The sequence below is a fragment of the Nonomuraea purpurea genome, from assembly GCF_042650645.1.
Classification (GTDB): domain Bacteria; phylum Actinomycetota; class Actinomycetes; order Streptosporangiales; family Streptosporangiaceae; genus Nonomuraea; species Nonomuraea purpurea.
Map to the genome: position 1 here is coordinate 1 of NZ_JBHSBI010000030.1, position 111,754 is coordinate 111,754.

Here is a 111,754-nt window from a genome sequence, read left to right on the forward strand (position 1 = left end):
GCGTTCTCGAGCGTGTTCGTGGTCAGCAACAGCCTGCGCCTGCGCACCTTCAAGTAGACGCGGGAAAGTGGCCGGAGGCGATCAACCGCCTTCGGCCACTTCGCCGTTGAGGTAGCGACCGGGCGAGGTGCCGACCGTGCGGCGGAAGGCGGCCAGGAACGCGCTCGGCGTGGCGTACCCGACGGCATGGGCCACCCGCGACACCGGCTGCCCCTCGGCGAGCAGCGGGAGGGCGGCCTGAAGGCGCACGTGGGTGCGCCAGCGGTCGAAACTCATGCCCGTGTCCCGCACGAACAGCCGCGTCAGCGTGCGCCTGCTGACCCCGATGGAGCGGGCGTGGGCGTCGAGGCCGCGCGGGTCGGCGGGGTCGGCGAGCAGGGCGTCGGCGACGGTGCGCACGCGCTCGTCCACCGCGTGCGGCACGTCGATGGGGCTGGCGGGCAGGGGACGCAGCAGGTCCAGGACGACGGCTTCCGCGCGGAGCCGGGCGTCGTCGGCCAACTCGTCGTCGGAGAGGTAGGCGATCAGATGGGCGAGCAGGCCGTCCACGGCCACCGGCGTGGGCTCGGTCCAGTCGAGCGCGCATCGGTCCGCTGTGATGTAGAGGCTGCACAGCACGGCGTCGCGGGTCGCGCCGGTCTTGTGGACGACGCCCGCCGGCAGCCACAAGGCCCGGGTCGGCGGGATCACCCAGTACGCGTCCCCGACCGCGACGCCGAGGACACCGCGGCGCGTCCAGGCGAGCTGGTGGTGTTGTGGATGGGAGTGCGGGGCGATCCACTGGCCCGACGACAGCGGGAAGCGCCCGACGACGATGGCGCCCGGCCCGGCGGGGGCGGAGCATTCGGCAGCACAATCGACGGCCTCGATCATGCCTCCAAGCGTATGTCCTCAATACGACATAACGTGGCCTCATCGCGAATTGTGGCCAGCCTGGGCTGACGCTTAGCGTCGTCGGGTGCAGATTGATCACTTTTCGCCGGGATGCCCGGCATGACCTCGACTCTCGGCCCCGCAGCCACCCGCCGCCGATCGGCGCTGGTCGTGCTCTGCTTCGTGCAGTTCATGCTGGTGCTGGACGACACAGTGGTGAACGTGGCCCTGCCCAGCATCAGGAACGAGCTCGGCTTCAGCGCCTCCGGCCTGGCCTGGGTGGTGAACGCCTACTTCCTCGCCTTCGGCGGGCTGCTCTTGCTGTTCGGCCGGATGGCGGACCTGCTGGGCCGGCGCCGCGTCTTCCTCGCAGGTGTCGCGCTGTTCGGGCTGGCCAGCCTGGTCAGCGGCATCGCCCAGGAGCCCTGGCAGCTCGTGGCCGGGCGGTTCGCGCAGGGCGCGGGCGCGGCCATGGCCAGTCCGGCCTCACTCTCCCTCATCACCCTGCTGTTCCCCGGGCCGCAGGAGCGGGCCAGGGCGCTCGGCATCTGGGGCGGCATGGCCGGGCTGGGCGGCACGATGGGGCTGGTGATCTCCGGCGTGCTGACCGACCTCACGTCCTGGCGCTGGATCTTCCTCATCAACCTGCCCGTGGTCGCCGCGGCCATCATGCTGCTGCCCGGCCTGGTGCCCGAGAGCCGGGCCGCCCGCCGGACGCGGCCGGACGTGGGAGGCGCCGTGCTCGGCACCGCCGCCGTGGTGAGCCTGGTCTACGGGCTGCTCCAGGTGGGGGAGTCGGGCTGGGGCGACATGTCCGTCATCGTCGCCCTGGTGCTGGCCGCCGTGCTCATCGCCGTGTTCCTCGTGGTGGAGTCGCGGGTGGCCGAGCCGCTGGTGCCGATAGCATTCCTGACCTTCAGGACGCGCGCCGTCGCCAACGTCGCGAGCCTGCTCTTCTCCGCGGCCGCCTACGCGATGTCCTTCCTGCTGATGATCCACCTGCAGACCGTGCTCGGCTACGATCCGCTGATCGCCGGTCTCGCCTACCTGCCGTACGGGGCCGGGATCCTGACCGGCATGTGGCTGTCCACCCGTGTGCTGGCCAGGATCGGGATGCGCTGGGCGCTGGTGTTGTCGTTCCTGGTCTGTGTGGCGGGGTTCGTCCTGCTGTCCGGCATCGCGCCCGGCGGGCACTACGCGGCGGCGGTGCTGCCGGGGCTGCTGGTCACGAGCCTGGGCTCCGGCATGTGCCTGCCGGTGCTGGCCACAGCGGCGGTCGCGGGCACCACGGGGGAGGACGCGGGGCTCGGCTCGGCGCTGTTCACCTCGATGCAGCAGGTCGGCGGGTCGGTGGGGGTGGCGCTGCTGGTCACGCTGGCCGCCTGGCGCGGAGGCGGCGCCGCGGGCTACTCCTTCGCGCTCACCGTGGCCGCCGCCCTGATCGCGCTCGGCGCCGTTCTCATCGCCGCCCTCCTCAGGAACGACCGCTCAGCCGCATAGCGTCGTCCGGGCATGCAACAGTTTCCGCGCCTGGCTCCTCAGGGAGGTGAAGGAACGACGAAGGGCAAGAGTTGTTGGAAGCAGATCCCCGTTTCACGGAGTTCGTCGCCGAACGCGGCGACGCTCTGCTGCGCTACGGCTACGTGCTGGCCGGCAACGCGCATGACGCGGCCGACCTGGCCCAGGAGGCGCTGCTGAAGCTGCGCGGTGCCTGGCCCCGGCTGCGCCTCAAGGAGAACCCGGAGAGCTACGTCCGGACCACGATGGCCCGGCTGCACATCGCCACCTGGCGGTTACGCAGACGCGAACTGCTCGCCTGGGACCTACCGGAGCGCGAGCACCACGACCTGCTGCCCAGCGGCGACGAGCGCAGGATGTGGCAGGCGCTGGCGGGGTTGCCCCGCAAACAGCGCGCGGTGCTGGTGCTGCGTTACTACGAGCAACTCGACGACGCCGAGATCGCCGCCGTGCTCGGCATCTCGCGCGGGACCGTGCGCAGTCAGGCCGCCCGCGCGCTGGACAAGCTCCGCGGCACCGTCACGAGCGCCGACCAGCCAACGATGACCAGGGGGAACGTAGGATGAACGAGGTTGAGCAGACCCTGAGCAGGACGCTCGGCCAGGCTGCCGAGCACGCGCCCAGGATGCCCGGCCTGCTGCCCTCACGGCTGGAAGGCATCCACCTGCGCAGACGGCGGCGGGGCAGGATGGCGCTGGCCGCCGCGGCGGTCGTCCTGGTCGCGGGCGGGGGCGTGGCGGTGGTGCGGGGCGGTGACACCATCACGGTCGTGCCCGCGACGGCCCAGGTCGCCGAGACGCCGGCCGCGCGCGTGACGGAGGTCTGGCCGCAGGCGGTGCGCAAGCTCCCGGCGAAGGCGCCGGGCGGCGCGCCCTGGCATGTGACCGCATTGATCGACGATCGCACGTTGCTGATGGAGACTTCGACGAAAGCCGGCACAGCGGGCATCCTGTATGCCTACGATCTCGACGCCGGCACGCAACGCGAGATCGCCACCGTGTCGCAGTCGGCGGACACGTATGGCTTCGCCAACGGCTTCGCCGTGGGGAACGGTCGCGTGGCCTGGTGGAGCAGCAAGGACTCCGTCGCACATCTGTGGACGGTGCCGCTGACGGGCGGGACGCCCAAGCGCGTCGCCGACCACCGCCTGGCGCCGAGCGACGACGGCAGCGCCATCGACCAGCTCGAAGTGGTCGACGACAAGATCGTGTTCTCCGTATATACGGGCGGGGTCTTCGAGGTCCCCATGGCGGACGGCACCGTGGAGCCGGTCAGCGGGGGCACCGGGATGCACGTGCTGGAATGGCCGTGGATCGGCGCGCCCGGAATGGGCGGCGAGCGCAAGGGCCTGCTGTTCGAGAACATCAGGAACGTGGAGACGGGGGAGACGAGAACGGCGGTCGTCCACCCTGGCGAGAAGTTCCGCATTTGCGGCGTGACCATCTGCCTGGGCCAGACCTCGGAGGGTGAGACCCTGTTCCGGCACCGGGACGGCTCGTCCCAGAAGAGCGTGCCCGGCGACACGCCTGGTCTGAGGCCGCCGACGCAGGACCGCTTCTACGTCTCGACGTATGGCGACATCGCTTCCATGGGCGTGGGACTTTACGACCTGGAAACCGGTAAATCGGGTGACCTGGGCCTCCGCGGAGAAGGCCGCGAACAAGGCGTGTCCTTCTTCAGCCTGCCGTCCACGGAGCCGACCGGCAGGATCCTCAGCTACCCGCTCGGGGACGACCTGTACGTGATCGACCTGGCCAAGATGCGCTGACCCCGCCGTGACGACCGCTCCCGTGGCGGAGATCGCGGCGCGGGAGCGGTCGTCGAGTCAGCCGGCCGGGTTCCAGCCGTCGCCGCCCGCCAGGTATTTCTGCGGCGTGTAGGTCGCCGCCTGCGCGGTGCTGAGCTGCGGCCGGTTGCCGTTGACGGCCGCGCCGGCGCCGTTGTTCCGGAATTCGGAGAAGCGGGCGTTCTTCCAGGAGTTCGATGACATGTCCGTCCACGGTTGCGCGCCGGCGACCGTCGCGTTCAGCGTCGACTCCCGGTACAGCACCTGCGCGTCGGGGCGCCATGGCCGGCCCAGCGTGGTCACGTTGTTCGTGGCGCCGGAGATGCGCGACTTGTAGAACAGGAAGCCGTACGTCTTGGCCGCCGCGGTGCTGGCCGCGGTGATGGGGCCGCCGGTGCTGCGCTTTTCGTAGATGTCGCAACTGTGGAAGACGATCGTGCCGCCGCCGAAGATGAAGTCGACGGTGCCCTCGACGTAGGAGTTCTTGACGTAGGCGCGGGCCGAGTCGCTGACGAGGAAGGTGTCCTGGTCGCCGAGCACGCGGACGTTCGTCAGCGTGGTGCGGTCGCCGTCCAGTCGCAGGGCGACCGCCTGGTGGCCGCTTGGGATGGTGCTCTCGTCGAGGTCGTTGGAGACCGTCAGGTTGGTGGCGACGGCGTCGCGGGCCGAGATCATGGCGGTGTAGCTGCCGGACGTGCCGTGGGTGTAGGCCGAGCGGTTGTTCACGATGACGGTCTCCGACGGGGAGGCGCCCAGGCCCTGCAGTGTCACGTACGGCTTGTTGAGGTTCACGATCTCGCGGTAGTTGCCCTGCTTGATAGTGATCACCACGCGGCCGGTGTTGGTGGACGGCACGGCGTCGATGGCGGCCTGAACCGTCCGGTAGAGCCCGGTCCCGTCGGAGGCGACGGTGGGGATGGCGGCGGTCGAGGGGGCGATGGGTGTGGCGGCCGTCATCACGAGCGCGGCGGCGGCCGCTAAGAGCGGGTTCATGTGGTTCGCATCCTTTCGTGCCTGGCCGTTGGCAGGGTGAGGTTACGACCGCGTTTCTGATTGCGTCAATCCATGAAACAAACGTGTGCGGCGGCCGGTCGCCTCACTCCCTGCCGACACGGTGTCCTGGCTCGAAAATTTCGAGATTCGGCGGGTCATCGGTCTGAAAGTTTCTCCGGTGGCGGCTGGTCGAGCCGCCGGTCTCGTGAGCGGGTGCGGCAGGCTCGGGGCGGCGCACTTGTTGCCGGTTGATTTCGGTGTTATCTCCCTAAGGAGGTTCCGAAGTGATCGGAGGACCGAGTGATACACCCCCCACGTCCACTCTTCGCCGTCGCCATGGTGGCCGTGTTGTCACTGGCGATCTGGCCGATGGCGGCGCCCGCTCCGGCGCAGGCGGAGCCCGAACCGGGAGTAAGTGCGGTGCAGACACCCGATGACCTGACACTTTGGTGCGACAAGCCCGCCACCGACTGGGAGACCCAGGCCCTGCCCATCGGCAACGGCCCACTGGGCGCGATGGTCTTCGGCGGCGTGGCGTCCGAGCAGATCCAGTTCAACGAGAAGACCCTGTGGACCGGCGGTCCTGGCTCGCCCGGCTACGACCACGGCAACTGGAACACCCCGCGGCCGGACGCCGTCGCCGAGGTCCAGCGGCAGATCGACCGCGACGGCAAGATGGCCCCCAACGACGTGGCGGCCAAGCTGGGCCAGCCCAAGACGGGCTTCGGCGCCTACCAGACCATGGGCGAGCTGTTCCTGGACATGGCGCCGGCGAATCCCGTCGACTACCGGCGCGAGCTGAGCCTGCGCGAGGCCGTGGCCCGCGTCGGCTACACCGCCGACGGCGTGCGTCACACACGCGAGTACTTCGCGAGCAACCCCGGCAACGTGATCGTCGGCCGGCTCTCGGCCGACCAGGCCGGCAAGGTGTCGTTCACGCTGCGCCACACCTCGCCGCGCGACGACAAGACGGTCACGGCCGCCGGCGGCCGGCTCACCATCCGGGGCCGGCTGAACGACAACAAGATGACGTTCGAGGCCCAGGTCCAGGTGATCACCCAGGGCGGCACGCGTACCGACGCCGGAGACAGGATCGTCGTCACCGGCGCCGACAGCGCCGTGCTGGTGTTGTCGGCCGGGACCGACTACGCCGACGCCTACCCGTCCTATCGCGGCCAGGACCCGCACGCCAAGGTCACCGCGGCCGTGGACGCCGCCGCCGCGCAGAGCTACGACCGGCTCAAGGCCGCGCACGTCGCCGACCACCGCAAGCTGTTCGACCGGGTCCGGCTCGACCTCGGCCAGACGGCCCCGCGCATCCCCACCGACCAGTTGCGCAAGAACTACACCGGCGGCGCCTCCCCCGACGACCGGGCGCTGGAGGCGCTGTTCTTCGCCTACGGCCGCTACCTGCTGATCTCCTCCTCGCGGGAGAACGACCTGCTGCCCGCCAACCTGCAGGGCGTGTGGAACAACTCGACCAGTCCGCCCTGGTCGGCCGACTACCACGTCAACATCAACCTGCAGATGAACTACTGGCTCGCCGAGCAGACCAACCTGCACGAGACCACGAAGCCCTACGACCGCTACATCTCGGCGCTGGTCGCGCCGGGCCGCAAGACCGCACAGGACATGTACGGCGCCCGAGGCTGGGTCGTCAACAACGAGACCAACCCCTTCGGCTTCACCGGCGTGCACAACTACGCCAGCTCCTTCTGGTTCCCCGAAGCCGCCGCCTGGACCACCCAGCACCTCTACGACAGCTACCGCTTCTCCGGCGACGTCGGCTACCTGCGCGACACCGCCTACCCGGTGATCAAGGGCGCGGCGGAGTTCTGGCTGGACTTCCTGCACACCGACCCGCGTGACGGCAAGCTCGTCGTGTCCCCGAGCTACTCGCCCGAGCACGGCGACTTCTCGGCGGGCGCGTCGATGTCGCAGCAGATCGTCCGCGAGGTGTTCACCAACGCGCTGGCGGCGGCCGAACGGCTGAACGTGGACGAGGCGTTCCGAGCCGAGGTCCGCGCGGCCCTGGCCAAGCTGGACCCTGGCCTGCGGATCGGCTCGTGGGGCCAGCTCCAGGAGTGGAAGAGCGACTGGGACTCCACGACCGACACCCACCGGCACGTCTCCCACCTGTACGCCCTGCACCCGGGCAACCAGATCGCCCCCGGCGCACCCGAGGCGGAGGCGGCCAAGGTCTCGCTGACCGCGCGCGGCGACGGCGGCACCGGCTGGTCCAAAGCCTGGAAAATCAACTTCTGGGCGCGGCTGCTGGACGGCGACCACGCCCACAAGATGCTCGCCGAGCAGCTCAAGAGCTCCACGCTGGACAACCTGTGGGACACCCACCCGCCGTTCCAGATCGACGGCAACTTCGGCGCCACCTCCGGCATCGCCGAGATGCTGGTGCAGAGCCAGCACGACGTGGTCCGCGTGCTGCCCGCGCTGCCGTCCGCCTGGCGGGACGGCTCGGTGTCGGGCCTGCGCGCCCGCGGCGACGTCACCGTGGACGCCACCTGGAAGGACGGCGCCCCCGACACCGTCACCGTGCGGCCGGGCAGGACCGGGCCCATCAAGGTCGGATCGCCGTTCGTCGCCGGCCGCTACCGGGTCTTCGACGAGCAGGGGCATGAGGTCGCCCCGCGCCGCGACGGCGACACGCTGAGCTGGAGCGCCCGCGCGGGCAAGGCGTACACGATCCAGAACGAGGCGGCCGTCGCCATGCGGACGCCCGCCTCGGTCAGGCCGGGAACACCCTTCGAGGCACAGGTCACGGTCACCGCCACCCGCCGCCGCTCGGTGCCCGCCTCCGACGTGAGGCCCACCGTGCCGAAGGGCTGGACCGTCCAGCCGGCCACCCGTCACCTGGCGGGCGTGGCGCCCGGCGGGTCGCGTACCGCCGCCTTCACCGTCACGCCGGGACCGGCCGACGGCTCGCGCCGCGCGGTGCTGGCCGCCGCGGTCGCCGGGGACTCCTGGAAGGGCGCGTCCACGTCCGTGCTCGCCCTGGAGCCCTGCGCCCCGCCCGCGCCCGGCTCGGTGCTGGTCGCCTGGGACCCGAAGGAGGGCGGCACCGTCGCCGACTCCTCGGGAAACGGGCGCGCGGCCACCGTCACCGGCGGCAACGCCGCCTACGACGCCACCGCCCCGTCGGGGAGCGGCCTGACACTCGACGGCGACACCTACCTGACCACCGCGGACACCGCGCTCGGCCTCGTGCGCGAGGCCACGTTCGCGGCCGAGGTCAAGATCGCGGGCAGCGGCTACCGCCGGCTCTTCGACGCGCAGCCGTCCGGCGACCCCGGCACCGACGGCGTCCTCATCGACGTCACCCCGGGCAACACCCTGCGCTTCATCGGCGCAGGCGCGAACGTCGGACTCAACACCACCCTGCCTGCGGGCCGCTGGATCGACCTCGTGGTCACCCTGGACCGCGCCGGCGCCATCGCCGTCTACGTGGACGGCGAACGCAAGGCGAGCGGCCAGGCCACCTCCGACGGCATCACCGGCTGCACCGCCCGCCCGCTCCGGTTCGGCGCCGACCAGGGCGGCGGCCAGCGACTGACCGGAGGCGTGGACCGCGCCGCCGTCATCGCCAGGTCGCTGACCGCCGAGGAGGTGAAGAACTGGCGGGAGCTGGCCTTCTGACCTCCGTGAAGAGGGTCAGCCGCGGGTCTTGCGGTAGGCGTCCTTGAGGCAGATCTTCCCGTCGCGGAAGCGCCACAGGTCGATGCCGTGCTCGCGGTAGGGCGAGCCGTCGTCGGCGACGAGATGGTAGGTCCACGTGCGGACGGAACCGGCCGAGCGCCCGCTTGAGCAGGTAGTACATGCGGGAGTGAACGCCTTGCGGTGTTCACCTGCGGGCCGCCCGCGCGTCGTGCCGGACCGGGCAGGATCTGGGCGGTGGCCGATGGGCATGGGAGGGCGTCAGTGGTAGTCGATCAGGGGCGGTTCCTCAGGGAGTTCGTCAGGTCGCCCCTGCGTACGGCGTCGGTGGCGCCGAGTTCCGCGTGGCTGGCGGCGCAGATGGTCGTGGGCGTGCCCGAGCGCGGGGAACCGGTGGTCGTGGAGCTCGGCGCGGGCACGGGCGCCTTCACCTCGGCCATCCAGCATCGGCTCGCCGGGCGGGGCAGGCACGTCGTGGTCGAGCTCAACGACAGGTTCGCCGAGGGGATCGCGCGGGCGTACCCGTCGGTCGAGGTGGTCTGCGAGGACGCCACCCGCCTGCCCGAACTGCTCGCCAAGCGCGGGATCGGGCCGGTGGACGTCGTCGTCAGCGGCCTGCCCTGGGTCGCCTACGCCGGCGAGCCGCCCCTGATCGCATCGGTGGCCGGCGCGCTCGCCCCCGGCGGGGTGTACACGCAGTTCGCCTACACCTGGACGCGCTGGGCCGTCCCGGCCAGACGGCTGCTCGACGGGCTGCGGGGCGAGTTCGAGGAGGTCGTGACGACCAGGACGGTCTGGCGCAACCTGCCGCCCGCGGTGGTCTACGTCGCCCGCCGCCCCCGGAACGCGCGGGCCGGAAGGTGACCACGGGTCCGCGGGCCGGAAGGTAACCATGAGTCCGCGGGCCGGAAGGTAACCATGAGTCCGCGGGCCGGAAGGCGGCCATGAGTCCGCGGGCCGGAAGGCGGCCATGAGTCCGCGGGCCGGAAGGCGGCCATGAGTCCGCGGGCCGGAAGGCGGCCTGCCGCGCCGCGCACGTGAGCCGGCGGGCCGGCCGCGAGGTGACGTCCGGGACGTCACTTCACGGCCGGCGCCCGGCGCGTCACCCGCCGGTCATCGCGGCGTGCAGCCGCAGGTACGGCTCGGCCTCCTTCGGCCGGTTGCGGCGCTGCAGCGTACGGCCGAGCAGCAGGCAGGCGTACTCCTCCGCCGGGTCGCGCTCCAGGATCACCCGGAGCTCGGCCTCGGCCCGGCCGAGCTGAGCCGAGTGGTAGTAGGCGCGGGCCAGCAGCAGCCGCGCCGCCAGGTTCTCCGGCGCCGAGGCCACCACGGGGGCCAGGATGCGAGCCGCCCCGATGTAGTCCTCCGAGTCGAAGAACAGGCGGCCGCGCTCGTACTCCTCGGCCAAGGTCACGATGCTCAAGGTCACTCCTCTCCGGCGTGCGGCAGACGGTCGGCGGGGGCGACGCCCAGGCGGCCCGCCTGGTAGTCCTCCATCGCCTGGACGATCTCGGCGCGGGTGTTCATCACGAAGGGGCCGTAGTGCACGACCGGCTCCCTGATCGGCTGCCCGCCGAGCAGCAGCACCTCCAGGTTCGGCTCGGCCTGCGGCTGGTCCTGACCGGCGGCGACGGTGATCGCCCCGCCCTGGCCGAAGACGGCCAGCTGCCCCTTGCGCACGGGCCTGCGCTCATCCCCTGCGAAGCCCTGCCCGGCCAGCACGTACGCCAGCGCGTTGAAGGCGGGGTTCCACGGCACCTCCAGCCGGGCGCCGGGGCTCACCGTCGCGTGCACCATCGTGATCGGGGTGAACGTGACGCCGGGACCCGCGTGCCCGTCCAGTTCGCCGGCGATCACCCGCAGCAGCGACCCGCCGTCGGCCGAGGCGAGCAGCGCCGCCTGGCGACCGCGGATGTCCTGGTAGCGGGGCAGGTGGAACTTGTGCGCGCGGGGCAGGTTGACCCACAACTGGATGCCGTGGAACAGCCCGCCCGAGACCACCAGGTGCTCCGGGGGCTTCTCGATGTGCAGCAGCCCCGAGCCCGCCGTCATCCACTGGGTGTCGCCGTCGGTGATCGTGCCGCCGCCGCCGTTGGAGTCCTGGTGCTCGAAGATGCCGTCGATGATGTAGGTGACGGTCTCGAAACCACGGTGCGGGTGCCAAGGGGTGCCCTTGGGCTCGCCGGGCGCGTACTCGACCTCTCCCATCTGGTCCATGTGGATGAACGGGTCCAGCGCGGACTGCGGCACGCCGGCGAACGCGCGGCGCACCGGGAACCCCTCGCCCTCGAACCCGCTGGGCGCGGTCGCCACCGACCGCACCGGACGCCGCGCGACGGAGGCGGGGTCGGGCACGGCGACGCGGGGGAGCGTCAGGGTGTCGGCGGTGATGGCGGGCATGGCCCCTCCCTTTGGTTGAATCTTAAATCGTTGCCCGCCACAACACGGGGACATCGTCCGGCATTCCCGGCTCGTCAGGAGGTGCCGAGCGCGCGGACGCGGACGTTCAAGGTCGCCTCGCGCACGAAGTCCTGATCGCCCGAGGCGGCCAGGTAGAACCCGCCGCGGCAGGCGCTTCCCGTGATGGTGTGGCGCGGGTCGAGGACGACGGGCGCCCGTCGTTCGCAGTCGGGGACCGGGGCCAGCACCAGCATGCGGCGGCTCAGGCCGCCGAGCCACAGTTGCGGCCCCACGAGCACGCCGTCGCGGACCTCACCGGGCCGCGAGAGCCGCACCGGGCCGTCGGCCGACAGCGTGAGGAAACCGTCGGGGGTGAGGGTGCCGCGCACGTGCTCCGCCCAGGCCAGCCGCTCGTCGAAGGTCATCTCGGAACGTTCGTCGCGCAGGGCGATCCGCCAGCCGCCGAAGTCGAACAGCAGGACCGAACCGCCGGTGCTCGCGCCGAGAGGCCCCGGCCACAACGTCACGTCACCGGTGAGCCGGCGGATCATCGGCCGGCCGGCGGCGATCTCCGCCTCGCCGTAGAGCGGCGCGCTGAGAGAACGAAACGCCCCAACCTCCCCGGCGCGAGACTCCTCGCTCTTCCCAGCGCTGGGGACCGCGGCTCTTCCGGTACCGGACTCGGCGGCCTGTCCAGGGCGGGGATCCGGAGTCTCCCCGGCGCGAGGCTCATCGCCGGGGTCCCTTCCTGCGGTGGTGAGCGTGCCGCCGGTGTACGGGCGGGCCCCCATCGAGGCCAGGTTCAGGTCGGCCGGGTAGGCGATCTCCGCCCGCGTCCCGTCCGGGAACGTGACCCGCATCGTCATGGTGGCGCCGGTCCCGTCCGCCGCCGGATAGACGGCGTTGGGCGTCACACTGATCGCATCGCGGACGGGCGTCGGGGTGACGGTCGGGCGCGGGCGGGGGCGGGGCGTGTCACGGCTGGTGAGGACCACGATGAGAGGCACGGCCACGAGGGCGGCCAGCACCACCAGTCCCACCCAGCCGCGCCGGCGCGGCCCCTGCTCGACGATATCGACACGGCCGGCGGCCATCGGCCTTCCTTCGTCGTACGGCTGTCGCCCCAAGTTCAGACCACCGGCCGCCGTCGGCGCAAGCCCGCGAGACTCGCCGAGAGCGCCACCGGAATGTGATTTATCGCACTGTTGACGTTAACTTTTCTGACAGGCGGACGTCCACGTGGCCGACTTACTGTCGGCCAGGCCGCACCCCCTCAAGGAGGTTTCGTCGATGGAACGTCGCAATTTCCTACGCGCTTCGGTACTGGGCGCGAGCACGGTCGCCTTCTCCGGCAGTCTCTGGCAGGGGGCGGCGCTGGCCGCACCGGCCCAGAACGCCCCAGGACCCTACGGCGCGCTGCAGCCCGCCGACGCCAACGGCATCCTGCTGCCCGCCGGCTTCACCAGCCAGGTGATCGCCCGCTCCGGCCAGGCCGTCCCCGGAACGTCCTACACCTGGCACAACGCCCCTGACGGCGGCGCCTGCTTCGCCGACGGCAGCGGCTGGATCTACGTCTCCAACTCTGAGATCAATCCCGGCGGCGGCGCCTCGGCCGTCCGCTTCAACGCCAGCGGCGCGGTCACCTCGGCGTACCGGATCCTGTCGGGCACCCGCACGAACTGCGCCGGCGGCAAGACGCCCTGGAACACGTGGTTGTCGTGTGAGGAGGTCAGCCTGGGCTTCGTCTATGAGACCTACCCGTTCGGCGGCACCGCCGTGCAGCGGCCCGCGATGGGCCGCTTCAAGCACGAGGCGGCCGCCGCCGACCCGGTCCGGCGGGTCGTCTACCTGACCGAGGACGAGACGAACGGGCGCTTCTACCGGTTCGTCCCCACGACGTGGGGCGACCTGTCGTCCGGCACCCTGCAGGTGCTGGTGGCAGGCTCGGCCACGTCCGGCTCGTTCACCTGGGCGAACGTCCCCGACCCCGACGGCTCGCCGACGGCCACGCGCAGCCAGGTGTCCGGCTCCAAGTCGTTCAACGGCGGCGAGGGCTGCCACTACGCCGACGACACGGTCTGGTTCACCACGAAGGGCGACAACCGGGTGTGGCAGCTCAACCTGTCGGACGACACCTATGAACTCGCCTACGACGACAACCTGGTCAGCCCCGGCACCGCGCCGCTCACCGGGGTCGACAACGTCACCGGCTCCACGTCCGGCGACCTGTACGTCGCCGAGGACGGCGGCAACATGGAGATCTGCCTGATCACCCCGGACGACAAGATCTCCCCGTTCCTGCGGATCAACGGCCAGAGCGCCTCCGAGATCACCGGCCCGGCCTTCAACCCGGCCGGCAACCGGTTGTACTTCTCCTCGCAGCGCGGCACCTCGGGATCGTCGTCGGGCGGCATCACGTACTGCGTGACGGGTCCGTTCCGCACCTGACGCGGCGGGCGGATCGGCGGGAAAAGGTGATCTCGCCGGGTGGCCATCCGGAGATCTACGGGTTACGATCCGGAAACACATCCGATGTATGTGAGCCCAGGAGCTCCCGTGCCGATCGCCACGCCGATCCGTCTGTGCGCCGTCCTCCTTCTGTCACTCTCCCTCCTGCCCGCCCTTCCCGCCCACGCGGACAGGGCGGGAAGCTGGAAGGTCTCCGGGTTCCCCGGCGGCCCCGAGGCGGAGGTCGCGCTCGACCCCGCGACGGGCGCCCTCACCTTCGGCGTCACCCGCCGGGGCGCCCGCGTCCTCGAACCCAGCCCCGTCGGAATCATCACGGAACGGGCGGACCTGTCCCAGGGGCTGCGGCTGCTGCACCGCAAGGACCGCCCGGTGGCCGAGCACTACACCACGGCGGCCGGCAAGCGGCTCAAGCGCTCGGCGCTCATGCGCGAGGCCGTCTTCGCCCTGGCGGGCGCCGACGGCGCCCGGCTCGACCTGGTCGTCAGGGTCGCGCGGGACGGCGTCGCCTACCGCTACAGGCTGCCCGGCGACCAGGGCGCGGTGCTGCGCGAGACATCCGCTTTCACGCTCGAAGGGGACGCGCCCGCCTGGCTGGCGCTGCACCGCCGCGACTATGAGAACCCGTTCATCCAGTACACGGCCAAAAGCGCGCCCTCGGCGGAGTTCATGGTGCCCGCCCTGTTCGAGACCGGCGGCGGCTACGCCCTGATCACCGAGTCCGGCCTGGACGGACGCTATTCAGGGCCGCGCCTGGCGCACGAGGAGGGCACGGGCACCTACCGCGTCCGGCTGTGGGACGAGCGCGTCCAGGCCGAGGGACCGCTGGAGACGCCGTGGCGGGTGCTGATCGCGGGAGACCTGGCCGAGGTCACCGAGTCCACGCTGGCAGACGACCTCGCGCCCGCCTCCCGGGTCCGCGACACCTCGTGGATCGAGCCGGGCCAGGTGCTGTGGACCTGGCTTGCGGGCGGCAGGGAGGCCGGGCAGAGCCTGGAGAAGCAGCAGGAGTTCGTGGACTACGCCGCCGCGCGCGGGTGGCCGTACGTGGCCGTGGACGCCGGGTGGTACTTCTTGAAGGACCAGTGGGACGTCACCGACCCCGACTGGCCGGCCACGAGCTGGATCCCGAAGCTGGTCGAGTACGGGCGGGCCAAGAACGTCGAGATCCTGGTGTGGGTGCACTTCCGCGACCTGGACACGCCGGAGGAGCGCGCCCTGTGGCTGCCCACGCTGAGCCGCTGGGGCGTGCGCGGCGTGAAGATCGACTTCATGGACGCCGAGTCGCAGGAGCGGCTGGCCTGGTACGACGAGATCCTGCCCGCCACCGCCGCGAACCGGCTCATGGTCAACTTCCACGGCTCGACCATCCCCAAGGGCGTCCAGCGCACCTGGCCGCACGTGATGACCATGGAGGGCGTGCACGGCGCCGAGAAGCGCACGCTGACCACCGCGCACCTCACGGCCCTGCCCTTCACCAGGAACGTGGTCGGCTCGATGGACTACACGCCGATGGCCTTCCACCGGCCGGGCCGGCCCACCTCCGACGCGCACGAGCTGGGGCTGGCCGTGACGTTCGAGTCGGGCCTGCAGAACCTGGCGGGCACGGTCGAGTCCTACCGGGCCAGGCCGGAGGCCGAGCGCTTCCTCGAACAGGTCCCCGCCGCCTGGGACGAGACGCGGCTGCTGTCCGGCCGCCCGGCCGACCACGTGGTGCTGGCCAGGCGCTCCGGCGACCGCTGGTTCATCGGCGCCGGGGTCTCAGGTGCTTCCAGGTCGATCGAGGTGCCGCTGAGCGTGCTGCGCGGCCGCTGGCTGGTCGAGGTCGTGCGCGACGGCGAGAGCGGCCTGGTGCGGGAGAGCCACGTGATCGACGGCCCCCGAGGGCGGCTGTCGGTGGCGGTCCCCGCCGAGGGCGGGTACGCGGCCATCGCCTGTCGCTGGCGCCCCGGAATCACGACCTGCGACCGATAGACCTCCGATGTATAGGGGCACACGTATGAAGAGAAGGTTTTGGGCAGGGCCGGTCGTCCTGTTGCTGGGCGCGGCGCTGACCGTGGCCCCCGATGCACGGGCGGAGGTGGAGCCCATGGCGGCCGAGCCGCACACGCTGTGGTACGACGAGCCGGCCCCCGACACGGACGAGGGCTGGGAGGCGCGGTCGCTGCCGATCGGCAACGGGGCGATGGGCGCCACCGTGTTCGGCGGCGTGCGGGCCGAGCGGCTGCAGTTCAACGACAAGACCCTGTGGACCGGCGGCCCCGGCGTCGCCGACTACAACTTCGGCAACTGGGACGCGCCCCGGCCCGGCGCGCTGGCGGCCATCAGGCAGCGGATCTGGACGGAGGGCGGCATCTCACCCAACGACGTCCTGGCTGCCCTCGGGCACCAGTCGGACACGCCGCGCCAGCGCAGGTTCGGCGCCTACCAGAGCTTCGGCGACCTGCGGCTCGACTTCCCCGGCCTGCCGGAGGAGGCCGGCGACTACCGCAGACAACTCGACATCGCGCGCGGGGTGGCGGGCGTGTCGTTCACGGCCGGGGGAGCGCGTCACACCCGCGAGTACTTCGCCTCGGCGCCCGCGGGCGTCGTCGCCGCCAGGATCGCCGCGGACCGGCCGCGCGGGGTGACCTTCACCGCCCGCGTCGCCGTCCCGGCCGACCGCTCGGTCACGGCCCGCGCCAAGGGCGGGCGGCTGACCGTCAAGGGGGCGCTGAGCAGCAACGGGATGGCGTACGAGGCCCAGCTCCAGGTGCTCAACCAGGGCGGGACCAGGACCGACAACCCGGACGGCACGATCACCGTGACCGGCGCCGACTCGGTGGTCCTCATCCTCGGCACGGGCACCGACTACGCCCCCGACTACCCCACGTACAAGGGCGAGGATCCGCACGCCAAGCTGACGGCGCGGGTCGACGCCGCCGCGGCCAAGGGCTACGCCAGACTGTCGGCCGCGCACCGCGCCGACCACGCCGCCCTGTTCGACAGGGTGAAGCTGGACCTGGGCGGCAGCCTGCCCGCGACCCCCACCGACGAACTGCTGTCCGGATACGGCACGACGCCGGCCGCCGACAGGGCGCTGGAACAGCTCTTCTACCAGTACGGACGCTACCTGCTCATCGCCTCGTCGCGCCCCGGCACGCTGCCCGCCAACCTCCAGGGCCTGTGGAACGTCCACGAGGCGCCGCCGTGGCAGGCGGACTACCACCTCAACATCAACGTGCAGATGAACTACTGGCCCGCCGAGATGACGAACCTGGCCGAACTGGCCGAGCCCCTGCACACCTACGTGGACGGGCTGCGCGAGCCGGGCCGAGTCACCGCCAGGCAGATGTACGGGGCCGACGGCTGGGTCGCCCACCACGCCTCGAACATCTTCGGCCACACCGGCGCCTGGGACCACCCGGCCTACTTCTTCCCCGAGTCGGGCGCCTGGCTGGCCCTGCAGCTCTACGACCACTACCGGTACACGCTGGACAAGCGCTACCTGAAGCGGACCGCGTACCCGATCATGAAGGAGACCGCCGAGTTCTGGCTCGACTTCCTGCAGCGGGACCCCAGGGACGGCAAGCTCGTCGCCATCCCGAGCCGTTCCCCCGAGATCGGCCCGGCCACGGCGGGGGCGTCGATGTCGCAGCAGATCCTCTGGCAGCTGTTCACCGACCTGCGCGAGGCCGCGCAGGCCGTAGGTGACGGGCGGCAGGCGGCCACCGCCGCCGACGTCCTGGCCAAGCTGGACCCGGGTCTGCGCGTCGGCCGGTGGGGGCAGCTCCAGGAGTGGAAGGAGGACATCGACGACCCGGCGGAGACCCACCGGCACGTCTCCCACCTGTTCTCCGTGCACCCGGGGCGGCAGATCTCGCCGCGCACGACGCCGGAGCTCGCCGAGGCGGCCAAGGTCTCGCTCAACGCCCGCACCGACGCGGGCACCGGCTGGAGCAAAGCCTGGAAGATCAACTTCTGGGCGCGGCTGCTCGACGGCGACCGCGCGCACAAGCTGCTGAGCGACCAGCTCAAGACCAGCACGCTGGCCAACCTGTGGGACACGCACCCGCCGTTCCAGATCGACGGGAACTTCGGCGCCACCTCCGGCATGACCGAACTGCTGCTGCAGAGCCACCTCGGGACGATCGACCTGCTGCCGGCGTTGCCCGGCGCGTGGGCGGACGGCCGCGTCGCGGGCCTGCGGGCCCGCGGCGCGCACACCCTCGACCTGGCCTGGGCGTTAGGACGGTTGTCCGAGGCGCGGCTGACCTCCGACAAGGGCGGTTCTGTCACGCTGCGCAACGACGCCTTCCGCGCAGGGGCGAGGATCACCACCGACCACGGCCGGCCGGTCGCCTCCCGCGCCGACGGCGACACGGTGACCTTCACGACCCGGCCCGGCGGGAACTACCGGATCGTACCCAGCTGACCGCCGTCACGAGCATGACGGCCCCAAGGCGAGCGGCCGGCCGTGGCCGGCTCCGGGATGACGGTGGTCTCCCGGGGCCGGCTCGGTCTCTGGGGTCAGTGGCGGTCGAGGCCTGCCACGTAGACGTCGCCGTCGGCCACTGTGACCTCGCGCGCGCTGGACGCGCCCGTGGCCAGGATCCTGGCCGGGTCGCGGAAGGCGGTGATGAGCTCGATCCGCGCGACCGGCTTGGGGGTGGGGATCACGGTTTCCGGCTCCCAGCGGCGCCCGTGGCCGAGCCGGTGGGTCGCGATGCCGCTCTGCCCGTCGACCGTTGTGTAGACCCGCCACGTGTTCGGCCCGATCGGCTCCATCTCCCTGGCCCGCAGCCCGGTGGCGACCTCGTCGCTCCGCCAGCCACGCGGGGTCCAGACCGAGGAGTAGACGTGGAAGCCCAGGGAGGCGTCCCTGGTGAACCAGACCACGAAAGGCCGTCCGTTCTGCAGCCAGCCGACGAGCTGGATGTAGTCGGGCGAGACGACGTCGCCGGGGCGTTCGAGCGGCGTCACCGCCACCTTGCAGGGCCCCTCCATCTCGTCGTCGGTGAGCTGCGGCCCCAGGTCGGTCCCGTCGGCGGCGTGGAAAGCCAGCGTGTTCGGGTCGAACCAGGCGTAGTGGATGTCCTTGTGGTAGTAGTCGTGCCGGTGCTGGGCCGGGCCGCCGCCGGCCAGCGTCCACACCAGGTGCACACGTTCCGGGTGGCGCTGGTGCCTGAGCTGCCCGAGGTAGATCTCGTTGAGGTTGTCGGGCCGGTCGGTCGAGCCCAGCGCGTACGGCAGCCCGGTGAGCTGCTTCGAGCTCTGCCAGGTGACCCCGTGGTCGGTGGACCTCATGTACAGGATCGGCCGGGTGTCCGGCGGCGTGCCGGGCACGAGGGTCCTGGTGGTCTCGCGGAAGAAGACGAACAGGTGCCCGTTGGCCGCCTTGAACGGCATCGGGTAGCTGGCCGCCGCCCCCTCCGCGACCACCCGGACGTCCCATCCGCCGTCGATCGTGTGCGGGCGTGACGACCTGGCGACGACGGTCTCGCCGTTGTGCATCCCGACGACCACCACCAGGTGTCCGTCGTCGGCCTGCACCATGGTCGGGTAGTTGTGGGAGTCGCCGCGCCCGTCGATGATCTTCAGCGGCGCCGACCAGACGCCGTTCGTCAGGGCTTGCACATAGCTGTCCTCGTTCGTCCCGCCCCACGAGATGAACGTCGTCCCGGTACGCGGGTCGTGCACGCCGCCCGCGACCGGCCGCCGGTCGGTCCTCGCCGCAACGCCGGTCGCGGCCGTCATCACCCGGAAACCGACGGACCGGGCCTCGGCCTGTCCGGATGAGGCGCCGCCGACCAGCGCTCCGCCGACCACGACGCCGGCGCTCTTCAGCAGGTCTCGCCGATCCATAACGTGCCCCTCATCGTCGATAGGTCGGATGTGTTAGGCACCATTGACGGTATTTCCGGCATGAATCACGGTCAAGACCCGCCCAGAGGTCCGAGGGTCTCGATGCTGCAACCGTTTGTCGGAAAACGTTGACTCCCTGTTACGGTCTGATTAACGTCCCCTGTTAACTATTTAGCCCGGTTCGATGGACGGACCCCCGCATGACTGATTTCAGCAGACGAGGCTTCCTCCAGATCGGCGCCGCCGCGGCCACCCTTGCGCTGGCCGGCTGCGCCGGGGGCGGAAGCTCGGGTGCCGGCCTCCAGTTCGCCTGGTGGGGCAGCACGGCACGCCATACCGCCACCCAGAAGGCCATCGAGGCCTTCAAGAAGAAGAAACCAGGAATCCAGATCAAGACCCAGTTCTCCGGCTGGGACGGCTACTGGGAGAAACTGGCCACGCAGACCGCGGGCGGCAACGCCCCCGACGTGATCCAGATGGACTACTCCTACCTCGGAGAGTACGCCAGGCGCGGCAGCCTGCTCGACCTGAGCCCGTACGTCGGCAAGGGCCTGGACCTGTCCGGCTTCGAGCCCGACGTGGTGAACGGCGGCAAGATCGACGGTAAGACGTACGGCGTGAACTTCGGCATCAACTCCATGGCCCTGTTCGTCAACAAGACCCTGGCGGCCGAACGCGGGGTGGAGATCCCCGACACCTTCACCTGGCCCGAGTACGGCGAACTGGTCAAGAAGCTCGCCGGCAAGGGCGTCTTCGGCACCGAAGACGGCGCCCAGGACGGCGCCGCGATGGAGAACTGGCTGCTGGAGCGGGGCAAGATGTTCTTCACCGCCGACGGCAAGATCGCCTACGACGAGAACGACCTCAAAGAGTGGCTCACCTTCTGGGAGGACCTGCGCAAGGCGGGCGCCGCCACACCGCCGGACGTCCAGACCACCGCGCTGGGCGACGTGCAGAACAGCCTGGTCGCCAACCGCAAGGCGGTCATCGACTTCGGCTGGTCGAACCAGCTCACCGCCTACGTCTCGCTTTCCAAGGACGAGATCGGCATCCACGCCTTCCCGATCGGGGACAAACCCGGCCAGTACTACAAACCCTCCATGTTGCTGACCGTCAGCTCCGGCACCAAGTCCAAGGACGACGCGGTCGCCCTGGTCAACGCGCTCCTCGTGGACCCGGACGTGGCCGGCGCGCTCGGATCAGAACGCGGCGTCCCGCCCGCCGCCCCGATCCGCACCGTGCTGCAGCCCAAGGCGTCGCCGCCGGAGCAGGTCGTCTACGACTACATCGACTCGATCAAGGACAAGGTCGGCCCGCTTCCGCCACCGCAGCCGCTCGGCGCCGGTGAGCTGCACGGCAAGGTGCTCACCAACATCAACCAGCAGATCGGCTTCGGCAAGCTGACGATCGATCAGGGGGTGTCCCGATTCTTCGAAGAAGCGCGACGAGTGCTCAAGTAGAGGGGCGTTCGGCCTACCTGTTCCTGCTGCCCTGGTTCGCCGGTCTGCTCCTGCTGACGGGCGGGCCGATCCTGGCCTCGCTCGGGCTCTCGTTCACCGACTTCGACCTGCTCACCACCCCGTCCTTCGTGGGGCTGGACAACTACGCCAGGATGCTCACCGAGGATCCGCACTTCGTCAACGCGGTGCGGGTCACGCTCATCTACGTCGTCCTGTCGGTGCCGCTGTCCGGCGCGTTCGCGCTGCTGGTCGCGGTGTTGCTGAACAGGCCCGTACGCGGCGGCGGCGTCTACCGCGCCGCCTACTACCTGCCCTCGCTGCTGGGCGGCAGTGTCGCCGTGGCGATCCTGTGGCGGCAGATCTTCGGGGCGGACGGCCTGATCAACGACATCCTCCAATATTTCGGGATCGTGGGGCCGAGCTGGATCTCCACCCCGGAGTACGCGATCTACACCCTGATCGTGCTGCACGTCTGGCAGTTCGGCTCGCCCATGCTGATCTTCCTGGCCGGGCTGAAACAGATCCCGGCCGAGCTCTACGACGCCGCCGCGGTGGACGGCGCCGGGCGGGTACGCGCGTTCTTCCAGATCACGCTGCCCATGCTCAGCCCGATCATCTTCTTCAACCTGGTGCTGCAGACGGTGAACTCCTTCAAGGCGTTCACCCCCGCCTTCATCATCAGCGGCGGCACCGGGGGACCGGCGGACTCCACGCTCTTCTACACCCTGTTCATCTACCAGGAGGGCTTCGGGAACTTCCGGATGGGCTACGCCTCCGCGCTGGCCTGGGTGCTCCTGCTGGTCACCGCGGCCTTCACCGCGCTGGCCTTCCGCTCCGCGAGGTACTGGGTGCACTATGCCGACTAGCCGACGCTGGGCCGTCCACCTGCTGGTCGTGGTGGGCGCGCTCGTCATGCTCTATCCGCTGTTCTGGCTGATCAGCTCCTCCTTCAAACCCAGCGACGAGATTTTCACCGACCCCGGACTGGTGCCGCAGACCGTGGTCGGCGACAACTACGCCACCGGCTGGACCGCGCTGGGGGTGCCCTTCAGCGGGTTCTTCGCCAACTCGTTCATCATCGCCGCGGCGGCCGTCGTGGGGAACGTGATGTCGTGCTCGCTGGCGGCCTACGCCTTCGCCCGGCTGAGCTTCCGGTTCAAGAAGCTCTGGTTCGCCATCATGCTGATGTCGATCATGCTGCCGATCCACGTGCTGATCGTGCCGCAGTACACGCTGTTCAAGTACCTCGGCTGGGTCGACACGTTCCTGCCGCTGATCGTGCCGAAGTTCCTGGCCGTGGACGGGTTCTTCATCTTCCTGATGGTGCAGTTCATCCGCTCGCTGCCACGCGAGCTCGACGACGCGGCCCGCATCGACGGGTGCGGGCCCTTCCTGGTGTACTGGCGGATCATCCTGCCGCTGTCGCGGCCCGCGCTGATCACCACCGCCATCTTCACCTTCATCTGGACGTGGGACGACTTCTTCAGCCAGCTCGTCTACCTGAGCGATGTGTCCACCTACACCGTGCCGCTGGCGTTGCGGGCCTTCCTCGACTCCAGCGGCGGCTCCTCGTGGGGGCCGATGCTCGCGATGGCGGTGTTGTCGCTGATCCCGATCCTGGGCTTCTTCCTGATCTTCCAGCGTCGTATCACCGAGGGCATCTCGACCACGGGCCTCAAGGGCTGAGCCCGGCTCCGGTGCGGCGGGTACTGTGCCGCACCGGAGCCGGGCTTCAGCGGGCGCAGGTCGTCAGTCCGGGCTTCCAGGGGCAGGCGACGGCGGCGAAACCGCCCTCGGCGGCCACGTCCACCGCGAGCGTGCCACCCCGCACCACGTGCGGTTCACGCACGAGGCCGCCGGCCCCGTCCCTGGTCACCTCGACCAGCCAGCGCCCCGGCAGCATGCTCAGCGGGACGTCGAGCGTTCTCGCCGCACCGGACACCCCGGCCCCGATGAACCACCGGTCGCCGGAGCGCCTGGCCAGCACCGTGTGGTCGGCCGGGCGGCCGGACAGCAGCCGCGTCTCCTCCCACGCCGCCGGCACCTGGTCCAGGAAACGTTCGGCCTCCGGCCGCGCCCGGTAGGCGTCCAGCGAACCGGCCAGGTTCTGCAGCCCCGACTCGAACAACACCGACAGCGCCAGCTCGTGCGCGTCGGAGGTGGGCCTGCCGGACCGCTGGAAGGCCATCGGCGTGTAGTCCATCGAGCCGATCTGGTTCCTGGTGTAGGGCAGGGCCGCCAGGTGGCTGGTGGTCAGGTTCGACGACTTCTCCGCGCCGTGCACCCCTTCCATGGTCATCACGTGCGGCCAGGTCCTGTTAATGCCCTTGGGCACGGTCGAGCCGTGGAAGTTGACCATGAGACGGTTGTCGGCCAGGTCGCGCAGCGTCTCGTCGTACCAGCGCAGCCGCTCCTGCGCCTCGGAGTCGATGAAGTCCAGCTTGACGCCCTTGACACCCCACTGGCGCAGCAGCCCGAAGCGCTGGACGCGCTTGTCGCGGGTGTCGAAGTCGGAGAAACGCAGCCACACCATGACGCCGACCCCGCGGGCCTTGCCGTACTCGACGAGCTGCGGGATCCAGGTGAACTCGGGCGTGCGGTCCGTCCAGGCCCGCTCGCCGGTGACCGGGTCGTCGTACCAGCCCGCGTCGACCAGCACGTACGGCCAGCGGTGCCGCGCGGCGTAGTCGACGAACTCCTGCTGGCGCTCCAGGCTCTGCTGCACGGGCCGGCCGCCGGCCAGCCAGCTCCACAGCACCTTGCCCGGTTTGATCCACGAGGTGTCGGCGATCTCGGAGCCGGGCGCGAGGTCGTCGACCAGGGTGGACTCGGTCACGGTCGCCAGGTCGCCGGTGATCACGACCCGCCAGGGCGTGGTCAGCCCGCCGTCGTAGGGGACCCGCGCGTCCCAGAGCCCGATCCTGTACGCGCCCTGTTCCCGTACCAGGCGGGGGCCGGTGTAGGAGCCGTCCAGCGCCGACTCGGCCAGCAGCAGGTAGCTGCGGCCGACCTCGAACAGCGCGGGCATCTGGTACTCGGCCGCCGGGACGTCGGCGTACTGGATGAACGGGTTCTCGTAGTCGCGGCGGTGCCCGGCCAGCCAGGCCGTCGAGCCGCCGGGAACGGCGAACGCCGACGCCTCACTGACGACGGCGCCCGCACCGGGCAGTTCGTAGCGGTAGGCGACGCCGTCGCGGGCGGCCCTGACGACCAGGTCGAGCCGGGCGTCGCCGCGGGCGAAGCGGAATCGGGTCTCTCTCATCACGGACATGCGGTTGAGACGTTTGCCCGCCGTGGTGGCGTACTTCTCGACGACCACGCGGCTGGAGCGGCCGGTCAGGCGCAGGCCGGTGGTGAGGTCGGCCTGTTCGGTGACGACGCCGAGCGGGCTGGGGTCGAGCACGGCGGCCCCGTCGCGTTCCACGGCCACGGAGGGGCGGCCCTGATCGTCGAGGTGGACGGTGGCGGCGGGCCCGCCCGCGGTGATCGTCCAGGTGTCGGCGGGGGTGGTGGGGGTGGTCAGGAGTCCGGCCAGCAGCGTGCCGCTGAGAAACCAGTTCATCGGGTGCCTCCCGAAAGGCTGGGCATTGCAACCGATTGTAAAGGTAATTAACTTCCTGAAGAATTGAATTCACCAGCTTCTCCGCCGCCGCCGTCGGCCGCGTCGGCGCGCTGGGGTCTCATCCCCGGATGTCGGTGATCAGCGGCTGGTCGTGTCTGATGGCGGGCAGGAAGCCGGTCGATCGCAGGTGCCGTACGTACATGCCCAGGAGGGGGACGTTGACCGGCGGGTGGCGCAGCCCCAGCTTGCGCAGGACGGCGGTGGTGCGTGGGGCCTCGAAGCGCGGCCTGCCGCCCAGGACGCGCTCGGCGATGAGCGGCAGCAGCCGCAGCAGCGGGTCGCAGTCAGGATGTTCCCCCAGACGGCGCAGAGTGGCGGCCCACTCGTCGTGAGGCAGGACCCGGATCGGCCGGCCGAGCGCCGCCGCCAGGTCCGCCATCCTGATCGGCTGCGGGTGGCAGACATGCGCGATCGAGGCGGAGGTCTCGGGGGCCGCGGCGAGGCAGAGGACGGCGTCGGCGGCGAAGTCGACGGGGGTGACGTTCACCGGGGCGTCGGGGAGGACGCCGGTCGTCAGCGCCGAGCGTACGAGCAGCCAGAAGTCGTCGCCGCCTGCCTGGCACGCCCCCGTCAGGCTGTCGCCGACGACGCGGTCCAGCCGGGTCACGGTCACCGGCAGCCCGTCGCGCCGCGCCCGCAGCACGAGCAGTTCGGCCGCGCGCTTGGTCTGCCCGTAGCCGGACGCGGGCGGGAAACGGTCTTCTGGGACGGTGTCCTCGTCCACCGCGCCGTCGCCCGGGCCGAACACCTCCGAGGTCGAGACGAGGTGGACGGCGGCCCCGCGCTCGGCCGCCAGGCGGACGATCTCGGCGGTGCCCGCCACGTTGACGGCCTCCAGCACGGGGGCCGGCTGAACGAGGTTGACCTGCGCCCCCGCGTGGATCACCGTGCTGACCCGGTGGGCCAGCGCCCCGAACAGGTCCGCCGCCAGCCCCAGCCCGGGTGCCGCCAGGTCGCCGGGGACCGGAACGACCCGCGACTCGTCGAGCCTGCCCAGGCTGTAGGCGGACTGGGCCGCGTGCAGGCGCTCGGTGACCGCCTGCGTCGTGCCGCCCCTGGCCAGGCAGTGGACGCGTGCTGTCGTCTTGTCCAGGAGCCTGCGCAGGAGGAAGGCCCCGATGAAGCCGGTTCCCCCAGTGAGGAGGATCTCGGCGGGTTGTCCGTCCGATGTCACACTGAGTGACTGAATCACGACCATAAGTTACCATGCCTATGGTCGTCCCTTGAAGGGGTTTGGCCGGGAAACCCCCTGTAGCCTCGACGTCCGGGCTTCCACCCGCGATTACGGAGTGTTATCGGGCTTCCGAGGGTTGTCGCCCTTGGTCAGGGGGCAAGGGTACGGCCGGGTCATGTTGGAGGCCGCGATGGTCCAGGCGTTCGCCGATCCGGTCGTCCAGCGGGTCGGCCTAGGCGTTTACGCCCGCAATGTGGGCGCCATGCGGCTGTACGAACAACTCGGGTTCCGGCGTGAGAGCGTCAACCCGGAGGCGTCGCGGGTGGGCGGCGAATGGTGGGCTGCGGTCACGATGGGTCTGAGTCGCGACGCCTGGCGACCCTGATCACGTTTGGGTGGCGCAACCGCTTCGAGCGGCCGCTGCCGGGTCGCCTGGCCTTGAGTCGCGGTGGGGGGCTCAGGACAGGGCGGCGGTGACGCGTGCCCGGAGGGGGGCCTCGTGGGCGGGGTCGGTGTGCAGCGTCACGGTCAGCCCGGCCTCGGCGGCGTCGGCGAGGACGGCCAGCAGCAGGGCGAGCTGCTCGGGCGGTTCGGCGGAGAGCAGCTCTTCTGCGTGCTCCACGACCAGGGCGACGGCGCCGGCGTCGCGCAGGGAGTCGGTGAGCGCGTCCCAGTTGTGGCCGAAGTAGTCGGGCAGGCGCAGGGCCCGCGCCACCTCCTCGAAGAAGGCGGCGCGAGTCCGGCAGGCCCGCCCGTTCACCACCGTCGGCGCAGGGCCGGTGGACAGCGCCAGCCAGGGCGGCAGCGAACGCGCGGCGGAGGTCATTGCTGTCCTAGAGGCGGTAGAAGTCGGTGTAGTGGTTGGGCGAGAACCACACCACGCCGGTGCTGCGGTTGACGACGATCCGGTACGCGTCGCGCGCGGCGCCCCTGGCCCGGGAGTAGACGTCGTACTCATTGTAGGTGGCGCCGCTGGGGAGCTGGCCTTCGCGGTTGTAGAACTGTCCGCCCGTGTAGTTGTATCTGCCGTCCGGCTGCTTCCGCTATCCACACAGGGAAGCGGGCACCATGGAAGACATGCTCACGACGGACTACGACGGGTGCGGGCGCTGCTTGGTGGGGGTGCGGCGGCTGAGCAGGAAGACCGACGCCACCAACAGCCCAAAGCGTCAGGCGGACCAGATCCTACGGGCCACAGCGGACGTCGGCGGGCACATCGTGGCATGGGCGGACGACTGGGAGGTCTCCGGTGCCACGGACCCGTTGACGCGGCGGGGATTCGGGCCGTGGCTGCGGGGAGAGATGGGGCCGTACGACGGCATCGCGGCGGCCACCGTCGATCGCGTCGGGCGCAACGTGCGGGACACGTTGAACACGCAGGCTCTATTGACCGGTCAAGATCGCGTTATCGTGACGGCAGATCACGTGGGAGTGTGGGATTTCAGCGACCCGAACCAGGAAAACGAATGGCTGATAAAGGCGTGGGGATCGCAAATGGAACTGCGTGCGATCCAGAAACGCAACCGCGACGAGGCGGTACGCGCACGCGCAGCAGGAGAACCCAAACAGCGCCCGTCATACGGATACATGTATGTCCGTCTCGCTCCAAAGGCAAAGATCGATCACGTTGCGATCGATTCAGAAGCCGCACAGGTTATCCGGGAAGTGGCGCGGCGGATTCTCTCGGATGAGACGGGGAAAATTACGTGTGCGACAGAGGCGGCACGCCTGACACGCGAAAGGATTCCCAGTCCGTCCGATCGGCTCGCCCAACTGTATGGTCGTCCGATGAAGGGCGGACCGTGGACGGCGAAAGCTGTAAAGCACATCTTGTGCAGTGAAGCTGCGCTCGGATATCTCATGCACAACGGAAGGCCGGTGATTGGTTCGGACGGACGGCCAGTCCGTATTGCAGATCCGTTGTGGGATCGCGCGACCCATGACGCTCTCGTCATGAAAACCGCGCCGAAACGCAGCGGAAGCCGCGCGCCGAAGAGTACACAATTGCTGTCGGGTATCGCGTTTTGCGGCAACTGTGGGGCACGGCTCCATGTCACAGGTCGGTACGGCTGTATCGCACGGGTACGCGGGATTCCCGCGTCGGCGCATTGCAAGCCTGCCCCCATCATGGGAATCACGGCATTGGATGCCCTCGTAAGCGAATGGTTCCTCTCCCGCTACGGTGCCGGGGACGTCATGCGAAAAGTCTACGATCCCGGCACTGGACATGCCGCCCAGGTCTCGGAGCTGACGGCCACACGCACGCGGTTGCGTGAGGACCGCCAAGCGGGGCTGTACGACAGCCCAGAGGACGCGGAATGGTACCGCATCGAATACCGGCGACTCGGGGAAGAAATCGCGGAGCTGAAGGCGCTGCCGGAACGCAAACCCGGAATGCGCATGGTGCCTACTGGCCAGACGATAGCCCAGGAATGGGGAGCGGCGGATTCTGTTAAGCGGCGGGAAATGCTCGCAGAGTTTGAGGTCCGCGTGGTGTTGCACCCCATCGACCACAACCCGCGCGTAGCGATTACCGGCATGGAGATCAGCACGGACGGGGTCGAACTGACCGGCTGAGGAGGCACACAAGCGAAGAAACCGCCCGGCACCTATGTGAGTAGGTCCGGGCGGTTTCGTCTTCCCGTTTTCCTCTGACGTGCCGAAAGCGAAATTTCCTTTCTTCGGACGAGAGCTTCAGTCGGGGGTGAATACGGGAACCAGGTAGCGCACTGTGCGCCCCATGCGTGTGGTCGTTCGTACGTCGCGTATTGATAGCCGCCCCTGTCTCGGCAATGCGGTCATGGGGCACCTCAGTACGGTGGCGATCGACCACGGCGCATATTTCAGAGTGAGGAGGCAAGAATCGGAATGCTGGGTGTCGAGACGGCACCATAGCGTTTCGGCATCTGCCTCCACGGCCACGACTGTCAGGGTCGCTTGCGGAATACGGATCTGCCATTCGTCTTTTGTGTGGGAGTAGACGGTTCCGCCGGAAACGGTGACTACGGTATGGGCAAGTCGGCGGGATGGGCTAGCGATCTGCCATCCTGCCGCGCCAGTCTCCGCATGGACCCAAGGGCGTAGATGTCCATCGCATAGATTGCGCGCGGGCGTCTCCGCGTGACTGGCCGGAGGTATTCTCACCTTCTTTCCATTTTCTCGATTTGATGCTTTTGATTTACTCGTCGGGCATCACCTCTTTCCGGCCGATCGCTCCGAATCGCTTCCCGATCTTGTGGCGTCGCTGCGGTATCACCTCCCCTCTTGGCTACGCTCCGTGTTCGTCTCACCGTCTCGTCTCAGTGCGCGTGTGTCGCCTATGTACGCGCAGACGTGCGGGAGACTGAGACATTGAGACGATGAGACGACTACCGAGAGTCGGTGACTACGTGGGGTCGGGGTCGAGGCGTGCCCGCCACCGGCCCCGACTGACCTGACGTACTCTCCCGTCGTTTTCGAGCTGACCCAACCGCCGGTAAATGGTCGGGCGGCTCATTCCCGTTGCGGTTTTCAGGTCGTCTACGGTTATCCCGTTTTCGGGGGCGTCGCGTAGGACGGCCCACAACACGCTGTCGCCGCGTTTGGGTGCGGCTTGGCGTGCGTGCCGTGGCGATGTCCGCTCCTCGTCTATCGGGGCGTCTCCGTGCCTCTCAGCCATGGACGCGGCGGCGTCCAGCGCGGCCAGGGACACCGCGTCGAGGGGCGGGCGGTGTTCGGCGTGCCGTTCGGCGGTGGCCTGTACTCGCGCATCGTCCATCAGGTAGGCACGGGCGCGGCGGGGGATGTCGTGTTCCGGTGCACTGATGAGGAACTTGCCGGGGGCGTCCAGCTTGTGCGGGTGCCATCCGGCCTTGACCATGCCTTGTCCCAGGATGAGGTCACCATCGCGGGGTTCGCGGACGCGGAAGCACAGCCGGACATCCATCTGTGAGCGGACCGCGCTCTTGCCCATCGCGTCCTTGGAGGGGCGTTGGGTGGCGGCGATCAGGTTGACCGCTGGGGCGCGGCCCCGACGTGCGATCGAGTCGGCGTAGTCGATCGCACGTGGTGCCTCGCTGGCCAGTTCGGCGTACTCATCGACGATGATGATCAGCGCGGGCCTGTCCGGCGACGGCTCCCACACGCGTTCGCCACGTCTGGTGAGGTCATCGGCCCGTCCGTCGAGGATCACCACAGCGTCCGCCAGCAGGGCCTCTGCCTCCTGCGGGGTGGTGGCCAACCGGTCTATGCACGATGCCCAGGGCAGCAGCTCCATGCCGCGTTTGAGATCGATCGCCCACAAGATCACGTCCTGGCAGGCGGTCAGGTCCCCGAGCAGCACGTTCACGCCGCCGGACTTGCCCGCCCCCGACATGCCCGCGAACAGCCCATGCCGCCGTTGCAAGGGGACGCGGACGGGCGTGCCGTCCTCGAACAACCCCAGCTTGACCGGTTGCGTGATCGACGTGATAGACGGGCCTGGCCAGGCGATGGCGTCGGCGTGCGGGTCGGTCTCGATCACCCGAACGTCGGCGCGGTTGGCCTTCTTGCTGGCCACCGGCTGGACACGGACGCCGCCGCGTGTGGTGCCGAGCGCCGATTCCAGGCGGGGAACGGCGCTCAGGGCGTCCTCGACGGTCTGGCCGAGCCCCAGTCCGAGTCGGAAGCGGTAGCCCCACAGATCCACGATCGCGGACTGAACCCGGGATCCGGCCAGGCCGACCGCTTGGGCGATGTCCGGCCAGGCGGCCAGCGTGCGCTCAACACGCACGCGGGCACGCCTGCGACGGTGCGCCCACCAGGGCATGGCCAGCACGAGTGTGCCGATGCCGAGCACAGCGGGCAGGGGTGGCGCGAACGGCCCCAGGTAGGCGGCCAGCGTGAGCCATGTTCCGGCGAACGCTGTGGTGACGGTGGCGTAGCCGCGTTCGATCGGGCGTGGCAGGTTGACCCATCGGCCCCAGATGGCCACCGCGCCAGCCACGATGACAGTGGCGGTGGTCACGGCGGGCCACCATTCGGGGAACCAGCGTCGCAGGATCATGCCCGTTACCAGGTCGGACGCGGCGATGGTGAGGGGGGCGAGTTCGGACCGGTAGCGCCAGATCGTGCGGGCGATGCTGGCGATGACCAGGGGTGCGAATTCGAGATCCTCGGTGATCAGGGCCATGGGTTCGACGCCGTAGCGCCGCATGCGGTGGGCGTTGCGCCGCATCTGGTTGCGGGAGGCGCGATGACGGTTCATCGGCCACCGTCCGCCGCGCGTCGCGGGGCGGCGCGGTGCTGGGCGTGCAGCTCGTCACGCACGTAGAACAGCGGGTCGTCCTCACCCTCGTGGTGGGCGGCGAGCGTGGCGCGAATAGCGGCGATCAGGTTGGCGCGCTGGTACCGGGCGGTGGACAGTTCGGCGCGCAGACGGTCGATTTCGTTGATTAGGGCGGGGGCATCGGCCAGGGCGTCGAAGACGTGACGCCACAGGTCGTCTAGGGCGGGGGCGGACTTGGCGAATGCCGTCAGCAGTTCGGCGGCGGTGGCGTTGCGGGTGGCGGCTCCCTGGAGATCAGCATGCGGGTAGGGGTGGCGTTGGGTCATTAAGCATCACCTTCTTCGGTAGACGGGCAGGTCACTGGCCGGTGATCCAGTTCAGGGCGGTACGGATCACGGTGCGGATGTCGGGGGCGAGCGTGGTGGCGGCCAGCAGGAAGCCGAACAGCAGCGCGACGATCGCGTGCCAGAGCTTCAAGCCCAGGTATCGCCAGGCGATGAACACCAGCGCACCGACCACCAGCACCAGCGGGACAGTCACGGTCATGGGGATTCACCTCCTCTTACGAGATCTCAGGGGCGGGGGACGCGCAGGTCAGATGCCGTCGTGGCGGGACTTGCGGCGGCACCAGCGCCAGCGAGCGCGGCACTTGCGGCACCGCAGGGTTCCGGGCGTGGCCGCGCCGCACAGGCACCGGCCAGGCTGGAGCGGGAGTGATCGCATCAGGGGTTCACCTCCTCCCGGACAGACGGTCGGCCGGCGGAGCATAAGTGCCCAGTAGCCGGCGGCTGAGGGTTCCGGTTGGGGCGTGGCGGCGGTCCTCGGCACGGATTACGGCGACCAGCACCACGAACAGCACGAGCGTGGCAACCGACAAGGCCAGGCCCAGGAACACGACGAACAGGGCGAGGTCCACCGCTCACGCCCCCTCGATCTCGTCGAGGGTGATTGCGTCGCGGTAGGACTCCTGTGCGGCGCGGCGGTCCATCGCTGCCTGCGTGATCAGGACGACTTGGTAGTGGACCCTGCCGAACTCCACACCGGTGACGTGATGCCCGTGCTGGACCGTGGGCGTGGTGCCCAGCAGGGCGGCGATCCGCTCGACTTCGGCGATCGCCTCAGCCTCGGTGCTGGCGTCAGTGTCGTACAGCGGGTGGACCGACACGCGCACCGGCCCGTATCTGGGGACGGGCAGTTGCGCATTGCTGTCGAGGAACGCGGCCAGAGCGCGCAAACCGGCGATCAGTTCGCGGCGGCGGTGGTGGCGCTGAGCTGGGCTCATCTAGATCACATCCCTTCCGTTTCCGGTGACCTACGCTGCGAAGGTAGGTCTCGGGGAAGGGGTCAACCCATCGCGCCGTGTGATCGTGCGGTGAGATCAAAAACATCCGGCGATGAGATGAAACGGATCCTGCGGTGAGATAAACCCCAGGTCACGGCATATGCCGCACAAGCGGGACCCCCGACAGAGCCCTTGGGAACTGGCACTCTCGCGAGCGCAGAAGGCTCTGCCGGGGGCGTTGACGCGACGGTGCGAGACACGGTGGGCACAGGGTGTGAGCGAGCCCGTCACTGCACCGTCGCGCGTCTCACGAATCCCGCATTCGTGTCCGAATACGAGATCGCAAGTACATGTGATACAGCGCGTCGGCGCTGTATCCGTCACGGAAGTCATCGATATTCAGATCGAAGGCATCGAAGAACTCGACTCTCAACAATGCCCTGCATACCGAGTGATGTTGCCCCAGTCGTATCGCTTCATCGGACACCGAAGCAGTCTCAGCCTGCGGCGATCCTTCGCGATCCAGGTAATCGATGGCTTCCGTGATCGTGACAATATTCGCGCCTATTTCCCCGGCTATTTGCCCGGGAGTGAGCCCTTTGGAGCGTAGGTCAGCAATGTCGTTAAGCACTGCACGTGAGAGTTGCGCCATGCGTGATCACAGCCCGTCCGGCGCGGAGCGAAGATCCCAGTAGCGGGCGGCGATACGTCGGGCTGCCCGGTTCGGGTCCGCTGTGGAATGGCTGGCAAACACGGGTCGGTCACGGCGGTCGTTCCAGCCAGTACGCCACCAGAAAAGATCACCGTTGGTCCACACGAGCAGACCGTGCCAGACCGACACCACGGCCAAGCCGTAGCCGTTGACCACGTCGGCCGTGATCCCATGCGATTCCAGCTCATGTTGTAGCTGATCAGCCACAGCAATGGCGGTCATGGGGGTGGGAGATGACGCCCCTGGCTCCAAGATCATGCACTGGCCTCCCGCAACACCGCTTTACCGAGCAAAGGACGGCGGAAGCCAGACAAACGCGGATCTTCGACTCTTCCTCAGATCAGCTCTGACCTGCGCCACGAACTGATGTGAGGCTTCCAAGCAAACCGGTTGCGAAGAATCTCACCGCGATATCTCACGGTGTGATGGACTAGAAGGGCTTCACTACTTCTGCATCGGCGCGCTACCAGGGGAACGGAACGCCGCCATGACTATGGATCAAGAGCACGTCCGATCGGTTCTTGACGCTGTTTTCGCACGTCAAGACATGGAAGATGCGTGCAAGCGCCGTGACCTCGGTGGAGTGATCCGCATCCTCAACAAGTACGGCGTCACTCAAGGTCAGATCGCGAACCTCACCGGAAGATCGCAGGGGCGGATCAGCGAGTACAAGAGCGGCAAGCGCATCCCGACCGCTAAGCATACATTTGAGGAGTTTGCTGGCGGTTTGGGCATGCCTAGCCACTTGCGTCGCCATTTGGGGTTGTCGTCCTCCGGTGGCAAGGGCGGTGCGCAGGTCGTCAGTGATGGGGTCCAGATCCCCACGGACACATTTGACTTGCAGCTCTTCGCTGAAGCGATCGGGAAAAGGGGCGAGCCGTTGAAGCGCCGCGAATTACTGGCCATGATTGGCCAACTGGGTGCCCAGTCTGCTCTAGCTCAAAGTGAGGCATGGGAGAAAGTCGCCTTTGCTCTGTCAAGGCCGAGCGCCATTGACGAAGCGGTTGTGCGAGAGATGGAGGCCAGAGCCGCTGGTTTTCACCGTCTCGAAGAAATGCTCCCCGCACATACGATCTTTAAGGGCTTGGCGGCCCATTTGAACGAGGTCGGAACCATTCTGAACGGCACAGCCACCGACCCCAAGGACGAGCTTCGCAGACGACTGATTGTGGTCGCCGGTGAAAGCAGCGTGCTTGCCGGTTGGATCGCAACGGATCTGGGAAACATATCCGCTGCCCGGAACTTCTATGACACTGCCGAGAAGGCTTCAAAGGAAGCCGATGATCCAGCCATAGTCGCGTGCGCGTTTGGGTATAGAAGCTACATACCTAGCGGCAAGGGAAACCATGGACGGGCGCGCGCCTTGCTGACGACCGCACTACAACACCTGCCCAAAGAAGCGTCGCCCGGAACCACATCATGGCTGGCTGCGAGACATGCTGAAGAGAGCGCGGCACTAGGAGAAACCGAAGCCGCCCTTCATTCGTGGGATGAGGCGCGGGAAGCCTTCAATATCGCCGATCCGGAAGAGGATCGCGTGTGGACGAGATTTCTAGACCAGGATCGTTTTGATTCCTTCCAAATCGCTACTTATGCACAAATCGGGCGGCTGGATGAAGCCGAAGCGGTAGCGCATGCGGTCATCGCGCGTCTGCCGGAAGTGGAGAGAAAGCGGGCAGGCATCATCCTCGGAGACATTGCAACAGCTCATATCGTTCATGGCTCCGTAACGGAAGCTGCCAGGTCGGCCAGAGAAGGTCTAGCCGTCATTCGCGAGACGGAATCCGGCATCTGGCTGCCACGTTTTATCGTTCTCGGAGAAGCGCTCAGGCGTTGGCAGACTCAACCACCGGTCCGCGCATTCCTAGAAGAGTTGGCCGTTACGAAGCGTCAATTCTCTGCGTCTCCGCGCTAATCCAGTTCAGATAGTCGTCACTTCCCGCAGCAATTTCGGTTGCGATGATTTCTGGCGTCTCGTAACTGTGATTGGCCTTGATGTGGTTCTCAAGCGCGACGAGTAGAGAGCGCGTGGTCTTGATGACCAACTGCCATTCCCGCTCGTCGCGCAAAGAGCCTTGCCACCAGTACAGGGATCGGATCGGCCCGATGATCTGTACCCCAGCGGCCAGCCGCTGCGTGGTGATGCTATGCGCCAGGGCCGCGCCCTCGTCTGCGCTTGGCACAGTGGTCATGACCTGCATGTAACCCTTCACAACCCAGTTCCCCTTGAGTCGAAAGGCGGTGATCACTTCAGTCCCTACAGTAGAGGCATCGGCGCACTGAGCGTGTTCTCGCAGTTCAGAGGGCGTATGGAAGGCGCAAGGGGGCGAGTGTGTCGAGGTTGCAGCCTCGACGAGGCATCAAGTTCGGGCTAGTGTGCTTAGAGGAAGTAGCCGTCCGGCCAGGAGTACCAGCCGGCGGACGTCGGGTAGCCCTTGGACGCCCAGGTCGAGGCGGCCGAGCGCGCGTCGGCGCAGCGGGAGATGGTGCAGGAGTTGTAGACCGCGGCGGTGGCGGGGGTGATGCCGACCAGGCCGATCAGGGACAGGACAGCGGTCAGGACGACGGCGAGCCGGGCCGGCCAGGAAGGTCCGGGGCGTTGCGGAGTGTGCACGAAGCCTCCTTGTTGGGGGTGCAACGGACACTGTCAGGATTACCGCTCGCCTCTGGTCAATAAAGACAAAGATCCCAAAAGTATGGTGAACATTTCGTCGCCGTACCGGTGCTGACTCCCGCGTGCGGCGAACCGGGGCCGGGCTCGGTGTCGGCTCCGTCATCCCGTAGAGGACGAACCATTTGACCTTGTCCCCTTATACCCTCAGAGGGTATGTTCCATCTCCTGTGAGACGAGGAGGGCTGACGTGGTGAAGGTCGAAGGATTCGTCGCCGACGGGTACGAGGCGGTGCGCGAGGTCGTGCAGGAACTGGTCGACGACGGCCGGGAGACGGGCGCCGGCGTGTCGGTGTGGCGGGACGGCCGCGAGGTCGTCCGGCTGAGCGCGGGATGGGCCGACGCAGGGCGGAGCCGCCCCTGGCAGCCCGGCACCCTCGTCCAGCCCTACTCCCTGTCGAAGGCGTTCGTGACGCTCGCCGCCCTGGTCGTGGTGCGCGACGGCGCGTTGGCGCTGGACGAACCGATCGCCGCCTCCTGGCCCGCCTACGGGGTCAATGGCAAGGAAGGCACCACGTTGCGCCAGGTGCTCACCCATCAGGCGGGCCAGCCGCGCTTTCCCGCCGAGGCCGGTGGGCTGGATCTGCTGGACGATGCCGGGCTGCGGGAGAGCCTGGTGCGGGCGGCGCCGGAGTACGTTCCCGGCACGTCACTCGGCGAGCATGCCCTGACTTATGGGCATCTGGTGGACGGCATCCTGCGCGCGGGCGCCGGGACCACGCTGGGGGAGGCGTTCAACGAGGTCGTACGGCCCGCGCTGGAGCTCGACGCCTGGTTCGGGGTTCCGGACGACGCGCTCGACCGCGTCGCCGACCTGGAGTACGCCGACCCGAACTGGCCGAACCTGCTGCACGCGGCCCCCTGGCTGCGCATCCCCGACGGCGCGCTCGACGTCGAACGGGTGAACTCCCGGGCCTGGAGGCAGTCGGTCTTCGGAGCGGTCAACCTGCACACCTCCGCCAGCGCCATGGCGCGCTTCTTCGCCGAACTGACCGACGAACAGGGCCCGGTGGCCGCGCTGCTCGGCCCCGGCCTGCACGCCGACCTTCTCGCCCCTCAGATCACGGACTTCGACGAGGTCTTCGGCACCCGGATCACCTGGACGCTTGGCTTCGTCCGCGACCACGGAAAGATCGCCAAGGGCGGGATCGGCGGCTCGGCCGCCTGGTGGTCGCGTAAGCACCGGCACGGCTGCGCGTACCTGACGCGACGGCTGGACGACCACTCGCGCGCGGCCCAGGTAGCCGCCGCGCTGGGCGACGACCTGACGGTGGTGGGCGAGGACTGAGGGCCGTTGCCTACTTACACGGCAGGTACGGCCTGTCGTACAGCGAGTAGTCCTCGTTCTTCTTGATGGAGTTGAACGTCATCGACGTCAACGCACCGCAGTACTGCTTCGGGTCGGTCCGGTATTCCACGTGGAAGACCGCCTTGCCTGCCTTGGTGAAGGCGTCCAGCTCGGAGCACTCCTCGTGTTCGAAGCACTCCTCGTTGACCGCGTAGTCGAAGTACGGCTCCAGCTCCTCGGCCTGGCTGAGGTCGTTCTTCAGCGCCACCGACAGGCCCCTCTCGTGGGCCAGGCCGGCCAGCGCCTTGTTGTAGGTGAGCTGGGTGGCGGCGGAGACGTCCCAGCCAGTCGTCTCCTTCTTCGCTTCGTGGGCGTGCACGACGTCGAACTCGACTCCGTCGAACCCGGCCTGGACACACTTGTCGACGCGGGCGGCCATCTTCTCCAGCAGGAAGTCGCGCTGGCCCCTGTCGTTGTTGATGTTCGCCCAGCGCTCGTTGGGGAACTCGGGGCTGAAAGGCTTGCCCAGCAGGGACTTGCCGTTCTTGTCGTGCCAGTCGACGAAGTCCTGGTAGTCGGGGCGGAACTCCTCGATCGAGCCGGCGTCGATGTAGCAGATCGCCTTGGCGCCCCGGGCGTGGATCGCCTTGACGGCGGCCGTGTTGAGGGTCTCGTTGTCGCCGGTGACCTCCTCGGCGGCGTACAGGTCGATGTCGAAGACGGTCGGCCTGACGCAGGGGCCGCCGCTCTGGGGGGCCTCGCAGATGTCGACGTTGATGCCGCCGGTTTCGGTGAACGCCGGGTTGCCCTCGAGCTGGTACTGCCAGCGGCTCTCCATGGGCGGCTGCCAGATCGCCGCAGACCCGGCCTTCGGCTCCGCCGCCTGCGCCGGGGCCCCGAGGCCGGCCGCGGCTGCCGGTATCAGCGCCGTGACCACGGCGAACCGAGTCAAGAGCGTTCTGAGGTGCACTGACACACTCACCTTCTGTTCCGGATGACGGAACCAAGTTCCATTACGCGAACAGGCGATTGCGGGGGGTGATAGCCGCAGTGGGGGCGCGTATGCCACCTGTCGTCGGTGAACGACGTGGGTGCCCGACACCGCCGCACCCCACGCAGACCCACGCCAAAGCTGGCGTCAGCGACGGCGATGACGGGCAAGATCGATTCTATACGTTCGGAACTAACCGAATGGCTTGCCCCGCACCAGGTGCGCCGGCAGGTAGTCCGATTCCACTTCGACGGAGAGCCCGGCCTCGTGGCCCAGGCACGCGATCGCCAGCAGTTCGATCGGGACGAGGCCCTGGATCTGGATCGCGCGTTCCCCGGAGTAGAAGCTTCTGTGCGACTCCAGCGCTTCGGCGAGAGCGGCGTTGAAACCGTCCTGATCCTGCCGTACGAGGTGGTAAAAGAGGTTCATCGGCGGGTGGACGAGCTTGAGCGCCTGCTCGGCGTCGATGATCTGGACGGCGCTCGGCGCGCAGCCCTCCACCGCGGCCACGAGCTTGTCGCCCAAGGTGCGATCGGGATCCCCATGCCAGTACGTTCGCAGCGTGTCGGCCCAGTCGTAGATGTAGGCGTCGCAGATCGCCTCCGACTTACGCAGCAGCGCGATCGGGATGTCGGCGAGCAGCGTCGCCTTGTCCCGGTCGCGGCACACGATGGCCAGCCAGAAGGCGGTGCGCCAGGTGGCCGCGTCCGCGTGGGGCTGCGGCCCCGTGGTCGCGATCTCACGCTCGGTTTCGGCGATCACCCGGCTGATGACGGCGCCCGCGTCGGCGGGGGCCGCCGCGAAGAGCGCGGCGCCGACCTCCGCCGCCGTCACGTAGCTCCGCCAGGTCTCCTCGTCGGCGGCCGAGGGATCGACGATGGACCGGCCTTGTGCGGCGGCCAGCGTGGTGCCGAACGCCTCCGCGAGGTCCAGGTACTCGATCGCTTCCGCGGCCTCTTCCGCGAGCATCTCGACATACTCCTCCGGTTCGGCGGTGGGGACGTGGTGCCGGGGAACAGTTGTCATCATGGGATTACCGCCTGTGGATCGGGCCAAGTGCTGAGACCGTGCCGATGGGCGTAGGCCGCCGCCTGGACGCGGGTGCGCGGCCCGAGCCTGGCCGGGATCCGCTCGATGTGGATCTTGACCGTACCAGGCGAGATGGCCAGGATCCGGGCGATCTCCGCATTGGTGTTCCCAGCGGCGCAGGGCGGCATCTGCGCCTCACAGATCCTCAACGGATGCTCAACGCCTGCCGTCCTACCTTCGTCGTGTCCGCTCGAACACGACGAAGAAGGAGACGACGACATGAAGACGATGACCAAGATCGGCGGGGCGGTCGCGGTGGGGGCGTTCTCGCTGGTGCTCGGAGTGACGCCGAGCGCCTCTGCCCAGACGACCGCCGCCCCGGTCGCCGCCTCGGCGCAGGTGCAGGCCGGCGCTCCCAAGCCCAGCATCAGGTGGCTCTGCGGGAAGCCGATCGTCAAGAAGTTCATCCCCGCGTGCACGAACGGCAAGTGGGAGCTTCCGATGGTCAAGAAGGTGCGCTGCATCCAGGGGCACGCGCCGTACCTGGGCTTGCTGGGCCCGTCGAAGCTCTCGTACTGGACGATCAAGTGCTTCAGGACCGAATGGCAGAAGTGGTAGATCCGCCGGTCACCCCCGCCTCCCGCCGTCCCGGGGGAGGCGGGACACGCGAAAGGCGCTGTGGCCCGGGGGCTTTGCATGGCCATGCATGGTTGTGTATATACTTCTATTCGTGTCCAAGGTACTCACCTCCCTGCCTGTCGGCGAGCGTGTCGGGATCGCCTTTTCCGGTGGCCTCGACACCTCGGTAGCGGTCGCGTGGATGCGCGACAAAGGTGCAGTGCCGTGCACCTACACCGCCGACCTCGGCCAGTATGACGAGCCCGACATCGCCTCGGTGCCCGGGCGTGCCACGTCGTACGGCGCCGAGATCGCCCGTCTGGTCGACTGCCGCGCGGCCCTGGTGGAAGAGGGGCTCGCCGCCCTGGCCTGCGGGGCCTTCCACATCCGCTCCGGTGGCCGCGCCTACTTCAACACCACCCCGCTCGGCCGGGCCGTCACGGGCACCCTGCTGGTGCGCGCGATGCTCGAAGACGACGTGCTGATCTGGGGCGACGGCTCCACCTTCAAGGGCAACGACATCGAACGGTTCTACCGTTACGGCCTGCTCGCCAGCCCCTCGCTGCGCATCTACAAGCCGTGGCTGGACGCCGACTTCGTCAGCGAGCTCGGCGGCCGTACGGAGATGTCCGAGTGGCTGCTCGCCCGCGACCTGCCCTACCGCGACAGCACCGAGAAGGCATACTCCACCGACGCCAACATCTGGGGCGCCACCCACGAGGCCAAGACGCTTGAGCACCTCGATGCCGGAATCGAGACCGTCGATCCGATCATGGGCGTGCGGTTCTGGGACCAGAACGTCGAGATCGCCCCCGAGGACGTCACGATCGGGTTCGAGCAGGGCCGGCCGGTGACCATCAACGGCAAAGAGTTCGCCACCGCCGTCGACCTGGTCCTGGAGGCCAACGCCATCGGCGGCCGGCACGGCATGGGCATGTCCGACCAGATCGAGAACCGCGTCATCGAGGCCAAGAGCCGGGGCATCTACGAGGCGCCGGGGATGGCGCTGCTGCACGCGGCCTACGAGCGGCTGGTCAACGCGATCCACAACGAGGACACCCTGGCCAGCTACCACGTCGAGGGGCGGAAGCTGGGCCGGCTGCTGTACGAGGGCCGCTGGCTCGACCCGCAGGCGCTGATGTTGCGCGAGTCGCTGCAGCGCTGGGTCGGCACCGCCGTCACCGGCGAGGTGACGCTGCGGCTGCGGCGTGGCGAAGACTACTCCATCCTCGACTCCTCCGGGCCGGCGTTCAGCTACCACCCGGACAAGCTGTCCATGGAACGCACGGAAGACTCCGCCTTCGGGCCGGTCGACCGCATCGGCCAGCTCACCATGCGCAACCTCGACATCGCCGACTCCCGTTCCAAGCTGGAGCAGTACGCCCGGCTCGGCATGGTCGGCAGCAGGCACTCCTCGCTGATCGGCGCGACGCAGGCGCCCTCGACGGGGCTGATCGGCGCCATGCCCGAGGGCGGGGCCGAGGCGATCGCCTCCCGGGGCGAGGTGCCCGAGGACGAAGAGCTGCTCGACCACGTGGCCATGGAGTCCGGCACCGACTGAACCCGTCCAAGGGGCGCCGCACGATCCCAGGTGGGCGTGCGGCGCCCGGGTGTTCAGGCGGCGGCCGTCGTGGTGGACGGCACCAGCCGGCGGTTGTGGATCAGCCAGACGGCCCGTTCCAGATCGGGGGTCATGTACCGGTCATCGGCCAGCGTCGGGACGTGCCGCCGGATCTCCGTCAGCAGCCCCCGCGTCGCCGTCGCGAGCGACAGCCCCGACATCTGCTTGGTGATCAGGTCGATGCCCTGGGCCGACATCAGGTACTGCACCGCGAGCACGGTTTCCAGCCGGTCGAGGTTCTCCCACAGGTGACGGACCGAGGCCATCGCCATCGTGTTGTGGTCCTCCTGCCCGTCCTTGACCGGCCGGGACAACGTGCCCGCCGGCGTGGCCCTGACCTGCATCTCCGGCACCAGCGCCGCGGCCACCGTCTGCACCTGGACCATCCCGGAGTTCATGCCGGGCGCGCCGCCCGCGAGGTTCGCCGGCAGGCCGTAGCTCCACCTGGGCGACAGCAGCCGTCCCGACAACTCCTGCGACAGGACGCCGAGGTCGGCGATCTCCGCGTTGAGCGTGTCGGCGAGATGCCCCATGACGGAGCCGTCCCAGTTGCCGCCCATCACGAACTCATACGCGGTCCCCTTCTCGCGTTTGAAGATCAGCGGGTTGGAGGTCGAGGAGTTGGCCTCCCGCGTCAGAGTCTGGCGGGCGTCGGCGAGCACGTGCCGCAGCCCGGCCATGATGTGCGGCGCCGCCCGCACGGAGACGGCGTCCTGGATGCGCGGGTGGTAGTTCGCCGGGTCGAGGCGCTTGCGGCCCTCCTCCGTCATCCAGCCCGAGCCCTTCACCATCGCCCGCAGCCGCGTGGCGACCTCGTCCTGCTCAGGGATGTGGCGTTCCTTGTGGGTACGCGCGTCGAGCGAGCCCTGCTCGGCCCTGGTCGCCTCCATGAACAGGGCGAAGGCGCCCTCCGCCTGGTCGGCCAGGACGGTGGCGCGGCGCAGGGCGTCCATCAGCATGGCGGCCACGACGGTGCTGCCGCTGATGATCGGCAGCGCCTCACCGGCCTGGAAGGAGAAGTCCCTGACCAGGCCGGCTCTCGGCAGCATCTCGGAGGCGGGCCCCACGACTCCCTGGAAGCGGACGGGCGCGTTCTCGCCGAGCGCCGCCAGCCCCGCCGCCGCCTGCGGTTGCAGGTCGCCGGTGCCCAGCGAGCCGATCTGCGGCATGATCGGCACGACCCCGGCGTTGACCATGGACAGCAGCCGCTCCGGCACCTCGGGCCGCACCCCGACCTTGCCCCTGGCCATCTGGTTCGCCTTGAGGATCAGGGCCAGCTTGGCCACGTTGTCGGGCAGCGGCTGTCCGACGCCCGCGGCGTGGGAGCGCAGGACGTTGCGCTGGAAGCGCTCCGCCTCCGCCAGCGACAGCGGCTTGTCCTTCAGCGGGCCGAGCGCCTGGTTCCAGCCGTACACCCGCTGGTCCTTCAGCGCCGCGAGCGCTCCGGTCCGCGCCTCGGTCATGGTCGTCCGCACGGCCGGCGCGAGGCGGGCGGAGACGGGGCGGCCTTCAAGGACGGCGAAGGCGTCCCGCAGCAGGAACGCTTCGCCGTTCAGCACCAGGTTCAGCGTCGGCTCCACCCTCAGGAGCGGCGGCGGCGCCACGGGCGGAGACGCGGGGACGGCGACGGCCTCCCCCGGCACGCACAGGGCGGCGAGCAGACCTACACCGGTGGCTATTCGTCCAACATGGGTCATCGAACTTGTTCCCTCGACGAACGGTAAATACCGCTCCGTTATAACCAGGGGAAGAATGCACGCCGTAGTGGGCACAACACCGCGGAACCAGTGATTACCCAGTCTCGACCAGGCGCAGGACAGGCATTGACCGCGCTCACCACTCGGGCACGGCCTCCGCTCAGCGGCCGCCGGCCGGCAGGGCCGTGCCCAAGGGAGTGACGGTGTGGATCACGATCAGCCCCGCCTCCCGAAGGATCTGGGTGTGCCGGCTCACCCCGGAGGAGGAGATCCCGTGGCGGCGGGCCAGCTCGCCGGTCGTCGCCCCGTTCACGGTGGCGCGCAGGATGGCGGCCCTGGTGGGGCCGAGCAGCCGGGCGTCAGGGGCGCCCGCCGTTGGCGCCCTCGGGGCGGCCGGCAACCGGTCGCGCATCGGGTAAGCGCCGGGGCCGGCCATAGGAAGAGACCGGGATAGGCGCGTCATAAGCACGGCGGGGCTACTCCCCGGCGGAGGCTTGACGGTGAACATTTCGGACGGACTACCAATTGGTAAGTTCCCTTTACCCGCCTCCTGGGGCCAAAATTCCCTCCATGCCACCTAACGCGCCGCTTACGCCCGGTGACCCCCGACGGTTTGGTGATCTGGAAGTCCTCGGGAGGCTCGGCGAAGGCGGTCAAGGCATCGTCTACCTGGCCAGAGAACCCGACGGCGACCACGTGGCGGTCAAGTGGCTGCAGCACGACCAGTCGGGCGACTCGACCAGCGTCGAGCGTTTCCTGCGCGAGGCGGAGGTCGCCAGGAAGGTGGCGCCGTTCTGCACGGCGGCCGTGCTCGGCACCGGAGTCGAGCAGGAGCGGCCCTACATCGTGAGCGAGTTCGTCGAGGGCTCCTCCCTGCAGCAGGCTGTGCGGAAGGACGGCCCGCGCACGGGGCCCGCGCTGGACCGGCTGGCGATCGGCACCGCCACCGCGCTGGCCGCGATCCACCGGGCCGGGATCGTGCACCGCGACTTCAAACCGGGCAACGTCATCCTCGGCGGCGACGGGCCGCGCGTGATCGACTTCGGCATCTCCCGCGCGCTGGACGCCAACTCGACGATCAGCGGCACGCTCGTCGGCACACCCGCGTACATGTCTCCCGAGCAGGTCACGGGGCACACCGTCGGACCGCCGTCCGACATGTTCTCCTGGGCAGGGACGATGGTCTTCGCGTCGTGTCAGCGCGCGCCGTTCGGCAGCGAGGCACTGGAACCGGTGCTCAGCCGGGTGCTCAAGGCCGAGCCCGACCTGGGGAGGCTCGAAGGGCCGTTGCGCGAAGTAGTGGCCAGGTGCCTGTCCAAGGACCCCGGGCAGCGGCCGACGGCCGAACAGGTGATCAAACGGCTGATCGGCCACCCGGTGCCCGAGAACAACCTGCTCCAGCGGGGCGCCAGTGAGGCCGCGACCGACCCTGCCCAGGAGGGGGCCTCGCCGAACGTCCGCGTGATTGCCGGCGTCGCGGGCGCGGCCGTCCTGGCGGTCGTACTGGTCGGGGCGCTGGCGGCGGGGACGCTGCGGGTGTTCCCGCTCTCCGGGCCCGCCGCCAAGTCCGCCGTCACCACCTCCGCCGCCGTCGCGTCCACGGAGCCGGCCCCCGCGCCTCCGCCCACGCCCACCAGGACCACGCTGCCCGGCGGGGGGATCACGCTGCATGAGCAGCCGTCCGACCCGATCACGTTCACGGCGTATGAGCTTTACAACAAGAACGTCGACGACGACGTCGACTATGCCAGGAAGTCGCTGCGGGGCACGTTCGAGAAACATCCGGGCAACCTGGAGTCCCTGGTCTCCCCGAACGGCCGCTATCTCGCCGGACGGCACGAGGACTACACCTCCGACGGCTACGACTCGATCCTCATCGTCGACCGCGAGTCGGGCTCCAGCTTCCGGGTCAAGACCGGCCGCAAGCCGCTGAGCACCCCCGTCCGTGCCTGGTCGAGGGACAGCTCGAAGATCCTGCTGAACATCGACAAGAAGATCAACGGAAAATGGAATGCCTTGGGCTTCGCCATCATCGACGTCGCGCAGGCCAAGGTCAGCATGATCGAGGTCGACGACGAAACGATCCGCGGCTCCGACTTCGGCTGGGACGACACCGAGACCGGCGTGATCGCCGTGTACGGCAAGGACGAGGGGCTGCGCTTCTTCGACGCCTCCGGCAAACGGACGCGCGACCTGCCGGGGGTCGGGCCGCTCTCGTCCGGCACCATCGACCTCTTCTCGCCGTCGGGCCGGACGTTCGTGACCGACTGCCCGAAAGGCAAGGACGGCGAGAACTGCCTGTTCGACTCCGCCACCGGCAAGCAGCTCCACACGTTCTCCTCCGACTGCGAAAAGGTGCTCGGCTGGTACGACGAGAGGCACCTGTACTGCTGGGAAGAGGACAACGCGACCAATGACGAGATACGGGTCGTGGCCTTCGACGGCAAGCTGGTGCGCCTGCTGCTGGAGGTCCCCGCAGAGCTGGACCTTACGCCGTATTTCACGTTCACCCCAGCCCAGGGCTCCTAGCGCCCCGCAGGTGGAAACCGGGGTATGCCGCTTCGCCGATGATCGGGGCTACGATGGCCTGGAGATCGCTTGCTGGGGCAACCACTCGAGGTGGACAAGGCCATGGCTGACCACTCCAATGCCGAGCTGCTCACCGACCACGACCTCACGATCCGGATGGACGCCGGCCAGGACAGGCCGCATGGAGCGCCGGACACACCCACGCTGATCTGTGCGTTCCCCCCGCCACCCGCAGCCTTCCCCACCGCGTGACCTCGCGGGTGGGACGCCCGCGTGTGAAGGAGATGAGATGAGCACGGGAGTATGGCTGATCGGCGCTCGTGGCTCGGTCGCCGTCACCAGCATGATCGGAGCCCTCGCGATACGGTCCGGCCTGGCGCCGCCGACCGGCTGCGTCCTGGAATCACCCGACTTACGTGACCGTATCCTGCCCGGCATCGGCGACCTGGTCTTCGGCGGGCACGACATCACCGGCCTTCCCCTCGACAAGAAGGCGGCCGCGCTGGCGGAGGCGGGCGTCGTTCCCGCCGCGCTGGTCAGGGCCGTGCACGACGAACTGCTCGCCATCGACCAGGACATCCGCCCCCTCCCCACGACCAAGCCCTCCGAGCCGGGAACCCGCTCCCAGGCCGAGACGGTCGAGGCCATTCGCGCGGACCTCGACCTCTTCCGCCACCGCCACGATCTCGGCCAGATCATCGTCATCAACGTCTCGACCACCGAACCCGCCCCGCCCTCACACCCCGCCCACCACGACCTCGAAACGCTGCGCACCGCACTCACGGGCCCCGACCCCGTCCTGCCCCCCAGCGCGCTGGCCGCCTACGCCGCCCTGGTCGCGGGCTGCCCGTACGTCGACTTCACGCCGTCGACGGGCGCACGACTCCCGGCGCTCGACGCGCTCGCCCGCGAACGCCGCCTGCCGTACGCCGGGCACGACGGCAAGACGGGGGAGACGCTCGTCAAGTCGGTCCTCGCCCCGATGTTCGCCCAGCGCAACCTCAAGGTACGCACCTGGTCCGGCGTCAACCTGCTGGGCGGCGGCGACGGGGCCAACCTCGCCCAACCCGGTGCCAACGCGGCCAAGGCGGCCAGCAAGCAGCGCGTCCTGGCCGAGACGCTCGGCTACGCGCCGCAGGGCGAGACCCGCATCGACTACCTGGAAGACCTGGGCGACTTCAAGACCGCCTGGGACCTGGTCACCTTCGAGGGCTTCCTCGGCACGGCCATGCGGATGGAGTTCACCTGGCACGGCTGCGACTCGGCCCTGGCCGCGCCCCTCGTCCTCGACCTGGCCCGGCTGACCGCCGCCGCCCACCGCGCCGGACGGACGGGGCCGCTGACCGAGCTGGCCTTCTTCTTCAAGGACCCTCTCGGCCAGGTCCCGCACGCACTGGCCGACCAATGGCAGGCGCTCCGCACCCTCGTCGAAACCCTCACCCACACGCCCTCCCCGGCGAGGCTTGATGATGGCCCTGCGTGACCTCGCCGAGCTCGTCCGGGCTCCGGCCGCGTTGTCCGTGCCCGGTGACGTGATCGCGGGAGCCGCCGCGGGGCAGGCGCTCAGCGGGCGGACGCTCGGTCTGGCGTGCTCGTCGGTCTGCCTGTACTGGGCCGGGATGGCCGCCAACGACTGGGCCGACCGCCGCATCGACGCGGTTGAGCGGCCCGACCGTCCCATCCCTTCCGGCAGGGTGAGGCCGGGGGCGGCCCTCGCCGTGGCGGCCGGGCTCACCGTCGCGGGCATCGGGACGGCGGGACTGGCCGGCGGCCGCAGGGCGTTGACGGTCGCCGTTCCCCTGGCGGTCGCCGTCTGGGGGTACGACCTGGTCGCCAAGCACACGCCGGCGGGGCCGCTGGCGATGGCGCTCTGCCGTGGCCTCGACGTACTGCTGGGCGCCACCCCCGGCCGGTCGCCCGCCGACGCGTTCCCTGCCGCGCTCACCATCGCCGCCCACACCTACTTACTCACCGCCCTGTCACGCGGCGAGGTCTCCAGCACCACCCGAACCCTCCCGGCCGCCACCCTCACAGGCACTGTCGCCCTCGCCGCCACAACCGCTTTCCAACCCGCCTTCCCAGCCGCTCGGTCTCGGGAGTTGGCCGCCGTCTCGGGGCTTGGGTCCGGCGGTGCCGGTTCCGCGTTCCGGTTTCCGGTTCGGGGGGCCGACGTCGGCGGGCCCCCACCTGGCGCCTCGAAGGGGTGGGTGTCGGCGGGGCTCGCTCTCTGGTACGCCGGTCAGTTCGGCGCGCCCCAGGCCCACGCCGCCGCCGAGCCGTCGGCGGATCGGGTGCGGGCCGCCGTCACCGCGGGCATCGTGGGCCTGCCCGCCCTCCAAGGGGCGCTCGCCGCACGCGCCGGCGCCGTGCGTGCCGGGCTCGCCGTCGCCCTGGCGGTTCCGCTGGCGCGGCGTCTGGCCAGGAAGTTGTCCCCGACATGATCAGATTCGGCTACGGAACCAACGGCTTCTCGAACCATCGCCTGCCGGACGCCCTCGACGTCATCGCCGACCTCGGGTACGCCGGGGTGGCCCTGACCCTCGACCACCACCACCTCGACCCCTACGCCGACGGGCTCGCCCGGCACGTCGCCGCGGTCGCCGACCGTCTGCGTGCGCTCGGCCTGGCCGTCGTCGTCGAGACAGGCGCCCGCTTCCTGCTCGATCCACGCCGCAAGCACGCCCCCACGCTGCTCGACGACGACCGCGACACGCGGATCGACTTCCTGCGCAGGGCCGTCGCGATCGGCGCCGACCTGGGGGCGGAGGCGGTGTCGTTCTGGTCCGGGGTACGCCCGGCCCACGTGGACCCTGACCTGGCTTGGCGACGGCTGGTGGACGGGTGCGCCCGCGTGCTGGAGGTCGCGGACGGTGTGCCGCTGGGGTTCGAGCCCGAGCCGGGGATGCTGGTCGAGACGATCGGCGGCTGGCGGGCGTTACGTGCGGCATTGGGAGCGCCGGACGGGTTCGGCATCACCCTGGACATCGGTCATTGCCGCTGCAACGAGCCCGACCCCGTGCCCGCCTGCGTGGCGGCCGTCGCCGAGCACCTGGTCAACGTGCAGATCGACGACATGCGCCGGGGCACGCACGAACATCTGGAGTTCGGCGAGGGGGAGATCGACTTTCCGCCGGTGCTGCGCGCGCTGGCCGACTCCGGTTACCGGGGCCTGGTCGCGGTCGAGCTGCCCCGCCATTCGCACGCCGCCCCCGCCGTGGCCGCCCGTTCCCTCGCCTTCCTCCGCCAAGCCCAAGCCCAAGCCCAAGCCGATGCCAGGGCCGAAGCGAAGGCCGGAGTCGAGCGGGCGTCCGTGCGACTGGAGGGAGGCGGCAGGGCGCGGCCCCCGCCGAGAGGGCCGGATCAGGTGCGAGCGGATGTCCCCCCACATCATGCGCAAGGAGCAACCACGTGATCCGCCCCGAGCAGTTGCGTGCCGCGCTGCGCGGCACCCCATCCTCAGCCTGGCTGGACGCCGCACTCGACCAGCCCACCACGATCGCACGATCGTTCGCCGCGGCCGGACGGCGAACCGGCAGGGCGCCGCTGCCGGACGTCCCCGACTGGACGGCGGACGAGGCGGCCCGCGCCCTGCTGCTGGCCGCGCTCCCACCAGATCGCCTCACCGAGGAAACCGGCGACCTCTACCAGTACGGTGACGCCGACGAGAAGCGGGCCGTGCTCAAGGCCCTGCCCCTGCTGCCCATCGGCGCGCGGGCCCTGCCACTCCTGCACGACGCCATCCGCACCAACGACGCCCGCCTGCTGGCCGCCGCCCTCGGCCCGTACGCCCGCCACCTCGACCAGGCCGCCTGGCGGCAGGCGGTGCTCAAGTGCGTGTTCATGGGCGTGCCGCTGGATCGGGTGGACCTGCTGGAGGAGCGGGCCGACACGGAGCTGGCGAGCATGCTGGCCGCGTTCGCCGAGGAACGCGCCGCGGCCGGCCGCCCCATGCCCGAGGACGCCTCGGCCCTGCTCCACCGTCTCACCAGTGAGGAGACCTGATGCGCATCTTCGACCCGCACATTCACATGACCTCACGCACCACCGACGACTACGCACGGATGGCCGCCGCCGGAGTCGTGGCGGTGGTGGAGCCGTCGTTCTGGCTCGGGCAGCCGCGCACGAACCCCGGTTCGTTCACCGACTACTTCGACTCGCTGATCGGCTGGGAGCCGTACCGGGCCGCGCAGTTCGGCATCGTCCACCACGCCACCGTCGCGCTCAACCCTAAGGAGGCCAACGACCCGCGCTGCCGGCCCGTCCTGGACGTGCTGCCCCGCTACCTGGACAAGGACCGCGTGGTCGCGGTCGGCGAGATCGGCTACGACTCGATGACCCCGGAGGAGGACGACGCCTTCGAACGCCAGCTCGCCCTGGCCGTCGAGCACGACCTGCCGGCCCTCGTCCACACCCCGCACCGCGACAAGGCCCGCGGCACCCGGCGCACCCTTGACCTCGTGGCCGCCTCGGGCATCGAGCCGGGAAGGGTCGTCGTCGACCACCTCAACGAGGTCACCGTCGGCCCCGTCCACGACTCCGGCTGCTGGATGGGCTTCTCCATCTACCCCGAGACCAAGATGTCGCCGCCGCGCATGGTGGAGATCCTGCGCCGGCACGGCCTGGAGCGGGTGCTGATCAACTCCGCCGCCGACTGGGGCGTCTCCGACCCGCTGCTCACCCTGGAGACCGCCAGGGCGATGCTGGCGGCCGGGTTCGAGGAGGACGACGTCGAGCGGGTGATGTGGCACAACCCGGTGGAGTTCTACGGTCAGTCGGGACGCCTCGACCTGACCGCCGCCCCGGCGGGCGAGCCGACGTTCGCCGGCAGCTCCATCAAGCGCGGCGGCGAGTGATGCGGTTACGCCACCCGTCGGGCACGCCGTTGCACCTGAGCTACTGCACGAACGTGCACCCCGCCGAGGACCTCGACGGCATCGTCGCCCAGTTCGACGCCTACGCCGTCCCGATCAGGAACCTGCTCGGCGCCGACGTGCTGGGCCTGGGCCTCTGGCTGGCCGCGCCCGTGGCCGCCGCCCTGGCCGCCGACCCGGCGCTGCGCGCCAGGTTCCGCCGCGAGCTGGACGTCCGGGGTCTGGAGGTCGTGACGCTGAACGGCTTCCCCTACCGTTCGTTCCAGGACCCGGTCGTCAAGCACGCGGTCTACCACCCGGACTGGACGACGCCGAGGCGCCTGGCCTACACGCTGGACCTGGCCCGCGTGCTGGCCGACCTGCTGCCCGACGACGCGGCAAGGGGCTCGGTCTCCACGCTGCCGCTCGCCTGGCGCGAGCCCTGGGACGCCGCCATGGCCGAGCGGGCCGCCCGCCGCCTCGACCAGCTCGCCGACGGCCTGGCCGCCGTCGAGGCGGCCGGCGGGCGGACGATACGGGTCGGCTTCGAGCCCGAGCCGGGCTGCGTGGTGGAATCGACCGCCCAGGCCGTCGCCCATCTGGGCGGCGCCGACACCGACCGGCTCGGCGTCTGCCTCGACCTGGCCCACCTCGCCTGCGCCTGGGAACGCCCCGCCGACTCCGTGGCCGCCCTGCGCGCGGCTGGCCTGCCCATCGTCAAGGTCCAGCTCTCGGCGGCCCTGCAGAGCGACGATCCGAGGGCGCTGGACGCCTACGCCGAGCCCCGTTTCCTCCACCAGACCCGCAATCCCGGGGGAGGCGCCGCCGACGACCTCGACGAGGCGCTGCGCGAGGAGCTGCCAGGCCCGTGGCGGGTGCACTACCACGTGCCGCTGCACGCCACCCCGGCCCCGCCGCTGGCCACCACCGCCCCGGTGCTGCGGGAGGCGCTCAAGGAGCTGGCCGGCGGCCCGTACCCGCTGTGCGACCACTTCGACGTGGAGACCTACACCTGGGGCGTGCTCCCGCCCGAGCTGCGCCCGCGCACCCCCGAACAGCTCGCCGCGGGCATCGCCTCTGAGCTGGACTTCGCCCGCGCCGAGCTGCGCGACCTGGGAGTGAAGGCATGACATCGTTACTGGTCCTGGACGTGGTGGGGCTGACCCCGAGACTGCTGGAGCACATGCCGCGCCTGCGCGCCGTCGGCTTCCAGGCAGAGCTCGGCACGGTCCTGCCCGCCGTCACCTGCCCGGCGCAGTCCACGTTCCTCACCGGCCTGCCGCCGTCCGGGCACGGCGTCGTCGGCAACGGCTGGTACTTCCGCGACCTCGGCGAGGTCCTGCTGTGGCGTCAGCACAACGCGCTCGTCGGCGGCGAGAAGCTCTGGCACGCCGCCCGCCGTGAGCGTCCCGGCTACACCGTCGCCAACGTCTGCTGGTGGTATGCCATGGGCGCCGACGTCGACTGGACCGTCACCCCGAGGCCGATCTACCGCGCCGACGGCCGCAAGGACCCCGACTGCTACACCGACCCGCCAGGGCTGCACGACGAGCTGACCGCGAAGCTGGGCACGTTCCCGCTGTTCAGCTACTGGGGGCCGGGCGCCGGCATCGCCTCCTCGACCTGGATCTGCCGCGCCACCGAGCACATCATGGCCGCCCACGACCCCGACCTGACCCTGGCCTACCTGCCGCACCTGGACTACGACCTGCAACGCTACGGCCCCTCCGACCCCCGCTGCGCCGCGGCCGCCGCCGAGCTCGACGCCGTCCTGACCCCGCTGCTGGACGCGGCGGGGGACAGGACCGTGGTGGTCCTGTCGGAGTACGGCATCACCGACGTCTCCCGTCCCGTGGACGTCAACAGGGCGCTGCGCGCCGAGGGCCTCCTGCGCGTCCACACGCAGGACGGCATGGAGTACCTGGACCCGTGGACGTCGCGCGCGTTCGCGGTCGCCGACCACCAGGTCGCCCACGTGTACGTCCGCGACCCGGCCGACGTGCCGGCCGTGGCGAAACTGTGCGCGTCCGTGCCGGGCGTGGCGAGCGTGCTCGACCAGGACGGCAAGGCGGCGCACGCCCTCGACCATCCGCGCTCGGGTGAGCTGGTGCTGCTCGCCGAGCCGGACGCCTGGTTCACCTACTACTACTGGCTCGACGACGACCGCGCCCCCGACTTCGCCCGCCTGGTGGAGATCCACCGCAAGCCGGGCTACGACCCCGCCGAGCTCTTCTTCGACCCGGCCGCCCCCGCTGCCGCCAAGCGCCGCGCCGCGGTGGCGCTGCTGCGCAAGAAGCTCGGCTTCCGCTACCTCATGAACGTCGTCGGCCTCGACGCCGGCGCCCGCACCGTGCGCGGCTCCCACGGGCTCCTGCCCGCCGACCCCGCCGACGCCCCCGTCCTGCTCTGCTCCGACGCCTCCGCCGCCCGGGACCGGTACGAGGCCGTGGAGGTCAAGGATCTGCTGCTCCGCCTCGCTTGTTCCTAGGAGTATTAGGAAATAAGCTAATATTCCTAGGCAATCGAGTGGAAGGAACGACCATGACCACGCTGTCCGTGCCGGGAGCCGACCTCTATTACGAGGTCGGCGGCGCCGGCCCCGTCCTGCTCATGCTGCCGGGAGGCGGCGGCGACGCGGCCGTCTTCGACGTGGTGGCCGGCTCGCTCGGCGCGCACTTCACCCTCCTCACCCTGGACCCGCGCGGCTACTCGCGCAGCCGCCTCGACAGCCCGCACTCCGTGGACCAGCGGGTCGAGGTGCAGAGCGAGGACGCCCGCCTGCTGCTCGACGCGGTGAGCCCGGACCGGCCCGCCTACGTCTTCGGCGGCAGCAGCGGCGCGATCGTCGGCCTCGACCTGCTCGCCCGGCATCCCTCCCGGGTGCGCCGCCTGGTCGCCCACGAGCCGCCGTCCTTCGCCGTGCTGCCGGACGCCGCCGAGCAGCTCGCCTTCGTCCAGGACGTCCACCGGCTCTTCCGCGAGGAGGGGCTGGCGGCGGCCTCCGCCCGGTTCGTGGCGGGCATCGGCGGCACGATGAAGGGCATGCCGAGCCCGGCCACCCCCAGGGCCGAGGAGATGACGGCCAGGCTCATGGCCAACGCGCCGATCATGATGGAGCACGAGCTACGGCAGTTCACCTCCCACGTGCCCGACCTGGCCGCGCTCGGCCGGGTGGCCGACAAGCTGGTCCTCGCGGCCGGGCGCGAGAGCAGGGGGCACCTGCCGTACCGGCCCGCCGCCGTGCTGGCGCAACGGCTCGGGATCGAGCTGGTCGAGTTCCCCGGCGCGCACAGCGGGTTCACCGACGAGCCGGAGCAGTTCGCCAAACAGCTCGTCGAGGTGCTCACGAGTCGTTAGCCGGGCCGGCCGACCACGACGCACGCAAGCCGGTCGCCCACGCGGCGCTGCTGCCGCCCACGACCAACGCAAGCCGGTCGCCCACGCGGCGCCGTGGTGCGGCAGCCGTCAGTCGCCGTCGAGCCAGCCGAGCCGGGCCGCCCGTACGCCCGCCTGGAACCGGCTTCCGGCCCCCAGCAGCGTCGTCAGTTCGCTGACCAGCCGCGTCACCGTGCGCGTCGACACCCCCAGGCTGCGCGCGATGGCGGAGTCCTTGGCCCCGGCGGCCATCATGCCGAGCACCGCGCGCTGCTGGCCGGTGAGGGCGGAGCCGTCGGGGGAGCCGGGCACGTCCTCGGGCTCGGAGGCGGTCGTCCAGCAGTAGTCGTAGATCGCCGCGAGGGACTTCGCCAGCCCGCCGCCGCGGACCAGCAGGGCGCCCGCCTGTGAGCCCCCGGGATCGGCCTGGACGATCGCGTTCCTGCGGTCGTAGATGAGCATGCGGGTGGGGATCACAGGGGTGACCCGTACCTCCATGCCGACTTCCTGCCAGCGCGCCATGTACTCGCGGATCAGGGGGTTCGACATGGCGATCTGCGCGTGCAGGGCGCGTACGCGCACGCCCCTGCGCAGGGTCGCCCGGCTGCGGGCCAGGCCCTCCTCGAGGGACTCGCGCGTCCAGTAGGCGATCGGATGCATGCTGACCACCTCGTGCTCGGCCAGCTCCGCCAACTCGTCGATGCGCTCGGTGAGCTGCTCGCGCCGCTCCGGCGAGACGAAGGACTCGACGTGCGCGTGGTTGTCCGCACGGGACGGCAGCCCGAGGTAGTGCTTGGCCAGTGTCGCGGTCCTGACGTGCTGCTCGACGAGGCTGTCGAGCATCCGGTGGCCGCTCTCCAGGTTGCGGTTGAGCGCGATGGTCAGGTCGGCGGCGGTCTGGGTGTCCTGGTTCAGCAGGTGAAGCCGGCCGAGCTGGTCGCGGGCACGGTCGAGGTCCGCGGCGGTCAGACGCAGTTTCTCGGCGGCCTCGGTGAGCGACTCGCCGTGCTCGCGCATGCGGGCGTAAACAGAGCGCGCCATGCGGTCATCCCCCGATTCCACCGGACTCCCTTCACATTGGGCCGACCCTGAAGACTGCCATATTTAGGCATTTGTCGGCAAAGGGTTCTGGTTTCCGCCATGTCCTCATTCGGAAGCTTTCTGGCCGTCCATGAAGGCCCATTACGCGGGACGATCCCGGAAGAGGCGAAAATCTAGGAGGAACCACATTGATCACCGTTGCGTACAGCCTTGTCACCTACGACGTCACCGGCCTGACACCGGAGGCGTGCGAGCACTGTCTCGCGTCCGTGAAGTCGGAGCTCATCCAGGTGCCGGGCGTCGTGGGCGTGGACGTCAACACGGAGGAGGCCCGCGTGAGCATCCTCACCGACGGCCCCGTCGACGACGCCCTGATCCGGGCGGCCATGGACGCCGCCGGGTGCGCCGTCGTGACGCCCTGACCCGCCCATAGCCGGGCCCGCCGCCATGGCGGGCCCGGCGTCACGCCCGCGTCAGCGAGATCCGCTCGGCCACCATCGACTGGAAGTGCCGGCAACTGGCGAAGTCGTCATGGTCGCAGGTCAGCGCGCAGTCGATGAGATCCAGGGACGTCCGGAGCTCGGCGATGCGCCGCGCGAGCTCCTCCCGCCGCCGCACCAGGACCTCCCGCCGGGCCGCGGCGTCGGAGGTGGCCAGCATCTCGCGGATCTCGTCCAGGCTGAACCCGGCCTCCTTGGCCCGCAGGATCACCGCCACGCGGTAGAGATCGTCGGGCCCGTAGCGGCGGCGTTCCCCGCCGATCCTGGCCGGGGCGAGCAGGCCCATCGACTCCCAGTGCCGCAGGACATGGGTGGCCAGGCCGAACCGGGCCGCGATGTCGCCGATGCTCATGATCGCGCTTGACTTCATGTCGACATTAAGTCGCATGCTGTCCCCCATGTCTACTCCCATGGAATCCCTCATCCGGCTGCTGGACGTCGTGGACGCTCTGCCGGATGCCGTCGCGCTGCGTGCGCGCTCTTACGAACTGCTGCGCCTGCCCCTTGGGGCCGCCGTCGTGGACGTCGGCTGCGGCGCCGGCCGGGCGGCGGCCGAACTGGCCGATCGCGGCGCCCGCGCGATCGGCGTGGACCCCGCCGACGAGATGCTCACGCTGGCCCGCCACCGCTGGCCGGAGGCCGACTTCAGGGCCGGGCACGCCTGCGCCCTGCCGCTCGGCGACGGCGAGGTCGCCGGCTACCGGGCGGACAAGGTCTTCCACGAGATCGCCGACGCCGCCGAGGCGCTGGCCGAGGCCCGGCGCGTGCTCGCTCCCGGTGGACGCGCCGTGCTGACCGGCCAGGACTGGGACGGCTTCCTCATCGACTCCGACGACCCCGCGCTCACCCGGACCATCGTGCACGCCCGCGCCGACCTGACGACCAACCCGCGGGCCGCCCGCCGCTACCGCAACCTGCTGCTGGACGCCGGGTTCATCGACGTCGAGGTGAAGGCGGACCTGGGCGTCTTCACCGACACGACGATGCTGCCCATGCTCACCGGCCTGGCCGAGGCCGCCCGCGTGGCCGGCGCCATCACCGCCGGGCAGGAGGCGGCCTGGACGGCCGAGCAGACCGGCCGCGCCCGGTCGGGCCGGATGTTCCTGGCCGTGCCCATGTTCGTGGTCGCGGGGACGCTGCCCGCCATGTGATCGATCACCGGGTCCTTGCCAACCCGGCGCTCCGGAGAGATACGTGGAGGAGATCTATTTCTCATGGAGGCGATCGTGCCGGTGATTCCAGGACCACCCCTACGAGACGACGGCGGCCTGCGCGCCATCGCGGCCGCCGGCGGACTGCACGCCTACCAGCTACGGCTGCACGAAGAGTACGGGCCGATCGTGCGTTTCCAGCTGCCCGGCGCGGACACGGCGGTCTCGGTGGCCGATCCGGTGCTGCTGGAAGCCACCGCCGGGATCAACAAGCGGCCGGAGAAACTGTTCGAGTTCCTCGCCCCGCTGTGCGAGGCGGGCAACCTGCAGACCCTCCCCGCGCAGGAGCACGCGCCGCTGCGCCGGGCGCTGCTGTCCGTGCTGGCCGGCCGCCGCTCGCATGAGGCCCACTTCGACGGGTTCGCGGCGCTGGCGGGCGAGCTGGCCGACCGGTGGGTGGGCCAGGGCGGCGAGGTCGAGTTGCAGAAGGACCTCAGCGCCCTGTCGTTGCGGATGATCTGCCAGTACGCCCTCGGCGGCGGCGTGGACGACCCGGACGAGGCGGTGACGGCGTTCGAGGTCGTGCTCACCGAGTACCTCGGCCGCATGTACGAGCCGGGCGCGGGGGACGGTCGCGCCGAGCGGGCGCTGGCCTACCTGCGCGAGGTGGTCGACGGCGTGCTCGCCTCGGCGGAGCCGGGCGGCGATCATCTGGTCGCCGCCCTGGCCGAGGCGGGGATGAGCTCCGCGCGGGTGCGGGACACCGTACTGATGATCATGCTGGCCGCCCACCACACGACGGGCGTGGCCGTCTCCTGGACCCTCTATCTGCTGTCCCGTCACCCCGAGGAGGCCGAGCGGGTCGCGGCGGAGCTCGACCGGGTCCTGGACGGACGGGCCGCGCCCGCCTACGCCGACCTCAGACGGCTGACCTGCTTGCAGATGGCGCTGAAGGAGTCGATGCGGCTGTATCCGCCGGGTCCTTACGGGGCCCGCGAGAGCACGGAGGACCTCGTCCTGGCCGGCTACGACATCCCCGCGGGAACGACCATCTTCTACCCGTTCTGGGCCGTGCACATGAACCCCCGCTACTGGCCGGACCCCGAGGCGTTCATCCCGGGCCGCTTCGCCCCCGACGAGGTCGCCAAGCGGCCCCGCTACGCCTACATCCCGTTCGGCCTCGGGCCGCGTAGCTGCGAGGGCGCGAGCCTGGCCATGGTGGAGGCCGAGCTGGTGCTGGCGGTCCTGCTGCGGAGGTTCCGCTTCGAGCCGGTCCCGGGGCACGACGTGGTCCCCGTCGAACGGTTCGTGTTGTGGGCGGCCGACGACATCCGCATGAACCTGGCACCCAGATTGTTGACAATCTGACCAGTCGTCTCCAGGTCTTGACCGATGTGGGGCTATTGTTAACAATTTGTTTCATCAAGTTGCCGACAATATGAGGAGACGGCATGGCCGAGCCCTCCGCGCGCGCCCGTGAGCTCGTCGCGGGCGCCTACGACATCCACATCCACGTGGCGCCCGACGTGATGCGCCGCCGGATCGACGACCTGACGCTGGCGGCGCGCTTCGCCGAGGTGGGCCTGGCAGGGTTCGTGCTGAAGTCGCACTACGTCCCCACGGCGGAGCGGGCGGCGGTGGTGCGGGCCGCGGTGCCCGGATTCGGCGCCGTCGGCGCGCTCACCCTCAACGCGGCGGTGGGCGGCATGAACCCCATCGCCGTCGAGATCGCCGCCAGGAGTGGCGCGCAGGTCGTGTGGCTGCCCACCGTCGACAGCGCCAACCAGCGCGCCTGCACGGTCGGCGACCCGGAAGGGGCCACGCCGCCCATGTGGGCCAGACTGCAGGACGAGCTGCGGGAGGCCGGGATGGCGGCCGACCCCGTGGACGTCGTGGGCCCCGACGGCGCCGTGCTCGAACGGACCAGGCAGGTGCTGCGCCTGATCGCCAAGCACGACATGACGCTGGCCACCGGCCACCTCAGCGCGGACGAGATCGACGCGGTGGTGACGGCGGCCGTGGCGCAGGGCGTACGCCGCATCGTGGTCACCCACCCCGAATTCACCTCACAGCGCGTCGCGATCGACAGGCAGCGGGCGCTCGCCGCCAAGGGCGCCCTGCTCGAACGCTGCTTCACCACCCCTCACAGCGGCAAGGTCACCTGGGAGACCTGGCTTGCGCACATCGCCGCCGTGGGCCCCGAGCACTCCGTGCTCTCCAGCGACCTCGGCCAGCCGTTCAACCCGCCCGTGGAGGACGGTCTGGCCCTGCTCGCCGACCGGCTGCTCGCGGAGGGCTTCACGGAAAAGGACATCTGGACCATGGCTGTCGACAACTCCCGGCGGATGGCAGGTGCGCGATGAGCGAACGCAGGATGCTGGTGGTCGGCGCGCACAGCGCGGACTTCGTCTGGCGGGCGGCGGGCGCCGTCGCCCGGCACACCTCGCGCGGTGGCGAGGCCCTGGTGGTCGCGCTGTCGTACGGCGAACGCGGCGAGTCCGGCGAGCTGTGGAAGCAGCCGGGTCAGACCGAGGAGAACGTCAAGCGCGTCCGCCATGAGGAGGCCACGAAGGCCGCCGCCGCGGTCGGCGCCCGGTTCGAGGCGTTCGACCTGGGCGACTACCCGCTCAGGGTCGGCCAGGAGGCCGTCGAACGGCTGGCCGAACTGATGCGCGACTTCGCCCCGCACGTCGTGCTCACCCACCCGGAACACGACCCGTTCAACCCCGACCACCCGGCCGCGCACGCGGCGGTGGCCCAGGCCCGGCTCCTCACCTCCGGGGCCGGGGTGGCCAGCGGTTTCCGTACGGCGCCGCCGTCGGAGTTCCTGGTGTTCGAACCGCACCAGCCCGAGCTGTGCCGCTTCACCCCGACGGTCTACGTGGACATCACCCCCGTCTTCGACCGCAAGATCGAGGCCATGGCCGCGATGGCCGCTCAGCGCTACCTGCAGGAGTACTACCGCCAGCGTGCCGACCAGCGCGGCAACCACGCCCGCAAGGTCACGGGCCAGGCGGGGATCCGGCAGGCGGAGGCGTTCCAGCGCCTGCTCCCGAACGTGGTGGAGGCGTTGTGAGCGTGAATGAGCTGGCCGAGGCGGGGGTGGCCACGGTGTACGAGGCCAGGGGGCGTCGCGGCCTGATCGACGAGAGCTTCGAGCCCCTGCTGCCGGGCCGCGCGATCGCCGGACCGGCCAGGACCGCGCTGTGCGGTCAGGACGACAACCGCACGGTCCACGAGGTGATGGCGCACGTGCGGCCCGGCGAGGTCCTCGTGCTGACCATGCCGGAACCGAGGCCCGTCGCCCTGCTCGGCGACCTGCTCGCCACCCAGGCGCTGGCACGCGGGGCCGCGGCTGTGCTGGTCGACGCGGCCGTCCGGGACGTCGCCGACCTGCGCGAGCTGGGCCTGCCCGTGTGGACCCGGTGGCGTCGGGTCAAGGGGGCCGGCAAGAACGTCCGCGGCGCGGTGAACGTGCCCGTCACGGTCGGCGGCGCCACCATCGGCCCCGGCGACCTGGTCGTCCTCGACGACGACGGCGCGGCCGTGGTGCCCGCCTCCGATCTGGAGGCGACCGTGGCCGCCGTCCGCGAGCGGCTGGCCAAGGAGGCGGGGCTGCGCGAGCGGTGGCGGGCGGGCGAGCTCAGCTACGACGCGTACGGCATGCGGGCCCAGGACGCGTCGTGAGAGGCACGGTGATCAGGGTGGGCGGGCTGACCAAGCAGTTCGTCAAGGACGGGGTCGGCATCCTCGCGCTGCGCGACTTCGACCTGGAGATCGCGCAGGGCAGCTTCGTCACCGTGCTCGGCCGCAGCGGGTGCGGCAAGTCGACGATGCTGAACCTGCTCGCCGGGCTCACCACGCCGACCTCGGGGCAGGTGCTCTACCGAGGCGAGCCGGTCTCGGGGCCGCGCACGGAGATGGGCTACCTCACCCAGTCCGACACGCTGATGCCGTGGCGGGACGTCCGCAGGAACGTCGAGCTCCCCCTGGAGATCGGCGGCGTGCCCGCCGGACGGCGCAGGGAACGCGCGGCGGAGCTGATCAGGCGGGTCGGCCTGGAAGGGTTCGAACGGCACTACCCGCGCGAGCTGTCCGGCGGCATGCGACGGCGGGTCAGCCTGGCCAGAATGCTGGCGGGCGGCCCGGAGACGCTGCTGATGGACGAGCCGTTCGGCGCGCTCGACGCCCAGCTCCGCGGCGACCTGCAGGCGGAACTGCTGCGGTTGTGGGCGGACAGCGGCCAGACGGTCGTGTTCGTGACCCACGACATCGAGGAGGCGCTGCTGCTCGGCGACCGGGTCGTCGTGCTCGGCCCGATCGGGCGCATCGTCCTCGACCGGCCGATCGACCTGCCCAGACCCAGGGACGCCGACGAGCTGCGGGTGGACCCGGGCTTCTTCGCCCTGCACAGAGAGCTGACCACGGCCCTGCGGGAGGGGGCGCAATGACCGCCATCCACACGGTGCGCCTCGATCGGACCTGGTGGAGCCGGCACGGAGGCACGGTCACGGTGTGGTCCCTGCGGGTGCTGCTCGTGGTGACGCTGCTGGCCGTGTGGGAGCTGACCGCTGAGCGGTGGTTCGACATCACCTTCACCAGCAGGCCGAGCGACATCTGGACCCGCCTGCTCCAGTGGCACGAGGACGGGACGCTCTGGTCGAACACCTGGATCACCGTGCAGGAGATCGTCTACGGCTTCGTGCTCGGCGCCGCGGCCGGTGCGCTGACCGGCTTCCTGCTGGCCTCGGCGCAGGCCGTCTACCGGGTGCTCGACCCGTTCATCATGGCCCTGTACGCGATCCCGAAGGTGGCCCTGGCCCCGCTGTTCATCGTCTGGTTCGGCATCGGCATGCACATGAAGGTGCTGCTGGCCGCCGCGACGGTGTTCTTCCTGGTCTTCCTGAATACCGCCGCGGGCGTGCGCGAGGTGGACCGCGGCCTGATCGACGCCGTCCGCCTGATGGGCGGCGGCCGGCGCGAGATCATGGTCAAGGTGGTCGTCCCCTCGTCGATGACCGGGCTGCTCACGGGGCTCAAGGTCGCCATTCCGTACGCGCTCATCGGCGCGGTGATCGGCGAGCTGGTGGCCTCCAACCGAGGGCTCGGCTACCTGATCAACGACGCGGCCGCGCAGTTCGACACCGCCGGGGTGTTCGCCACGCTGGCCGTCCTGAGCGTGATCGCGGCCCTGCTGAACCTGGTCGTCGGGCTGCTCGACCGCCGGGCCGGCCGGTGGAAGCCGATGGGGGCGGAGCGGTGAGGCGCCGGGACATGATCGCCGTCCTGGCCGGAGCCGCCCTGGTCGCGAGCGGCTGCGCGCAACGCAGCTCGACGACGCCGCCCGGCGTGCTGAACGTCGGCCAGATCAGCAACTCGATCGCGTTCTTCCCGCTCTTCGTCGCCGAACAGAAGGGATATTTCACCGAGGAGGGGGTCAAGCTCGGCGAGCGGCCCCGGCTCGGCACCGGCGCCAAGGTCGCCGCCGCGCTCAAGTCGGGCAGCATCGACCTGGGCGCCGGGGTGCTGACCGACGCGCTCAACCTGGCCAGGATCGACGACAAGGGCCGCCTGGTGGCCAACCTGGTGGACCGGTACTACGTCGACGTGGTGGTCGGCTCCGCTTTCGCCGGCGCCACCCCGGCCGACCCGCTCGAGCGGCGCATCCAAGCCCTGCGCGGCAAGAAGATCGGCATCACCGGTCCGGGCAGCGGGACCGAGGCGCTGGTGACGTACCTGTTCGCCAAGGTCGGCCTGGACTCCGCCACCGACTGCGAGCTGGTCAACCTGGGCAGCACCGCCGCCTCGGCGCTGGGCGCGCTCAAGGCGGGACGGGTGGACGCGCTCGCCTTCTTCCAGCCCATCGCCCAGCAGGCGGCGGCGGCCGGGATCGGCACCCGCTACATCTCGCCCGCCGCCGGCGACGTGCAGGGGCTGGAGCGAACCGCCCACGGGGTCGTCTTCACCACGCAGCGCATCATCGACAAGAAGCCCGGCGAGGTCGCCGCCTTCCAGAACGCCATCGCGCGCGCCCAGCGCTTCATCCACGAGGCCGACGAGGCCGAGATCACGCGGATGCTGGCGGCCTACCTCAAGGGCATCGATCCGAAGGCGCTGAGCGAGCTGCCCGGCCTGATGCGCAGCGAGATGCCGCGCGACATCGGCTTCGCCAGGGAGTCCTTCGACACGGCCATCGCCTTCCACCGCGCCACCGGCCTGGTGAGGCACCTGCCGGCCTACGAACGGATCGTGCCACCGGCACTGCGCCTCACCGGGCCTTGAGGAAACCATCCGGGCCCCGGCACGCTCACCAGCTCAGCGCCTTCGGACGTCCGGAGGGAACCGGCAGCCGGTCCCGCAGCGGCGAGCCTGTCAGGGGGGAATCGGGTGGGTCATCCGCCGATCGTCACCCGGCACCCCTACGAAAGTCAGCGTGTCTTGAACACCTCACCGGCCGAACCGCAGGCTGCGCAGGAATTTCCACAACGGGGAACGCTGCTGCGCCTGCTTGGCCGCGACGTCTTCCGCCGACTGCTGCGCCGCAGGCGCCTCGGCGCTCGCCGCGCCCGGGACGCGGCGCTCGTCGAGCTCGTACTGGATGGGCAGGGAACGCAGGGCCCGCACGAGCGGGGACGGTCGCCAGGGCAGCTGGTCGGAGGGCAGCGCCAGCTTCACCTTCGTGCACCGGCTGAAGAGCCGATGCACGGAGACCGTGGCCATCTGGGTGGCCAGCCGCTGGCCCAGGCAGGCATGTGGGCCCGCGCCCCAGGCCAGGTGCGCCCGGGTGCTGCGGATGGCGTGCGGGTCGAGCGCCCCGGCGAAGCGCGGATCGGCGTGGGCGGCCGCGACGGACAACATCACCGCGTCGCCGGCCGCGATCGTGTAGTTGCCCATCTTCACGTCCTTCACGGGGAAGCGGAACGTCAGATTGGCCATCGGCGGGTTGAGCATCGCGACCCGGTTGACCGTCTCGTCGATCGCTCCGACCGACAGGCTCTCCCGCACGGCCGGGTTGGAGACGACCTCGACGACCACGTTGCAGACCAGGCCGGCGCAGAAGTCCAGCAGGGCGGGCAGCATGAGCAGCTCGCGGGCCAGCTCGTCCTGCGTCAGGTCGGGCTGGGCCTGGATCATGTAGGAGGGCAGGTCGTCCCCGGGCTGCTCGCGCTTCTGGGCCGCGAGCTCCATCATGGCGGCGTACAGGCGCTCGAAGGCCGCGGCGGACTCGGGCCCGGCGTCGATCAACCGCCAGATGTCCATCACCACCTCGTCGCCGCGCGCGGTGGAGAAGCCGAGCATGCGGTTGGCGACCATCAGGGGGAGCGGACGCGCGTACTGGGCCGACAGGTCCGCCGCACCCGTGGGGCCGCCCTCCGCGAGCAGGCCGATGAGGTCGTCGGCGTACCGCTTGATGGCCTGCTCCAGGACCTTGGCCTGGGGATGGGTGTGGTCCTGGAACGGCTGGAGCGCCTTGGTCCACGCACTGCGGAACCGGTGCTGCGCGGCGCCTTCCGCGAAGTTCGAACTGTCGACCTGGAAGACGGGCAGCAGCGGCCAGTCGGCCGGGATGCGGCCCTCCACGTAGGCCTGCCACCGCGCCGGGTTCTTGGTCCAGATGCCGCCCGAGTTCTGCAGGACGTGCAGCACCTCCTCGTAGCCGAGGACGAACCAGACGGGAACCCCCAGAAGGTCGACGGGGGCGACGGAGCCGTACTTGCTGCGCAGGCGCTCGTGCTCGATCGCTGGGTGAGCGTCGTAGCCCCTGGTCATCAGCGGTTCCGGGGACATCGTCGCGAGCGTTTCCCGCCACGGGCCGTGAGTCACGGTGTAGGACTGCCTTTCCTGGTCGCCGCTCCTTTCGCCACGTCGCCGCAAATGCCACGGCACAAGTAACGCGCTCTTGGAGCTATCGGCCTATTAGGTCAAGGTCTGTAAGCATCACGTATACCAGCGGTTACTGCAAGAGTTTGGATCAAGCAGGAAACCCCGTAATGAGCGCACCGGCAAATGGCGTGGGACGCGGGCGCGTGCCATCGCCTCGGCACGCTTGGGTGATGGCCGCTCGCCGCCGGATGCGGGCACTTCCCATTTCTTCCCTGCGGCGCACAATCGAGGAATGGGGCAGCAGAGCGGCAGCGCGGGATCACGCAGCGCGAGAGGGCATGCGGACAGGGCGCGATCGGCGGGAGCGCGCGCCCGGCAGTTCGCCGCGGCCCTGACGGTGATACGGGCCCGCCTGCGCGAGGTCCAGCAGGGCGGGGCGGCCGAGGCCCTGCCCGCTTACGACCGGGAGCAGGCGGCCGAGCGGGTACGGGAGGCGCGGGCGCGGTGCCGCCAGGCTCTCCTGCTCAACGCCCGCGCCCATGACCGGGCGGCGGAACGCCACGAACGCGACGTCTGGCAGGGCCGAGGGGACCCGGACGAGCACATCGAACGCGCGACCTGGCATCGCGCGGCAGCCCGCAGGAGCCGCGAGGTGGCCGCCGCGATCGCCTCCGACCCGGGCCCGCTGCGGACCTCTTAACCGGATTTGTTAGGGAATCTCCCGCGATTAGCGGCACTCGCACACCGTGTGATCTCCTGATCATCGGGGTGTGGTGTGATCAGAGGATGGGGCCGGTCGCTGCGGGTGCGACTGGCGCTGCTCGCCAGTGTCGCCATGCTGCTGCTCGTGTTCGTCGTCAGCGCCTTCGTGTTGTACGGCGTCCGCCGCGGCGCCACCGACCTGCAGGCCCACCGGATGTTCAGCAAGGCCCTGCCCGTCCTCCACCTGCTCAAGCGAGGCGAACTGCCCCCGAAGGTCGACAGCGACCTCGACGGCATCCAGGTGGCCGACCCGTCCGGTCGCGTGGTCTCCTCGACGCCGAACCTGGCCGGCCTGCCGCGCCTGACCACGGCGATCCCGCCCAAGGGCCATGCCCACGGCATGGTGGAGCTCTGCGGCCTGCCCCCGTTCCCCGGCAAGTGCGAGATCGCGGTCGCCATGCGCGTGTACCAGATGGACGGCGACTGGATCATCTACGCCTTCGACGACGCGGTGCCCTGGTACGTCAGCCCCCAGGTGCTCCTCTTCCTCGGCGGCACGACGGGCCTGCTGGTCGCGCTGACCTGGATGGGGGTGTCCCGCATCGTGACCAGGACGCTCGCGCCCGTCGACAGCATCACCAAGCGGCTGGCCGAGATCAGCGCGGACGGCGGCGGCATGCGCCTGCCCGTTCCCGAGAACGTCGACGACGAGATCAGGACGCTGGCCGAGACCGGCAACCAGACGCTGGAGCGGCTGGAGGCCGCGATGCGCCAGCAGGAGGCGGCGATGGAGCAGCAGCGCAGGTTCGCCAGCGACGCCTCCCACGACCTGCGCAGCCCGATCACGGCCATGCGCGCCCAGGTCGAGGACGCCATGCTGCACCCCGAAGAGGCCGACTGGCAGGAGACAGGCGCCGAACTGCTGGCCGGCCTGGACCGGTTCCAGGGCATCGTCGCCGACCTGCTCACGCTGACCAAACTGGACGCCGGCGCCCCGCGCCGGCGGGAGCCGGTGGACCTGAGCGAGCTGGTCGCCGCCGAGACCTTCAGACCGCGCGCGAAGGACGTGGTCACCCACTCGCGGCCCGGCGTGATGGTCACCGGCGACCGGCTGCAACTTGCCCGCCTGCTGACGAACCTGCTGGACAACGCCGAACGGCACGCCGAGTCGCAGATCACGGTGACCGTGCGGCGACACGACGACGAGGCCGTGCTGGAGGTGTGCGACGACGGCGCGGGCATCGCGCCCGAGCACAGGGAGACGGTCTTCCAGCGTTTCACCCGCCTGGACGCCTCCCGCAGCCGCGACGCCGGCGGCACCGGGCTCGGCCTGCCCATCGCCCGCGAGATCGCCCGATCCCACGGCGGCACGCTCACGATCGAGGACTCCGACGCCGGCGCCCGCTTCGTCACACGCCTCCCGATCCGGGCGGACTGATGGCGCCGATGCGGTTCGGCGCGGTTCCCCTGCTCGGCCTGGCGTTCGCCGCCGGGGCCGTGGACGCGCTCAGCTTCCTGTCACTCGGGGAGGTCTTCACCGCGAACATGACGGGCAACATCGTGCTGCTCGGCCTGGCGCTGGGCACGGGCCACACCGAGCACGCCCTCGGGTCGGGGCTCGCGCTGGCCGCGTTCATGACAGGGCTGGCCGCGGGCTTCTTCCTGCTCAAAGGCGCCGGCGACCGGTCACTGCGGCCCCTGGCCGGGCTGACGGGCGAGCTGGCGCTACTGGTCGCGATGGCGGTGGGATGGGCGGCGCAGACCCCGCGTCCCGCACTGATCGTCCTGTCGGGGACCGCCATGGGGCTGCAGAGCGCGATCACCCGCTGGGTGTGCGACGCCACTGTGTCCACGACCTACGTGACGGGCACGCTGACCAGCATGGCGGGGCAGATCATCGGCCCGCCTGCGGCACGGAGCGGCGCCCGCTGGCCTCTGGCGGTGGTGCTGGCGCTGGCGGCCGGGGCCGTGTTCGCCGCCCTGGCCCTGCGGCTGTACCCGCCCGCGGCCCCGCTGGTCGCGCCGGCCGTGGTCGCGCTCGCGACGAGCTGGTGGGCGATCAGGGACTGGGGCCGAGGCCGCCCACTCCTCGGAGCGGGCGGCCGGTGAGCGCCCTGGTCAGCAGCGGGGCGCCACGGCGTCGATCTTGCCGCCGAAGTCGTTCTTGTAGACCTTGCGGTAGTCGCCGTTGCGGACCACGCGGGTCTCCTTCCTGTCGGGGACGCTGATCCAGTTGATGAAGCAGCCGTCGGCGTGGGCCATGAACGAGCCCACGTTGTCGTGCAGGGCGGGTGGCACGTCCACGTATCCGTTGCCGGGGTTCCAGCACCACGACGAGCCGGAGAAATCCTTTCCGGTCCACAGGCAGATGTCACCGGCCCTGTGGGCCGAGGGCGATGCCGTGGACGCCGTGGCGGGCATGGCGGAGGCCAGCATGGCCAGCGCGAGGGCGCCCATGACCGTCGCGATCCGCGTACCGCTTGTCGTCGCCTTCATGGCGGTTCTCCTTTGAGTTCGTTGCCGCTTCTGGGGGCCTGACGTCGGCCCCGTCACAGCATGTGTCAGAGCGAACACGATTCGCTTCTGTTCCGGGGCCACAAGATTCGGCATTTACGGTCGGGAAAAGTGACGTACGAGCCACAGTCGAACAACCACGATCACGTGAGCCGTGCCCCTCAGGGGTCTATCGGGGCGATGCCGGATGGCGGGCGAGGGCCGCTCGCCGCACAATCATGATCATGATCGATCACGCGGTCCTCCTGGAGGGAGTGACCAGGACATATGGCAGAGGCGCCACCGAGGTGGCGGCGCTGCGCGAGGTGAGCGTCGGGTTCGCGCGCGGCAGCTTCACCGCCGTGATGGGCCCCTCGGGGTCGGGCAAGAGCACGTTGTTACAGTGCGCCTCAGGGCTGGACCGGCCACAGTCGGGCGCGGTGCGCATCGCCGGGCAGGACATCACGCGGCTGCAGGAGAAGGCGCTGGCGACGCTTCGCCGCGACCAGGTGGGCGTGATCTTCCAGGCGTTCAACCTCGTGCCGTCGCTGACCGCCTGGCAGAACGTCATCCTGCCCAGCAGGCTGGCCCGGCGCCGTCCCGATCCCGCGCGAGTGGGGGAGTTGCTGCGGCGCGTCGGGCTGGCCGGGCGGGAGAATCACCGCCCCGCGCAGTTGTCCGGGGGGCAGCAGCAGCGGGTGGCCATCGCGCGGGCGTTGCTCGGCCGGCCCGAGGTGCTGTTCGCCGACGAGCCGACCGGGGCCCTGGACCGGAGCACCGGGCACGAGGTGCTGGCGCTGCTGCGGGAGGCGGTCGACGCGTTCGGGCAGACGGTGGTGATGGTCACGCACGATCCAGAGGCGGCGGCCAGGGCGGACGCGGTGCTGTTCCTCACCGACGGGCGGATCGTGGACATGCTGGAAAGGCCCTCCGTGGAGCAGATCGGCGCACGGTTGGGCGGACGCCGATGACGCTGGTTCTGGCCTGGAACAACGTCAGGACCAACCGGGCCGGCTTCGCCGCCTCGTTCCTGGCCGTGCTCCTGGCGGTGACGCTGGTCGGCGGCAGCGGCCTGCTGGTGGCAGGGGCGGGCGAGCGCGACGAGCTGAACGGGGTCATGGGGCTGCTGGTTCTGTCGGCGCTGGTGTCGGGGTTCGTGTCGGTGTTCGTGGTGGCGGGCATGCTGGGCCTGCACGTGCTGCGGCAGCGCCGGAACGTGGGGCTGCTGCGGTCGATCGGGATGACGCCGCGGCAGGTACGCCGGTTGATCACGGCCGAGGCGCTGGTGGTGGCCGTGCTGGCGAGCGCGGCCGGGTGCGCGCTGGCGATCCCGTACGCCGAGGCGATGGCGCTGCTGCTGCGCGCGGTCGGGCTGGCGCCGACGGGCGTGCCGCTGGCCTTGATTCCTGGGCCGTTCGTGCTGGCACTGGGGGTCGGACTGCTGGTGACGCTGCTGGCCGCGCGGGTGGCAGCGCGCAAGGCGGTGGACGTGGGGCCGCTGGAGGTGCTGCGCGACAGCGCGGCGCAGCGCCGGCTCATGCCCTGGCCCCGGGCGGTGGTCGGCGTGCTGGCGCTGGCCGGGGGCGTCGTGCTGCTGCGGCTGGTGCCGCAGCTCAATGTGAAGGACGCGATGCCGGCCGGGCTGGGCGCGACGATGACGCTCTGCGTCGGCGCCTCCGCGCTGGGGCCCGTCGCGCTGCGCGGGCTGGGCTGGGTCCTCGGGGCTCCGGCGGCCTGGGCGGATCCCGGGGCGGGCACGCTGGCACGGTCCGCGCTGGTCACGCAGCCGCGCCGGGCGATGGCGGCCGCCTCCCCCGTGATGCTGACCGTGGCGCTGGCCTGCACGTTCCTGTTCGCGATCGCGACCTCCGACGCGGCGGCGGGTGCGACGCGGACCGGGCCCGCGGCATGGGTGGCCCCGGTACTGGTGGGCTCTGCGGTGGCCTACACCGTGATCTCGGTCGTGAACGCGACGGCCATGTCGATGGCCGAGCGGGCCGAGGAGATCCGGCTGCTGCGCTCGGTGGGCACGAGCCCGCGCCAGCTCGTCCGGGCCGTCTGCTGGGAGTCGCTGATCGTGACGAGCGTGGGCGCGCTGCTCGGCACGGGGATCGCCACCGCCTCGCTGACCGCGATGGGCCAGGCGCTGACGGGGGAGCCGTGGTTCGCGTACTCGGCGCCGCAGTACGCCGGGCTGCTCCTGGTCTGCGCCGTGAGCGGGCTGGCCGGAGGGTTGTCGGCGACGCGCGGGGCACGGCGGGGGCCGTTGGTGGCGGGATAGCGTACGCTCTTCGCCGATTGGAGGGCCTTGCGCGGGGATTGCCCTGAACGCGTCTTTCGCGCCCTGCGCCGGGCCCCGGAGCAGGAGGACTGATGGGGGAGCGGATGGTCTCCGAGCAGGAGTGGGTGCGATGACCCCGCGGGACGGGACGGGTGCGTCGCGGGGGCAGATGTGGCCGTTGTACGCGGCCGGGTTCACCACCGCGTTCGGCGCCCACGGCATCGCCGCGAACCTCGGCGGGTTCTCCGACGACGCGGTCACCTCCCTGCTGGTGCTGGGCGGGCTGCTCGCCCTCTACGACGGGGCCGAGGTCGTGCTCAAGCCGATCTTCGGCACGCTCGCCGACCGGGTCGGCGCGCGCCCGGTGCTGCTGGGCGGTCTGGTCGCCTTCGCCGCCGCGTCCCTCCTCTACGTCATCGCCGACAGCCCCGGCTGGTTGTGGGCCGCGCGGCTCGGCCAGGGGGCTGCGGCCTCCGCCTTCTCCCCGTCGGCCTCGGCGCTGGTCGCCCGGCTCAGCCCGGCCGCCACGCACGGCCGGGCGTTCGGGTCGTACGGCTTTTTCAAGTCCATCGGCTACACCCTCGGCCCGCTGCTCGGCGGCGTCCTGGTGTGGGCGGGCGGGCTACGGCTGCTGTTCGTGGTCCTGGCCGTGCTCGGTGCGGTGGTCGCCGTGTGGGCCGCGTTCGCCGTCCCGGCCGTACCGCCGCTGCCCAAGACCAGGCAGACGGTGCTCGACCTGGCCCGTCGCCTGGTCGAGCCGTCCTTCCTCGGACCTGCCGCCGCGCTGGCGGCGGCGACGGCGGCGCTGTCGGTCGGGGTCGGCTTCCTGCCCGTCTCCGGCGCGGCGGCCGGTCTGGGCACGGTCGCCACGGGGGCCGCGGTGTCGGTGCTGGCGGCCTGCGCGGCCCTCGTCCAGCCCGCCGCCGGACGTGCGCTGGACGCGGGACGACTGACCACCCGCGCCGGCATCACCGTCGGTCTCCTGCTCACCGTCGCCGGGCTGGGCATCGCGACGCTTCCCGGGCCGGCCGGGGTGCTCGCCGCCGCCGCCCTGATCGGTGCGGGCACGGGGCTGATCACCCCGCTCGGCTTCGCCGCCCTGGTCGCGGCCACCCCCGCGGAGCGACTGGGCCAGACCATGGGCGCGGCCGAGCTGGGCCGCGAACTCGGCGACGCGGGCGGCCCGCTCCTGGTGGCCGCCGTCGCCACCGTGGCCACGCTCGCGCTCGGCTACGCCGCTCTCGCGGCCCTGCTGGCCGTGGGCACCGCACTGACACTCCTGCGCCGGGCCCGCCGCCCGGCGCTGGACTCGGAGACGTGATCGGTCATTCGGGGCCGATCCGCTGATGAAATCCCCGGATAAATCATCAGTTTGACATGCATGTACGACAAGGCGGGCAAAGTCGTGCATGATTAAAAGATCGGCAGATAGCTATGCTTGCCGCTTTTGCAACTGTATTCTTTGCCTTTCCCTTATGGTGAAGGCGATGGAATGTTGCGCGGTGTCGGGCATATAGAGCTCGATCACTGCATTTCGATAGATGATCGTGCGCGTACGGGCTTCTCCTGGCGTTTCCGGGGGCCTGGCCGTGCTCGTATGAACGCGTCACCGGCCGGTGCGTCGCCGAATCGTTTGTGATCTGTCTTCATTCGCTTTTCCAGCACGATCACCAGGAAAATTCATGCGATATCACCGACGAAGCGCCGTACTGGCCGCCGCGATATGCGCGACGGCCGGCCTCATGGGCAGCGTGGCTGCGCATGCGGAACAGGGGGAGGGCCAAAAGGAGAGCGTGCGGGCCATCGGCCAGGTGTGCGGACCGCCGTACGTGACCGGGGACCCCGACCTGGGGCCGACGCTCCTGCCGCAGGCCGGCTATCTCGGGCAACTCCTCCAGGGCTACGTGCCGCTGGGCGGCCTCAGCCCGCAACATTTCCTGTCGCGCTATTGGGACTACGTCGCCAACAACTATCGTTTTCCACCCGACTCCGGATTCGGCCGCTCCGGCGATTATCCCAACGGCAGACTGGAGCTCAAGACGACGTTTCTGCAGATCGGCATGAAACTTGACCGTTTCGGCGGCTACACGGGGGCGTTCCTGTCGCCGCTGGGTGACCGGTTCACCGTGCGCGCGCTGCCGCCGCGGAATCTCAACACCAACGCGCAGGATCCCGAGCACCTGTGCAATTACCATGCGTTCCGGGTGCTCAAGTCCTTCCGCGTCGACGTGGGTCCGGCGGCACCCGCATTCCAGCAACCGGGAGGCGGCACGCAATATCACGTGCTCAGCAAGTACATTCCCGAAGCCCCGCAGACGAGCGAAGAGGTTCCGGTGAGCTGGCTGCTGCAGAACGGGTATCTGGAGGAGATCGAGCCGGTCCTCGTGACCGAGGTCAAGACCCGCCAGGACGAGGCCGGCCAGATCGACCGCCCCTCGACCGACGGGACGACGCATCTCAAAACCTGGCAGGCGCCGGCCGTGCCGCGCCCGCTTGGGAAACCGTAGGCGCTCTTCCGTCCGCTGACGGCGGCGCTCGCCTTCGGCGTGGTTCGCGGACCTCGCCGAGGGCGGGCGTCCCGCGCACCGGCTCAGGAGACGATCACGATGATGGCCGCGCCGAGCGTGAAGTCGAGCACCATGCAGAACTCGGCCATCGAACGGGCGACGACCTTGTTCGCCCGCCAGACGATCACGTCCAGGGAGGCGTGCCCGAGCAGGGCGGCGGCGACGAGGTAGCCGCCGACCTGCGGGGACAGGGAGAGCGCGAGCAAGGAGAGCCCGCCGAAGACCAGCATGGCGGGAACCTGCGCGGCTGCCAGCCGCGGCCGGCGCAGCAGGCCGCCGACCACGCCGAGCACGGCGATGGAGACCGCGCCTCCGACGAGCGCCGGCCACAGATCCAGGCCGAGGACCTTCAGCAGCGTCACCGCCACCACGCTCGCGCCGAACAGGACCCAGACCGCGCCGGGCCTGTCGAGCACCGCGGTTCCCAGGTAGATCAGCGCGGCGAGGAAGACGATCATCGCCTGGCCGCGGGCGTCGCCCATGTCCAGGACGGACAGGACGACGACGCCCAGCGCCAGCCAGGTGGGCCAGCGGCGCGCCGGCGCGAGCAACGACCGGCGCGCCGGGGAGCCGGCCACGGTGGAGGAGGTTTCAGCCATGACACGACTATCGCGGCGGGGCCGGCGAACGCCTCGGTCGCGCGGCCAGGATGTCCGGATTCTTGGGAGGCAGGTCTGCTGTGCCGCCTCATGCTCCGGTAAAGCGGGGCTGATGCGCCGTCCCGGGCCGGGAAGATCTGCGGCGCTTTGACGAACAGCGGCGCCCGGCCGGCCCGTACGCTGCTTATTTTGGGAACATGCAGGCAGACAAGGCCCACGACGACTCCCGCTACCTGCCGATCGGGGAGCACGGGCTGATCGGCGACCTGCGCACGGTCGCGCTCGTGGGCACCAACGGCACGATCGACTGGTACTGCTGCCCGAGCTTCGACTCGCCCAGCGTGTTCGGCTCGATCCTGGACGCCGACAAGGGCGGATCGTTCGAGCTGTTCGCCGACGTGCCGGCCTCCACCAAGCAGTTCTACTTCCCCGACACCAACGTCCTGATCACCCGCTTCTTCGCCGACGACGGAGTCGGCGAGATCCAGGACTACATGCCGATCGCCGATGAGTCCCTGGAAGTCGACAGGCACCGGCTGATCCGCCGGGTCACGTGCGTGCGCGGCAGGATGCCGTTCCGCGCCAGGGTGGCGCCCCGCTTCGACTACGCCAGGCAGCCGCACACGGTCCATCAGGAGGGGTCGCGGACGACGTTCGAGTCGGAGTCGCTCACCCTCGCCCTGTCGGCCAGCGTGCCCGTGGAAACGGACGGCACCGACGCCTGGAGCCGGTTCGAGCTGCACGAGGGCGAGCACGCGGTGTTCGCCCTCGACCGCATCGGCGAGGGCATCGAGCCACGGGGCTGCCCGACGGAGGAGGCGGAGGAGGAGTTCGCCGCCACGGTGCGGTTCTGGCGCCGCTGGCTGTCCGCCTCCCGCTACCGGGGCCGCTGGCGCGAGGTCGTGCACCGCTCCGCCCTCACGCTGAAGCTGCTCACCTACGCCCCGACCGGCGGGATCGTCGCCGCCCCCACCACCAGCCTGCCCGAGCAGATCGGCGGCGTACGCAACTGGGACTACCGCTACGTGTGGGTCCGCGACGCCGCCTTCTGCGTGTACGCGCTGCTCAGGCTCGGCTTCACCGAGGAGGCCGAGGCGTTCATGGGCTTCCTGTCCAGGCACGTCAGGCTCGACGGCGACGGCGGCACAGGCCCGTTGCAGATCATGTACGGCATCGACGGCCGCAGCGAACTGCCGGAAGAGGAGCTGACCCACCTGGAGGGCTACCGGGGCTCGGCCCCCGTCCGGGTGGGCAACGCCGCCGTCTACCAGCTCCAGCTCGACATCTACGGGGCCCTCATCGACTCCATCTACCTGTACAACAAATGGGGCACCCCGATCTCCAGCGAGCGCTGGGAGGAGGTGACCGCGCTGGTGGACTGGGTCTGCGACAACTGGGACCAGCCCGACGAGGGGATCTGGGAGACCCGCGGCGGACGCAAGAACTTCGTCTACTCCCGCCTGATGTGCTGGGTGGCCATCGAACGCGCCATGCGCATGGCCGCCCAGCGCGGCCTGCCCGCCGACATCCCGCGCTGGCGGCCGGCCCGCGACGCCATCTACCGCGACATCATGCGGCACGGCTGGTCGGACACGCTGCGGGCGTTCGTCCAGCACTTCGACGAGGACGTCCTGGACGCCTCCATCCTGATGATGCCCCTGGCCAAGTTCGTCTCGCCGACCGACCCCAAGTGGCTGTCCACCCTGGAGGTGCTCGGCCGCGGACTGGTCTCCGACTCGCTGGTCTACCGCTACGACCCCGTGACCAGCCCGGACGGCCTGGAGGGCCCTGAGGGCACGTTCTCGATCTGCTCCTTCTGGTACGTCGAGGCCCTGGCCCGCGCCGGCCGCCTCGACGAGGCCCGCCTGGCCTTCGAGAAGATGCTCACCTACGCCAACCACCTGGGCCTGTACGCCGAGGAGATCGGGCACACCGGCGAGCAGCTCGGCAACTTCCCGCAGGCCTTCACCCACCTGGCGCTCATCAGCGCCGCCTTCAACCTCGACCACGCGCTGGGCTGAGGTCAGGGGCGGGTTCTGGTCTCGTCTGCGCCCGGCCCCTGCTCGCGGGGCCGGGCCTGCCCGAGCAGGCGCTTGCCGAAGCGCTGCGCCGGGGCCTCGATCAGGCGGTAGGTCAGGTAGCTGAGCGGGATCAGGACGAGGAAGTACAGCGCCAGGTTCGGGATCACGTGCAGCAGCAGCGGGTGCAGCAGGTAGAGCGAGAAGCTGATCACGCCGAGCCACGGCAGCCAGCGCGGGAAACGCCGCTCGCGCAGCGCGAACGCCGCCCCGAAGACGCCGAACGCCAGCACGATCGCCATCACCCACCCGAGATCGTCCCTGGCGAAGACCCCGCACCCGAGCACCGTGGCGATCGCGGCCGCGGCCGCCTGCCACGGGATCTCCTTGCGCTGGGCCCGGTACACCGCCGTCCCCGCGAACATCGTCGCCAGCGCGATCAGACCCTGCCAGGTGCCGCTCCTGCTGCTCAGGACCACCAGCCCCAGCCCGAGGAGGCCACCCGCGACCGCGGCGAGCCTGCGCGTGCCGCCGGACGCCAGCGCGGTCGTGGCGATGGCCGCGACCACCGCCACGCCGAGCAGCGCGGCGTGCACGTCGGTCTGGCTGCTGATCATCGTCTGCGGCACCAGCAGGCCCAGCGGCACGGCCGTCACCGCCAGCGCGACGGCGATCCAGGCCGAGCGGCGCGCCTGCCGGGTGGCGAACAGCGCGACGCTGATGAGGTAGAAGGCCATCTCGTACGAGAGCGTCCAGGTCACGCTGATGAGCGCGGGCAGGTTGAGCAGTTCCTGGAGCATCGTCAGGTTGCCGAGCGCGATCACCGCGGGCGAACGCCGTCCGAACTGCTCGTCGAGGGGGAGCGCGCCCGTGTAGACGAGCACGAGCGCGAAGCAGTAGGCGGCCAGCAGCAGTGGCAGGAGCCGGAAGACCCGGCCTGTCCAGAACGCGCGCAGGTCGCCGCGCCGCTCCAGGGAGGCGGGGATGATGTAGCCGCTGACCAGGAAGAACACGAACACGCCCCACGTGCCGAAGTCGATCCGGCGGTCGATCTCCTCCCAGATGCCCGGGATGAAGGTCCAACCGGCGTGGTGCATGGTGACGGCCAGCGCTGCCGGTCCCCGCAGGGCGTCCAACCAGGCCAGCCGGGCGGGGGCCAGGAACATCTGTTGGAGTCTAGGCCATAAGAGGTGATGTGCGACTTTTGTCGGCGGTGAGGGGCTGGTCAAGGGCACGGTGCCACAGGTCCACGATGGCCCGCAGGGTGTCGCCAGTGCCGCTGTCGGGGTCAAGCAGGACGCCGTGGATCTGCGCCTCAATGCCCTGGACCGCCAGGAGCGCGCTCAACTGCGGGTCGGGGCCGCCCGCGCCGAGCCGGCGGAGCTCGCCCGCCAGCGCCGCCGCGATGCGCCGCTCAGCCTGCCGGAAACGGTCGACCAACCCGGGTGTGCGGGGAGCCTGGTCGAACAGCAGCCGGTGCAGGCCGGGGCGGTCGGTGTGCAGATGGGCCACACACCGTACGAGTTCGTCCAGCAGGAGCCGCAGGTCGGCGCACTGGACGGGAAGCTGTTCGGGGCGCTGCTCGGCGGCGTGTGCGAAGACCTCGGATATCCGCGCGTCGGCCTCCGCCAGGTAGTGCTCGGCCAGCGCGACCAGCAGCGCGTCCTTGTTCGGGAAGTACTGGTACAGCGAGCCGATCGACACCCCGGCCCGCTCGGCGACCTTGTTGGTGGTGGTCTCGCTGTAGCCGTGCCGCTGGAAAAGCTGAGCGGCCGCCTCCAGGATCGCCGCGACCGTCTCACGCGAGCGTTGCTGGCGAGGGTGTTTACGAGGGGTGAGCACGTGCCTCCAATGCGAGTACCGAAAACTGAGAATAGCTCGCAAAATTGACGTAGCGCGCCGAACTTCCCGCAAACCCTCGAACGGAGATGGCTTCGTGCTGCCCGACCTTCTGCCCCACGCCGTCCGCGTCCTGCCTGACCTCCTGGGCGATGCCGCGAGCGTCCTACCCGACCTACTGGCTTATGCCGTCCGCGTCCTGCCCGGTCTGCTGCTGATCGGTGCCTGCTTCGCGGTGGCGCGCGAACCGATGGTGCGGATCATGGCGCTGATCTTCGGGTTCGTGCTGATCCGGGATGCGATGACGCCCTTGGGGTTCTGGCGCTTCGGCGCGGCGGGCCCCGTACCGTGGCTGCGCTTCACCGACCAGACGGGGATCCTGCTGGTGTTCGGCGTGGGCACGTTGGCGCTCACCTGGGTTGTGCTGCGGCTGGACGGCGATCTGCGCGCGCTGGTGCGCTGGGGCCGCCTCGACCTGGCGGCGGTCGTACTGGGCGTCGGCGGCGGGCTGCTGGCGGCCGGGCCGGTGCTGCTGCTGTCCCTGTTCACCCCGCTCTCCGAACGCGGGGGAGCGGTCGCCGCCGGACTGCTGCCGGTGCTGCTGTTCTTCTGCCTGGCGGGCAACCTGGCGGAAGAGGTGCTCTTCCGCGGCTTCCTGCAGGGCCACCTCGAACGCGGCGGCGGCGACGCCGGACGGGCGGCACTGCTGTCGGCGTTGCTGTTCGCCGCCTGCCACGTCTTCCTGGCCTCCACCGTCACAGGCGTCGGCTGGCCGCTGCTGGCCTTCACCCTGGTCGAAGGATTGATCTGCGCCTACCTGCGGCTGCGGCGCGGAGTCCTCGCCGCCACCCTTGCCCATGGGAGCGCGATCTTCCTGCTGTCCGCAGGACTGACCGCGTGACGTTCGAGCGCTGCGGTCCTGTGGGATATGTAACTTTCAGTGGCGTTCCGCAGCTTGCCGAGCGGATTCTTCACTGGCGGACCACCCAAGCCTTGACAGCGTCTGTTGCGATGCCAAAACTCTATTCCGCTCCAATATGTGACATATCGCCAGGAAATGTTAACGCTAACGTTTCCGTCGTATGCAGCACGTAACCGCTGGGAAGGCTCTCGAATGAGACGATTGCGGGCGACGACGATCGCCCTCCTCCTGCTCGTCGGCACGTTCCTCCTCCCGACGTCGCCGGCGGCGTCCGCGGCGGCCAAGACCGTCTACATCCCGGCACGCTGGGCGAGCACCGGCGAGGTGCCATGGGTCAGAGAACGGACGAAGGAATCCACGAACTTCATCCTGTTATGGGGCGACAGATCGGGCACTAACCCCAAAACCGCGCCGTCTCCCTACAACTTCGACCCCGACAACATGCTGGGCCAGCTCGAAAACCTCTACTCCTTCTACGTGAACACCATGAAGTTCACGCCGGAGACCGGCCTGCTGGCCCAGCACAAGATCATCGTCATCGTCACCAGGACGTGGTCGAACGTCCCGCTCGACGCCTGGGCGACCGGCGGCTCGACCGACGGCAGAGTCGGCGTCATCAACATCGCCCCCGGCGCCGCGCTGCCCGGCTCATGGGGCCTGGCGCACGAGCTGGCGCACGTGTTCCAGAACTACACCTTCCTCGGCAGGTCCGGGTACGGCTTCACGCACGCCAGCGCCGGCACGTTCTGGGAGACCAGCGCCGAGTTCATGGCCATGCAGGTCTACCCGAAGACGGCCGCGGGCGACCTGACCAGGTTCATCCGTACCGAGAACCTCGCCTACGGCAGCAGCCGCCACCACTACGGCAACTGGATGCTCCTGCAGTACATCAAGGAGCGCGACGGCCTGACGATGTTCAACCGCATCTGGAACGAGGCCAGGAACACCGAGCACCCGCTGGAGACCTACCGCCGCGTCGCGGGCATCGACCAGGCGGAGCTCAACAGGCGGCTCGGCGAGTACGCCCAGCGCAACGTCACCTGGGACTACGCCAACCGCGCCGACATCATGCCGTTCATCAACAGCCTGTATCCGTTCGTGACCGCCTACAACGGCGTCGCGGTCGAGGCCGTCAACGCCTCGGCCGGCCACTTCCGCATCTCCGACGCCCTCGCGCCCTCCGACTACGGCTACAACAAGATCCGCCTCGTGCCGAGCAGCGACGGCGGGCTCATCCGCATGCGCTTCAGAGGGCACGTCAACTCCGCGGCGCAGTCGGGATGGTCCTACGGGTTCGTCGCCGTACGGAACGGCACCCCCCGCTACAGCCCCGTCTACAACTCCTCCAGCGGCGAGGTGACCTTCCAGACCCAGCCGGGCGAGAGGGACGTCTACCTCGTGGTCGCCGGCGCCCCTGGCAGCGTGCACAAGTACGCCTTCCTCGACGGCTACCCGCGCAACTACCGCTTCCCCTACCAGTTCCGCCTGCAGGGCGCCACTCCGTGGGGCTTCGAGCCCGGCCACGTACGCCCGGCCGCGCCGGGCAACGGACACTGGCACCCCAACGGCGGCGGCTGGGTGGACAACCGCGCCCGCGTGGCCGACACCGCCTACGTCGGCCCCCGTGCCGCCGTGTACGGCAACAGCACGGTCAACGGCAACGCCCGCATCGAGGACCTGGCCTGGGTCAACGGCGGCGCCACCGTCGGCGGCAACGCCGTGGTGAAGAACAGCGCCCTGGTCCAGGGAGGGGCCAACCTCGGGGGCGGCGTCGTCATCGGCGGCGACGCCGAGCCCGCCACGGCGTGCTCCTCGGGGACGTACCTGATGTTCAACCCGGACCGCCGGTGCGACGGCGGGGGCGGTGAGGCGGACGTCAACCCGCCCCACCCGATCTTCAGCGACAACGACCTGGCCTTCAGCGGCGGCTGAGGTCCGGCCATCGGCTGGGAGGGCGTCCCCGCGCGGACGCCCTCCTGGCCGGAGGCGCACCGCGACCGGCTCCGCGTCTCGTCGAGAGTGGGGTTACCGCTCGATGCTGGCGTTGAAGTGGGCCAGGCCCTCGGCGAAGGAGACCAGTTCCTCCTGCGTCCAGTCCTTCAGGACGATGGACAGGCCGTGCAGCCGGTATCCGCGTTCCCCCGCGACGCGCCGCACCCCCTCGTCGGTGATGCGGAGCTTTCTCGCCATACCGCCCTCAGGGTCGGGAATGCGCTCGGCCAGCCCCTCGCGCAGCAGGACGGCGGTCTGCCGGTTGACGGTGGAGGCGTCGAGGTTGAACGCCTGCGCGAGCTGCCCGATCGACATCGGCCCCTCGGACTCCAGCCGGTTGAGCAGGATGTAGCTGCTGGCGCGTTCGAGCCGCCGTTCCTCGGGGGCGGCGGCGGTCGTCGCCAGCTCTTTGTAGCGGCCGATGAGCATGAGTTGACGCTCGATGTCCGCGATCTCCTCGCGCATGGATGCCTCCTATCGGAGGGCAGAATATCCAGCCGTCCGACAACGTGTAAAATACACATTATATGCATAATGCACATGCTTGCGAGATTCGGAGAACGCATGAGTTCGACGCACGCCGTGCCGCGTAGCGGAGCCATCATCAGTGTGCTGGCGGCGGCGGGCATCACGGTCTCGCTTATGCAGACCCTGATGGTGCCGCTGATCGCCACCCTGCCGACGCTATTGAACACCACCGCCGCCAACGCCTTCTGGGCGATCACCGCCACCCTCCTGGCCGGCGCCGTCGCCATGCCCGTCTCCGGACGCCTCGGCGACCTGTACGGAAAGCGCCGCGTCATGATCGCCAGCGCGGTCCTGCTGACCATCGGCTCCCTGGTCTGCGCGCCCGCCAACTCGTTGCTCCCCATGGTGATCGGCCGCGCGCTGCAGGGTCTGGGCATGGGCGTCATCCCGCTCGGGATCGCCATCATGCGCGATGTGCTGCCGCCGCAGCGGCTCGGCTCGGCCATCGGCCTCATGAGCTCCTCGCTCGGCGTCGGCGGCGCCCTCGGCCTGCCCGCCGCCGCGCTCGTCGCCCAGTACGTGAGCTGGCACGCCCTGTTCTGGGGCGCGGCCGTGCTCGGCCTGGTGATGACCGTCCTGATCCTCTTCATCGTGCCGGAGTCCCCGGTCAAGTCGCCGGGCCGCTTCGACTTCGTCGGGGCCGCCGGTCTGGCGGCCGGGCTGATCCTGTTCCTGCTGCCCATCTCCAAGGGCAGCGACTGGGGCTGGACGAGCGGCATCACGCTGGGCATGTTCGGCGCCTCGGCGGTGATCCTGCTGCTGTGGGGCTGGTGGGAGCTGCGCACGCCCGCGCCGCTGGTCGACCTGCGCACCAGCGTGCGCCGCCAGGTCCTGCTGACGAACCTGGCCTCCGTCGTCATCGGCTTCGCCATGTACGCGATGTCGCTGATCACGCCCCAGCTCCTGCAACTGCCCGCGGCGACCGGGTACGGCCTCGGCCAGTCGATGATCCAGGCCGGCCTGTGGATGGCCCCCGCGGGGCTGGTCATGATGGCGATCTCCCCGGTGGCGGCACGGCTGATGGCGGCCAGGGGCCCCAAGACGTCCCTGCTGCTCGGCACGATCATCATCGCCTGCGGCTACCTGCTGGCCCTGGCCCTGATGGGCTACGCCTGGGGCGTGCTGCTCTTCTCCGCCGTGGTCAGCGCCGGCATCGGCTTCGCGTACGCGGCCATGCCCTCCATCATCATGAGCGCCGTGCCGCTCACCGAGACAGCCGCCGCCAACGGGCTCAACAGCTTGATGCGCTCGATCGGAACGTCCTGCGCCAGTGCCGTGCTCGGGGCGGTTCTGGCCAACATGACGATCGAGTTGGGGTCGGCGACGCTGCCGTCGGAGGGCGGCTTCCGTACCGGATTCATGATCGGCGCCGGTGTCGCGGTGCTGGCGGCGCTCATCGTCACGACCATCCCGGGACGCCGCGCCGCCGCCGCGCCCAAGGTCTCCGGCGAACCCGCCGCGGACGTCGACCAAGAGGTCCGCACGCACTGACGGTCCTCGGTTCGAGGGGCCCATGGCTTCGGCATGCCATGAGGCCCCCGCGGCGATCCATGCCCCTTCGGTAACCGCATGACAAACCCGCTGCATCCCCATTTGCTCGAATTTATCCGCGTTTATTAAATAAACGCCGTAAGCGAAAGCCGCAATTTCGTGCGAGCCCGCCCGCGTATGTATAGTCGCCCTATTCGTTTCGCCAGGGAAGCGGGCCCGAATTGTCGATTTTCTTGCGTATGGCGGTCATGCGGAGAGTCGCGGCGGGCGTGGTGCTCTGCTGGGCGGCCATGGCCGTCGTGGCCTTGCTCACCAGCGGCCGGCTCGACGAGGTCAGGAAGACCAGCGGCACCTCGATGCTGGCCCGCGACGCCGAGTCCGCGCGCGCCTTCGACCTGCTGGCCAAGCAGGGTGGCAGGGTCGTGCCCGCCCTGGTGGTCTACGAACGCGCGGGGCCGCTCACCCAGGCCGACCGCGCGGCCGTCCAACGCCACGTCGAGCAGTTCGCGAGCGTGTCCGGGGTGGTCGGCGAGGTGTCCGAGCCGGTCCGCAGCGCCGACCGGCACGCGCTCCAGGTGGCGGTGCTGCTGTCGGGAAAACCGGGCATGCTCATCAGCCCCATGGTCGACCAACTGCGCCAGATCGCCGCGGCAGACCGGCCGTCCGGGCTGAACAGCTACGTCACCGGCGCGGGCGGAGCCGCCGCCGACTACGTCGACTCCTTCCGCCACGTCGACACGACCCTCCTGGCCCTGAGCCTGGCGGTGGTGCTGCTGGTGCTGCTGGCCGTCTACCGCAGCCCCATCCTGTGGGTGATCCCCATGCTCGCCGTGGTGGTGGCCTACCTCAGCGCGGCGGCGGCCCTGTACGCGCTCGCGCGGGCCGGACTGGTGAGCGTCAGGGGCGCCACGCCCGAGGTCTTCACCGTGCTGGTGTTCGGCGTGGCCACCGACTACGCGCTGCTGCTCGTCGCCCGATACAGGGAACAGTTGCGCGCCACGGCCGACCAGGCGGCCGCGCTGAAGGCCGCCCTGTCCGGCGGCATCCCCACGGTCGTCGCCTCCGCCCTCACGGTCGCGGGCGGCGTCGGCTGCCTCCTGGTGGCCGACACGAACGCGCTGCGCTCGATCGGCGCCGCCGCGGCCGTCGGCATCGTGATCACGATGGTGGTGATGGTGACGTTCCTGCCCGCGCTGATGCTCCTGGGCGGGCGCCGGGTCTTCTGGCCCGCCACACCCCGGCCCGGCCAGAGCGAGCGCGACCGGCTCTGGCGGCACGTGGCCGCCTTCGTCGGCCGCCGCGCCCGCCTGTCGTGGATGGCGTCGACCCTGCTGCTCGTGCTGCTTTGCGTCGGGCTGGCCACGCTCGACGCCTCGGGCATCCCGCCGTCCGCCCTGTTCACCACCCGCACCGACTCCGTGGCGGGCCACGAGGCCATGCGGCGGCACTTCCCGTCCAGCGCACCCGTGGTCGTGCTCGCCGAGGCCGCCGTCAGCGGCGTGGTGGCCGACGCCGTCAAGGAGGTCGACGGCGTCCTGGCGGCCGAGCCCCGTCCGCCCGCGCGCTGGCAGGCGTTCGACGTCGTGCTTGACGCCGAACCCAACACCGAGGCGGCGCAGCGGCTCGTGACGACGCTGCGCGCGGCCGTGCACGGCGTGGCCGGAGCCTCCGCGCTGGTCGGCGGGTTCACCACCGAGCTCATCGACGTCAAGGACGCCGCCCTCGACGACGCGCTGCTCGTCGCCCCGCTGATCCTGCTGGTGGTCGGGCTGATCCTCGTGCTCCTGCTGCGCTCGCTGGTGGCGCCGCTGCTGCTCATGGGCACGGTCGTGCTGTCCTTCGCCGCCACCCTCGGCCTGTGCTCGGCGCTGTTCTCGCTGCTCGGCTACCCCGTCATGGACGCGTCCTTCGCCCTGTACGCGTTCGTCTTCCTCATCGCCTTCGGCATCGACTACAACATCTTCCTCATGGCCAGGGTGCGCGAGGAGGCCGCCCGGCTGGAGACGCGGCAGGCCACCCTCCACGCGCTGCGCCTGACAGGCGGGGTGATCACGGCGGCGGGGGTCGTGCTGGCGGCGGCGTTCTTCGTCCTGACCGTGCTGCCGCTGGTCCCGGTCATCCAGCTCGGGCTGCTGGTGGCGGTCGGCGTGGTCATCGACACCGTCGTCGTGCGCTCGCTCCTCGTCCCCGCCCTCGCCCACCACATCGGGCCCGTCATCTGGTGGCCGCGGCGTGCAGCTCCATGAGCGCCCGCCCCAGGAGGCCGGGCAACCGCTCCGTCCCGCACACCCCGGCCGCGAACACCCCCGAGAACGACACGGCGGTGTCGGTGTGCAGGATCACGACCATGCCCGCGACACCGGGGGCCAGCGGCGGGACGGCGAAGATCTCCTCGGCGTCGGGCAGCAGCCTGGTCAGGCGGATCGCGCTGAGGTTGAGCCGTTCGGCCGAATTCTTCCTCAGCAGCGGTGAGAGCAGCCTGAGCAGCCCCACGGTGATGCCGGCGGGGATCCGGTAGAGGTCGTTCGCGGCCTGGCGGGTGCGGATGATCTGGGCCACGTTCGTCTGGTCGATCACGCGGCGCAGCCTGGCCATGGGGGCGGGCTCGTCGCACGGCAGGGTGATGGGCAGCAGGCCCGTGTGGTTGCCCACCACCGGATGCCGCCGATCCCCCCGCAACCCGACCGGCAGCGCCACCACCATCTCCCGCCGCCGCCGCCAAACCATCCAGCCCCTCGGCTTCCCAGCCTTCACCTTTCCGGCTCCTCGGGCTTCTGCCCGCACCTTTCCGACATGCTCGACTCGTGAGGGCCTGGCTCCCGGCCTCGCGGCTGCTGGAGTGGTGAGGCTTGGGAGCGTGGGTTGCGGTTTCCTGGCTTTCGGGGGAGTGAGGGGCGTCGAGGTGCCGGCTTTTGGGGGGTCGGCGTTCAAGGGGCCGACGGCCGGGGCTTCGGGAGCCGGGTCCCAGGTCTCGGGATCCCAGGTCTCGGGGTGCCAGGAGCGGAGGGCGCCGGTCACGATCGTGATGCCGATCTGCGCGAGGCTGGCGCCCGTGGCGTGGGCGATGGCGTGGAAGGGCTCGATGTCCAGGCGCGCGACGTGCAGGGTGCGCTCAGGAACGGTGGCGGCGCAGGAGGCGAACCAGCGCGGTGGCGTACCGGCCAACCGCAACAGCCCGCCGAGCGCCCGCCGCACCCCAGCCCCCCGCCGACCATCAGACGCCCACCACCTCCGAGCCGTCGGGCGGTCGGCAGGCGTGTTGCCCGTGGCTGGTCGATCGGCCGGGGGCTCTTGTGCTTCGGGCATCGGCGGGTTGGCAGGGGGCTGGTGCGTTTGCACGTTTGGTCGGGTGGTGGAGGTTTCGTGTGCGTCTGCGGGAGCGTGGGGTGGTCGGTCGGTGGGTTTGGTGGGTGGTGGGGTGGTGTCGGTCAGGGCGCGGATGGTGGCGACGGCGCCTATGCCGTCCTGGAAGGCGTGGTGGGCGCGGTAGTAGAGCACGTGCTCGTCGCCGGCGTACCCGTGCAGGACCAGCAGGCTCCACAGCGGGCGTTCCCGGGAGAGGGGATGTTGCCGCATGGCCTCCATCGCCGCCTGGCGGACGTCGGCCCCTGGCGGCAGCCGGTGGAAGTCGATGTGGTGGGCCGGGTCGAAGGCCGGGTCCGGCTCCCAACACGCCCGGCGTCCTGTGCCGGTCAGCCGGTAGGTCAGGGCGGTGAGCCGGGAGCGCACCGCTTCGGCGACGAGGGCGCGTAGTTCCTCCGGCGATGGCGGCGAGCCGGGGAAGCGGAGGCCGATCCCGAAGTGCATACGCGAATCCTCAGCTGACGCGGCGGTCAACTGAAGGATGTAATGGTCGCCGAAAGTCAGAGGAACATGCATCGTGACCACAATACTTTTCGTGGGTTGAAGATATAGGGCGAAGTCCGGCCTATATTGAGAGTCTGATTCGGGGGTGGCAATCGTTTGTTGGGGACACGGTGGAAATAAGGCCAATAGAAGCACTAATGGTTGGACATTTCGGGCTTATGGCGTTTATCGCCACCCTGGCGCGTGACCGCCTGCCCGACTGGCCGGCCCTGCTGCTCGGCTACGCTCTGGCCACCGTGCTCATCGGGTACGCCCTGCCGTGGTGCGAGCGGCGCCGGCCCGGCAACCGGGCCGTGTCACTCATCAGGTTCGCCGGGCCGCTGCTCGTGCTCCCGTTCGTGTACGCCGCCGCCGCCCGTACGGTCCTCGTCCTGCACGGCCGCTACCTCGACGAGGCCGTGACCACGTGGGAGACGGCCCTGTTCGGCACCTCCCCGAACGCGGCGGTCGCGGCCCTGGCCACGCCCCCGCTGACCGAAGTGCTGATGCTCTGCTACTTCTCCTTCTACGGCTGCTTCCTGCTCCCCTTCATCCTGCGCGGCCAGGGGCGGGCGGCGCTGGCGGAACGGTACCTGTTCGCCGCCCTCCTGACGCTCCTGACCTGCTACCTCGGCTTCATCGCCGTCCCGCTGGCCGGGCCCGCGCTCGAACAGCCGCCCGGCTACCTGATCGCCGCCGTCCAGGACCACATCATGCGGACGCTGGACCCGCCGGGCACCTGCTTCCCCTCACCGCACGTGGCCGGCGCCTGGATCACCCTGCTGTGCCTGCGGCGCTCGCTGTCCGTGCCCGCCCGCCGCGTCCTGTGGACGCTGACCTCGGGCCTGACCGTCGCCGTCGTGTACGCGGGCTACCACTACGTGGTGGACGTCGTCGCGGGACTGGCGGTCGCGCTGGCCGTCCACGCCGTCACGAAGCGGTACGCCGAGCGGCCAGCGCGGCCTCGAATCCCGCTGTGAGCCCCACGGTCGGCGCGAAGCCCAGTTCGCGTACGGCCGCGTCGGGCACGCACGTCCACGCGACCCGCCGCATCTCGCGGACCTTGTCGCGGTTGAGCGCCGGCACGGTGCCGCGCACCCGCCCGGCCAGCTCGGCCACGGCGGCGACGGCCGACACGGCGGCCACAGGAACCGGCAGCACCAGCGGCCCCTGCCGGCCGTCCGCCCTGGCCAGGGCGCGGCAGATGTCGCGCCAGTCGTAGGCGTTGCCGTCGCTGATCGGGTAGAGGCCGGCCAGGGGGTCGCCGGGGTCGAGGACGGGGGCGTCGCCGGAGGCGGCGGCGAGCAGGGCGGCGCACAGGTCGTCCACGTAGACCAGACCGAAACGCCGGGGACCGAGCCCGGCCTGGACGGCCAGCCCCAGCCTGACCATCGGCAGCAACGCCGGCAACAGCGCAGCCTCGCCGGGACCGTACACGATGCCGGGGCGCAGGATCACCGACGGCACCCGCCGGGCGTAGGCGCGTACGGCCCGCTCACCCGCCAGCTTGCTGGCGCCGTAGACGGAGACGGGGGACCGCGCGGCCAGGGAGGAGCAGAACACCAGGCGCGGCGGGCGGGCGCGGGCGGCCAGCGCGCGCACCAGCCGGGCGGTCCCGTCGCGGTTGACCGCCCAGAAACCGGCCGAGGTGCGCGACTTGAGCACGGCGGCCAGATGGATCACACGATCGGCTCCGTCGAGCGCCTCGGCGAGGCCGCGCCCCTTCACCAGATCGCCGTGGACGACCCGGACGCCGAGCGCGCCCAGCGCGGACGCCCGAGCCGACGGGCGGGCCAGCGCGGTGACCGCGTCGCCACGCGCCAGGATCATCCCGGTCAGCCGCCGGCCGACGAAGCCCGTCGCCCCCGTGATCAGGTAGCGGGTCACAGCGCGCGCTGGTAGATCCGGTAGGTCTTGGCACGGGTGCAGCCGCCGGCCTCCAGGAAGCGGTTGACGGCCGTGTTGTCCTCGAGCGTCCAGCCGAGTTCGACGCCGCCCTGGTAGGCGGAGGCCTTGAGCGCCTCGTGGACGCGCACGTACAGCAGCGTCTCGATGCCGCACCCCCGCAGACGCGGCACGACACCGAAGAGCATCGCCCGCGTGCGGTCGATGCGGGGGGTCGCCAGCAACATGCGCGCCAGATCGACCAGCCGCCCGGTGCGGGTCGTGTTGCCGTGCATGGCGGACAGCGCCTGGTTGACGTCGGGCACGACCAGCACGACGCCGACCGGCTCGCCCGCCACCTCGGCCAGGAGGACGAACCGGGGGTCGATCATCGGGCGCAGGCGCCGTGCCAGCACCGCGAACTCCTCGTCGGTGGCCGGCGTGAAGCCCCAGTTGTGCCGCCACGCGCTTTCGTAGACGTGCCTGATGCGCTGCGCCTCGGCGTCGAAGTCGGCCAGGTCGAGGGGCCGGACGGACAGCCGCTTGCGCCGCTGCACGAAACCGGCGATGCGCAGCAGCCGCTCGTCCAGCGGGCTCAGGTCATGCGACCAGGCCCACAGGTCCTTGGCCTTGCGCAAGCCGCACGTCTCCAGCAGTGCCGGGTAGTAGGCCGGGTTGTAGGGCATCATCACCCGCGGCGCGGAGTCGAACCCCTCCACCAGCAGCCCGCACTCTTCGTGGGTGGTGAAGTTGACCGGCCCGACCATCGTCTCCAGCCCCCGCCCGCGCAGCCACTGCGCGGCGGCGTCGAACAGCGTCTCGGCAACCGAGGGGTCGTCCACGCACGCGAACTGGCAGAACAAGCCGTCGCGCGCCTGGTGGGCGGCATTGTGGCGGGGATTGTCGACGGCGGCGATCCGGCCCAGCACCTTCCCCTTGCCGCGCACCATGAACAGCTCGGCCTCGCCGTAGGCGAAGAACGGATTGAGCTCTCTGTCCACGGGGCGCCGGGCCTCGCTCGGCAGAGGCGGCACGAAGACGGGGTCGTCGGCGTGGAGCCGGTTGGGCGCCTCGACGAAGTGCTTGAGATCGTCGCGCGTGCGGACGGGATCAAGTGTTCGGAGCGAAGACAAGGCTGGCATTGTGGCCTCCGAACGCGAACGAATTGGACAGGACGGCGCCGGGCGCGATGGGACGCGGGCGGCGGATCACGTCGATCTCGCAGAGCGGGTCCTGGGCGTCGAGGTTGATGGTGGGCGGCGCCAGGAGCTCGTGCAGGGTCAGCGCGGAGGCGACGGCCTCGATGGCCCCCGCGGCGCCGATCGCGTGGCCGATGACGCTCTTGATCGAGGTGACCGGCGCCTGGCCGGCCAGCCGGGCGATCACGCGCGCCTCGGTGACGTCGTTGAGCGGCGTGCCGCTGCCGTGGGCGTTGACGTGCGTGACGTCCGCCGGTGACAGGCGCGCGTCGGCCAGCGCCTGGCGGACGCAGCGCTCGGCGCCCGCGCCGTCGGGGTCGGGCGTCGTCAGGTGGTGGGCGTCGGAGGTGCGGCCGTAACCGGCCAGCTCCGCGTACACGCGGGCGCCCCGGCGTACGGCGTCGTCGAGGCGTTCGAGCACCACGAAGGCGGCGCCCTCGGCCAGGACGAAGCCGTCGCGGGCGGCGTCGAAGGGCCGCGAGGCCCGCTCGGGCTCGGCCACCCGCTGCGACAGCGCGCCGCACCGGTGGAAGGCGAGCAGGATGGTCGGCGACACGCATGCCTCCGCGCCGCCCGCCACCACCAGGTCGGCCGAGCCGTCGCGCAGCAGGCGCAGCCCCTCGCCGATCGCGTGGCCGCCCGAGGCGCACGCCGTCGACACCGTCAGGCTCGGGCCGAGGATCCGGTGCCGCATGCTGACGAACGCGGCGGCGGCGTTGTGCATCACCTTCGGCACGTACAGGGCGGTCGGGCCGCCGGGGCCGAGCAGGGTGGACTCGGCGGTCTCGTTGCCGCCCAGCCCGGTGCCCGTCACGACCGCGCGGCGCTCGGGCGGGACCTCCGTCGGCCCGGCGTCGCCGATCGCGTCGGCGGCGGCGCAGACGGCCAGCAGCGTCGTGCGGTCCATCCTGCGGGCCTGCTTGCCCGTCACGTAGTCGCCGGGGTCGAAGTCGGGGACCTGGCAGGCGAAGCCGACCGGCAGCCCCGAGGCGTCGAACGAGCTGATCGTACGGGCGGTGGACCGGCCGTCGAGCAGCGTGCTCCAGAAGGTCTTGACGTCGTTTCCCGCCGGGGTGCGCACACCCAGCCCGGTGACGGCGACCCGGATGCGTCCGCTCATCAGAGCGCGGCCCGGACCAGCATGACCACGTCTTCCAGCGTGCGGGCCGCTTTGGCGGTCTCGAGGTCGACGACGAGCGCGAAGCGGTCTTCTGTCGCCGCCGCCAGCTCGGCCATGTCGAGGCTGTCGGCCTCCAGCTCCTCGCGCAGGTCGGCGTCGCGGGTGATCACCGCCGGGTCGACCGAGAGGATTTTCGCGCAGATGGAGCGCAACTCCTGGAAGACTTCGTCGTCACTCATGCCCACGTCCTTTCGTTGATCTACGCACGAGGACGATTACTCTACTATTACACTTGATCACTGTCAGCTACTATCTGCAGGCTGGAAGGTTGTCATGGGAACGCTCGCGTTCGGGAAGGCGGCGGCCGCACTGTGATGGACGCCTTCAGCAAATGTCGGCTCTCTCCCGACATCGAGGCGCTCGTCGCCTCCGGCCACTACCCCTTCTACCTGCCGGTCGAGGAGCGGCTCGACGACGGCGAGGTCGTGGTCGACGGCCGCCGCGTCCTGATGGCCGGCTCCAACGACTACCTGGCGTTGTCGAACGACCCCCGGGTCAAGGCGGCCGGCATCGACGCGCTGCGCCGGCTGGGCGCGGGCAACTCCGGCTCCCGCGCGCTCAACGGCACGCTCGAACTGCACCGCACGCTGGAGGCCGAGCTCGCCGCGTTCCTCGGCCACGAGGCGGCCATGGTGGTCTCCACCGGCTACCAGGCCAACCTGGCCCTGAGCCCGCTGTTCGGCCCGCGCGACCTGCTGCTCGCCGACCGCTACATCCATGCCTCCTTGATCGAGTCCGCCCGGCTCGGCCAGGCCGAGCTGCGGCGCTACCGGCACAACGACGTCGCCCAGCTCGGCCGGCTGCTGGAGGGCGCCGATCCGGAGGCAGGGCGGCTGATCCTCACCGAGGGCATGTTCTCCGTCACCGGCGACCTGGCCGACCTGCCCGCCATCACCGGGCTGGCCGCCCGGCACGGCGCCCGCGTCATCCTCGACAGCGCCCACGACGCCGGCCTGCTCGGCGCCGGCGGGCGCGGGGCGGCCGAGCACCACGGGGCCCGCGTCGACGTGCAGACCGTCACCTTCTCCAAGTGCTTCGGCACGATCGGCGGCGCCGTCGCCGGGCCCCGGCGGGTCATCGACTACCTGCGTCACTGCGCGCGCTCCGCGCTGTTCTCCGCCTCGCTGCCGGCGGCGTGCACGGCGGCGGAGCTGGCCGCCCTCGGGGTCGTCCGCGCCGAGCCGGAACGCCGCCGCCGGGTGCTGGCCGCGGCCGAGAGCCTGCGTTCCGGGCTGGCGGCGCTCGGGCTGCCCGTGGCGCCGGGGTTCGCGCCGACCGTTCCCCTGGTCGTGGGCGACCCCGAGCTGTGCTGCCGGCTCTGGTCCGAGCTGCTCCGCGAGGGGGTGCTGGCCAACGCGATGCTGCCGCCGAGCGTCCCCGAGGGCAGGGCGCTGATCCGCCTGAGCGTCACCGCGGCCCACACACAAGCCGCCGTCGCGCGGCTCCTCGACGCGGTCGCGACCGCGGCCGAGCGCCTGGGCCTGGTGCCCGCCGCCGTCGGAGGCGGCCGGTGCTGAACTGGGAGCCGTGGGCCGGCACCGCCGTGCTGCCGGCGACGCTGGTGCTGGGGGAGCGGGTCGTCGATGCCATGTTCGGCCGTACGGGGGGCATGTTCGCCCTGTGGATCCCCGGGGTCGGCCGCAGCGTGATGGTGCGCGACCCCGCGCTGATCAGGCAGGTCCTGCTCGCCCCCGAGGGCGTCGTCGACGACGCCGAGGTCAACCGCGTTCAGGAGCCCATCATCGGCCGCCAGGGCCTGGCCGTGCTCGACGAGGAGGGCAACCGCCGCATCCGGCAGATCATGCTGCCCGCCCTGCGCCCCTCGGCCCTGCTCCACATGCGCGAGACGGCGCAGGCGCTCGCGCGGCGCGTGGTGGCCGACTGCCCGCTCGGCACGCCGTTCCCGCTGGGGCCTCGGCTGCGTACTGCGATGGTCGAGGCGATCCTGGCGCTCACGCTGGGCGTCGAGCGGCCGGGCGAGTCGGCCGCGTGGATGCGCGCGCTGTGGCGGGTCTTCCAGCCGGCCGTCGGCGCCGAGATCACGCTCAGGTACATGCTGCGCCACGCCGGCGGGCTGGCCACCTGGCGCTCCTTCCATCGCAGGCGGGAGGCGTGCGACCGGATGATCTACGCCGAGATCGGCCGCCGCAGGGCCGGCCCCGACCGCGACGACCTGCTCGGCGTGCTCATGCGCGCGCGGGACGACAACGGCGCCAGGCTCACCGATCAGGTGCTGCGCGACCAGGTGATGAGCATCATCGCGGGCGCCCGCACGACCACCGCCACGGCGCTCGCCTGGACCGTCGAACGGCTGGTACGCCATCCCGACGCCCTCCGGCGGCTGACGGGGGAGAGCGACGAGGGGGCCGACGACGGCTACGCGAGCGCGGTGTGTTACGAGGCGCTGCGGGTGCGGCCGCCGGTGGCGTTCTTCGGCAGGCAGGTGCTGCGCGCGTTCGAGCTGGGCGACCGCAGGCTGCGGCCGGGCACGTCCATCATCGTCCACCTGCGTGCCCTGCACCACGATCCCGAGCTCTACCCGGAGCCGGCGGCCTTCCGTCCAGAACGCTGGCTCGGCCGGCGGCCTGGCGGCTTCGGGTGGATGCCGTTCGGCGGCGGGCGGCGCACGTGCGTGGGCGACCGGCTGGCGCTGCTGCTGATGAAGACGTTCCTGCGGGAGTTCACCCGCTCGGTGACGCTCGCGCCGGCCACGGCCCGCGACGAGCCCATCCGGTGGCGGGCGGTTTCCAACCTGCCGGGCGACGACTGCCGCGTCGTGCTCCACTGCAGGGCCGGGGGAGGGTGATCCGGCCGTTTCGACCGGATCACCGTGTTCGTCGGACGGGTCAGGAGACCGTCAGGTAGAACGCGACGTCGCGTGGCTCGCCGACGGCGTTCTGGCTGTGCACCGCGATGGTCTGGAAGTGGTCGTGCTCGCATTGCTGCGTCCCGACCTCCACCGACAGCGTGCGCGGGAACGGGTAGTGCCCCGCGAGCGTGGCCTGGATCGCTACAGGCCCGTCAAGGTTGACGCCGTCGCTCAGGACCACGCAGTAGTTGCCGGTGCTGGTGCGGAACGTGCGAAGGACGTTCTTGCTGGGCCCTCGGCTGCCGTCAGGGCGGACCAGCGCCGCCGCCTGGGCGTACGGCGCGTCCGCGAGGGCGACGGCCGGCGACATCACGGTCGCCGCGGCGAGCGCGCCCGCCGCGATGCGCATCATGGTCTTCATATCAGTGTCCTTTCGGTCCCGATCAGAGGATCGCGAAGTCGAAGCCGCCGTCGGCGAGCTGGCCCGAGGCGCTGTTGTAGACGTGGACGGCGACGGTGTTGTCCTCGTTGCAGGTCGGCGACGGGTGCCTGAAGGCGATCTGGGGCAGCCTCACCGGGTCGCGTGAGGTGATCTGGATCAGTGCCTCCCGCACGTCCACGCTGCTGCGGACCCGCACGCAGTACTTGCCCCTGCTGACGAGGCGTGAGGAGACGACGTTCTTGAAGTTGTTGAGCGTGCCGTTCGCGTCGACGATCGCCGCGGCTCTCGCGTACGGGGCGTAGATGTCGGCGTGCGCCCCGGGGCCGGCGGTCAGAACGAGACTGGTGGCCAGCATGAGCCCACCCGCCAGGGTGTGGCGGAGCATAGAGGTCCCCCTTCGATTACACACAGAAATGATCTGTAGCGAAAAGTAAGTCCGCGGGTGGGGACGCGCCACGAACCACCCCGCAGCACGATGCTCAAAGAATCTTGACTGGGGGCGTGCGAACTCTTTCAGCCGTTGTGGCGTCCGCAGGCCGATCCGCCCGCCGGATCGGTCCGGGAATCCGGCCTTGGCGCCCGGCGGAGGGGTGTGCGGCCGGGGGAAAGCCGGTGCGGTCAGGAGCCGGGGAGTGAGGGGGCGGGGGCGGTGCTTTCGCGGATGACGAGGCTGGTGGCGAGTTCGACCCGCAGCGTCTCCGGCTCCTGGCCGGAGATGAGCTGCACGAGCATGCGGACGGCCATCGCCGCCATGTTGGCCAGCGGCTGGCGCACGGTGGTGAGCGTGGGCGCGACCCACTGGGCGAAGGACAGGTCGTCGAACCCGACCACGCTGAGGTCATCCGGCACCCGCAGCCCGAGCTCCCCGGCCGCCCGGTACGTGGCCAGCGCCTGCAGGTCGTTGCCCGCGAAGACGGCCGTCGGCCGCTCCGGCAGGCGGAGCAGCTCAAGGGCGTGGTGGTAGGCGGGTTCGTGGCTGTAGTCGCCGTGCCGCACCAGCGCCGGGTCCGCTTCCAGGCCGGCCTGGTCGAGGGCGGCGCGGAAGCCGTCGAGCCGGGCCCTGGACGTCAGCCGGTGCGCGGGCCCGGTGATCATCGCGATTCGCCGGTGGCCGAGCTCGATCAGGTGTTTGGTGGCGGTGAAGCCGCCGTTCCAGCTCGTGGAGCCGACCGAGGGCACGTTCGGGCCCTCGTCCACGGACGGCTGCACGACCACGAACGGGATGCCGAGCCGGTTCAGCTCGCGCTCCTGGGCGGCGGAGAGCTCGGAGATGACCAGGATCGCGCCCAGCGATCCGCGGGTGCCGAGGTCGTCGAGCCACTTGCGGGCCAGGTTGCTCCGCCCGTGGACGGCCGAGACGACCAACCCCATGCCCTCGGCCTGCAGCGCCTCCTCGGCGCCCCTGATCAGCTCCACCGCCCACGGGTTGTCCAGCTCGTTGATGACGAACTCGATCAGCCCGCCCGGCTGCTCGTAGCGGCCGGGCAGCGTGTAACCGTGCTGGCCGAGCAGGCGCTGAACCTTGCCCCGGGTTTTCGCCGAGACATCCGATCTTCCATGCAGCACTTTGGACACCGTCGAGACCGAAACGCCGGCCTTGGCCGCGATGTCGGCCATCGTACTGCGCCGTTCCGTCGTGATGTTGTCCACTGTGCACATCCCTCCCGCACTCAAGTCTGCCGCCCGAACCGACCCCTTGACGACATCCGATGTCTCGGGCAAATGAGTGTAAGGTTTCGCACCCACTAGACGGCGGCGGTCGCTTGGTGACGCCGGCCTCCTCGGCCGCCGACTCCAGGGGCAGGGGGGCGATGCTGTCGCGCTCCGTCACGCGGATGGCCGCGTCCAGGATCCGGTTTCGCTGACTCGGTCGCATAGTCATAACTATGCCTTCTAGAAGGTACAGTTAGGATCCAGGTGGTCGCGCAGGGCGGCGGGATCGTTGAAGGAGAAGCGGTTCGACTCTCCGACGTGCGGCGAGCCGACGCGGGAGAACAGCAGCCGCAGGTACGTCCACGCGTCGGTGATCGTGCCCACCGTGGACCTGGCGTTCCCGCCGATCCGCCGCTGGTCGATCAGCACGACCGGGGAAAGGCCCTCGATCTCGTCCGTCTCGGGACGGGTCCACTTCGGCAGCCGGTTGCGGGCGAACGGCGGGAAGGTCTCGTTGAGCTGGTGTCCCGCCTCCGCCGCGATCGTGTCGAACAGGAGGGACGACTTGCCCGACCCCGACACCCCGACGAACACGATGAGCCGGCCGCGTGGGAGGTCCACGTCCAGGCACTTCAGGTTGTTGGTACGGGCACCGCGGATGCGGATGATGTGCTGTGGCATGAGACGAGGCTATGCATGGATGTGGCCAGATTATGGCCGCATTTTTGGGAAGAACGGGCTCCATGGCCGACGTCACCCAGCGCATCCTCGCCCTGCTGGCCACGCTCCAGACCGGCCGGGCGTTCAGCGGCGACGAACTCGTCGCGCGGCTCGGCGTCAGCCCCAGGACCCTGCGCCGCGACATCGACCGCCTGCGCGAGTACGGCTATCCCGTCCAGACCCGGCCGGGCCCGGGGGGCCACTACCGGCTCACCGCCGGCGCCGCGCTGCCGCCGCTCGTGCTCGACGACGAGGAGGCGATCGCGACCCTGCTCGGGCTGGCCGCCCTCGCCGCCACCGGCAGCGCCGCGGAAGGCAGCCTGGATGAGGCCGCCACCCGCGCCTACGGCAAGGTCGACCAGTTCCTGCCCAAGCGGCTGCGGCACCGGGCCGGCCGGCTCCGCGCCAGCCTGGAGACCGGCACCGCCGCCGCCCCGAGCGTCAGCGCCGAAGTCCTGGCTTCGCCGGCCGACGCCATCCAGCGCCACCACGTCGTCACCTTCGACTACGTCGGCAAGGACGGCACCGCCACGTCCCGGCGGGTCGACCCTTACCGCCACGTTCATCAGAACCTGCGCTGGTACCTGCTGGCCTGGGACACGGAGAAGACCGCCTGGAGGGTTTTCCGCGTCGACCGCATCAGCGACCTGCGGGTGACGACCAGCACATACCCTCCGAGGCCCCTGCCTGCCGACACCGCGCTCGACTACCTGCGGCAGGGGTTCGACAAGGACCGCGAACGCGTCGTCCTCACCGTGGAGGCGCCGCCGGCCGCCGTCGCCGACACCTTCAAGTACCAGGACGCCGAGCTCGTGGCCCTGGGCGAGCGGCGGACCCGGGTCGTGCTGATGCTCGACACCTGGCAGTGGCTGATCCTGAACCTCGCCTTTCTGGACGCCGACTTCGCCGTCTGCGAACCAGTCGCGTTCAGGACCGCCTGTCAGACCTTCGGCGCCCGCCTGCTCGCAGGGTTGGATCAGGGGAGCCTGACCTCGGCGAACACCGGACGATGATCGGTTCTCCGCAGTTCCAGCACGCGGAAGTCCCGCACCGCCATCCGCGAGTCCACCAGCACGTGGTCGATCGCCACGCCGGGCAGCCGCCAGGTGCGGCCCAGCGCCTGCGGCCAGGTCGCCGTGAGCCCGCCTCCCATGACGTCGGCCGCGTCCCGATAGCCGGACGCCAGCAGCTCACGCATCGGCAGGTGGTCGAGCGTGGCGTTGAAGTCGCCCGCCAGCAGCCGCAACTCCCCACCCCCGCGCGGCAGCGCGTCGAGGCCGTCCTGCCAGCACGGTTGCCGGCCGATGCGCTTGGGCGCGCACGGGTGCACGGAGACGATCTCCACGCGGGCCCCGCCGGGATGCGCGAGCCATGCCCTGGCCTGCCCGAACCCGCCCAGCTTGATCGTCTCTCCGGCCGTCAGCGGATGCCGCGCGTACACGGCGGACCCGCCGACCCCCGGCAACGGCCGCGTGACGGCGTGCGGCAACCTCTCGCGCAGTCCCGTCTCCTCCAGCCGCCGCATCGCATCCGGCGTGAACTCCTGCAACGTCAGCACGTCCGGCCGCACCTGGTCGACCAGGGCCATCAGCTGGGCCGTGTCCGCCTGGCCCACCAGCAGGTTGGCCGCCAGCACCCGCACCACCGGCCCGCCCGCTGCCGGATTGCCGTCGGCGAAGGCCCGGGGCACGACGGCAAGGCCCAACGCCACCACGGCCGCGATTCCCACGACCCCTGCCGCCCGGCGTCTCAGCATCCAGGCCAGCGCTCCGGCGGCGATCGCCCCGGCCGCCGCGTAGGGCGTGTATGCCACCACCGGCACCCACGGCCAGTCCGGCTCGAACCCGCTCAGCCGCAGCAGCGCCCACCCGGCGAACGGTACGACGGCGATCCAGCTCATCCATGTGCGCATATCTCTGTATCGCCACATAGCCCGATATGCGTTCATGTTCAGCCAGGGGCGTCAGGCGCCCTCCACCGCGTGCGTGACCAGCGTCGTCAGCACGTTCTTGACCGAATCGCGCTCGCGCACGTCGCACAGCACGACCGGGATGCTCTCGTTCAGCCCGAGCGCCCGCCGTACCTTGGCCGGGTCGTAGCGGCGGGCGCCGTCGAAGCAGTTCACGCCGACCACGAACGGGATGCCACGCTGCTCGAAATAGTCCACCGCGGGGAAAGAGTCCTCCAGACGGCGGGTGTCGGCCAGGACGACGGCGCCCAGCGCGCCCAGCGCCAGCTCGTCCCACATGAACCAGAACCGGTCCTGCCCCGGCGTCCCGAACAGATACAGCCACAACCCCTCGCGGAAGGTGATGCGGCCGAAGTCCAGCGCCACCGTGGTGGTGATCTTGGCCTCCACGCCCGAGGTGTCGTCCACCCCGACGCCCCGCTCGCTCAGCAGCTCCTCGGTGTGCAGCGGCCGGATCTCGCTGATCGTGCCGACCATGGTCGTCTTGCCGACACCGAAACCGCCCGCGATGAGGATCTTGATGGCCAGGGCCGAGGCGACCGCGGTCGCGCCCGGCTCAGAGGCTGCGAAGTCCATCCAGCACTTCCCTGTAGATGCGTTCGTCGATGGTCTGGGCGACCGGGCGCGGGCGCTCGATGCTGATCAGCCCCTCTCGCCGCAGGTCGCCCAGGATCACCCGGGTGATGTTGAGCGGCAGCTTGAGGTGCGCCGCGACGTCGGCCACCGGCGTGGGCCGGCGGCACAACGACAACACGGCGTGGTGCTCGGGGACCAGATCCGCGGGCTCGACGTCGCCGGCCGTCGTGACGATCGCCACCAGGTCGAACGCCTCGCCCTGTGGCCGCGCCCTGCCGCCGGTCAGGCCGAACAGCCGGATCAGCGGCCCGGGATCCTCCCCTGTCACGATCTCTCGCCGTTCCAGGCGGGTGCCGGCGCCGCTCCCCTCGGCTGCGAGGACAGGTGCTCGCCGACCCGCTTGACCAGGAGCGCCATCTCGTAGGTGACCATGCCCAGCTCGGCGTCGGCGGAGGCGAGCACGGCCAGCCTGGCGCCCTGCCCGGCCGCCGTGACGAACAGGAAGCCCTCCTCCATCTCGATGATCGTCTGCCGGACGCCGCCCAGCCCGAAGTGCCGTCCGGCGCCCATGGCGAGGCTGTGGCTGCCGGCCGAGATGGCGGACAGGTGCTCGGCGTCCTCACGGGTCAGCTTCTGGGAACCGCCCATGGCCAGCCCGTCGGCCGACAGCACGATGGCGTGCCGGATGCCGGGGACGCGCTGGGTGAGGTCGTCAAGGAGCCAGCTCAGTTCATTTCTGGGGTCGGGCATCGGGATGGTCGTCCTTTCGAGTCCACACGTCTTGTCCCTGCTCGGCCTGGCGGCGGCCCTGCTGCCAGCCGCGTTGCATGGACGACATGAGCTTGGAGAGTTCCTCCGGCGAGCGCGCCGAGACCTGGCGGCGGTCCGCGCGCCTGGGGGTGCGCAACTGGGGAACCATGTTGGCCTGCGGTATCCGCATCGGCAGCCCGTCGAGGTCCTCGTCCGCCTCCTGGGCGGGAACCGTCACGCTCCAGTGTGCGGGCGGACCTGGAGGTTCGGGTCTGGGGGCGGCCGTGAACAGGGAGGCGCGTTCGAGCTCTGAGGACGCGGTCACCGCGCGTGGCGCGGGCCGGTCCGTCATGGCCGCCGCCGCGCTGAGCGTGCGCACCGGCCTGCTCACCCGGTCGGCGATCTCGCCCGTGGGGCGGGGCACCGGCGTGAGCGCCGGCAGGTCGGTGGTGGCGAGCAGAGCGGCGGGCAGCAGCACGATCGCGGTGGTCCCGTCATACGGGGAGCGGCGCAACACGATCTTGATGCCGTGCCGGGCCGCGAGCCTGGCCACCACGAACAGGCCGAGCCGGTCGCTGTCGGCCAGGTCGAACTCCGGCGGGTGGGCCAGTTTGGCGTTGAGCTCGTCCATGGTGGCCTCGTTCAGACCCAGGCCCCGGTCCTCGACCTCCAGCGCGAGCCCGTTGGCCGCCGTCGTGGTGCGGATGTGCACGGTCGTGTCCGGCGGGGAGAAGACGGTGGCGTTCTCCACCAGTTCGGCGACCAGGTGGATCACGTCGGTGACCGCGGTGCCGACCAGCAGCGGGGCGTTCGGCATCGGCACGACGGTGACGCGGGTGTAGTCCTCGACCTCCAGCACGGCCGCGCGTACGACGTCGAACAGCGGCACCGGGTCACGCCAGCGGCGCGCGGGGGCCGAGCCGGACAGGATGATCAGGTTCTCCGCGTGCCGCCGCATGCGGGTGGTCAGGTGGTCCAGCTTGAACAGGTCCTCCAGGACCTCCGGCTCCTCGACCCGGCGTTCCATGGTGTCGAGCAGCGCGAGCTGGCGGTGGAGCAGAGCCTGGTTGCGCCAGGCCAGGTTGAGGAAGACCTGGCTGACGCCCTTGCGCAGGGTCGCCTGGCCCACCGCGGCCTCCACGGCCGTGCGGCGTACGGCGGAGAAGGCGTGCACCACGCGGTCGACCTCGGCCGTGTCGGCGCGGTCGAGGCCGGGGGCCTCCGTGGCCGGGTCGACGACGTCGCCCCTGCGCAGCCGCTCGACCAGCCGGGGCAGCCGCTCCTCGGCCAGCTCCGTCGCCGTCGCCTGCAGCCGCTTGAGCTCCTCGACCAGCGAGCGGCCGAACCGGTAGGACAGCACCACCGACAACACCACCGCGGCCAGGCCCAGGAGCAGGATGAACCCGATCCGCCAGTAAGCCCCGGTCTTCAGCGACTGGGCCTCGGCGGCTGAGCGGGACAGCTCGGCCTGGGTGTCGCGGTTGATCGCGCCGAGGACGACGTCGGTGTCGCTCTTCCACTCGGCGGAGTTCACCGGCGGCGCCCCGTTGGTGTCCCACGCGAACAGCCGGTCCTCGACCTCCACCACCCGCTTGTACGGAGCACCGGCGACCAGCTTGTCGTAGTTGGCCCGCAGATCGGGCCCCGCGTCTCGCCCGGCGTTGGCGAACACCAGCCGGCGGCTCGTCATCGCCGAGACGAACGCGGCCCGGTCGGTGGGGGTCATCCTGCGCTGCACGATCGTGCTGGTGAGCACGGCGTGCTCCCTGCCCAGGTACTCGGCCGCGGAGCTGTAGGCCGCCATGCCGCGTACCGCCTGGTAGGACGAGACGTCGCTCAGCGTGTCGTGGTCGCTGAACTGCCGGTTGGCGACGCTGATCAGGTTGTCGTAGGCGGTGAGGATCGTCAGCGGCGGGGCCAGCACGCCGCCGTCGGCGGAGGCGCGCAGCGACTGCAGCCCGTCGAGCGCCTCCACCAGCGCCCGCATCTGCGCCTGGGTCTCGGCGCCCTCCATCTCGAGGTCGACCGTCTCGATGACCTCGCGCAGGTACTTGACCTTGGCGTCGGTGACCCGCCGCTGTTCGGTCAGCGGCGTGTACGTCGCGGTGCCGCGCGGCGCCTCGGCGGAAAGCTGGCGTTCCCGCTGTAATTCGACGATGAGCTGGAGCACCGGGGAGCCGATGGCCTCCCAGTGGTCCTGCGTGTGAGAGACCCTGGTGATCTCCTCCACGCTGGAATAGGCGATGAACCCCCATAGGGCGACCATGGAGACCAGCGGGAGCACGAGGAGTTTGAGCAGCTTGGTGCGGATCGGTGGGGGGGAGGTCATGCAGATTCCAATTCCGCGGGTGGTGGTGCGCCGCTGGGCAGTCGTGAACCGGTGCCGCCCTCGTGGATGCCCGCCACGACTGGCACGCCTGTGGTCCGTCCACTATGCCGATGGGGCACATGTACTTCAAGGTTCAGATGTGAAGATTCGCCCCAAATGGCGGTTTGACTCTTTGTCAGCACACCGTTCGTGTAGGTAACGGTGCGCATCTTACGGACAGTGACGACCGCCGGAGGGGTTGGCCCGGCGCGGGTGCCGCGCGCGGAGCCGTCGGCGGACGCCGGTCGGAGGTGGGTATATCGCATTTCAGGAAAAGACTTTCGCGGGATTCAGTGGTGTCAGTGCCCGAACGCCAAAGAATCCGAAAGTGGCTGTCCTATATTCCCGAATCGTCACAAAAATGCTCATAAATCAGGACGTTCCCTAGATAGGATGGGATCTCCGCGCACGTGAGAACTTCTCGCACGGGGGCCTTCGAATGGGGACATTGCGTATCCATTTCACGGCGGACGATCTGGCGCGAACCACCGTGGCCGCGACCCCTGACCCGTTATGGGAGGTGGTGCTCAGCCGGTTCCGGCTCAGGGAGCGAACCCAGCGGCCGACCTTCCGGCCGTGGATGGAGGACATCCGCTCCAGTCCAGAACGGATGTCGCAGATGAAAACCTGCGCGCGGCTGCTGGACGTGCTGGCGCCCCTGGGCCCCTACTGGCCCGACTTCCTCACCCCGAACCAGTCCGAGGACGGCCTCGACAGCGGCCTCGACGCCCTCATGTCCACACCCCGCGGACGGCTCCGCGGCGAACTGGAGCGGCTCGCGTTGCACCGCCGCCTGCCGGGCTGGATCAACAACATCGCCGTCGGTGACGTGCCCACGCTGACCGGCATGGGCACGGCGATGCGCGCCTACCACGAGGTGGCCATCGCGCCGTACCACTCCCTCATCCAGGCGGCCGTCGCCGCCGACCGCGCCCAGCGCGGCCGCGACCTGCTCGAACGCGGCGCGGAGGGGCTGCTGGCCGGCATGAGCACGATCATGCGCTGGAAGCCCCCGGTGCTGGAGGTCTCCTACGACATCGACTCCGAACTGCACCTGCGCGGACGGGGGATCAAGTTCGTGCCGTCGTACTTCTGCCAGCGCACCCCGGTCACGCTGGCCGATCCCGAACTCCCGCCCGTCCTCATCTACCCCATCGAGGAACGGTTCCGCTGGGCGCAGGCGACGGCCGGCGGGCGGGGAATGGAGGCCCTGCTGGGCGGCACCCGCTCGGCCGTACTGCTCACGCTCGCCTCCAGCGCCACCACCACCGAGGTCGCCCGCGCCCTGCAGATCTCGCCCGCCTCCGCCAGCCGGCACACGACGGTGCTGCGGGAGGCGGGGCTGATCGTCACCTGCCGTGACGGCGCGGCCGTGGTCCACACGATCACTCCGTTGGGCACCGCCCTCCTGAACGGCCGTCTCCCGGTGGCGTCGTAACGGCGCCGGCCCTACCCCGACGCCTCCGACCAGCGGGTTTGCGCCAGGGCGAAAATGCTTTGTGCATTCACTCAAAGGCGTGCGGTAATGCCACGGAGGCCGCCGACAGGGGCGGCGGCCTGTTCTGCCAGATCCATCAGTGAGCGTTAGGAAAAACCACATTTCGGGCTACTTCTCGGGGGAGCAGGATGCAATTCAGTGTGCTGGGACCGGTACGGACCGGGGAAGCGCAGGCCGGCGTGCGGGGGCTCGTCGGCCGGGTGACGGAGCAGGAGGGGCTGATCCGCTCGGACCCGCGCGAACGGGTGGAGTCGCTGACGGGCACGGCCCGCGCCGAGCAGCTCGCCGGTTCGGGGGCGGCCGCCCGCGCCACGCGGGCCGAGGCGGCCAGGGCGGCCGTGGCGGCGGACGACGTCCTGCGGGCGGCAAGGGCGATCACCTCCGTCACCCCTGCGATGGTGTGGAGCGACCATGACCACGAGGAGACCGACGAGGAACTGGTCACGCTCATCAGGCACACCCTCGAACGCCTGCCCGCCGACGAGCCCGCCCTGCGCGCCCGCCTGCTCTCGACGCTGGCCGCCGAGAGCGCCGTCACGCTCGACCCGCTGGGCGCGATCGACGCCGCGGAGGAGGCCATCGCGATCGCCCGGCGGCTCGGCGACGACGAGCTGCTGGCGCTCTCGCTGGCCGCCGCGAGCCTGGCCAACCGCAGGCCCGACCGGTTCGGACGGCTCCTGGAGCTCGGACGGGAGCTCGACCGGCTGGGCGCGGGCCGGGGCATGCCGGGCGTGCACGCGCTCGGCCTGCTCGTGCGCTCGGCCTGCCTGTTCGCGCACGGACGCCTGGACAGCGCGATGACGCTGGTCGAGGAGGTGGAGCTGCTGACGCGCACGTACGAGCTGAGCGACGTCGCCGCCCTGCCGCCCCTGGCGAAGATCGGCCGCCGGCTGGCGCAGGGCGACGAGGCCGGGGCCGAGGCCGCGCTGCGCGCCATCGTCGTCGCGCCCGATCTGAGCAGGCGGCCGAGGGCGGCGATGTTCGGCCTGCTCTGCCTGCGGTACGCGCAGGGCAGGTTCGGCGAGGTCGAGGAGCACGCGCGCAGGGCCGGGCGGTCGAACCCCGCCATGGGCCAGGTGCTGATGGCGCACGTGCTGCTGGGCCAGGGGCGCTGGGACGCGGCCGCCGCCCTCCTGCTCGACCCGCCCGAGCCCCGGCTGGACGCGCTGTGGCTGTGCAACAAGGGCATGCGCGCCGACGGCGTCGTGGCGCTCGGGCTGCGCGAGGCAGCGGGGCCGCTCTACGAGGAGCTGCTTCCCTACGCGGAGCGGACGTGCGGCGGAGAGACCGGCATGTTCCCCATCGGCCCCGTCGCGGCCCGGCTCGCCCGGCTGGCCGAACTGCTCGGCCGCCCGTCGGCCGAGCACTGGCGAGGGTCACTGGAGGTCGCGGAGCTGGCCCGCGCCCCCCGATGGATCGCCGAGGCCCACACCGGCCTGGAACGAGCGTGCTGACCGGGCGGCTCGTCAGGAGTCTGAGACGATTTCCACGTAACCCTCAGTGCCGTTGATCCGGATGAGCTGGCCGTCCTTGATGCGCCTGGTCGCGTTCTCGACCCCGACGACCGCGGGCAGGCCGTACTCGCGGGCGACCACGGCCCCGTGCGTCATCACTCCGCCGACCTCCATCACGACACCCTTGACGGAGATGAACAGCGGCGACCAGCTCGGGTCGGTGAAGACGGTGACCAGGATGTCGCCCTCCTCGACGTGGGCGTCCTCCATGTTGAGGATGACCCGCGCGCGCCCCTCGGCGATGCCGGAGGAGACCGCGATGCCGGCCATGGCGCCCTCCGGCAGGGTGCCGGCGTCGTACTCGCCGGAGATGACCTCGCCCTCGGAGGTGATCACGCGCGGTGGCGTGAGGCGCTGGAAGGTCTCGTGGGCCTCCCTGCGCTGGGTGATGATCGAGTAGTCGAGCGCGCCGGTGTTGACGGCCTGCCTGAACTCCTCGAGGGACAGAAAGTACACGTCCTCCGGCGCCCGGATCACGCCCTGCGCGGCCAGCTTGGCCGCCTCAGCCATCAGGGCCTGCTTGTAGATCTCGTACCGCAGCAGCAGCGAGTGCTTGGAGTACTCGCGGTAGCCGATGAAGTGCCGGATCAGGCTCATCTGCTTGGCCGCCTTCTTCGCCTTGCGGCCCCCGGCCTTGCTCCTGACCTGGCCGAGCAGGTTCTGGATGGTCAGCTCGGCCTCCGCGCGGCCCCGTTCGGCCTTGCGGGCGCGCTCTCCCGGCGGGAAGTTCCTGATGTTGGACAGGATGAGCGGGACGAGCTGGGTCGGGTCCTCGCTCCACCGCGTCCTGGTGATGTCGATGTCGCCGCCGCAGTGGCCGCCGTACCTGGCCAGGTAGGCGTGCAGTGCCGCGGCGACCGCGTCACCGCCCTCGACCTGGGCGAGCCCGCTGAAGAACGTCTCGCGCTCGGCCCCCTCCAGGTAGCGGGCGACGGCGGGGTGCGCGCGCACCACGTCGGACACCTCCAGCAGGTCGAGCCCCATCGCGGCCACGACGTTGTGGTCGGCGGACTGGGCGATGGCGTCGGCGGCGTTCTGGATGCCGAGCCAGGCCTTCATGCGCTTGTTGACCCAGTTCACCGACTGGATGCCGAGAAAGGCCGCCGCCACGCTGCGCGGGTCGAAGGTGAGCTCGGCCAGCACGTCGTGGTCGGCGATGATGTACGCGAACAGCTCGTCGCCGCTCTTGCCCACGATGCCCCGCCGCAGCTCCTCGACCGTGGCCTCGGTGTGGGCGATGAGCTCGGGCACGACGTTGGGGTCGTCCTCGCGGGAGAGTTTGAGGTACTGGCGGGCCATCGGCAGGACGCCGCCCTCGCCGAAGTCCAGCATCGAGGTCTTCCCCCGTGCCAGGTCGGCGATGAAGTCCTTCTTCTTCAGCACCTGGCGCAGGGCGTTGGCCATCAGCACGTCGACCTGGCCGAGGCTCTTGAGCGTGGCGACCCTGGCCCAGGAGGAGCTGAGCTCGGCCGACACATCCTTGTAGAAGCGGTCGCCCGCCACGACGCCTGCCGTGCGGCCCAGCTTGTCGTGCAGCAGGGCGAAGAGCGACAGGCCGAGCGGCGCGAACGCGTCGGTCATCATCTGCCGGTGGCCGTAGGAGATGTAGACGTGGTTCTTGCCGTCGTGGGCGGGCGGTACCGGGTAGAGCGTGGTGATGGGGCGGCTCTGCAACACGGAGAAGGTGCCCTCGCACAGACCCCACTCGATGTCCTGAGGGCGCCCGTAGTGGGCCTCGATCCGCCGGCCCAGCCTTTCGAGCAGCAGGATCTGCTCGTCGTCGAGGGTCTGGGCGTGCCTGCGGAGGCCCTCGACGGGCCGCTCCAGGGTGCCGCCGCCGGGTGCGGCGTACAGCTCCATGGTCTGCTCGACGATCTTCTTGTCGATGATCCGCCCGTCCCTGACCCGGTAGTTGTCGGCGTTGACCAGGCCGGACACGAACGCCTCGCCCAGCCCGAAGCCGGCGTCGATGGACAGGACCTTCCTGTTGGAGCTGACCGGGTCGGCGGTGAACATGATGCCCGCCGCCTCGGGGAAGACCATCCGCTGCACGACCACCGACAGCCGTACCGCGTGGTGGTCGAAGCCGTTCTGGATGCGGTAGGCCACCGCGCGGTCGGTGAACAGCGACGCCCAGCACCGCCGGACCCCGTCGATGACCGCCTGCGCCCCCCGCACGTTCAGGTAGGTGTCCTGCTGCCCGGCGAACGAGCTGGACGGCAGGTCCTCGGCGGTGGCGCTGGACCGCACGGCGTACGGCACGTCGTCGTCGCCGAGCCCGGCCAGGTGGGTGGTGATGTCGCGGCGGATCTCCTCGGGCACGGCCAGGGCCTCGATCGCGGCGCGCAGCCGGGCGGCGGCCTCGGCGATGCCGGCCCGGTCGTCGGCGCGCAGCCCGGCCAGGCCGTCGATCAGCGGGCCGACCGCGGGGTCGCGCTCCACCACGGCGAGATACGCCTGCGTGGTCACGCAGAACCCGCCCGGCACGTCGACCCCCTCGATCGACGACAGTTCGCCCAGGTTGGCGCCCTTCCCGCCGACGAGGGCGATCCGGGTCTTGTCGATGTCGTGGAAACCGAGTACGTACGCACTCATGGCTGAATCCCGTCTGTGTCGTGACTGACCTGCACGTCTTCGACCGAGGGCCGGTCCTGCGGACGTAGCGCGGTGTGCGGGGCGGGGGGTTCCGTGTCCCGTCCACTTACAATACAGTACAGCTCTGAATCGAAATAGGGGTTTCAATACAGACTTGTACTGTATTGTAAGCCTCATGACAGATCCCACGCCCGCGGCGGCGTCCTTCCCCCTCGACCGCCCCAACCCGTTCGACCCCTCGGTCGAGCTGGGCCGCCTGCGAGAGGAAGAGCCGGTCAGCCGCCTGGCCTACCCCGACGGGCACGTCGGGTGGCTGGTGACCAGCCACAGCCTGATCCGCGCCGTCCTGGCCGACGAGCGCTTCAGCTCCAGGGCCGAGATCAAGCACACCCCGGTCGCACGCGCGAGCATGTCGGACGAGCCGCGTCCCGCGCCGCCGGGGTTCTTCGTCGCCAACGACCCGCCCGAGCACACCCGCTACCGGCACCTGCTCACCGGCCAGTTCACGGTCCGGCGCATGCGCGAACTGACCCCGCTCATCCAGCAGTTCACGCACACGTGTCTGGAGGAGATGGCCTGGCAGGGGCCGCCGATGGACCTGGTGCAGGCGTTCGCGCTGCCGCTGCCCTCGCTGGTGATCTGCGAGCTGCTCGGCGTCCCGTACGAGGACCGCGCGGAGTTCCAGCGGCACTCGGCGTCGCTGGCGCGGGTGGGGGCCTCCCACGAGGAGACCGTCGCCGCCTACACGGCGCTGACCTCGTTCATGCGCGAGCTCGTGCTGGCCAAGCGCGCCCGCCCCGCCGACGACCTGATCAGCGGCCTGACCGGCAGCGACCTCACCGACGAGGAGCTGACCAACATCGGGTTCATGCTGCTCGGCGCCGGCCACGAGACCACCGCGAACATGATCGCCCTGGGTACCTTCGCGCTGCTGAGCAACCCCGACCAGATCGCGGTGATGCGCAAGGAGCCGGAGCGGGCGGTCGAGGAACTGCTGCGGTACCTGAGCGTCGTGCCGTTCACCGTGCGGACCGCGCTGGAGGACGTCGAACTGGCGGGGCGGCACATCAAGGCCGGCGAGTCCGTCACCGTCTCGATCGCGGCGGGCAACCGCGACCCGGAGCGGTTCGCCGACCCGGACACCCTCGACCTGCTGCGCTCGGCCAGCAGTCAGATCGCCTTCGGCCACGGCATCCACCAGTGCCTCGGCCAGCAGCTGGCCCGCATCGAGATGCAGATCGCCTATCCCGCGCTGTTCGACAGGTTCCCCTCGCTGCGCCTGGACGTCCCGTCGGAGGAGGTGCCCCTGCGCGCCGACATGCTCATCCACGGCGTGCACCGGCTCCCGGTGACGTGGGACATCTAGTACCGACATGACAGGAGATTTCATGGAAGTGACCGTCGACCAGGTCAAGTGCGTCGGCGCCGGGCAGTGCGTGCTCGTCGCGCCCGAGGTGTTCGACCAGCGCGAGGAGGACGGACTCGTCACCCTGCTCGATCCGGCGCCGGGCGACCACCTGCGCGCGGCCGTCGACGAAGCCGCCGCGCTCTGCCCGGCCGCGGCCATCCGCCTGGAAGGGCCGCGGTGAGCACGCAGGTGCTCGTCGTCGGCGCCTCGGTCGGCGGCCTCACGGTGGCCGAGGCGCTGCGCCGCAAGGGGCACGCCGGGCCGATCACGCTGGTGGGCGCCGAGCCGCACCCGCCCTACGACCGGCCGCCGCTGTCGAAGGAGATCCTGGCCGGCGACTGGCCGGACGAGCGCGCCTTCCTGCGGGACCGGGCGCAGCTCGACGCGCTCGGAGCGGAGTTCGTCCTCGGCCGCCGCGCCGAACGGCTCGACGCCGAGGCGCGCAAGATCGAACTCGACGACGGGCGCACGCTGTCCTACGACACGCTCGTGATAGCCACCGGGCTGGTCCCGCGGCGGCTGTCGTTCCAGGGCGGCCTCGGCGGCGTGCACACCCTGCGCACCCTCGACCAGGCGCGCGCCCTGCGCGCGCACCTGCTGACCGCGCTGAACGTCGCGGTCATCGGAGCCGGCGTGCTCGGCTGCGAGATCGCCGCCACCGCGCGCGAGCTCGGCCTGTCCGTCACGCTCGTCGACCCCGTCCCCGTGGTCATGGCCCGCCAACTCGGCGACGAACTCGGCGCCCTGGTGGCCGCGCTGCACGTGCGGCACGGGGTCCAGGTGCGCACCGGCGTGGGCGTCGCGGGGCTCGCCGGCGACGGCGGGCACGTCAGCGGTGTCGAGCTGACCGACGGCAGCCGGGTGCCCGCCGACCTGGTGGTCGTCGCCACCGGATCGACGCCCGCCACCGGCTGGCTGGCGGGCAGCGGGCTCTCGATCGAGGACGGCGTCGTGTGCGACTCCCGCTGCCGCGCGGCGCCGGGCGTCTACGCCGTGGGCGACGTGGCCCGCTGGCACCACGAGAGGCTCGGCGGGAGTGTGCGGCTGGAGAACCGGACGAACGTCGTCCAGCAGGCGCTCGCCGTGGCCGACGCCATCATGGGCGCCGACGCGCTTTACACGCCGATCCCGTACTTCTGGACCGACCAGTACGACGTCAAGCTCCAGATCCACGGCACGATCCCGCCCGGCGCGCGCCTGCGCCCCGTGGACGGCGAGCCCGGCCAGGCCCGCTTCGCCGCCCTCGCGGAGGTGGACGGCCTCGCCGTGGCGGCCATCGGCTGGAACCATCCCCGCGGCGTCATGGCGGCCCGGCGACGCCTCGCCCCGCAGTCATGACCGAGCTTGTCGAGGGCATCGATAGGCCGACGAAGGAGGCCTCATGACGGCCGCCGCGCCGCGGCCCCGCGGGCGTCCGCGCAGTCAGGAGGTGGACCAGGCGATCCTCGCCGCCGCGCACGACCTGCTGATCGAGCACGGGGCCGGCGTGACCAGCATCGAGAAGGTCGCCCAGCGGGCCGGGGTCACCAGGGCCACCGTGTACCGCAGGTTCCCCGACAAGACCGCCATGCTGATCCAGGCCATCGAGTCGGTGCACCGGGATCACGAGCCGGGCGCGCTGGACTGGCCCGACGTCGGCCGCATGCTCGACGACTGGGCGGCCTACCTCGGCGACCCGGCCAACCGCCGCATGCTGCGCCGCCTCTACGGCTCGGTGGACGACTATCCCGAGCTGCTGCGGACGTACAGGAACTCCCACGGTGGCCGTCGCGCGGCGGCCGAGCGCGCCGCGCTGCGCCGGTCCAAGGAACTCGGGGAGCTTCCGGCGGACCGGGACCTGGTGGTGCTGCAGGAGCTGCTCAACGGTTCCGTCCTGTACCACCTGGGCGCCTACCCCGACACCGAGGCCGTCGAGGCCGTCAGGGCCTATCTGGCCGCCGTGCTCAGAGAGGTCGGGTATGCGCCCCTGGTGCCTTGATCGCGTCGGCAGGCGGGTTCAGGCGGGGAGGACGGCGAGCCAACCGGTGAGACGGTCCATGTTCCGGTAGCGGTTGAGCCCTCCGCTCATGCCGGTCCGCTCGAACTCCTCGGCATAGACGTCGAGTTCGTCCTCGCCGAGCCAGGCGGGCGACAAGCCGGAGGGAAACCGGTCGCGCATCGTCCCGCCGCGGCCCACGAACAGCGGGTTCGGAGCGCCGGGCGCCGGCATGGTGTCGGCGGACAGAGCGGCGTACAAGCCCGCCAGCCAGCCCCGGACGTCCGGTTCGATCTCCGCCTCGGCCCTGCCGGGCCGCTGGAAGTAGGAGACTTGACGTGCTCCTCGCCCCTGAAGAGGCGAGGATTCCCGTGCTGCTTACGCAGCAGTTCATGCCGCGAAGCAGCACGAGCTGTGGAACAGGATGCTTGACGCTTCACCGACCCGCCCACCGGCAAGTCTCCACGTCCTGTCACCGCCCGTCCGGCGGCCTCGTTGTACCGATGAATCCAGGAAGTGATCTCACGGCCGGCTTGGTTGTCGCTTGCCAGTTCGATCACGGAAACCTTACCGTACGTGGTTGAGACATCGCAAGCAGTTCCGGTCACTGCACGCTCGCGCCCTGGAGGGCACTCACGCGCGGGCCTACACCATCCCGCCTGAAGGCGGGAGCACTGGCCCACATCTCGGTAGAACTCCTCGTCCCCGCCCATCCGCGCGAAGCCCTCGCTGGGCCGCGGCCCACCGGGCGGCGTGTAGGGAACGCTCAGCAGTCCGACCGCGCGGAAGACGTCCGGCCGGCCGGGGTGGAAACCAGCCGGTGTGTGACATCCATGGTGTGGGGAGGCATTCTATTCTCCGCGTCTGTTGGTACGTCGCAGCGGCCACTGGCCGGTGCGGGGGATCGCGGGCCGTAGGACGCAGGCGGCAATCATGCCGGTGCGGTGGAGGCGTCCGCAAAACGCTGTTGCCGTTCCGGCAAAGCCTGCTCCGGCTGGGACGCTTCCCCGACACGGCCGTGAAGGCGAATGGGGCTTGCGCCGAACTACTCATGTCCTGACGTAAGCCCTCAAAGGATCTGCCGTATGACGGCTCCACCCCAAGACTCGGCGCCCGCCGTCGAGATGAGCGACGCCTCGTTGATCGAGCAGTCGCGACGTCACCCCGAACGGTTCGGCGCCCTGTTCGACCGCTACTTCGATGACATCCACCGCTACGTGCGCCTGCGCCTCGACGAGTCGATCGCCGACGACCTGGCCGCCGAGACGTTCCTGCGGGCCTTTCGCGCCCGCGAACGGTACGACACCGCCCGTCCCAGCGCCCGCGCCTGGCTGTACGGGATCGCCTCCAACCTGGTCGCCGACCACACGCGTACCGAGGCACGCCGCTACCGGGCTCTGGCCAGGAGCGAGCCGCCGGCGCACGAGCCCGCCCACGACGACCGGGTCGCGCAGCGGGTGTCGGCGGCCGTCATGCAGCCGCGCCTGGCCGCTGGGCTGGCGCGGCTGTCGCCGGGTGACCGCGACGTCCTGCTGCTGGTCGCCTGCGCCCAGCTCAGCTACGAGGAGGTCGCCGACGCCCTCGGCATCCCCGAGGGGACGGTCGGCTCCCGGCTCAGCCGGGCGCGCAGGAAGCTCCGCAAGCACATCGGCCCGTACGGGGAGGCACTGTGATCGACGAACTCGACCTGCTCAAGTCCCACTATGA

Annotated in this window: 108 protein-coding genes and 1 pseudogene (1 of these 109 cut by a window edge); 60 read left to right on the plus strand and 49 right to left on the minus strand. The window is 70.4% G+C overall.

Annotated elements, in window-relative coordinates; all coding sequences use genetic code 11:
* Positions 1-81: 81 nt before the first annotated feature.
* The gene (locus tag ACFOY2_RS41450; protein ID WP_379533606.1) at positions 82-873 is read right to left on the minus strand and encodes a helix-turn-helix transcriptional regulator; all 792 of its coding nucleotides are present in this window, start codon (positions 871-873) and stop codon (positions 82-84) included.
* Between the two features lie 120 nt (positions 874-993).
* Between ACFOY2_RS41450 and ACFOY2_RS41455 the strand changes: the two genes are divergently transcribed.
* The 3 genes from ACFOY2_RS41455 (at position 994) to ACFOY2_RS41465 (ending at position 4,159) form a co-directional block, all read left to right on the plus strand.
* Positions 994-2,373, plus strand: coding sequence for a DHA2 family efflux MFS transporter permease subunit (locus ACFOY2_RS41455; protein WP_379533607.1), 1,380 nt, complete (start codon positions 994-996; stop codon positions 2,371-2,373).
* Positions 2,374-2,447: 74 nt separating this feature from the next.
* On the plus strand, positions 2,448-2,957 hold the full coding sequence (locus ACFOY2_RS41460) for a SigE family RNA polymerase sigma factor (RefSeq protein WP_379533608.1): 510 nt from the start codon (positions 2,448-2,450) through the stop codon (positions 2,955-2,957).
* Positions 2,954-4,159: a hypothetical protein gene (locus ACFOY2_RS41465; RefSeq protein ID WP_379533609.1), complete on the plus strand. Its 1,206-nt coding sequence runs from the start codon at positions 2,954-2,956 to the stop codon at positions 4,157-4,159. The genes ACFOY2_RS41460 and ACFOY2_RS41465 overlap by 4 nt, the downstream gene beginning before the upstream one ends.
* Positions 4,160-4,216: 57 nt before the next feature.
* Here ACFOY2_RS41465 and ACFOY2_RS41470 read toward each other — a convergent pair whose 3' ends face one another.
* Positions 4,217-5,170, minus strand: coding sequence for a pectinesterase family protein (locus tag ACFOY2_RS41470; RefSeq protein WP_379533610.1), 954 nt, complete (start codon positions 5,168-5,170; stop codon positions 4,217-4,219).
* Between the two features lie 420 nt (positions 5,171-5,590).
* On the opposite strand from ACFOY2_RS41470, the gene ACFOY2_RS41475 reads away from it, so the two are divergent.
* Positions 5,591-8,821 carry a glycosyl hydrolase family 95 catalytic domain-containing protein gene (locus ACFOY2_RS41475; RefSeq protein WP_379533611.1) on the plus strand — a complete coding sequence of 1,077 codons (3,231 nt, stop codon included), beginning with the start codon at positions 5,591-5,593 and terminating at the stop codon, positions 8,819-8,821.
* A gap of 15 nt (positions 8,822-8,836) precedes the next feature.
* Here ACFOY2_RS41475 and ACFOY2_RS41480 read toward each other — a convergent pair whose 3' ends face one another.
* Positions 8,837-9,091, minus strand: a complete 255-nt coding sequence (locus tag ACFOY2_RS41480) for a hypothetical protein (RefSeq protein ID WP_379533612.1) — start codon at positions 9,089-9,091, stop codon at positions 8,837-8,839.
* A 12-nt stretch (positions 9,092-9,103) separates the two neighbouring features.
* Between ACFOY2_RS41480 and ACFOY2_RS41485 the strand changes: the two genes are divergently transcribed.
* Positions 9,104-9,703: a class I SAM-dependent methyltransferase gene (locus ACFOY2_RS41485; protein WP_379533613.1), complete on the plus strand. Its 600-nt coding sequence runs from the start codon at positions 9,104-9,106 to the stop codon at positions 9,701-9,703.
* Positions 9,704-9,941: 238 nt separating this feature from the next.
* Here ACFOY2_RS41485 and ACFOY2_RS41490 read toward each other — a convergent pair whose 3' ends face one another.
* The 3 genes from ACFOY2_RS41490 to ACFOY2_RS41500 form a co-directional block, all read right to left on the minus strand.
* Positions 9,942-10,253 (minus strand): tetratricopeptide repeat protein, encoded by a 312-nt coding sequence (locus tag ACFOY2_RS41490; RefSeq protein ID WP_379533750.1) that lies wholly within the window; start codon positions 10,251-10,253, stop codon positions 9,942-9,944.
* Positions 10,254-10,264: 11 nt separating this feature from the next.
* Positions 10,265-11,239 carry a pirin family protein gene (locus ACFOY2_RS41495; RefSeq protein WP_379533614.1) on the minus strand — a complete coding sequence of 325 codons (975 nt, stop codon included), beginning with the start codon at positions 11,237-11,239 and terminating at the stop codon, positions 10,265-10,267.
* 74 nt (positions 11,240-11,313) lie between these two features.
* A complete protein-coding gene (locus tag ACFOY2_RS41500; protein ID WP_379533615.1) occupies positions 11,314-12,333 on the minus strand; it encodes a hypothetical protein in 1,020 nt (339 codons plus the stop codon).
* Between the two features lie 196 nt (positions 12,334-12,529).
* Between ACFOY2_RS41500 and ACFOY2_RS41505 the strand changes: the two genes are divergently transcribed.
* The 3 genes from ACFOY2_RS41505 (at position 12,530) to ACFOY2_RS41515 (ending at position 18,119) form a co-directional block, all read left to right on the plus strand.
* A complete protein-coding gene (locus tag ACFOY2_RS41505) occupies positions 12,530-13,687 on the plus strand; it encodes an alkaline phosphatase PhoX (protein WP_379533616.1) in 1,158 nt (385 codons plus the stop codon).
* A 108-nt stretch (positions 13,688-13,795) separates the two neighbouring features.
* Positions 13,796-15,679: a glycoside hydrolase family 97 protein gene (locus ACFOY2_RS41510; RefSeq protein ID WP_379533617.1), complete on the plus strand. Its 1,884-nt coding sequence runs from the start codon at positions 13,796-13,798 to the stop codon at positions 15,677-15,679.
* 25 nt (positions 15,680-15,704) lie between these two features.
* Positions 15,705-18,119: a glycoside hydrolase family 95 protein gene (locus tag ACFOY2_RS41515; RefSeq protein WP_379533618.1), complete on the plus strand. Its 2,415-nt coding sequence runs from the start codon at positions 15,705-15,707 to the stop codon at positions 18,117-18,119.
* 95 nt (positions 18,120-18,214) lie between these two features.
* Here the strand turns inward: ACFOY2_RS41515 and ACFOY2_RS41520 are convergent, their stop codons facing one another.
* Positions 18,215-19,549 carry a BNR-4 repeat-containing protein gene (locus ACFOY2_RS41520; protein WP_379533619.1) on the minus strand — a complete coding sequence of 445 codons (1,335 nt, stop codon included), beginning with the start codon at positions 19,547-19,549 and terminating at the stop codon, positions 18,215-18,217.
* 200 nt (positions 19,550-19,749) lie between these two features.
* On the opposite strand from ACFOY2_RS41520, the gene ACFOY2_RS41525 reads away from it, so the two are divergent.
* From ACFOY2_RS41525 to ACFOY2_RS41535, 3 genes are read left to right on the plus strand one after another with little or no spacing between them, the layout of a single operon-like run.
* A complete protein-coding gene (locus tag ACFOY2_RS41525) occupies positions 19,750-21,009 on the plus strand; it encodes an ABC transporter substrate-binding protein (protein ID WP_379533620.1) in 1,260 nt (419 codons plus the stop codon).
* Positions 20,976-21,875: a carbohydrate ABC transporter permease gene (locus ACFOY2_RS41530; RefSeq protein ID WP_379533751.1), complete on the plus strand. Its 900-nt coding sequence runs from the start codon at positions 20,976-20,978 to the stop codon at positions 21,873-21,875. The genes ACFOY2_RS41525 and ACFOY2_RS41530 overlap by 34 nt, the downstream gene beginning before the upstream one ends.
* Complete coding sequence (locus ACFOY2_RS41535; RefSeq protein WP_379533621.1) at positions 21,865-22,695, plus strand: carbohydrate ABC transporter permease; 831 nt, start codon at positions 21,865-21,867, stop codon at positions 22,693-22,695. Before ACFOY2_RS41530 ends, ACFOY2_RS41535 begins: the two co-directional genes overlap by 11 nt.
* A 46-nt stretch (positions 22,696-22,741) precedes the next feature.
* Here the strand turns inward: ACFOY2_RS41535 and ACFOY2_RS41540 are convergent, their stop codons facing one another.
* Together ACFOY2_RS41540 and ACFOY2_RS41545 are read right to left on the minus strand one after the other, a co-directional pair.
* Complete coding sequence (locus tag ACFOY2_RS41540; RefSeq protein WP_379533622.1) at positions 22,742-24,571, minus strand: glycoside hydrolase family 97 protein; 1,830 nt, start codon at positions 24,569-24,571, stop codon at positions 22,742-22,744.
* A gap of 118 nt (positions 24,572-24,689) precedes the next feature.
* Positions 24,690-25,805, minus strand: coding sequence for a thioester reductase domain-containing protein (locus ACFOY2_RS41545; RefSeq protein WP_379533623.1), 1,116 nt, complete (start codon positions 25,803-25,805; stop codon positions 24,690-24,692).
* 115 nt (positions 25,806-25,920) lie between these two features.
* Here ACFOY2_RS41545 and ACFOY2_RS41550 point away from each other — a divergent pair, with 115 nt between their 5' ends.
* Positions 25,921-26,190, plus strand: a complete 270-nt coding sequence (locus tag ACFOY2_RS41550) for a GNAT family N-acetyltransferase (protein WP_379533624.1) — start codon at positions 25,921-25,923, stop codon at positions 26,188-26,190.
* 72 nt (positions 26,191-26,262) lie between these two features.
* Here ACFOY2_RS41550 and ACFOY2_RS41555 read toward each other — a convergent pair whose 3' ends face one another.
* Both ACFOY2_RS41555 and ACFOY2_RS41560 read right to left on the minus strand, forming a co-directional pair.
* Positions 26,263-26,631: a barstar family protein gene (locus ACFOY2_RS41555; protein ID WP_379533625.1), complete on the minus strand. Its 369-nt coding sequence runs from the start codon at positions 26,629-26,631 to the stop codon at positions 26,263-26,265.
* A gap of 7 nt (positions 26,632-26,638) precedes the next feature.
* Positions 26,639-26,821, minus strand: a pseudogene (locus ACFOY2_RS41560) (ribonuclease domain-containing protein); the annotation flags it as partial.
* A 52-nt stretch (positions 26,822-26,873) separates the two neighbouring features.
* Between ACFOY2_RS41560 and ACFOY2_RS41565 the strand changes: the two are divergent.
* A complete protein-coding gene (locus ACFOY2_RS41565) occupies positions 26,874-28,382 on the plus strand; it encodes a recombinase family protein (protein ID WP_379533626.1) in 1,509 nt (502 codons plus the stop codon).
* 808 nt (positions 28,383-29,190) lie between these two features.
* Here ACFOY2_RS41565 and ACFOY2_RS41570 read toward each other — a convergent pair.
* The 7 genes from ACFOY2_RS41570 to ACFOY2_RS41600 all read right to left on the minus strand — a co-directional run bounded on the left by ACFOY2_RS41570 (position 29,191) and on the right by ACFOY2_RS41600 (position 33,266).
* Positions 29,191-31,029 (minus strand): winged helix-turn-helix domain-containing protein, encoded by a 1,839-nt coding sequence (locus tag ACFOY2_RS41570; protein ID WP_379533627.1) that lies wholly within the window; start codon positions 31,027-31,029, stop codon positions 29,191-29,193.
* A complete protein-coding gene (locus tag ACFOY2_RS41575; RefSeq protein ID WP_379533628.1) occupies positions 31,026-31,376 on the minus strand; it encodes a hypothetical protein in 351 nt (116 codons plus the stop codon). Before ACFOY2_RS41575 ends, ACFOY2_RS41570 begins: the two co-directional genes overlap by 4 nt.
* Before the next feature lie 31 nt (positions 31,377-31,407).
* Positions 31,408-31,596, minus strand: a complete 189-nt coding sequence (locus ACFOY2_RS41580) for a hypothetical protein (protein WP_379533629.1) — start codon at positions 31,594-31,596, stop codon at positions 31,408-31,410.
* 184 nt (positions 31,597-31,780) lie between these two features.
* A complete protein-coding gene (locus tag ACFOY2_RS41585; protein WP_379533630.1) occupies positions 31,781-31,966 on the minus strand; it encodes a hypothetical protein in 186 nt (61 codons plus the stop codon).
* A gap of 3 nt (positions 31,967-31,969) precedes the next feature.
* Complete coding sequence (locus tag ACFOY2_RS41590; protein WP_379533631.1) at positions 31,970-32,332, minus strand: hypothetical protein; 363 nt, start codon at positions 32,330-32,332, stop codon at positions 31,970-31,972.
* Positions 32,333-32,639: 307 nt separating this feature from the next.
* Complete coding sequence (locus tag ACFOY2_RS41595) at positions 32,640-32,984, minus strand: hypothetical protein (protein ID WP_379533632.1); 345 nt, start codon at positions 32,982-32,984, stop codon at positions 32,640-32,642.
* A 6-nt stretch (positions 32,985-32,990) separates the two neighbouring features.
* Positions 32,991-33,266 carry a hypothetical protein gene (locus ACFOY2_RS41600; protein ID WP_379533633.1) on the minus strand — a complete coding sequence of 92 codons (276 nt, stop codon included), beginning with the start codon at positions 33,264-33,266 and terminating at the stop codon, positions 32,991-32,993.
* A 361-nt stretch (positions 33,267-33,627) separates the two neighbouring features.
* On the opposite strand from ACFOY2_RS41600, the gene ACFOY2_RS41605 reads away from it, so the two are divergent.
* Positions 33,628-34,959, plus strand: a complete 1,332-nt coding sequence (locus ACFOY2_RS41605) for a hypothetical protein (RefSeq protein ID WP_379533634.1) — start codon at positions 33,628-33,630, stop codon at positions 34,957-34,959.
* Here ACFOY2_RS41605 and cutA read toward each other — a convergent pair.
* Complete coding sequence (cutA, locus tag ACFOY2_RS41610; RefSeq protein ID WP_379533635.1) at positions 34,925-35,293, minus strand: divalent-cation tolerance protein CutA; 369 nt, start codon at positions 35,291-35,293, stop codon at positions 34,925-34,927. The two genes, ACFOY2_RS41605 and cutA, sit on opposite strands and share 35 nt — an antisense overlap.
* Before the next feature lie 131 nt (positions 35,294-35,424).
* Positions 35,425-35,658 (minus strand): hypothetical protein, encoded by a 234-nt coding sequence (locus tag ACFOY2_RS41615; protein WP_379533636.1) that lies wholly within the window; start codon positions 35,656-35,658, stop codon positions 35,425-35,427.
* Positions 35,659-35,905: 247 nt separating this feature from the next.
* On the opposite strand from ACFOY2_RS41615, the gene ACFOY2_RS41620 reads away from it, so the two are divergent.
* Complete coding sequence (locus tag ACFOY2_RS41620) at positions 35,906-37,003, plus strand: serine hydrolase domain-containing protein (RefSeq protein ID WP_379533637.1); 1,098 nt, start codon at positions 35,906-35,908, stop codon at positions 37,001-37,003.
* 10 nt (positions 37,004-37,013) lie between these two features.
* Here ACFOY2_RS41620 and ACFOY2_RS41625 read toward each other — a convergent pair whose 3' ends face one another.
* The 3 genes from ACFOY2_RS41625 to ACFOY2_RS41635 all read right to left on the minus strand — a co-directional run bounded on the left by ACFOY2_RS41625 (position 37,014) and on the right by ACFOY2_RS41635 (position 39,232).
* On the minus strand, positions 37,014-37,973 hold the full coding sequence (locus ACFOY2_RS41625; protein ID WP_379533638.1) for an endo alpha-1,4 polygalactosaminidase: 960 nt from the start codon (positions 37,971-37,973) through the stop codon (positions 37,014-37,016).
* A gap of 213 nt (positions 37,974-38,186) precedes the next feature.
* Entirely contained in the window at positions 38,187-39,023 is an 837-nt protein-coding gene (locus tag ACFOY2_RS41630; protein WP_379533639.1) for an immunity 49 family protein, read from the minus strand.
* The gene (locus ACFOY2_RS41635) at positions 39,020-39,232 is read right to left on the minus strand and encodes a response regulator transcription factor (RefSeq protein WP_379533640.1); all 213 of its coding nucleotides are present in this window, start codon (positions 39,230-39,232) and stop codon (positions 39,020-39,022) included. Before ACFOY2_RS41635 ends, ACFOY2_RS41630 begins: the two co-directional genes overlap by 4 nt.
* Positions 39,233-39,302: 70 nt before the next feature.
* On the opposite strand from ACFOY2_RS41635, the gene ACFOY2_RS41640 reads away from it, so the two are divergent.
* Entirely contained in the window at positions 39,303-39,641 is a 339-nt protein-coding gene (locus ACFOY2_RS41640; RefSeq protein WP_379533641.1) for a hypothetical protein, read from the plus strand.
* Between the two features lie 112 nt (positions 39,642-39,753).
* The gene (gene argG, locus ACFOY2_RS41645) at positions 39,754-41,202 is read left to right on the plus strand and encodes an argininosuccinate synthase (RefSeq protein ID WP_379533642.1); all 1,449 of its coding nucleotides are present in this window, start codon (positions 39,754-39,756) and stop codon (positions 41,200-41,202) included.
* A 53-nt stretch (positions 41,203-41,255) separates the two neighbouring features.
* On the opposite strand, the gene ACFOY2_RS41650 is transcribed toward argG, so the two are convergent.
* On the minus strand, positions 41,256-42,959 hold the full coding sequence (locus ACFOY2_RS41650) for an HAL/PAL/TAL family ammonia-lyase (protein ID WP_379533643.1): 1,704 nt from the start codon (positions 42,957-42,959) through the stop codon (positions 41,256-41,258).
* 160 nt (positions 42,960-43,119) lie between these two features.
* Positions 43,120-43,371: a winged helix-turn-helix domain-containing protein gene (locus ACFOY2_RS41655; RefSeq protein ID WP_379533644.1), complete on the minus strand. Its 252-nt coding sequence runs from the start codon at positions 43,369-43,371 to the stop codon at positions 43,120-43,122.
* 158 nt (positions 43,372-43,529) lie between these two features.
* Here ACFOY2_RS41655 and ACFOY2_RS41660 point away from each other — a divergent pair, with 158 nt between their 5' ends.
* The 10 genes from ACFOY2_RS41660 to ACFOY2_RS41705 all read left to right on the plus strand — a co-directional run bounded on the left by ACFOY2_RS41660 (position 43,530) and on the right by ACFOY2_RS41705 (position 53,695).
* On the plus strand, positions 43,530-45,488 hold the full coding sequence (locus ACFOY2_RS41660; RefSeq protein WP_379533645.1) for a protein kinase domain-containing protein: 1,959 nt from the start codon (positions 43,530-43,532) through the stop codon (positions 45,486-45,488).
* A 102-nt stretch (positions 45,489-45,590) separates the two neighbouring features.
* Positions 45,591-45,740, plus strand: a complete 150-nt coding sequence (locus ACFOY2_RS41665) for a hypothetical protein (protein WP_379533646.1) — start codon at positions 45,591-45,593, stop codon at positions 45,738-45,740.
* Between the two features lie 37 nt (positions 45,741-45,777).
* The gene (locus ACFOY2_RS41670) at positions 45,778-46,971 is read left to right on the plus strand and encodes an inositol-3-phosphate synthase (RefSeq protein WP_379533647.1); all 1,194 of its coding nucleotides are present in this window, start codon (positions 45,778-45,780) and stop codon (positions 46,969-46,971) included.
* Complete coding sequence (locus ACFOY2_RS41675) at positions 46,955-47,929, plus strand: SCO3242 family prenyltransferase (protein WP_449290157.1); 975 nt, start codon at positions 46,955-46,957, stop codon at positions 47,927-47,929. Before ACFOY2_RS41670 ends, ACFOY2_RS41675 begins: the two co-directional genes overlap by 17 nt.
* The gene (locus ACFOY2_RS41680; RefSeq protein ID WP_379533648.1) at positions 47,926-48,900 is read left to right on the plus strand and encodes a sugar phosphate isomerase/epimerase family protein; all 975 of its coding nucleotides are present in this window, start codon (positions 47,926-47,928) and stop codon (positions 48,898-48,900) included. The genes ACFOY2_RS41675 and ACFOY2_RS41680 overlap by 4 nt, the downstream gene beginning before the upstream one ends.
* Positions 48,897-49,490 (plus strand): EboA domain-containing protein, encoded by a 594-nt coding sequence (locus tag ACFOY2_RS41685; protein WP_379533649.1) that lies wholly within the window; start codon positions 48,897-48,899, stop codon positions 49,488-49,490. Before ACFOY2_RS41680 ends, ACFOY2_RS41685 begins: the two co-directional genes overlap by 4 nt.
* Entirely contained in the window at positions 49,490-50,341 is an 852-nt protein-coding gene (locus tag ACFOY2_RS41690) for a TatD family hydrolase (protein ID WP_379533650.1), read from the plus strand. Before ACFOY2_RS41685 ends, ACFOY2_RS41690 begins: the two co-directional genes overlap by 1 nt.
* Positions 50,341-51,468: a metabolite traffic protein EboE gene (gene eboE / locus ACFOY2_RS41695; RefSeq protein ID WP_379533651.1), complete on the plus strand. Its 1,128-nt coding sequence runs from the start codon at positions 50,341-50,343 to the stop codon at positions 51,466-51,468. Before ACFOY2_RS41690 ends, eboE begins: the two co-directional genes overlap by 1 nt.
* Entirely contained in the window at positions 51,465-52,826 is a 1,362-nt protein-coding gene (locus ACFOY2_RS41700; protein ID WP_379533652.1) for a nucleotide pyrophosphatase/phosphodiesterase family protein, read from the plus strand. The genes eboE and ACFOY2_RS41700 overlap by 4 nt, the downstream gene beginning before the upstream one ends.
* A gap of 53 nt (positions 52,827-52,879) precedes the next feature.
* Entirely contained in the window at positions 52,880-53,695 is an 816-nt protein-coding gene (locus ACFOY2_RS41705) for an alpha/beta fold hydrolase (RefSeq protein ID WP_379533653.1), read from the plus strand.
* A gap of 108 nt (positions 53,696-53,803) precedes the next feature.
* On the opposite strand, the gene ACFOY2_RS41710 is transcribed toward ACFOY2_RS41705, so the two are convergent.
* A complete protein-coding gene (locus ACFOY2_RS41710; protein ID WP_379533654.1) occupies positions 53,804-54,754 on the minus strand; it encodes a helix-turn-helix transcriptional regulator in 951 nt (316 codons plus the stop codon).
* Between the two features lie 188 nt (positions 54,755-54,942).
* On the opposite strand from ACFOY2_RS41710, the gene ACFOY2_RS41715 reads away from it, so the two are divergent.
* Positions 54,943-55,176 carry a heavy-metal-associated domain-containing protein gene (locus ACFOY2_RS41715; RefSeq protein ID WP_379533655.1) on the plus strand — a complete coding sequence of 78 codons (234 nt, stop codon included), beginning with the start codon at positions 54,943-54,945 and terminating at the stop codon, positions 55,174-55,176.
* 40 nt (positions 55,177-55,216) lie between these two features.
* Here ACFOY2_RS41715 and ACFOY2_RS41720 read toward each other — a convergent pair whose 3' ends face one another.
* A complete protein-coding gene (locus ACFOY2_RS41720) occupies positions 55,217-55,624 on the minus strand; it encodes a MerR family transcriptional regulator (protein WP_379533656.1) in 408 nt (135 codons plus the stop codon).
* Positions 55,625-55,652: 28 nt separating this feature from the next.
* Between ACFOY2_RS41720 and ACFOY2_RS41725 the strand changes: the two genes are divergently transcribed.
* The 8 genes from ACFOY2_RS41725 (at position 55,653) to ACFOY2_RS41760 (ending at position 62,687) form a co-directional block, all read left to right on the plus strand.
* A complete protein-coding gene (locus ACFOY2_RS41725; protein WP_379533657.1) occupies positions 55,653-56,405 on the plus strand; it encodes a methyltransferase domain-containing protein in 753 nt (250 codons plus the stop codon).
* Between the two features lie 63 nt (positions 56,406-56,468).
* Entirely contained in the window at positions 56,469-57,773 is a 1,305-nt protein-coding gene (locus ACFOY2_RS41730; RefSeq protein ID WP_379533658.1) for a cytochrome P450, read from the plus strand.
* 83 nt (positions 57,774-57,856) lie between these two features.
* On the plus strand, positions 57,857-58,768 hold the full coding sequence (locus tag ACFOY2_RS41735) for a DUF6282 family protein (RefSeq protein ID WP_379533659.1): 912 nt from the start codon (positions 57,857-57,859) through the stop codon (positions 58,766-58,768).
* Positions 58,765-59,481 (plus strand): PIG-L deacetylase family protein, encoded by a 717-nt coding sequence (locus ACFOY2_RS41740; RefSeq protein ID WP_379533660.1) that lies wholly within the window; start codon positions 58,765-58,767, stop codon positions 59,479-59,481. The genes ACFOY2_RS41735 and ACFOY2_RS41740 overlap by 4 nt, the downstream gene beginning before the upstream one ends.
* The gene (locus ACFOY2_RS41745) at positions 59,478-60,092 is read left to right on the plus strand and encodes a 4-carboxy-4-hydroxy-2-oxoadipate aldolase/oxaloacetate decarboxylase (protein WP_379533661.1); all 615 of its coding nucleotides are present in this window, start codon (positions 59,478-59,480) and stop codon (positions 60,090-60,092) included. The genes ACFOY2_RS41740 and ACFOY2_RS41745 overlap by 4 nt, the downstream gene beginning before the upstream one ends.
* Positions 60,089-60,856 carry an ABC transporter ATP-binding protein gene (locus ACFOY2_RS41750; protein ID WP_379533662.1) on the plus strand — a complete coding sequence of 256 codons (768 nt, stop codon included), beginning with the start codon at positions 60,089-60,091 and terminating at the stop codon, positions 60,854-60,856. The genes ACFOY2_RS41745 and ACFOY2_RS41750 overlap by 4 nt, the downstream gene beginning before the upstream one ends.
* The gene (locus ACFOY2_RS41755) at positions 60,853-61,668 is read left to right on the plus strand and encodes an ABC transporter permease (protein WP_379533663.1); all 816 of its coding nucleotides are present in this window, start codon (positions 60,853-60,855) and stop codon (positions 61,666-61,668) included. Before ACFOY2_RS41750 ends, ACFOY2_RS41755 begins: the two co-directional genes overlap by 4 nt.
* Positions 61,665-62,687, plus strand: a complete 1,023-nt coding sequence (locus tag ACFOY2_RS41760) for an ABC transporter substrate-binding protein (protein WP_379533664.1) — start codon at positions 61,665-61,667, stop codon at positions 62,685-62,687. The genes ACFOY2_RS41755 and ACFOY2_RS41760 overlap by 4 nt, the downstream gene beginning before the upstream one ends.
* 165 nt (positions 62,688-62,852) lie before the next feature.
* On the opposite strand, the gene ACFOY2_RS41765 is transcribed toward ACFOY2_RS41760, so the two are convergent.
* Positions 62,853-64,193 (minus strand): cytochrome P450, encoded by a 1,341-nt coding sequence (locus tag ACFOY2_RS41765; RefSeq protein ID WP_379533665.1) that lies wholly within the window; start codon positions 64,191-64,193, stop codon positions 62,853-62,855.
* Positions 64,194-64,521: 328 nt separating this feature from the next.
* On the opposite strand from ACFOY2_RS41765, the gene ACFOY2_RS41770 reads away from it, so the two are divergent.
* From ACFOY2_RS41770 to ACFOY2_RS41780, 3 genes are all read left to right on the plus strand, one after another.
* Positions 64,522-64,929 carry a hypothetical protein gene (locus ACFOY2_RS41770; protein WP_379533666.1) on the plus strand — a complete coding sequence of 136 codons (408 nt, stop codon included), beginning with the start codon at positions 64,522-64,524 and terminating at the stop codon, positions 64,927-64,929.
* Between the two features lie 75 nt (positions 64,930-65,004).
* Positions 65,005-66,369: a sensor histidine kinase gene (locus ACFOY2_RS41775; protein ID WP_379533667.1), complete on the plus strand. Its 1,365-nt coding sequence runs from the start codon at positions 65,005-65,007 to the stop codon at positions 66,367-66,369.
* On the plus strand, positions 66,369-67,040 hold the full coding sequence (locus ACFOY2_RS41780; RefSeq protein WP_379533668.1) for a YoaK family protein: 672 nt from the start codon (positions 66,369-66,371) through the stop codon (positions 67,038-67,040). Before ACFOY2_RS41775 ends, ACFOY2_RS41780 begins: the two co-directional genes overlap by 1 nt.
* A gap of 9 nt (positions 67,041-67,049) precedes the next feature.
* Here the strand turns inward: ACFOY2_RS41780 and ACFOY2_RS41785 are convergent, their stop codons facing one another.
* Entirely contained in the window at positions 67,050-67,427 is a 378-nt protein-coding gene (locus tag ACFOY2_RS41785) for a peptidase inhibitor family I36 protein (protein WP_379533669.1), read from the minus strand.
* 242 nt (positions 67,428-67,669) lie between these two features.
* Here ACFOY2_RS41785 and ACFOY2_RS41790 point away from each other — a divergent pair, with 242 nt between their 5' ends.
* From ACFOY2_RS41790 to ACFOY2_RS41805, 4 genes are all read left to right on the plus strand, one after another.
* Positions 67,670-68,395, plus strand: coding sequence for an ABC transporter ATP-binding protein (locus ACFOY2_RS41790; RefSeq protein ID WP_379533670.1), 726 nt, complete (start codon positions 67,670-67,672; stop codon positions 68,393-68,395).
* Positions 68,392-69,705, plus strand: a complete 1,314-nt coding sequence (locus ACFOY2_RS41795) for an FtsX-like permease family protein (RefSeq protein ID WP_379533671.1) — start codon at positions 68,392-68,394, stop codon at positions 69,703-69,705. The genes ACFOY2_RS41790 and ACFOY2_RS41795 overlap by 4 nt, the downstream gene beginning before the upstream one ends.
* Positions 69,706-69,835: 130 nt before the next feature.
* Positions 69,836-71,026, plus strand: coding sequence for an MFS transporter (locus ACFOY2_RS41800; protein ID WP_379533672.1), 1,191 nt, complete (start codon positions 69,836-69,838; stop codon positions 71,024-71,026).
* Between the two features lie 361 nt (positions 71,027-71,387).
* Positions 71,388-72,212, plus strand: a complete 825-nt coding sequence (locus ACFOY2_RS41805) for a TNT domain-containing protein (RefSeq protein WP_379533673.1) — start codon at positions 71,388-71,390, stop codon at positions 72,210-72,212.
* A gap of 83 nt (positions 72,213-72,295) precedes the next feature.
* On the opposite strand, the gene ACFOY2_RS41810 is transcribed toward ACFOY2_RS41805, so the two are convergent.
* A complete protein-coding gene (locus ACFOY2_RS41810; RefSeq protein ID WP_379533674.1) occupies positions 72,296-72,871 on the minus strand; it encodes a hypothetical protein in 576 nt (191 codons plus the stop codon).
* A 197-nt stretch (positions 72,872-73,068) separates the two neighbouring features.
* Between ACFOY2_RS41810 and ACFOY2_RS41815 the strand changes: the two genes are divergently transcribed.
* Positions 73,069-74,892, plus strand: a complete 1,824-nt coding sequence (locus tag ACFOY2_RS41815) for a glycoside hydrolase family 15 protein (protein WP_379533675.1) — start codon at positions 73,069-73,071, stop codon at positions 74,890-74,892.
* 2 nt (positions 74,893-74,894) lie between these two features.
* Here the strand turns inward: ACFOY2_RS41815 and ACFOY2_RS41820 are convergent, their stop codons facing one another.
* Both ACFOY2_RS41820 and ACFOY2_RS41825 read right to left on the minus strand, forming a co-directional pair.
* Positions 74,895-76,055, minus strand: coding sequence for an acyltransferase family protein (locus ACFOY2_RS41820; RefSeq protein ID WP_379533676.1), 1,161 nt, complete (start codon positions 76,053-76,055; stop codon positions 74,895-74,897).
* A gap of 10 nt (positions 76,056-76,065) precedes the next feature.
* Complete coding sequence (locus tag ACFOY2_RS41825; protein ID WP_379533677.1) at positions 76,066-76,731, minus strand: TetR/AcrR family transcriptional regulator; 666 nt, start codon at positions 76,729-76,731, stop codon at positions 76,066-76,068.
* A 94-nt stretch (positions 76,732-76,825) separates the two neighbouring features.
* On the opposite strand from ACFOY2_RS41825, the gene ACFOY2_RS41830 reads away from it, so the two are divergent.
* The gene (locus tag ACFOY2_RS41830) at positions 76,826-77,629 is read left to right on the plus strand and encodes a CPBP family glutamic-type intramembrane protease (protein ID WP_379533678.1); all 804 of its coding nucleotides are present in this window, start codon (positions 76,826-76,828) and stop codon (positions 77,627-77,629) included.
* Between the two features lie 213 nt (positions 77,630-77,842).
* Positions 77,843-79,582, plus strand: a complete 1,740-nt coding sequence (locus ACFOY2_RS41835; protein ID WP_379533679.1) for a DUF6055 domain-containing protein — start codon at positions 77,843-77,845, stop codon at positions 79,580-79,582.
* Positions 79,583-79,675: 93 nt separating this feature from the next.
* On the opposite strand, the gene ACFOY2_RS41840 is transcribed toward ACFOY2_RS41835, so the two are convergent.
* Complete coding sequence (locus tag ACFOY2_RS41840; protein ID WP_379533680.1) at positions 79,676-80,107, minus strand: MarR family winged helix-turn-helix transcriptional regulator; 432 nt, start codon at positions 80,105-80,107, stop codon at positions 79,676-79,678.
* A 99-nt stretch (positions 80,108-80,206) separates the two neighbouring features.
* Between ACFOY2_RS41840 and ACFOY2_RS41845 the strand changes: the two genes are divergently transcribed.
* A complete protein-coding gene (locus tag ACFOY2_RS41845; RefSeq protein WP_379533681.1) occupies positions 80,207-81,661 on the plus strand; it encodes an MFS transporter in 1,455 nt (484 codons plus the stop codon).
* Positions 81,662-81,900: 239 nt separating this feature from the next.
* Positions 81,901-83,907, plus strand: coding sequence for an MMPL family transporter (locus tag ACFOY2_RS41850; protein ID WP_379533682.1), 2,007 nt, complete (start codon positions 81,901-81,903; stop codon positions 83,905-83,907).
* On the opposite strand, the gene ACFOY2_RS41855 is transcribed toward ACFOY2_RS41850, so the two are convergent.
* Complete coding sequence (locus tag ACFOY2_RS41855) at positions 83,876-85,468, minus strand: wax ester/triacylglycerol synthase domain-containing protein (protein WP_379533683.1); 1,593 nt, start codon at positions 85,466-85,468, stop codon at positions 83,876-83,878. The genes ACFOY2_RS41850 and ACFOY2_RS41855 overlap by 32 nt on opposite strands.
* A gap of 218 nt (positions 85,469-85,686) precedes the next feature.
* Here ACFOY2_RS41855 and ACFOY2_RS41860 point away from each other — a divergent pair, with 218 nt between their 5' ends.
* Complete coding sequence (locus ACFOY2_RS41860) at positions 85,687-86,487, plus strand: phosphatase PAP2 family protein (RefSeq protein WP_379533684.1); 801 nt, start codon at positions 85,687-85,689, stop codon at positions 86,485-86,487.
* Here the strand turns inward: ACFOY2_RS41860 and ACFOY2_RS41865 are convergent.
* From ACFOY2_RS41865 to ACFOY2_RS41880, 4 genes are read right to left on the minus strand one after another with little or no spacing between them, the layout of a single operon-like run.
* Positions 86,438-87,394, minus strand: coding sequence for an NAD-dependent epimerase/dehydratase family protein (locus ACFOY2_RS41865; RefSeq protein ID WP_379533685.1), 957 nt, complete (start codon positions 87,392-87,394; stop codon positions 86,438-86,440). The genes ACFOY2_RS41860 and ACFOY2_RS41865 overlap by 50 nt on opposite strands.
* Positions 87,391-88,524 carry a hypothetical protein gene (locus ACFOY2_RS41870; protein ID WP_379533686.1) on the minus strand — a complete coding sequence of 378 codons (1,134 nt, stop codon included), beginning with the start codon at positions 88,522-88,524 and terminating at the stop codon, positions 87,391-87,393. The genes ACFOY2_RS41865 and ACFOY2_RS41870 overlap by 4 nt, the downstream gene beginning before the upstream one ends.
* Positions 88,502-89,710, minus strand: coding sequence for a beta-ketoacyl-[acyl-carrier-protein] synthase family protein (locus ACFOY2_RS41875; protein WP_379533687.1), 1,209 nt, complete (start codon positions 89,708-89,710; stop codon positions 88,502-88,504). The genes ACFOY2_RS41870 and ACFOY2_RS41875 overlap by 23 nt, the downstream gene beginning before the upstream one ends.
* A complete protein-coding gene (locus ACFOY2_RS41880; RefSeq protein ID WP_379533688.1) occupies positions 89,710-89,949 on the minus strand; it encodes an acyl carrier protein in 240 nt (79 codons plus the stop codon). The genes ACFOY2_RS41875 and ACFOY2_RS41880 overlap by 1 nt, the downstream gene beginning before the upstream one ends.
* Positions 89,950-90,084: 135 nt before the next feature.
* On the opposite strand from ACFOY2_RS41880, the gene ACFOY2_RS41885 reads away from it, so the two are divergent.
* A complete protein-coding gene (locus tag ACFOY2_RS41885; RefSeq protein WP_379533689.1) occupies positions 90,085-91,287 on the plus strand; it encodes an aminotransferase class I/II-fold pyridoxal phosphate-dependent enzyme in 1,203 nt (400 codons plus the stop codon).
* Entirely contained in the window at positions 91,281-92,576 is a 1,296-nt protein-coding gene (locus ACFOY2_RS41890) for a cytochrome P450 (protein ID WP_379533690.1), read from the plus strand. The genes ACFOY2_RS41885 and ACFOY2_RS41890 overlap by 7 nt, the downstream gene beginning before the upstream one ends.
* Positions 92,577-92,616: 40 nt before the next feature.
* Here the strand turns inward: ACFOY2_RS41890 and ACFOY2_RS41895 are convergent, their stop codons facing one another.
* The 4 genes from ACFOY2_RS41895 to ACFOY2_RS41910 all read right to left on the minus strand — a co-directional run bounded on the left by ACFOY2_RS41895 (position 92,617) and on the right by ACFOY2_RS41910 (position 95,355).
* Positions 92,617-93,000 carry a hypothetical protein gene (locus ACFOY2_RS41895; protein WP_379533691.1) on the minus strand — a complete coding sequence of 128 codons (384 nt, stop codon included), beginning with the start codon at positions 92,998-93,000 and terminating at the stop codon, positions 92,617-92,619.
* 22 nt (positions 93,001-93,022) lie between these two features.
* Positions 93,023-93,406, minus strand: coding sequence for a hypothetical protein (locus ACFOY2_RS41900; RefSeq protein ID WP_379533692.1), 384 nt, complete (start codon positions 93,404-93,406; stop codon positions 93,023-93,025).
* Between the two features lie 233 nt (positions 93,407-93,639).
* Positions 93,640-94,671: a LacI family DNA-binding transcriptional regulator gene (locus ACFOY2_RS41905; protein ID WP_379533693.1), complete on the minus strand. Its 1,032-nt coding sequence runs from the start codon at positions 94,669-94,671 to the stop codon at positions 93,640-93,642.
* Positions 94,672-94,914: 243 nt separating this feature from the next.
* The gene (locus ACFOY2_RS41910) at positions 94,915-95,355 is read right to left on the minus strand and encodes a hypothetical protein (RefSeq protein WP_379533694.1); all 441 of its coding nucleotides are present in this window, start codon (positions 95,353-95,355) and stop codon (positions 94,915-94,917) included.
* 62 nt (positions 95,356-95,417) lie between these two features.
* On the opposite strand from ACFOY2_RS41910, the gene ACFOY2_RS41915 reads away from it, so the two are divergent.
* A complete protein-coding gene (locus tag ACFOY2_RS41915) occupies positions 95,418-96,407 on the plus strand; it encodes a helix-turn-helix transcriptional regulator (RefSeq protein WP_379533695.1) in 990 nt (329 codons plus the stop codon).
* Here the strand turns inward: ACFOY2_RS41915 and ACFOY2_RS41920 are convergent.
* The 5 genes from ACFOY2_RS41920 to ACFOY2_RS41940 all read right to left on the minus strand — a co-directional run bounded on the left by ACFOY2_RS41920 (position 96,371) and on the right by ACFOY2_RS41940 (position 101,018).
* The gene (locus ACFOY2_RS41920) at positions 96,371-97,294 is read right to left on the minus strand and encodes an endonuclease/exonuclease/phosphatase family protein (protein ID WP_379533696.1); all 924 of its coding nucleotides are present in this window, start codon (positions 97,292-97,294) and stop codon (positions 96,371-96,373) included. The genes ACFOY2_RS41915 and ACFOY2_RS41920 overlap by 37 nt on opposite strands.
* A 63-nt stretch (positions 97,295-97,357) precedes the next feature.
* Entirely contained in the window at positions 97,358-97,939 is a 582-nt protein-coding gene (locus ACFOY2_RS41925; protein ID WP_379533697.1) for a GTP-binding protein, read from the minus strand.
* Positions 97,920-98,267: a DUF742 domain-containing protein gene (locus ACFOY2_RS41930; protein WP_379533698.1), complete on the minus strand. Its 348-nt coding sequence runs from the start codon at positions 98,265-98,267 to the stop codon at positions 97,920-97,922. The genes ACFOY2_RS41925 and ACFOY2_RS41930 overlap by 20 nt, the downstream gene beginning before the upstream one ends.
* Positions 98,264-98,689, minus strand: coding sequence for a roadblock/LC7 domain-containing protein (locus tag ACFOY2_RS41935; RefSeq protein ID WP_379533699.1), 426 nt, complete (start codon positions 98,687-98,689; stop codon positions 98,264-98,266). Before ACFOY2_RS41935 ends, ACFOY2_RS41930 begins: the two co-directional genes overlap by 4 nt.
* The gene (locus ACFOY2_RS41940) at positions 98,670-101,018 is read right to left on the minus strand and encodes a sensor histidine kinase (RefSeq protein WP_379533700.1); all 2,349 of its coding nucleotides are present in this window, start codon (positions 101,016-101,018) and stop codon (positions 98,670-98,672) included. Before ACFOY2_RS41940 ends, ACFOY2_RS41935 begins: the two co-directional genes overlap by 20 nt.
* Before the next feature lie 487 nt (positions 101,019-101,505).
* On the opposite strand from ACFOY2_RS41940, the gene ACFOY2_RS41945 reads away from it, so the two are divergent.
* The gene (locus tag ACFOY2_RS41945) at positions 101,506-102,495 is read left to right on the plus strand and encodes an ArsR/SmtB family transcription factor (RefSeq protein ID WP_379533701.1); all 990 of its coding nucleotides are present in this window, start codon (positions 101,506-101,508) and stop codon (positions 102,493-102,495) included.
* Positions 102,496-102,683: 188 nt separating this feature from the next.
* Complete coding sequence (locus ACFOY2_RS41950; RefSeq protein WP_379533702.1) at positions 102,684-104,009, plus strand: hypothetical protein; 1,326 nt, start codon at positions 102,684-102,686, stop codon at positions 104,007-104,009.
* A gap of 12 nt (positions 104,010-104,021) precedes the next feature.
* Here the strand turns inward: ACFOY2_RS41950 and rph are convergent, their stop codons facing one another.
* A complete protein-coding gene (gene rph / locus ACFOY2_RS41955; protein ID WP_379533703.1) occupies positions 104,022-106,664 on the minus strand; it encodes a rifamycin-inactivating phosphotransferase in 2,643 nt (880 codons plus the stop codon).
* A 175-nt stretch (positions 106,665-106,839) separates the two neighbouring features.
* Here rph and ACFOY2_RS41960 point away from each other — a divergent pair, with 175 nt between their 5' ends.
* Genes ACFOY2_RS41960 through ACFOY2_RS41975 form a run of 4 tightly spaced genes read left to right on the plus strand, consistent with a single transcriptional unit; the run spans position 106,840 to position 110,050 of the window.
* Positions 106,840-108,030, plus strand: a complete 1,191-nt coding sequence (locus tag ACFOY2_RS41960) for a cytochrome P450 (protein WP_379533704.1) — start codon at positions 106,840-106,842, stop codon at positions 108,028-108,030.
* A gap of 7 nt (positions 108,031-108,037) precedes the next feature.
* Entirely contained in the window at positions 108,038-108,253 is a 216-nt protein-coding gene (locus tag ACFOY2_RS41965; protein ID WP_379533705.1) for a ferredoxin, read from the plus strand.
* Positions 108,250-109,410 (plus strand): NAD(P)/FAD-dependent oxidoreductase, encoded by a 1,161-nt coding sequence (locus ACFOY2_RS41970; RefSeq protein WP_379533706.1) that lies wholly within the window; start codon positions 108,250-108,252, stop codon positions 109,408-109,410. Before ACFOY2_RS41965 ends, ACFOY2_RS41970 begins: the two co-directional genes overlap by 4 nt.
* A 43-nt stretch (positions 109,411-109,453) precedes the next feature.
* Complete coding sequence (locus ACFOY2_RS41975; protein WP_379533707.1) at positions 109,454-110,050, plus strand: TetR/AcrR family transcriptional regulator; 597 nt, start codon at positions 109,454-109,456, stop codon at positions 110,048-110,050.
* A gap of 18 nt (positions 110,051-110,068) precedes the next feature.
* On the opposite strand, the gene ACFOY2_RS41980 is transcribed toward ACFOY2_RS41975, so the two are convergent.
* Complete coding sequence (locus ACFOY2_RS41980) at positions 110,069-110,308, minus strand: hypothetical protein (protein WP_379533708.1); 240 nt, start codon at positions 110,306-110,308, stop codon at positions 110,069-110,071.
* Between the two features lie 824 nt (positions 110,309-111,132).
* Between ACFOY2_RS41980 and ACFOY2_RS41985 the strand changes: the two genes are divergently transcribed.
* Positions 111,133-111,720 (plus strand): RNA polymerase sigma factor, encoded by a 588-nt coding sequence (locus tag ACFOY2_RS41985; protein ID WP_379533709.1) that lies wholly within the window; start codon positions 111,133-111,135, stop codon positions 111,718-111,720.
* A protein-coding gene (locus ACFOY2_RS41990; protein ID WP_379533710.1) for a CU044_5270 family protein crosses the window boundary here: on the plus strand, positions 111,717-111,754 show its beginning. 1,078 nt of this gene lie beyond the right edge of the window; the window shows 38 of its 1,116 coding nt (coding positions 1-38); its start codon is at positions 111,717-111,719; its stop codon lies beyond the right edge, outside the window. The genes ACFOY2_RS41985 and ACFOY2_RS41990 overlap by 4 nt, the downstream gene beginning before the upstream one ends.

Excerpts from the sequence above, each read along its gene's own strand:
- ACFOY2_RS41450 (WP_379533606.1), bottom strand. The coding sequence starts at position 873 with ATGATCGAGGCCGTCGATTGTGCTGCCGAATGCTCCGCCCCCGCCGGG.
- ACFOY2_RS41455 (WP_379533607.1), top strand. The coding sequence starts at position 994 with ATGACCTCGACTCTCGGCCCCGCAGCCACCCGCCGCCGATCGGCGCTG.
- ACFOY2_RS41465 (WP_379533609.1), top strand. The coding sequence starts at position 2,954 with ATGAACGAGGTTGAGCAGACCCTGAGCAGGACGCTCGGCCAGGCTGCC.
- ACFOY2_RS41470 (WP_379533610.1), bottom strand. The coding sequence starts at position 5,170 with ATGAACCCGCTCTTAGCGGCCGCCGCCGCGCTCGTGATGACGGCCGCC.
- ACFOY2_RS41480 (WP_379533612.1), bottom strand. The coding sequence starts at position 9,091 with ATGCCCATCGGCCACCGCCCAGATCCTGCCCGGTCCGGCACGACGCGC.
- ACFOY2_RS41495 (WP_379533614.1), bottom strand. The coding sequence starts at position 11,239 with ATGCCCGCCATCACCGCCGACACCCTGACGCTCCCCCGCGTCGCCGTG.
- ACFOY2_RS41500 (WP_379533615.1), bottom strand. The coding sequence starts at position 12,333 with ATGGCCGCCGGCCGTGTCGATATCGTCGAGCAGGGGCCGCGCCGGCGC.
- ACFOY2_RS41505 (WP_379533616.1), top strand. The coding sequence starts at position 12,530 with ATGGAACGTCGCAATTTCCTACGCGCTTCGGTACTGGGCGCGAGCACG.
- ACFOY2_RS41515 (WP_379533618.1), top strand. The coding sequence starts at position 15,705 with ATGAAGAGAAGGTTTTGGGCAGGGCCGGTCGTCCTGTTGCTGGGCGCG.
- ACFOY2_RS41520 (WP_379533619.1), bottom strand. The coding sequence starts at position 19,549 with ATGGATCGGCGAGACCTGCTGAAGAGCGCCGGCGTCGTGGTCGGCGGA.
- ACFOY2_RS41525 (WP_379533620.1), top strand. The coding sequence starts at position 19,750 with ATGACTGATTTCAGCAGACGAGGCTTCCTCCAGATCGGCGCCGCCGCG.
- ACFOY2_RS41535 (WP_379533621.1), top strand. The coding sequence starts at position 21,865 with ATGCCGACTAGCCGACGCTGGGCCGTCCACCTGCTGGTCGTGGTGGGC.
- ACFOY2_RS41540 (WP_379533622.1), bottom strand. The coding sequence starts at position 24,571 with ATGAACTGGTTTCTCAGCGGCACGCTGCTGGCCGGACTCCTGACCACC.
- ACFOY2_RS41555 (WP_379533625.1), bottom strand. The coding sequence starts at position 26,631 with ATGACCTCCGCCGCGCGTTCGCTGCCGCCCTGGCTGGCGCTGTCCACC.
- ACFOY2_RS41565 (WP_379533626.1), top strand. The coding sequence starts at position 26,874 with ATGGAAGACATGCTCACGACGGACTACGACGGGTGCGGGCGCTGCTTG.
- ACFOY2_RS41570 (WP_379533627.1), bottom strand. The coding sequence starts at position 31,029 with ATGAACCGTCATCGCGCCTCCCGCAACCAGATGCGGCGCAACGCCCAC.
- ACFOY2_RS41575 (WP_379533628.1), bottom strand. The coding sequence starts at position 31,376 with ATGACCCAACGCCACCCCTACCCGCATGCTGATCTCCAGGGAGCCGCC.
- ACFOY2_RS41580 (WP_379533629.1), bottom strand. The coding sequence starts at position 31,596 with ATGACCGTGACTGTCCCGCTGGTGCTGGTGGTCGGTGCGCTGGTGTTC.
- ACFOY2_RS41590 (WP_379533631.1), bottom strand. The coding sequence starts at position 32,332 with ATGAGCCCAGCTCAGCGCCACCACCGCCGCCGCGAACTGATCGCCGGT.
- ACFOY2_RS41595 (WP_379533632.1), bottom strand. The coding sequence starts at position 32,984 with ATGGCGCAACTCTCACGTGCAGTGCTTAACGACATTGCTGACCTACGC.
- ACFOY2_RS41600 (WP_379533633.1), bottom strand. The coding sequence starts at position 33,266 with ATGACCGCCATTGCTGTGGCTGATCAGCTACAACATGAGCTGGAATCG.
- ACFOY2_RS41630 (WP_379533639.1), bottom strand. The coding sequence starts at position 39,023 with ATGATGACAACTGTTCCCCGGCACCACGTCCCCACCGCCGAACCGGAG.
- ACFOY2_RS41640 (WP_379533641.1), top strand. The coding sequence starts at position 39,303 with ATGAAGACGATGACCAAGATCGGCGGGGCGGTCGCGGTGGGGGCGTTC.
- ACFOY2_RS41650 (WP_379533643.1), bottom strand. The coding sequence starts at position 42,959 with ATGACCCATGTTGGACGAATAGCCACCGGTGTAGGTCTGCTCGCCGCC.
- ACFOY2_RS41655 (WP_379533644.1), bottom strand. The coding sequence starts at position 43,371 with ATGCGCGACCGGTTGCCGGCCGCCCCGAGGGCGCCAACGGCGGGCGCC.
- ACFOY2_RS41660 (WP_379533645.1), top strand. The coding sequence starts at position 43,530 with ATGCCACCTAACGCGCCGCTTACGCCCGGTGACCCCCGACGGTTTGGT.
- ACFOY2_RS41665 (WP_379533646.1), top strand. The coding sequence starts at position 45,591 with ATGGCTGACCACTCCAATGCCGAGCTGCTCACCGACCACGACCTCACG.
- ACFOY2_RS41670 (WP_379533647.1), top strand. The coding sequence starts at position 45,778 with ATGAGCACGGGAGTATGGCTGATCGGCGCTCGTGGCTCGGTCGCCGTC.
- ACFOY2_RS41675 (WP_449290157.1), top strand. The coding sequence starts at position 46,955 with ATGATGGCCCTGCGTGACCTCGCCGAGCTCGTCCGGGCTCCGGCCGCG.
- ACFOY2_RS41680 (WP_379533648.1), top strand. The coding sequence starts at position 47,926 with ATGATCAGATTCGGCTACGGAACCAACGGCTTCTCGAACCATCGCCTG.
- ACFOY2_RS41690 (WP_379533650.1), top strand. The coding sequence starts at position 49,490 with ATGCGCATCTTCGACCCGCACATTCACATGACCTCACGCACCACCGAC.
- eboE (WP_379533651.1), top strand. The coding sequence starts at position 50,341 with ATGCGGTTACGCCACCCGTCGGGCACGCCGTTGCACCTGAGCTACTGC.
- ACFOY2_RS41700 (WP_379533652.1), top strand. The coding sequence starts at position 51,465 with ATGACATCGTTACTGGTCCTGGACGTGGTGGGGCTGACCCCGAGACTG.
- ACFOY2_RS41705 (WP_379533653.1), top strand. The coding sequence starts at position 52,880 with ATGACCACGCTGTCCGTGCCGGGAGCCGACCTCTATTACGAGGTCGGC.
- ACFOY2_RS41710 (WP_379533654.1), bottom strand. The coding sequence starts at position 54,754 with ATGGCGCGCTCTGTTTACGCCCGCATGCGCGAGCACGGCGAGTCGCTC.
- ACFOY2_RS41720 (WP_379533656.1), bottom strand. The coding sequence starts at position 55,624 with ATGAAGTCAAGCGCGATCATGAGCATCGGCGACATCGCGGCCCGGTTC.
- ACFOY2_RS41725 (WP_379533657.1), top strand. The coding sequence starts at position 55,653 with ATGTCTACTCCCATGGAATCCCTCATCCGGCTGCTGGACGTCGTGGAC.
- ACFOY2_RS41730 (WP_379533658.1), top strand. The coding sequence starts at position 56,469 with ATGGAGGCGATCGTGCCGGTGATTCCAGGACCACCCCTACGAGACGAC.
- ACFOY2_RS41735 (WP_379533659.1), top strand. The coding sequence starts at position 57,857 with ATGGCCGAGCCCTCCGCGCGCGCCCGTGAGCTCGTCGCGGGCGCCTAC.
- ACFOY2_RS41740 (WP_379533660.1), top strand. The coding sequence starts at position 58,765 with ATGAGCGAACGCAGGATGCTGGTGGTCGGCGCGCACAGCGCGGACTTC.
- ACFOY2_RS41755 (WP_379533663.1), top strand. The coding sequence starts at position 60,853 with ATGACCGCCATCCACACGGTGCGCCTCGATCGGACCTGGTGGAGCCGG.
- ACFOY2_RS41765 (WP_379533665.1), bottom strand. The coding sequence starts at position 64,193 with ATGTCCCCGGAACCGCTGATGACCAGGGGCTACGACGCTCACCCAGCG.
- ACFOY2_RS41770 (WP_379533666.1), top strand. The coding sequence starts at position 64,522 with ATGGGGCAGCAGAGCGGCAGCGCGGGATCACGCAGCGCGAGAGGGCAT.
- ACFOY2_RS41780 (WP_379533668.1), top strand. The coding sequence starts at position 66,369 with ATGGCGCCGATGCGGTTCGGCGCGGTTCCCCTGCTCGGCCTGGCGTTC.
- ACFOY2_RS41785 (WP_379533669.1), bottom strand. The coding sequence starts at position 67,427 with ATGAAGGCGACGACAAGCGGTACGCGGATCGCGACGGTCATGGGCGCC.
- ACFOY2_RS41790 (WP_379533670.1), top strand. The coding sequence starts at position 67,670 with ATGATCGATCACGCGGTCCTCCTGGAGGGAGTGACCAGGACATATGGC.
- ACFOY2_RS41795 (WP_379533671.1), top strand. The coding sequence starts at position 68,392 with ATGACGCTGGTTCTGGCCTGGAACAACGTCAGGACCAACCGGGCCGGC.
- ACFOY2_RS41800 (WP_379533672.1), top strand. The coding sequence starts at position 69,836 with ATGACCCCGCGGGACGGGACGGGTGCGTCGCGGGGGCAGATGTGGCCG.
- ACFOY2_RS41805 (WP_379533673.1), top strand. The coding sequence starts at position 71,388 with ATGCGATATCACCGACGAAGCGCCGTACTGGCCGCCGCGATATGCGCG.
- ACFOY2_RS41810 (WP_379533674.1), bottom strand. The coding sequence starts at position 72,871 with ATGGCTGAAACCTCCTCCACCGTGGCCGGCTCCCCGGCGCGCCGGTCG.
- ACFOY2_RS41815 (WP_379533675.1), top strand. The coding sequence starts at position 73,069 with ATGCAGGCAGACAAGGCCCACGACGACTCCCGCTACCTGCCGATCGGG.
- ACFOY2_RS41820 (WP_379533676.1), bottom strand. The coding sequence starts at position 76,055 with ATGTTCCTGGCCCCCGCCCGGCTGGCCTGGTTGGACGCCCTGCGGGGA.
- ACFOY2_RS41835 (WP_379533679.1), top strand. The coding sequence starts at position 77,843 with ATGAGACGATTGCGGGCGACGACGATCGCCCTCCTCCTGCTCGTCGGC.
- ACFOY2_RS41840 (WP_379533680.1), bottom strand. The coding sequence starts at position 80,107 with ATGCGCGAGGAGATCGCGGACATCGAGCGTCAACTCATGCTCATCGGC.
- ACFOY2_RS41845 (WP_379533681.1), top strand. The coding sequence starts at position 80,207 with ATGAGTTCGACGCACGCCGTGCCGCGTAGCGGAGCCATCATCAGTGTG.
- ACFOY2_RS41850 (WP_379533682.1), top strand. The coding sequence starts at position 81,901 with ATGGCGGTCATGCGGAGAGTCGCGGCGGGCGTGGTGCTCTGCTGGGCG.
- ACFOY2_RS41855 (WP_379533683.1), bottom strand. The coding sequence starts at position 85,468 with ATGCACTTCGGGATCGGCCTCCGCTTCCCCGGCTCGCCGCCATCGCCG.
- ACFOY2_RS41860 (WP_379533684.1), top strand. The coding sequence starts at position 85,687 with ATGGCGTTTATCGCCACCCTGGCGCGTGACCGCCTGCCCGACTGGCCG.
- ACFOY2_RS41875 (WP_379533687.1), bottom strand. The coding sequence starts at position 89,710 with ATGAGCGGACGCATCCGGGTCGCCGTCACCGGGCTGGGTGTGCGCACC.
- ACFOY2_RS41880 (WP_379533688.1), bottom strand. The coding sequence starts at position 89,949 with ATGAGTGACGACGAAGTCTTCCAGGAGTTGCGCTCCATCTGCGCGAAA.
- ACFOY2_RS41885 (WP_379533689.1), top strand. The coding sequence starts at position 90,085 with ATGGACGCCTTCAGCAAATGTCGGCTCTCTCCCGACATCGAGGCGCTC.
- ACFOY2_RS41895 (WP_379533691.1), bottom strand. The coding sequence starts at position 93,000 with ATGAAGACCATGATGCGCATCGCGGCGGGCGCGCTCGCCGCGGCGACC.
- ACFOY2_RS41900 (WP_379533692.1), bottom strand. The coding sequence starts at position 93,406 with ATGCTCCGCCACACCCTGGCGGGTGGGCTCATGCTGGCCACCAGTCTC.
- ACFOY2_RS41910 (WP_379533694.1), bottom strand. The coding sequence starts at position 95,355 with ATGCCACAGCACATCATCCGCATCCGCGGTGCCCGTACCAACAACCTG.
- ACFOY2_RS41915 (WP_379533695.1), top strand. The coding sequence starts at position 95,418 with ATGGCCGACGTCACCCAGCGCATCCTCGCCCTGCTGGCCACGCTCCAG.
- ACFOY2_RS41920 (WP_379533696.1), bottom strand. The coding sequence starts at position 97,294 with ATGAGCTGGATCGCCGTCGTACCGTTCGCCGGGTGGGCGCTGCTGCGG.
- ACFOY2_RS41925 (WP_379533697.1), bottom strand. The coding sequence starts at position 97,939 with ATGGACTTCGCAGCCTCTGAGCCGGGCGCGACCGCGGTCGCCTCGGCC.
- ACFOY2_RS41935 (WP_379533699.1), bottom strand. The coding sequence starts at position 98,689 with ATGCCCGACCCCAGAAATGAACTGAGCTGGCTCCTTGACGACCTCACC.
- ACFOY2_RS41940 (WP_379533700.1), bottom strand. The coding sequence starts at position 101,018 with ATGACCTCCCCCCCACCGATCCGCACCAAGCTGCTCAAACTCCTCGTG.
- ACFOY2_RS41950 (WP_379533702.1), top strand. The coding sequence starts at position 102,684 with ATGCAATTCAGTGTGCTGGGACCGGTACGGACCGGGGAAGCGCAGGCC.
- rph (WP_379533703.1), bottom strand. The coding sequence starts at position 106,664 with ATGAGTGCGTACGTACTCGGTTTCCACGACATCGACAAGACCCGGATC.
- ACFOY2_RS41960 (WP_379533704.1), top strand. The coding sequence starts at position 106,840 with ATGACAGATCCCACGCCCGCGGCGGCGTCCTTCCCCCTCGACCGCCCC.
- ACFOY2_RS41965 (WP_379533705.1), top strand. The coding sequence starts at position 108,038 with ATGACAGGAGATTTCATGGAAGTGACCGTCGACCAGGTCAAGTGCGTC.
- ACFOY2_RS41975 (WP_379533707.1), top strand. The coding sequence starts at position 109,454 with ATGACGGCCGCCGCGCCGCGGCCCCGCGGGCGTCCGCGCAGTCAGGAG.
- ACFOY2_RS41985 (WP_379533709.1), top strand. The coding sequence starts at position 111,133 with ATGACGGCTCCACCCCAAGACTCGGCGCCCGCCGTCGAGATGAGCGAC.